The organism is Lutispora thermophila DSM 19022 (assembly GCF_900142105.1).
GTDB lineage: Bacteria > Bacillota > Clostridia > Lutisporales > Lutisporaceae > Lutispora > Lutispora thermophila.
In genome coordinates this window covers 57,672-173,014 of record NZ_FQZS01000004.1, presented here as the reverse complement: position 1 = coordinate 173,014, position 115,343 = coordinate 57,672, and the positions used below count along the sequence as shown (strand labels likewise).

Annotated in this window: 89 protein-coding genes, 2 pseudogenes and 1 other annotated feature (1 of these 92 only partly in view); of the genes and pseudogenes, 19 read left to right on the top strand and 72 right to left on the bottom strand. The window is 38.0% G+C overall.

Going from position 1 to position 115,343, the window contains the following annotated elements; genetic code table 11:
- The 18 genes from BUB48_RS02825 to BUB48_RS02745 form a co-directional block, all read right to left on the bottom strand.
- On the bottom strand, positions 1-895 hold the 5' portion of the coding sequence (locus BUB48_RS02825) for a DegT/DnrJ/EryC1/StrS family aminotransferase (protein WP_073024323.1). Its footprint begins 224 nt before the window's first position; the window shows 895 of its 1,119 coding nt (coding positions 1-895); its start codon is at positions 893-895; its stop codon lies beyond the left edge, outside the window.
- A gap of 12 nt (positions 896-907) precedes the next feature.
- Positions 908-1,393: a VanZ family protein gene (locus tag BUB48_RS02820; protein ID WP_073024321.1), complete on the bottom strand. Its 486-nt coding sequence runs from the start codon at positions 1,391-1,393 to the stop codon at positions 908-910.
- A complete protein-coding gene (locus BUB48_RS02815) occupies positions 1,380-2,027 on the bottom strand; it encodes an acetyltransferase (protein ID WP_073024512.1) in 648 nt (215 codons plus the stop codon). Before BUB48_RS02815 ends, BUB48_RS02820 begins: the two co-directional genes overlap by 14 nt.
- Before the next feature lie 11 nt (positions 2,028-2,038).
- Positions 2,039-2,647 (bottom strand): sugar transferase, encoded by a 609-nt coding sequence (locus BUB48_RS02810; protein ID WP_073024319.1) that lies wholly within the window; start codon positions 2,645-2,647, stop codon positions 2,039-2,041.
- On the bottom strand, positions 2,644-3,795 hold the full coding sequence (locus tag BUB48_RS02805; protein ID WP_073024317.1) for a glycosyltransferase family 4 protein: 1,152 nt from the start codon (positions 3,793-3,795) through the stop codon (positions 2,644-2,646). Before BUB48_RS02805 ends, BUB48_RS02810 begins: the two co-directional genes overlap by 4 nt.
- A gap of 11 nt (positions 3,796-3,806) precedes the next feature.
- Positions 3,807-5,102 carry a GumC family protein gene (locus BUB48_RS02800; RefSeq protein ID WP_073024315.1) on the bottom strand — a complete coding sequence of 432 codons (1,296 nt, stop codon included), beginning with the start codon at positions 5,100-5,102 and terminating at the stop codon, positions 3,807-3,809.
- Positions 5,103-5,127: 25 nt separating this feature from the next.
- On the bottom strand, positions 5,128-7,614 hold the full coding sequence (locus BUB48_RS02795; RefSeq protein ID WP_073024313.1) for an O-antigen ligase family protein: 2,487 nt from the start codon (positions 7,612-7,614) through the stop codon (positions 5,128-5,130).
- A gap of 211 nt (positions 7,615-7,825) precedes the next feature.
- A complete protein-coding gene (locus BUB48_RS02790; protein WP_073024311.1) occupies positions 7,826-12,205 on the bottom strand; it encodes an Ig-like domain-containing protein in 4,380 nt (1,459 codons plus the stop codon).
- A gap of 384 nt (positions 12,206-12,589) precedes the next feature.
- Complete coding sequence (locus BUB48_RS02785) at positions 12,590-12,844, bottom strand: four helix bundle protein (RefSeq protein WP_073024309.1); 255 nt, start codon at positions 12,842-12,844, stop codon at positions 12,590-12,592.
- 261 nt (positions 12,845-13,105) lie between these two features.
- Entirely contained in the window at positions 13,106-14,350 is a 1,245-nt protein-coding gene (locus BUB48_RS02780; RefSeq protein ID WP_073024307.1) for a hypothetical protein, read from the bottom strand.
- 210 nt (positions 14,351-14,560) lie between these two features.
- Positions 14,561-16,168, bottom strand: a complete 1,608-nt coding sequence (locus tag BUB48_RS02775; RefSeq protein ID WP_073024305.1) for a CTP synthase — start codon at positions 16,166-16,168, stop codon at positions 14,561-14,563.
- A 143-nt stretch (positions 16,169-16,311) separates the two neighbouring features.
- On the bottom strand, positions 16,312-16,563 hold the full coding sequence (locus BUB48_RS19020; protein WP_084524321.1) for a four helix bundle protein: 252 nt from the start codon (positions 16,561-16,563) through the stop codon (positions 16,312-16,314).
- Positions 16,564-16,578: 15 nt separating this feature from the next.
- Positions 16,579-16,698, bottom strand: a complete 120-nt coding sequence (locus BUB48_RS17720; RefSeq protein WP_139249890.1) for a four helix bundle protein — start codon at positions 16,696-16,698, stop codon at positions 16,579-16,581.
- A 103-nt stretch (positions 16,699-16,801) separates the two neighbouring features.
- Entirely contained in the window at positions 16,802-18,202 is a 1,401-nt protein-coding gene (locus BUB48_RS02765; protein WP_073024303.1) for a S41 family peptidase, read from the bottom strand.
- Between the two features lie 84 nt (positions 18,203-18,286).
- A complete protein-coding gene (locus BUB48_RS02760; protein WP_073024301.1) occupies positions 18,287-19,741 on the bottom strand; it encodes an S-layer homology domain-containing protein in 1,455 nt (484 codons plus the stop codon).
- Between the two features lie 249 nt (positions 19,742-19,990).
- Positions 19,991-22,966 (bottom strand): S-layer homology domain-containing protein, encoded by a 2,976-nt coding sequence (locus BUB48_RS02755; protein WP_073024299.1) that lies wholly within the window; start codon positions 22,964-22,966, stop codon positions 19,991-19,993.
- Between the two features lie 144 nt (positions 22,967-23,110).
- Positions 23,111-23,419 carry a GxxExxY protein gene (locus BUB48_RS02750; protein ID WP_207648310.1) on the bottom strand — a complete coding sequence of 103 codons (309 nt, stop codon included), beginning with the start codon at positions 23,417-23,419 and terminating at the stop codon, positions 23,111-23,113.
- A gap of 73 nt (positions 23,420-23,492) precedes the next feature.
- Positions 23,493-29,741, bottom strand: coding sequence for an IPT/TIG domain-containing protein (locus BUB48_RS02745; protein WP_073024297.1), 6,249 nt, complete (start codon positions 29,739-29,741; stop codon positions 23,493-23,495).
- Between the two features lie 303 nt (positions 29,742-30,044).
- Here BUB48_RS02745 and BUB48_RS02740 point away from each other — a divergent pair, with 303 nt between their 5' ends.
- The 5 genes from BUB48_RS02740 (at position 30,045) to BUB48_RS02720 (ending at position 36,272) form a co-directional block, all read left to right on the top strand.
- Positions 30,045-31,103 carry an SGNH/GDSL hydrolase family protein gene (locus BUB48_RS02740; protein WP_073024295.1) on the top strand — a complete coding sequence of 353 codons (1,059 nt, stop codon included), beginning with the start codon at positions 30,045-30,047 and terminating at the stop codon, positions 31,101-31,103.
- Between the two features lie 13 nt (positions 31,104-31,116).
- Entirely contained in the window at positions 31,117-32,358 is a 1,242-nt protein-coding gene (locus tag BUB48_RS02735) for an MBOAT family O-acyltransferase (RefSeq protein WP_073024293.1), read from the top strand.
- Positions 32,359-32,644: 286 nt separating this feature from the next.
- Positions 32,645-32,884 (top strand): phosphopantetheine-binding protein, encoded by a 240-nt coding sequence (locus BUB48_RS02730; RefSeq protein ID WP_073024291.1) that lies wholly within the window; start codon positions 32,645-32,647, stop codon positions 32,882-32,884.
- 9 nt (positions 32,885-32,893) lie between these two features.
- A complete protein-coding gene (locus BUB48_RS02725) occupies positions 32,894-34,402 on the top strand; it encodes an acyl-CoA synthetase (RefSeq protein WP_073024289.1) in 1,509 nt (502 codons plus the stop codon).
- Between the two features lie 661 nt (positions 34,403-35,063).
- Entirely contained in the window at positions 35,064-36,272 is a 1,209-nt protein-coding gene (locus tag BUB48_RS02720; RefSeq protein ID WP_073024287.1) for a PKD domain-containing protein, read from the top strand.
- Positions 36,273-36,378: 106 nt separating this feature from the next.
- Here the strand turns inward: BUB48_RS02720 and BUB48_RS02715 are convergent, their stop codons facing one another.
- Both BUB48_RS02715 and BUB48_RS02710 read right to left on the bottom strand, forming a co-directional pair.
- On the bottom strand, positions 36,379-38,424 hold the full coding sequence (locus BUB48_RS02715) for a methyl-accepting chemotaxis protein (RefSeq protein ID WP_073024285.1): 2,046 nt from the start codon (positions 38,422-38,424) through the stop codon (positions 36,379-36,381).
- Between the two features lie 144 nt (positions 38,425-38,568).
- Positions 38,569-38,805: pseudogene (locus BUB48_RS02710) on the bottom strand (alpha-hydroxy-acid oxidizing protein); the annotation flags it as partial.
- 282 nt (positions 38,806-39,087) lie between these two features.
- Between BUB48_RS02710 and BUB48_RS02705 the strand changes: the two are divergent.
- Positions 39,088-39,978: a foldase protein PrsA gene (locus BUB48_RS02705; protein ID WP_207648309.1), complete on the top strand. Its 891-nt coding sequence runs from the start codon at positions 39,088-39,090 to the stop codon at positions 39,976-39,978.
- A 129-nt stretch (positions 39,979-40,107) separates the two neighbouring features.
- Here the strand turns inward: BUB48_RS02705 and BUB48_RS17480 are convergent, their stop codons facing one another.
- From BUB48_RS17480 to BUB48_RS02525, 37 genes and pseudogenes are all read right to left on the bottom strand, one after another.
- Complete coding sequence (locus BUB48_RS17480; protein WP_084524320.1) at positions 40,108-40,251, bottom strand: S-layer homology domain-containing protein; 144 nt, start codon at positions 40,249-40,251, stop codon at positions 40,108-40,110.
- A 296-nt stretch (positions 40,252-40,547) separates the two neighbouring features.
- Positions 40,548-42,119, bottom strand: coding sequence for a ClC family H(+)/Cl(-) exchange transporter (locus tag BUB48_RS02695; protein WP_073024280.1), 1,572 nt, complete (start codon positions 42,117-42,119; stop codon positions 40,548-40,550).
- Between the two features lie 23 nt (positions 42,120-42,142).
- A complete protein-coding gene (locus tag BUB48_RS18780; RefSeq protein ID WP_264175391.1) occupies positions 42,143-42,436 on the bottom strand; it encodes a CC/Se motif family (seleno)protein in 294 nt (97 codons plus the stop codon).
- 207 nt (positions 42,437-42,643) lie between these two features.
- Positions 42,644-43,429: a lysine 5,6-aminomutase subunit beta gene (gene kamE / locus BUB48_RS02690; protein WP_073024278.1), complete on the bottom strand. Its 786-nt coding sequence runs from the start codon at positions 43,427-43,429 to the stop codon at positions 42,644-42,646.
- A gap of 18 nt (positions 43,430-43,447) precedes the next feature.
- Positions 43,448-44,998 (bottom strand): lysine 5,6-aminomutase subunit alpha, encoded by a 1,551-nt coding sequence (kamD, locus tag BUB48_RS02685; RefSeq protein ID WP_073024276.1) that lies wholly within the window; start codon positions 44,996-44,998, stop codon positions 43,448-43,450.
- A 79-nt stretch (positions 44,999-45,077) separates the two neighbouring features.
- The gene (gene kamC / locus BUB48_RS02680; protein ID WP_175548334.1) at positions 45,078-46,676 is read right to left on the bottom strand and encodes a lysine 5,6-aminomutase reactivase ATPase KamC; all 1,599 of its coding nucleotides are present in this window, start codon (positions 46,674-46,676) and stop codon (positions 45,078-45,080) included.
- Positions 46,666-47,706 (bottom strand): lysine 5,6-aminomutase reactivase subunit KamB, encoded by a 1,041-nt coding sequence (kamB, locus tag BUB48_RS02675; RefSeq protein WP_073024272.1) that lies wholly within the window; start codon positions 47,704-47,706, stop codon positions 46,666-46,668. Before kamB ends, kamC begins: the two co-directional genes overlap by 11 nt.
- A gap of 200 nt (positions 47,707-47,906) precedes the next feature.
- A complete protein-coding gene (kamA, locus tag BUB48_RS02670; protein WP_073024270.1) occupies positions 47,907-49,166 on the bottom strand; it encodes a lysine 2,3-aminomutase in 1,260 nt (419 codons plus the stop codon).
- A 161-nt stretch (positions 49,167-49,327) separates the two neighbouring features.
- Entirely contained in the window at positions 49,328-50,368 is a 1,041-nt protein-coding gene (kdd, locus tag BUB48_RS02665; RefSeq protein WP_073024269.1) for an L-erythro-3,5-diaminohexanoate dehydrogenase, read from the bottom strand.
- A 153-nt stretch (positions 50,369-50,521) separates the two neighbouring features.
- A complete protein-coding gene (locus BUB48_RS02660; protein WP_175548333.1) occupies positions 50,522-51,925 on the bottom strand; it encodes a sigma-54 interaction domain-containing protein in 1,404 nt (467 codons plus the stop codon).
- Positions 51,926-52,136: 211 nt separating this feature from the next.
- The gene (gene murI / locus BUB48_RS02655) at positions 52,137-52,943 is read right to left on the bottom strand and encodes a glutamate racemase (RefSeq protein ID WP_073024265.1); all 807 of its coding nucleotides are present in this window, start codon (positions 52,941-52,943) and stop codon (positions 52,137-52,139) included.
- Positions 52,944-52,956: 13 nt separating this feature from the next.
- Entirely contained in the window at positions 52,957-53,952 is a 996-nt protein-coding gene (locus BUB48_RS02650) for a DUF814 domain-containing protein (RefSeq protein ID WP_073024263.1), read from the bottom strand.
- A gap of 22 nt (positions 53,953-53,974) precedes the next feature.
- Entirely contained in the window at positions 53,975-54,868 is an 894-nt protein-coding gene (locus BUB48_RS02645) for an MBL fold metallo-hydrolase (RefSeq protein ID WP_073024261.1), read from the bottom strand.
- A 447-nt stretch (positions 54,869-55,315) separates the two neighbouring features.
- Positions 55,316-55,486, bottom strand: coding sequence for a small, acid-soluble spore protein, alpha/beta type (locus BUB48_RS02640; RefSeq protein ID WP_073024259.1), 171 nt, complete (start codon positions 55,484-55,486; stop codon positions 55,316-55,318).
- 140 nt (positions 55,487-55,626) lie between these two features.
- A complete protein-coding gene (gene ypeB / locus BUB48_RS02635; protein ID WP_175548332.1) occupies positions 55,627-57,060 on the bottom strand; it encodes a germination protein YpeB in 1,434 nt (477 codons plus the stop codon).
- A 12-nt stretch (positions 57,061-57,072) separates the two neighbouring features.
- The gene (gene sleB / locus BUB48_RS02630; RefSeq protein ID WP_073024257.1) at positions 57,073-57,804 is read right to left on the bottom strand and encodes a spore cortex-lytic enzyme; all 732 of its coding nucleotides are present in this window, start codon (positions 57,802-57,804) and stop codon (positions 57,073-57,075) included.
- A gap of 106 nt (positions 57,805-57,910) precedes the next feature.
- Entirely contained in the window at positions 57,911-58,570 is a 660-nt protein-coding gene (spoIIR, locus tag BUB48_RS02625) for a stage II sporulation protein R (RefSeq protein ID WP_073024255.1), read from the bottom strand.
- A gap of 92 nt (positions 58,571-58,662) precedes the next feature.
- Positions 58,663-59,805 (bottom strand): Ger(x)C family spore germination protein, encoded by a 1,143-nt coding sequence (locus tag BUB48_RS02620; protein WP_073024253.1) that lies wholly within the window; start codon positions 59,803-59,805, stop codon positions 58,663-58,665.
- A complete protein-coding gene (locus BUB48_RS02615) occupies positions 59,802-60,902 on the bottom strand; it encodes a GerAB/ArcD/ProY family transporter (RefSeq protein WP_073024251.1) in 1,101 nt (366 codons plus the stop codon). Before BUB48_RS02615 ends, BUB48_RS02620 begins: the two co-directional genes overlap by 4 nt.
- On the bottom strand, positions 60,886-62,475 hold the full coding sequence (locus BUB48_RS02610) for a spore germination protein (RefSeq protein ID WP_073024250.1): 1,590 nt from the start codon (positions 62,473-62,475) through the stop codon (positions 60,886-60,888). The genes BUB48_RS02615 and BUB48_RS02610 overlap by 17 nt, the downstream gene beginning before the upstream one ends.
- Position 62,476: 1 nt before the next feature.
- A complete protein-coding gene (locus BUB48_RS02605; protein ID WP_073024248.1) occupies positions 62,477-62,692 on the bottom strand; it encodes a CLC_0170 family protein in 216 nt (71 codons plus the stop codon).
- 146 nt (positions 62,693-62,838) lie between these two features.
- Positions 62,839-63,582, bottom strand: a complete 744-nt coding sequence (locus BUB48_RS02600) for a nucleotidyltransferase family protein (protein WP_073024246.1) — start codon at positions 63,580-63,582, stop codon at positions 62,839-62,841.
- Positions 63,583-63,600: 18 nt separating this feature from the next.
- The gene (gene ispE, locus BUB48_RS02595) at positions 63,601-64,470 is read right to left on the bottom strand and encodes a 4-(cytidine 5'-diphospho)-2-C-methyl-D-erythritol kinase (RefSeq protein ID WP_073024232.1); all 870 of its coding nucleotides are present in this window, start codon (positions 64,468-64,470) and stop codon (positions 63,601-63,603) included.
- A 411-nt stretch (positions 64,471-64,881) separates the two neighbouring features.
- Positions 64,882-66,459 carry a DUF3794 and LysM peptidoglycan-binding domain-containing protein gene (locus tag BUB48_RS02590; protein ID WP_073024230.1) on the bottom strand — a complete coding sequence of 526 codons (1,578 nt, stop codon included), beginning with the start codon at positions 66,457-66,459 and terminating at the stop codon, positions 64,882-64,884.
- Between the two features lie 286 nt (positions 66,460-66,745).
- On the bottom strand, positions 66,746-67,642 hold the full coding sequence (gene ftcD, locus BUB48_RS02585; RefSeq protein WP_073024228.1) for a glutamate formimidoyltransferase: 897 nt from the start codon (positions 67,640-67,642) through the stop codon (positions 66,746-66,748).
- Positions 67,643-67,719: 77 nt separating this feature from the next.
- Positions 67,720-68,922 carry a sodium/glutamate symporter gene (gene gltS, locus BUB48_RS02580; protein WP_073024506.1) on the bottom strand — a complete coding sequence of 401 codons (1,203 nt, stop codon included), beginning with the start codon at positions 68,920-68,922 and terminating at the stop codon, positions 67,720-67,722.
- 196 nt (positions 68,923-69,118) lie between these two features.
- The gene (locus tag BUB48_RS02575) at positions 69,119-70,471 is read right to left on the bottom strand and encodes a sigma-54-dependent transcriptional regulator (protein ID WP_073024226.1); all 1,353 of its coding nucleotides are present in this window, start codon (positions 70,469-70,471) and stop codon (positions 69,119-69,121) included.
- Positions 70,446-72,407: a transporter substrate-binding domain-containing protein gene (locus BUB48_RS02570; protein ID WP_073024224.1), complete on the bottom strand. Its 1,962-nt coding sequence runs from the start codon at positions 72,405-72,407 to the stop codon at positions 70,446-70,448. The genes BUB48_RS02575 and BUB48_RS02570 overlap by 26 nt, the downstream gene beginning before the upstream one ends.
- Before the next feature lie 41 nt (positions 72,408-72,448).
- Positions 72,449-73,069, bottom strand: coding sequence for a HutD/Ves family protein (locus tag BUB48_RS02565; RefSeq protein WP_073024222.1), 621 nt, complete (start codon positions 73,067-73,069; stop codon positions 72,449-72,451).
- 275 nt (positions 73,070-73,344) lie between these two features.
- Positions 73,345-74,289, bottom strand: a pseudogene (gene arcC, locus BUB48_RS02560) (carbamate kinase).
- A gap of 150 nt (positions 74,290-74,439) precedes the next feature.
- Entirely contained in the window at positions 74,440-75,429 is a 990-nt protein-coding gene (argF, locus tag BUB48_RS02555) for an ornithine carbamoyltransferase (protein WP_073024220.1), read from the bottom strand.
- Positions 75,430-75,553: 124 nt separating this feature from the next.
- Positions 75,554-76,792 (bottom strand): arginine deiminase, encoded by a 1,239-nt coding sequence (gene arcA / locus BUB48_RS02550; RefSeq protein ID WP_073024219.1) that lies wholly within the window; start codon positions 76,790-76,792, stop codon positions 75,554-75,556.
- A 380-nt stretch (positions 76,793-77,172) separates the two neighbouring features.
- A complete protein-coding gene (locus BUB48_RS02545; RefSeq protein WP_242944149.1) occupies positions 77,173-78,834 on the bottom strand; it encodes a M20/M25/M40 family metallo-hydrolase in 1,662 nt (553 codons plus the stop codon).
- A 107-nt stretch (positions 78,835-78,941) separates the two neighbouring features.
- The gene (locus BUB48_RS02540; RefSeq protein ID WP_073024218.1) at positions 78,942-79,214 is read right to left on the bottom strand and encodes a Veg family protein; all 273 of its coding nucleotides are present in this window, start codon (positions 79,212-79,214) and stop codon (positions 78,942-78,944) included.
- Positions 79,215-79,585: 371 nt separating this feature from the next.
- Positions 79,586-80,971 (bottom strand): N-acetylmuramoyl-L-alanine amidase, encoded by a 1,386-nt coding sequence (locus BUB48_RS02535; RefSeq protein ID WP_073024216.1) that lies wholly within the window; start codon positions 80,969-80,971, stop codon positions 79,586-79,588.
- Positions 80,961-81,836, bottom strand: a complete 876-nt coding sequence (gene yabG / locus BUB48_RS02530) for a sporulation peptidase YabG (RefSeq protein ID WP_073024214.1) — start codon at positions 81,834-81,836, stop codon at positions 80,961-80,963. The genes BUB48_RS02535 and yabG overlap by 11 nt, the downstream gene beginning before the upstream one ends.
- A gap of 82 nt (positions 81,837-81,918) precedes the next feature.
- The gene (locus BUB48_RS02525; RefSeq protein ID WP_073024212.1) at positions 81,919-82,911 is read right to left on the bottom strand and encodes a CotS family spore coat protein; all 993 of its coding nucleotides are present in this window, start codon (positions 82,909-82,911) and stop codon (positions 81,919-81,921) included.
- 293 nt (positions 82,912-83,204) lie between these two features.
- Between BUB48_RS02525 and BUB48_RS02520 the strand changes: the two genes are divergently transcribed.
- Positions 83,205-84,329, top strand: coding sequence for a glycosyltransferase family 4 protein (locus tag BUB48_RS02520; RefSeq protein ID WP_073024210.1), 1,125 nt, complete (start codon positions 83,205-83,207; stop codon positions 84,327-84,329).
- Between the two features lie 279 nt (positions 84,330-84,608).
- Here the strand turns inward: BUB48_RS02520 and BUB48_RS02515 are convergent, their stop codons facing one another.
- The 4 genes from BUB48_RS02515 to BUB48_RS02500 are packed head-to-tail and all read right to left on the bottom strand — an operon-like array spanning position 84,609 to position 87,912.
- Positions 84,609-85,661: a CotS family spore coat protein gene (locus BUB48_RS02515; RefSeq protein WP_073024208.1), complete on the bottom strand. Its 1,053-nt coding sequence runs from the start codon at positions 85,659-85,661 to the stop codon at positions 84,609-84,611.
- Positions 85,658-86,677 (bottom strand): CotS family spore coat protein, encoded by a 1,020-nt coding sequence (locus tag BUB48_RS02510; protein WP_073024206.1) that lies wholly within the window; start codon positions 86,675-86,677, stop codon positions 85,658-85,660. Before BUB48_RS02510 ends, BUB48_RS02515 begins: the two co-directional genes overlap by 4 nt.
- A 4-nt stretch (positions 86,678-86,681) precedes the next feature.
- Positions 86,682-86,945 carry a hypothetical protein gene (locus tag BUB48_RS02505; protein ID WP_073024204.1) on the bottom strand — a complete coding sequence of 88 codons (264 nt, stop codon included), beginning with the start codon at positions 86,943-86,945 and terminating at the stop codon, positions 86,682-86,684.
- 10 nt (positions 86,946-86,955) lie between these two features.
- Positions 86,956-87,912, bottom strand: a complete 957-nt coding sequence (locus BUB48_RS02500; protein WP_073024202.1) for a CotS family spore coat protein — start codon at positions 87,910-87,912, stop codon at positions 86,956-86,958.
- Between the two features lie 246 nt (positions 87,913-88,158).
- On the opposite strand from BUB48_RS02500, the gene BUB48_RS02495 reads away from it, so the two are divergent.
- The gene (locus BUB48_RS02495) at positions 88,159-88,425 is read left to right on the top strand and encodes an ATP cone domain-containing protein (RefSeq protein WP_073024200.1); all 267 of its coding nucleotides are present in this window, start codon (positions 88,159-88,161) and stop codon (positions 88,423-88,425) included.
- 120 nt (positions 88,426-88,545) lie between these two features.
- Positions 88,546-89,667, top strand: a complete 1,122-nt coding sequence (locus BUB48_RS02490) for a glycosyltransferase family 4 protein (protein ID WP_073024198.1) — start codon at positions 88,546-88,548, stop codon at positions 89,665-89,667.
- Positions 89,668-89,690: 23 nt separating this feature from the next.
- Here the strand turns inward: BUB48_RS02490 and BUB48_RS02485 are convergent, their stop codons facing one another.
- The gene (locus tag BUB48_RS02485) at positions 89,691-90,389 is read right to left on the bottom strand and encodes a GNAT family N-acetyltransferase (protein ID WP_073024196.1); all 699 of its coding nucleotides are present in this window, start codon (positions 90,387-90,389) and stop codon (positions 89,691-89,693) included.
- Positions 90,390-90,532: 143 nt separating this feature from the next.
- On the opposite strand from BUB48_RS02485, the gene BUB48_RS02480 reads away from it, so the two are divergent.
- Positions 90,533-92,758, top strand: a complete 2,226-nt coding sequence (locus BUB48_RS02480; RefSeq protein WP_073024194.1) for a hypothetical protein — start codon at positions 90,533-90,535, stop codon at positions 92,756-92,758.
- A 285-nt stretch (positions 92,759-93,043) separates the two neighbouring features.
- On the opposite strand, the gene BUB48_RS02475 is transcribed toward BUB48_RS02480, so the two are convergent.
- The 3 genes from BUB48_RS02475 to BUB48_RS02465 all read right to left on the bottom strand — a co-directional run bounded on the left by BUB48_RS02475 (position 93,044) and on the right by BUB48_RS02465 (position 99,108).
- On the bottom strand, positions 93,044-94,120 hold the full coding sequence (locus tag BUB48_RS02475; RefSeq protein ID WP_073024192.1) for a mannose-1-phosphate guanylyltransferase: 1,077 nt from the start codon (positions 94,118-94,120) through the stop codon (positions 93,044-93,046).
- Between the two features lie 174 nt (positions 94,121-94,294).
- Entirely contained in the window at positions 94,295-97,987 is a 3,693-nt protein-coding gene (locus tag BUB48_RS02470) for an S-layer homology domain-containing protein (RefSeq protein WP_073024190.1), read from the bottom strand.
- Positions 97,988-98,214: 227 nt separating this feature from the next.
- Complete coding sequence (locus BUB48_RS02465) at positions 98,215-99,108, bottom strand: copper amine oxidase N-terminal domain-containing protein (protein ID WP_073024188.1); 894 nt, start codon at positions 99,106-99,108, stop codon at positions 98,215-98,217.
- 220 nt (positions 99,109-99,328) lie between these two features.
- On the opposite strand from BUB48_RS02465, the gene BUB48_RS02460 reads away from it, so the two are divergent.
- The 4 genes from BUB48_RS02460 (at position 99,329) to BUB48_RS02445 (ending at position 102,166) form a co-directional block, all read left to right on the top strand.
- Positions 99,329-100,219 carry a hypothetical protein gene (locus tag BUB48_RS02460; protein ID WP_073024186.1) on the top strand — a complete coding sequence of 297 codons (891 nt, stop codon included), beginning with the start codon at positions 99,329-99,331 and terminating at the stop codon, positions 100,217-100,219.
- 19 nt (positions 100,220-100,238) lie between these two features.
- Entirely contained in the window at positions 100,239-100,565 is a 327-nt protein-coding gene (locus BUB48_RS02455; RefSeq protein ID WP_175548330.1) for a DUF3784 domain-containing protein, read from the top strand.
- 223 nt (positions 100,566-100,788) lie between these two features.
- Positions 100,789-101,658 carry a pyridoxamine kinase gene (locus BUB48_RS02450; protein ID WP_073024182.1) on the top strand — a complete coding sequence of 290 codons (870 nt, stop codon included), beginning with the start codon at positions 100,789-100,791 and terminating at the stop codon, positions 101,656-101,658.
- Positions 101,651-102,166 carry an ECF transporter S component gene (locus BUB48_RS02445; RefSeq protein ID WP_073024180.1) on the top strand — a complete coding sequence of 172 codons (516 nt, stop codon included), beginning with the start codon at positions 101,651-101,653 and terminating at the stop codon, positions 102,164-102,166. The genes BUB48_RS02450 and BUB48_RS02445 overlap by 8 nt, the downstream gene beginning before the upstream one ends.
- Positions 102,167-102,266: 100 nt before the next feature.
- Here the strand turns inward: BUB48_RS02445 and BUB48_RS02440 are convergent, their stop codons facing one another.
- Positions 102,267-104,369, bottom strand: coding sequence for a heavy metal translocating P-type ATPase (locus BUB48_RS02440; protein ID WP_073024502.1), 2,103 nt, complete (start codon positions 104,367-104,369; stop codon positions 102,267-102,269).
- 195 nt (positions 104,370-104,564) lie between these two features.
- Positions 104,565-104,927: an ArsR/SmtB family transcription factor gene (locus BUB48_RS02435; RefSeq protein ID WP_073024178.1), complete on the bottom strand. Its 363-nt coding sequence runs from the start codon at positions 104,925-104,927 to the stop codon at positions 104,565-104,567.
- A gap of 172 nt (positions 104,928-105,099) precedes the next feature.
- Here BUB48_RS02435 and BUB48_RS02430 point away from each other — a divergent pair, with 172 nt between their 5' ends.
- On the top strand, positions 105,100-106,158 hold the full coding sequence (locus tag BUB48_RS02430; RefSeq protein WP_073024175.1) for a YkvI family membrane protein: 1,059 nt from the start codon (positions 105,100-105,102) through the stop codon (positions 106,156-106,158).
- Between the two features lie 96 nt (positions 106,159-106,254).
- On the opposite strand, the gene BUB48_RS18775 is transcribed toward BUB48_RS02430, so the two are convergent.
- Positions 106,255-106,383 (bottom strand): hypothetical protein, encoded by a 129-nt coding sequence (locus BUB48_RS18775; protein ID WP_278308938.1) that lies wholly within the window; start codon positions 106,381-106,383, stop codon positions 106,255-106,257.
- A 396-nt stretch (positions 106,384-106,779) separates the two neighbouring features.
- On the opposite strand from BUB48_RS18775, the gene BUB48_RS02425 reads away from it, so the two are divergent.
- Positions 106,780-107,565, top strand: coding sequence for an FMN-binding protein (locus BUB48_RS02425; protein ID WP_073024173.1), 786 nt, complete (start codon positions 106,780-106,782; stop codon positions 107,563-107,565).
- 105 nt (positions 107,566-107,670) lie between these two features.
- On the opposite strand, the gene tyrS is transcribed toward BUB48_RS02425, so the two are convergent.
- Both tyrS and BUB48_RS02410 read right to left on the bottom strand, forming a co-directional pair.
- Positions 107,671-108,903, bottom strand: a complete 1,233-nt coding sequence (gene tyrS, locus BUB48_RS02420) for a tyrosine--tRNA ligase (protein WP_073024171.1) — start codon at positions 108,901-108,903, stop codon at positions 107,671-107,673.
- Positions 108,904-108,958: 55 nt separating this feature from the next.
- Positions 108,959-109,189 (bottom strand) — a binding site (T-box leader).
- A 93-nt stretch (positions 109,190-109,282) separates the two neighbouring features.
- The gene (locus BUB48_RS02410) at positions 109,283-109,804 is read right to left on the bottom strand and encodes a DUF2179 domain-containing protein (protein ID WP_073024167.1); all 522 of its coding nucleotides are present in this window, start codon (positions 109,802-109,804) and stop codon (positions 109,283-109,285) included.
- Between the two features lie 234 nt (positions 109,805-110,038).
- Between BUB48_RS02410 and BUB48_RS02405 the strand changes: the two genes are divergently transcribed.
- A complete protein-coding gene (locus tag BUB48_RS02405) occupies positions 110,039-111,088 on the top strand; it encodes a CAP domain-containing protein (protein WP_073024165.1) in 1,050 nt (349 codons plus the stop codon).
- 39 nt (positions 111,089-111,127) lie between these two features.
- Here BUB48_RS02405 and BUB48_RS02400 read toward each other — a convergent pair whose 3' ends face one another.
- Positions 111,128-112,360, bottom strand: coding sequence for a dicarboxylate/amino acid:cation symporter (locus tag BUB48_RS02400; protein ID WP_073024151.1), 1,233 nt, complete (start codon positions 112,358-112,360; stop codon positions 111,128-111,130).
- Between the two features lie 266 nt (positions 112,361-112,626).
- Here BUB48_RS02400 and trmB point away from each other — a divergent pair, with 266 nt between their 5' ends.
- Entirely contained in the window at positions 112,627-113,271 is a 645-nt protein-coding gene (gene trmB / locus BUB48_RS02395; RefSeq protein WP_073024149.1) for a tRNA (guanosine(46)-N7)-methyltransferase TrmB, read from the top strand.
- Positions 113,272-113,426: 155 nt separating this feature from the next.
- Here trmB and BUB48_RS02390 read toward each other — a convergent pair whose 3' ends face one another.
- Complete coding sequence (locus BUB48_RS02390) at positions 113,427-113,969, bottom strand: helix-turn-helix domain-containing protein (protein WP_242944148.1); 543 nt, start codon at positions 113,967-113,969, stop codon at positions 113,427-113,429.
- Between the two features lie 165 nt (positions 113,970-114,134).
- On the opposite strand from BUB48_RS02390, the gene BUB48_RS02385 reads away from it, so the two are divergent.
- Positions 114,135-115,343 carry a DUF819 family protein gene (locus BUB48_RS02385; RefSeq protein WP_073024147.1) on the top strand — a complete coding sequence of 403 codons (1,209 nt, stop codon included), beginning with the start codon at positions 114,135-114,137 and terminating at the stop codon, positions 115,341-115,343.

Sequence of the window (115,343 nt, the reverse complement as noted above, 5' to 3'; positions counted from 1 at the left end):
TCACTTTATTTCTATCTATGCCCTTATCTAGCCTTATCACATACACAAACCAACTCATCATGGTTACATGAGGGCTTATATACGGTATAGACACACCTGGAACATCTCTCAACAAATCATTATATAACTCTGCCACTTTGCTTCTTTTCTTTAATATTTCATCTATACGCTCCATTTGAGCAATACCTAAGGCTGCATGAAGTTCGCTAAGCCTATAATTATATCCAAGTCTCTCATGATAAAGCCATGTACCTGTTATAGCCCTGCCTTGACTCCTCATGCTCCTGCATAAGTCTGCCAGGGTATCATCATCTGTTACAATTATTCCACCTTCAGCAGTTGTTATCTGCTTGTTTGGATAAAAAGCAAACACTCCGGCATCACAATTTTTACCACATTTTATTCCTTTAAACTCACTACCTAATGCCTCACAAGAGTCTTCTATAACTTTAAGATTATGCTTTTCTGCTATAGCATTTATTCTTTCCATATCAACAGGATGACCAAATACATCTACAGCCAGTATTGCCTTTGTCTTATCTGTTATCTTCTCTTCTATTTTATCTATATCAATGTTTAAAGTATTCTTGTCTATATCTACAAATACAGGTCTAGCGCCTTCCATCAAGATACAATTGGATGATGCCACAAAGGAAAATGGGGTGGTTATGACCTCATCTCCTTCTCCTATTCCCATTGCTCTTACAATGAGATGTAGTCCGCTTGTCCCACTATTCACTGCAATTGCATGCTTTACCCCGACATATTGGGCAATCATTTCTTCAAACTTGGCCACTTTTGGACCGATACTGAGTATTCCTGATTTCAGAACATCTGCCACATATTCAATTTCTCTATTTGTTATATCCGGTTTTGCTAAAGGTATCTGTTTCATTTTTTTCACCATCTATATAAATTTTTTTAAATCAAATTTTGTTTTCTTCAACAGTTCAATAATCACTGCAATAAAAACTACTCCTGTCAATGCACTGACAGAGTCAAGAAACACATCGCTTAAAAGAGGTCCTCTGCCAGGTACGAACATTTGATGAAGCTCGTCTGTAGCACCGTATACTGTAGCAGCTATAAAAGATATTAAATAAGTTACTATGTTTGTAAATCTTGTGTTAATGATGGACAATACAAAAAGTATTCCTAATGTAAAATATATTATCTTGTGCGCCCACTTTCTAATAACTCGCTGTAAACTCAGGACCTCATAATTGTCCACTGTATTTATGTCGTTTTCTTGAATTAGGTCCATCTTATGGAGAATCTTACCAGATTCCATTCTCGATACCTCTCCCGGCTGGTGAGAGAAGTAAAAGATCATACACATCCATAATACAGTTATAACCCAAATAAGTTTCTTAAATATGCTATATTTTCTCATGATACTTAATCACCCTCGCAGGAACTCCAACAGCTGTACAGTATGATGGGATATCCCTTATAACTGCCGCTCCAGCTCCTATAGTTGTCCATTTTCCTATGTTTATATCGTTTATTATTGATGCTCCAGTTCCTATGAAACATCCTTCTCCTAAATACACATGGCCTGCTATGTTAGACCCTGGGAGTATGGTAGCAAAATCATCAATTACAGTGTCATGCCCAGTGTTGCAATTTACATGAAGACCTACATGTTCCCCAATTTTTATATTAACAGTCAAAACATTGCCTGCACATATAATTGTACCTTCACCAATTTCTACAGTTTGGGAAATTCTTACACAAGGATCTATCAGTGTAGCAAATTTGGCACCTTTTTCCTTTGCCTTATGTACCATAGCTTTTTTAGAAGTAGTACTACCTAGGGCACAAACACAATAAATTTCATCTTTCCCTTCCAACCAATTCAGGTCTCCAAGGACTTTGTATCCGTTTAGGATACTGCCATGCTTGCTTAAATCTTCATCAATAAACCCCAGCAGATTCCATTGAGATTCTATTTTATTAATTTCCTCTATCAGCCAGGCTACTTCTCTTCCAAAGCCTCCTGCTCCAAGTATAACTATATCCTTCATATTTACTTCCATCAATCCTTAATTACAAAGTTCTCTTTTTCTCCGTATATACCATCATGGGACAATACAACCTTGACGGTCTTCAATAATATCTTCAAATCAAAAAATAGTGAGTAATTATTTACATAATAGACATCATATTTTATTCTCTCAGACCAAGGTATGCTATTACGGCCATTTACCTGCGCCCAGCCTGTTACACCCGGTCTCATCTTAAGCCTTTGCATTTGAAATTCATTATATTGGTCTACCTGATATTTCAATGTTGGCCTAGGTCCTATAAAGCTCATTTCACCTTTAATAATATTTATTAGTTGTGGTAATTCATCAAGGCTGGTTTTCCTGAGAAACCTGCCTATTCTAGTAATCCTGGGATCATTCTCTTCCGTATAATATTCATCTATTTTCATTTGCTTATTGTTTTGATACATCGTCCTGAACTTATATACTTTAAATAACTTGCCATCTTTTCCTACTCGCTCTTGTATAAAAAAGGCACTGCCCTTTGAATCTAATTTAATTACTATAGCAATGATAACAAATATAGGCAGCAATATAATTAGAAACAGCAGTGAAAAAATAAAATCCAATATGTTTTTGACAATAATCTGAAACCTCATTTTGTAACCTCATCCATAACCATCTTATATACTTCTAACTGCTTCCTGATAGATTCTTCTTCATTAAACATTTGGACGACTCTACATCTACCTTTCTTTCCCATTTTTTGTCTAAGCATTTTATCTTCTATAAGGCATGATAATGCATATTTCAAGCCCTCAATATCTCCCTTATCATACAATATACCGCATTCATCATTTACTTCTTCTTTACACCCTCTAATATTTGTAGCAACAACAGGTATTTCCATTGCCATGGCCTCAAGAAGGGAGACAGGCATACCTTCCCTGTATGAAGGAAGCACAAAAATATCGATTATTGACAAAAGCTCAGGTATATCCTCTCTATAGCCTGTAAAAATAACTTTATCCTCTAATTTATTTTCAATGATGATACTTCTTAACTCATCATTTGCAAATTTATCTCTTTCATCAAGATCTGAAGGCCCTGTTATTATGAGCTTTAAGTTACGGTACTCATCGGCGATATCCCTGAATGCTTTTGCCAAATCAAGAATACCTTTTTCTCTTACTAATCTCCCTATAAAGCCTATTGTGATATCTGATTCATCAACATTTAATGAGTTTCGCATCTGAATCCTATCTTCGGTATTAAAATTAACTGGATTAAATCTCTTTATATCTATACCTACGCTATTGATGTTTGTTATTTCATCCTTCCTTGCAAAACCGTTATTTAAGGCAAAATCATAGTCTTCTTGGTTTACTGTAAATACATGGTATGTAAAGTATCTTGTCAATATCTTCTCAACATTATAAAAAATAGGATTATCCACATAAAAACCATGTACTGTATAAAATACAACCTTCACTCCTGCCAATTTTGCAGCTACTCTACCCAACGCTGCGGCAATTGGAGTATGAACATGAAGAATATCAACCTTTTCTTTTTTTAATACTCTATATATCTCTATGACACTTCTAATGTTGCTTATAATATCAATTTTTCTATCAATATTTATTTTATATCCATCAAACCCTTGTTTCTTTATCTCATCATGAAAACCCATGTCCTTACAAGCAAATAATACTTCATAATTTTGTGATTTCAATGATTTCATCATAGGAAGTATAAATTTATATATAGTTATATCTAAAGAAGATAGCTGCATAACTTTAAGAGACATGTTTGATTACCTCATGCCTTTATGGAATTGTTATCAGTAGAGCTTGTGCTAGTCCAATATTCTTTGAAAAATACTACAAATACTCCAACCATAAAACCTAATACTGCTGCTATAGCAATGTTCGACATTTTTCTGGGCCCAACAGGAGTAAGTGGTCTTGCTGCTGGTGAAACTATAATTATACTTGCTTCTCCTATGTCCGAGGATTTTAATATTCTGGTTTCTTCATATTTATTGAGAAATGCTTCATAGGTAGATTGGGCAAACTCAACTTTCTGCTTCATTATATTATCTTGATGCTGTTTCTCTGCCAGCTCTACCTGCAATGTTTCCAATTCGTTTGCAGTTTCTTCAATAGCTTTAGATAAGGCTTCTTTCTGCGCTCTTATCTGAGAAAGCTGTATTTCATAGTTATTCACTTGATTTTTCAAATTTATATATAAATTATTCAACTCTTCAGATTCTAAATCTATATTAAGAACATCTTTTATAGTGTTATCATTTTTATTTTCAGCATATTGTGTAAGCAATGGGTCATCTGCTATCGATTTTTTTAGTGTTATTCTTTCCGGAGTATTTGCCAATTCCTTTTTCGCAGCTTCCAAAGATGCTGTTATCTTTTTCTCTTCTATCTCTGCATTCAGCAAATCATTTTTATATTGAGTTATGAGATCTGTCTTTGAATTTACTTCTTTTTGCAGTTCTAATAGCCCTTTAGGTTGTGCCAGATAATTCTTGTATTCCAGCAATGCTGCATCAAGATTTTCCTTCTCTATATCCATCTGGGTTTTTATATAATTAGATGATTTATCTGCCTGAGCCTTGGCTATATCTGATATATGGGCAGTAAATTTTTTCGCCACAGTATTGGCAATATCTGCAGCCAATACGGGATCACTATGTTTAACTGCTATTGTAATCAAATTAGTATCTTTTATAGTACTTAGACTCAGCATGTCTCTCAACTGTACTCTGTTAATACCCTTCTCTTCCAAGTTAAGTTCTTGGATTACTTGATTTAATATATGAGGATTACTTATCTGCTCTTTATATGTTTCTATGGACATCTGAGGATATCTGGACATAGTATCCAATAATTCTTCGATTCCCTGCGATTGAGATTGAGTTTGTACTTTTGCATTTACTCCTGAAGCAATAAGTATGGTTTTTGCTTCATATACAGGATCTAAGATCAGAAAGCTTAATATTCCTGATGCTACAATTGCTACAACCGTTATTATCGCTATGAGTTTTTTACCTTTTAGCAGTATTTCTATTAATTCCCGTAAAGTTATTTCTTCCTGCATTTATATACACCTCTCCTATATAATTTTACTCTCTGTTCTCAATCCTGTCAGCTTGTTCCATCCAACTTATAGCTGTTTCTATTTTGGTCTCATATTCTTGAGACAGTTTTATCGGTTTCGCTAATTTGCTGTTTGTTTCCTCCAGTTGCTGTTTTGTTTCAAGAACATTCTTAAGGTAAGTTATTGAATTATCAACCTGATCATTTTCTATAAGATATTTGGCTATCTGATAATTTACTTCTATCTTTTGATTATACCATTCCGATAACATAGGTTCTTTACTAACTTTAATATTTGCCATGCTTACTGCTTCATCAATGTGCCCACAAGATAACATTAGATTAATTATTTTCGGAGTGTAAACAGCATTATAAGGCTCATATTCAGTTACTTTACCAATTTGGTTCATTACCTCATTATAATATTTTTTATCTTTTTCTTCATCTAATTTTTTGCTCATTATTTGTGCATAGTCAATCCTATAGGCCCCATTATACTTATCATATTTAATCGCTTTTTCATATAACTCAATCGATCTGTTTATATCTTTATTTATAATCTTTGAAGCTTCTTTTCCAATGTTTATAGCATAAACTCTAGTGGAAGAGAAAGTAAATATAAGCAATGATAAAACTGCTAGAGCAATATGGTTCCACTTTTCACACTTAGGGATGATTTGCTTTAAACTACTATCTGTGTTTAATATTCCTATAAGAAGCCATAATATATATGCTACAGCTACTAATGACAAGTTAAAGTCTATTGATGAATGCATAAACATTAACAGTACTGCCAAATATATGGATAAATAATTTGATCTATTATTAATAGCCTTTATACATCCTATTAGAAGCTGAACTAAAATAACAACCAAAGGAATTAGTCCTAACAAGCCCACTTCTATGGCATACTGGACATAAAAATTGTGAACTTCTGTTGTGTTGTATGGTCTTGACTGATACTGCCTATATAGATTTTTCCAGCCGCCTCCTCCGGCACCTATGATTATATTATCTTTAAATACTTTTATACCATCTTTTATAAACTGTATTCTGCTTGAAGCATTATTATCATCCAATTTTATATTTGTAAATCTGTTGGCTATTGTATCAGGCAAATATTTAAAGCGATCCTGCTTTTTAATGATATTTCCCATATCATCTTTAAGAACAATGTTAGTATAAATAGTATAACTATCGGTTTCATAATTGTAAAATAAAAGAGCCAAACGATACGTATCATTTAAAGTTGTAAACTCTATTTTCTTATGTTCAAAATCATTCCCAACAGAATTAAACTCTTTATATATCTCTTCAAATTCTTCTTTTTCATTATAGCTTCTTATTATTACTCCATAGCTATTAGGATTCTCCAAAGAAGACTTTACATCAAATTCAAGAGAATAGTCTTTTGATTTATTTATATTTTCCATATATATGGTCGTATTCTTCCATGACTTTTCTTCTCCGGTTAAATGTTCAATTTTATACTCTATTGACTCTTTTGCTGATAATATAAACACCATAAAGCCAGCAAAAATTAACACTACAAATGTAAAGGCTATATTTACAGCCTTGTTTGATATGTTCTTTAAAAATTTTTTGTACAATAAATGTAAAATACTGGTCAATACTAGAGCTATAACAATGCTTAATATATATTCTGTCATTATATTGTTGTACTCTGCTTGACCTTCCGTATAGTATTTAAATATAAACATTAGGTTTGATAAAAATGATATCATTAAATTCAGAACCAACTTCAATTTCCCTTGTCCATCAACCACTAGAAAATAAAGGAGCAATACAACAGCTATGGCCAAAAAAGCTCCTCTAGATAATGTAAATATAAACGTTGACAATAGCGTGGTGAGGACTATCTGATATATAAGTTTAACTTTTATGTCTTCAGCTCTCATCAATGTATTTATTGCAAGTACAATTCCAATTCCCAATACTGAAGCAGTAGTGTTAGCGTATTGATATAAACCATATAATCTGTCATAAACAACTACTCCATTTAAGTATATGACTTTCGCCAACACGAGTATGGAAGTAAAGGCTGTGACAAAAGTACTTAGTATTATAACATTTATTAATGTGCTTCTTATCTTCTCATTTTTACTTGATAACCCAGAAGCAATTCTGTATATCATAAAATAACTAGAATATATAAGTACAGCATCAAAAGCATCCTTCGCATTAACTCCAAATAAGAAAGATATAAAATAACAAACTGGAATGGCTAATACAGCTATATCGAGATATGTATTAACCACTTTATTTTCTTTACTTAAAAGCTTGTACACCAAATAGGCTAAGTAAAGAAGGCTTACAAAGCTTATAGCAGGCATATAATTTTCTCTAAAAAATAATCCTCTGTAAAAGGGGATTATTATCATAAATATTGATAATATTGCTAAGAAAGTATATTCAATATATTTGCTATTCTTTATGTACCAATTTTCTTTTTTACTTGATTTTCTATTTGATGCTGATATTGCTTTAACCATATACTGCACTCCTTGATCATATTTGATTTACATATCTATAATATACCAAAGATAGGAGTTTTTCAAATATTATTAGGAATATATGAATGAAAAGTACCATATTATCTTATGTAATTTTTGGTAAAAAGGAAGAGCGGGCATTCACACTTAATACCCACTCTAACCATTGAAATTAACCATAAAAAGAACCGGTTTCCCGGTTCTTTTTATTTTAGTTTTTCTTATCTGCCTTTATTACAGTGATAATAAACTCTCTAACCATTTCTACAAGACCTTTTTGTACTTTTGCAGTTAGTGTAACAACTGCATCTTCATCTTCAGGTCTAGTAACTTTAACATTACCATTTTCGTCAATAGTAACTACATCTTCGTCATCGCTTTCCCAAGAAATGCTTACACCCTTATTTTCGTCTTTAACTTGTACGCTAAAGCCCTTAGTAACAGCCTCTACTGTATCACCTTCAGCAACTTTAATGTCTAAAGCGTCATATACTTCTTTTACAACTGATTCATCCTTTGTTTTTATAGTTCCTCCTTTGTTGAGCTCGTAAGTTGTTCCATTAATAACTACTTTTGCTTTTCCATCTTCTAATACGTTTTCAACAGTTATATCTCTAGCACTTTCTAATGTTACTGTTGATGTTGTATTAATTGCTACTTTATCTATATTATTTTTGTTAACCAATCTAATAGCTTTAGCTGCTTCTACAACTACTGTTCCAAGAACTCCTTCGTTATAGAATGAGTTACTCTTTACGTCTTTAATAGTTACATTTCCAGTAACTGTCATGCCAGTTCCAACTACAAAGTCAGCCTTTGGTACGTTAACAACTAAGTCACCGTTTATTTTGCCTTTGCTAATAGTCATTTGGCCTACTTCTGTAGTATCAAATGTAATGTCGCCTTTTACTTCAGCACCATTGAAGTCTATATCTACTAATCTTCCGATCTTTAGTTTGCCTTCAAGATCATTATTTGCTTTTAGGTCAATAACAGCACCAGGATTAGAGAGCTTAATCTTTCTTAAGTTCTTGTTAGTCAATGCTTCTAACAAATCAGCTAGTGCTTCATCAGTATCTACAGTTGGGTTGTCAACTCCATCTTCTACGAAGAAGTATAGAGCAACTCCATCTCTTAGAACTAAAATTGTTTTTACTTCTACTTTTGAAACTCTAAAGTCTACAAATTTTCCATTTCCATCTTTGTTTACAGTAGCCTTTGCTCCATTTACATATACTTCGTCAGTTTCTTTCATATCACTATATGTGATTACTGTATAGTTACCGTCATCATAGAAAGTAACATTGTCAGAAACTGTTCCTTCAAATTTATATTCCATTCCGTCAACAACTACTATATAGTCTACATCTAATCTTAGAGCTGTCTTCAACAATGAAATTGTTACTTCTTTTCCGGATACATTTACTATTATATCCTTGATTTCATTAGGAGTTTCCTTCTTACCTTCATACAAGGTAACTGTAGCACCATCTACCTTATCAAAAGTCTTAACCTTTATGTTTCTACCGTTAGTTATTTCTACACCAAGGATGTAGTTATCAGGTGCAACTAAGTCTGTTCCTGGGAAGTCATATTCTTCATCTTTTTCAGACTTATTGTTTGCTAAGTCCTGAACAGGTGTAACAACCTTTAATGTGTAAGTGAATCTTGACTTTAATGACAAATTGGTCAGATTCAATATAACGCCATTGTCATTATCTGGGTCTTTTGAACCATTTACAGTAACTTTCTTTAACTTTCCATTTGCATCATAGTAAGATATTTCATACTTACCATAAGTCTGAATATCTTCATTAAAGTATACTCTTACTTTGTTTCTGTATTCTGCTTCTACGTTTTCAATATATGGAGCATCTGTATCTTCCATACTTGCAACGATTGTTGTACGTCCTTCTTTTTCGTCATCAGTGTTGTTTATCTTTATACCATGTTTAGTCTGGAACTTATCATTAATATTCTGATCGAAAGCTTTCTTATCTACAGCTACTTTCTTCTTCAGATACCATACAGTATCCATGCCTAAAGCATCAGCATCATCAGCTACGAAGTTAGCATCTGTTCCTATAAGTTTTACTTTCTCTGAGAATGTAAGTCTGTATTTTGCAACGTTTACTTGTTCCCAAGAGAAGTCAACATTTTCTTCAACGCTGACATCACCCCAGAAAGTAAGTTCTTCATCTATTGCAACTTTGTTACCTGCTTTATCAGCTACATATTTGAATCCTACCAATTGATATTCTACATCTTCAAATTTGTCAGCATTTGTGAACTCAAGAACTTTATCGCCTTCATAAACTGCTCCAAGAGGCAATTCTATCTCTGTATTTTTTCTTACTTCTTTAATAACCGCTTTGATGATCTTATCATTGCCTTTAACTGCTATAGGTTCTGAGAATGTTACTCTCAAAACTATTCTGTTAACTGATGTGATATCTTCTACTTGAGGAGCTTCGATATCGTTCTCAGTAGTCAAAGCAACGAAGCTAGCAGTTGTCTTTAATGTATTTCCAGCTAAGTCCTGAACACCATTGATAGTTACTTTATAAGTCTTACCTTCTGTAAGTTCATTTACAGTAAGAGTAACCTTATTAAGTTCATCATTTATCTTAGCTGATACAGGAGTACCGATATCGTTGTTTATAGTATAGTTAGCTACATCTTTAGCTGTAACAGGATCAAGATATTTGCTGAAGTTAATTTCAATCTTTGTAGCAGACTTAGCAACTACACTCTTAATCTTTGATGCATCTAATTGACTATTGTTATAGTTGAATGACTTTTCAACTTTCTTTATTTCATTGCCGTATTCATCAGCAACACCTGTAATAGTAAGCTTATAAGTAGTCTTATCTGCCATGTCTGATACAGTCAGTATAACTTTCTTAGTATCAGCAGTATAGCCAGGTGTTAACTCTGCATTCTCAACAGCAATGTCTTTGTTGAATGAATAGTTGTTAACATCTTGAACTGTTGCAAAGTCAAGTCTTGAAGCATCGCTGAACTCAACCAATACTTTGTTTCTGTTCAATACTTCTACTTTCTTTACAGTAGGACCAGTCTTATCCTGAACCTTGCCTGTGAATTTAGCAGAAGCCTCTTTAACCATTTCATTGCCTAATACTGAAGTATCCTTTACACCTTTAACCTTTACAGTGTAGGAAGTTCCAGCTTTTTGTGGTGAAGTAGTAAGTTCTACCCATCTTTCTACTTCGTCTGCAGAATCATCTGCAACCAATACAGCTTTTTCAACTGTGAGCTTGTCGATTGTGTAGTTTTCAACATTTTCAGCTGTTTCTTTGTCTAATTCTTCATTGAATTTAACCAATACTCTTGTATAAGTTAATGCTTCAGCCTTTTCTACCTTTGGAGCTACTTTGTCGCTCTTTGAATAGAAAGTCTTTGAAGCTGACTTAAGGGCTACACCGTCAACTGATTTAACATTTGTAACTTTTATTGTATGAGTCTTGTTTGCGCCAAGGCCTTCAGTAACAAGAGTAACTTTTGTTCTGTCAGAGTTTAATGTAGCTTTTACAACTTTAACATTAGCTATGCTGTAGTTTTCTACATTTGTAGCTGTTTCAAAGTCAAGAACTTTGTCAAATTCTAATTCTACTCTTTCAGTGTCTGTGCCTGTAACTTTCTTAAGTTCAGGAGCTCCGGCTATTTTTGCCTTACCACCGAAATTGAATTTAGATTCGCCAATTACTAATGTGTAAGTCTTACCACTTGTTTGAGCTGATGTTTCAAGAAGAACTTTCTTAGTTCCATCAAGTAAAGCTGATTTAACTTCAAGTCCTTCGATTGAGTAGTTAGCAAGATTTTCAGCTGCTGCTTTTTCTACTTCAGCTTCAAATTCAACTTCAACTACTGTGTTACCGATAGCTTTAACTGATTTAACAGCAACTTCAACAGCTTTAGCTTCTTCCAATATGCCAGCTGCGATTGCCAAATCCTTGTCTATCTTGCCAGCTTCAACTAAAACCTGTGCCCAAACTTTACCGTCTTTAGTCTTAGCTTTCAAAGCTGAAACTGTAGCTTTTGCAAGTCCATCAATTGTGAACTTGTCAGCTTTAGCAGGTGTTAAACCTATGCTTTCAGCAAATGTAAGAACTTCTTCCCAAGCGAAATCTCCAGCTACATCAGCTGTAGTCTGCTTGTATCCTAAGTTCTCAAGCAATACCTTGTAGTACATTTGCTCGCTTAGAGTATCATATGGACCAAATTCACCTTTTTCATTGCCGCCGAATCCGATTGGATTGTCTTTTACATAAGCAAGAATGTTTTTGCCTTCTGCCCATGCTACTTTGTCAGCGTCAACGAAATTGTTTGTTCCTTCATATTTCACAGCGTCTTCATAAAGTCCTTTAAGCTTAAGGATCATTATAGCAGCTGTGAGTTTGTTAAGGTCTTTGGCTGTGTATTCCACAGTCACACCATTGCCGTCGCCTTGAAGCATGCCGATTGTGGCAAGTGCTTTAGCTTCAGCGCTAACTTCTGTATCAGCAAATGCTACTGGAATTGATGTGAAAACCAAAGCAAATGCTAATACGAGTGCTAGAACTTTCTTCATTTTTTCTCCTCCTTATGATTATAATTTCTTGGGAGTATATTGTAGCGTCAACCCCCGTATGTATATGCATCCCCAAGATGGGGAGGGCTACCTTAATTTAGTCGCTAGTCTCTGGTCACTAGCTTCTAGTCTTCAGTTATCCCTCTCGAGTCTTTTCTTTTAGACCCTTGAGAAATCTTCCATGGTAAACAAGGTATTATAGAGCAACTTTGTACTCTGTTACACATTATAGCAAGTTAAAGATGTTGAGTCAATTAGTGGTAAGTAAGTGTAACATTAATGTAATATTTACAGCCGCTAGTCTCTAGTATTTAGTAGCTGATCACTTGCCACTATCCAAAGGTTTCTTATAAATAGCTGCTAGCTTTTGTGACATATTTAAGATCAAAATGTTCTTTTTATTGATCTCACTAAAGCACCCGGCTTCTTTGCTATATTCAGGAATCTTACAAACTCCTTATCACTATCCCTTTCACAGCCTTCGGCTATATTGCTGGCAACGCTTACAACTGATCTCTGAATCTGGTCTCTAAGACTATAGTTCTTATTAAATGTATCATCATTTGTTACATTATATATTTCGACTGCTAATTGCTTTGCATCTTGCCAGACTTTAAGATCTTTAAAGCTTTTGCTCATTAATATCCTCCATGCTATGTATATGGCCAGTTAGCCATAAAATGGACGAAATGATATATTCGACATAATTGGGGAAATTCCTTGTGGATAGGTTGTGGATAGAAAAAACTTTCACAGAATTTTTATGTGAAAGTTTTTTCTTCCATATTAATATTAATTTTTTTATGTATAACATCAATACAGTATGAATTTTGGGCTAGGATTGGACCATAAATTTGATACTTTCTCTTCTTATTTAAAATACGTCTTATATTCTTTCCCCTATTTTTTAGGTTGCATGCCTGTATTATCTATAACGTATCTCATGTATTCATCATAGGCGTAAAAAAATTCTATGTCCGTTGATGATTGGGGCACGGTTACTACAGTACGGCCTTTGGGAGGTATATATATGCGTGTATAGGCAATTTCCTTGTTAGATACGACTTTTCCATCTTCATAGTATATATCAGCATCATATAGTTTATCGGGACCAAAATCATTCTCCAAATATATATCTAATTCTGATTTATTTATAAACTCATAGGTCTTTCCTGATTTTAGTACGCTTACATATAGTGCCGGATCTTTTACCTCTTTTATTTCTATATTTTGAATAAATTCATTATATCCATAGTAGTATTCTATATCCAATGAGGTAGATGGTACAGTGACTACAGTGCGACCTTTCGGCATCAAAAGTATGCTGGATTTGTCCTTCTTTCTGGAAACTGAAAGATTTCCATCGTTATAATAAAGAGTTTGATCAAAATATCTTTGTTTACTATACTTGGCTTTCATTTCTATATTTTTGCCGGATTTATTTGTGAACTCATAGCTTTTCCCCGGCTCCAGCACTCCAACATATAATGAAGGGCCTTCTACTTCCCTTACTTCTATCCTTTTGTCAAATTCATCATAACAATAGTAGTATTCTATATCCGGAGAGGAGGATGGTACGGTGACTAAAGTGCTTCCGCCTCCAAGAATTGATATGGGTGTATAGGCAGATTTTCTTTGATAAGTTTTTATATCAGATTTAATATAACCTGCTTCATCAAAAAATTTATCTGCACCGGGACTGGTTCCTATATCTATTTTTGAATAGGTAAGATTTTTGAATTCATAGGTTTTTCCCGATTTTAAAATTCCATAATGAAGTGCAGGATATTCTATTTCTCTAATTTCGTAATTTATATCATTTTTTATAACTATAGGTTTTGAATTCTCCCACACAGTGACCACAGTACGGCCTTCCGGATATAATTGTATATGTGTATAGCCTTTGTTTCTGTAATATTCAACTTTCCAAAAAGAATCATAAGAATTTTCCTTATAATATGCAGCTTCGTCAAAATGATCGATTTCCTTGGACTCTTTATATATTCTTATTTCTTTGCGTGATTTATTTATTATTTCATAGTTTTTTCCAGGCATAAGGGTATAGTAATAAGTTTGAGCATTTACCAATCCAGTGAAGCTTAACGTTATGGCTATAATCATTACAAACGATATAAGTTTTTTCATCCTTAAACCTCCCGCCTTTTAATCATTTTCCATAAATTCTGCCTGATAAATACTTAGTTTAAGCATTTAATGGCAAGATTGACAGCAAAATTTGTGGATGGGTTTACATATTCGACATAATTGAGGAAATACCTTTTGCTTAAATTTTGGTCATAAAAAAACTTTCATGACGCTTTCCATGAAAGTTTTTAAAGCGGTAAGAGGGACTTATTAGCGTCCCTCTTTGTATTTTATTGTAGCTTTTATGAAATCCTTGAATAGTGGGTGAGGTCTGTTGGGTCTGGATTTGAATTCGGGATGGAACTGGCATCCTACAAACCATGGGTGGTCGGGGATTTCCACTATTTCAACCAGTCTTTCATCCGGTGAAAGACCGCTGAGTACAAGGCCCTTTTCCATCATCTTTTCCCTATATTCATTGTTGAACTCATATCTATGTCTGTGTCTTTCGAATATCAATTCATCCTTGTATGCTTCGTAAGCCTTGGTGTTTTCCATGAGCTTGCAGGGGTATAATCCTAGCCTCATGGTACCTCCTAATTCGTCTATATCAGCTTGTTCAGGCATAAGGCTTATTACGCCATAAGGGGTTGCCGGATCCAGTTCGGTGCTGTGGGCTTCTTTCAGACCCAGAACATTTCTTGCATATTCTATTACTGCAATCTGCATGCCAAGGCAGATACCGAAGTAGGGTACCTTGTTTTCCCTTGCAAACTTAGCAGCCAATATTTTTCCTTCTACTCCTCTTTTTCCAAAGCCGCCTGGAACAAGTATGCCGTCTACATCCTTAAGCATTTCTTCATAGTTTTCATTATTAAGATCACATGAATTAATCCATTTTATTTCCACTTCCGTATCATTGGCTATTCCACCATGGCTTAAGGCTTCTGCCACAGACATGTATGCATCATGGAGTTCCACGTATTTGCCTACCAAGGCTATTGTCACTTTATTCCTTGGGTTAAGTATTTTATTGACCATGGACTTCCATTCTTCCAAATCTGGTTCACTGCATTGAAGTCCAAGCTTCTTTACCACCAATGAATCCAAACCTTCCTTATTTAATAGGAGGGGTACTTCATATAGGGTGTCTGCATCTGTGTTTTGAACTACGGATTCCCCATCCAGATTGCAGAATAGTCCGATTTTGTCCTTCAGTTCTTTGGATAGAGGTTTTTCTGTTCTGCAGACGATGATATCAGGCTGGATACCTATGCTTCTGAGTTCTTTGACGCTGTGCTGGGTTGGCTTAGTCTTAAGTTCTCCAGCTTTGCTGAGATATGGTACTAATGTGACATGGATAAAGAGTACATTTTCACTGCCTACTTCATATTTTATCTGTCTTATGGCTTCCAAGAAGGGGAGACTTTCAATATCGCCGACGGTGCCGCCGATTTCGGTGATGACTACATCAGGGCTGCTTTCTTTGCCTACCCTGTATATCCTAGACTTGATTTCATTGGTTATGTGAGGGATGACTTGTACAGTTCCACCTAAGTAGTCGCCTTTTCTTTCCTTATTAATAACAGACCAGTATATTTTGCCTGTTGTTACACTGCTGTTTTTGGAAAGGTTGTTGTCGGTGAATCTTTCGTAGTGACCTAGATCCAGGTCTGTTTCCGCTCCATCATCGGTGACGAAGACTTCTCCATGTTGATAGGGTGACATGGTTCCTGGGTCAATGTTCAAGTATGGATCTATTTTTTGCATGGTTACTTTTAGTCCGCGGTTCTTAAGCAGTCTTCCCAAGGATGCTGCTGTGATGCCTTTGCCGAGGGATGAGACTACGCCGCCGGTAACGAAGATGTATTTAGTCATTTTTTTACCTCCTGTATTCCTTTAGGGTTTTGATTCGTGATCCGAGATTCGTGATACGTAATATTTCTCCTTGGTATTGCTCTAAGGTCTTGTTGTGATTCGGTTTATTTTGGGTTTTGACTCATAAATCTGCGCTGCTTAATTTAGTTTTTACTTTGACTCTTTTTAATTTCTTGTGCTTTGAGAGTCTTGATAAACGCTCCCAGCATATTTCCAACCTTAACGCAAGATGATTTTAAAGCTTCATAGTCATCACTAGAATATCCTATTTCTTTACCTATTTCTATTTGCGTCATAAGTTCAGCTAAAGATCCTTTTGCAACATACAAAAACCTTATAAATTCTTTAGTTGTTTCTCTATCATTTCCTTCTGCGATATTAGATGCTACACTTATTGCTGCATGCCTGACTTATTCCTTAAAGCCAAAATCTTTTGAAACAGGTTCTTTATTTGTAGATTTGTAAACATCAACAGCTAAAGTTTTAGCTTCGTTCCAAACATTAAGTCTTGTAAAATCAACTCCGCTCACTTTAACCATCCTTTGTCTCATTCATATTATAACTTTTATATTTTACATTTATAAAAAAGAAAAATCAATATGAAATGGTGAGTTTCATATTGATTTTTGGTTGTTAGTTTTTTAATAGTTTTTGGAGCTCGGTGACGGCAGCTTCAAGTTGAGTATCCTTGATGTATTTGGTGATGTCTTTGCTATAGATTTCAAGGATTTTCTTCTGGGCATCCTTGGTTAGGACTTTGACTTCCGGAAGTTTGTTGTCTTTCAGGAATTTATTTATAGCGTTCAAAGTAGCTTGGTTCATGACGCCGTCTGTGCTCATCTGATAGCCCATGTTTTTAAGCCTTTGCTGGATGCCGTATACATCCAGTCCTACAGTACCCAATGTGATGTCCCTGTCCATCTTCACAGGAGCCAAATCTTCCGAATCAGGCAGTTCTACCTTCACATCCGGTTCTATACCTTTACCGTCTATATTTATTCTGTTTCTGGTGAGATATTCGGCTATGGTCATCTTGATACCGCCGCCGTTGGTGAGGTACATTACGTTTTGAACAGTACCTTTGCCATAGGTTTTGGTGCCTACCACCACGCCTACTTTTGAGTCTTTTACTGCTCCTGTAAGTATTTCTGCTGCAGAGGCAGAGCCTCCGTTAACTATCACTGCTATTTTAAAGGGCGGGTTTTTCAGGGTTGAGCTATAGGTTTCATCATTTTCTTCCCCTTTGGCATCTATGTGAACTATAGGTCCTTCAGGTATGATTTCCTCACATATTTCAACAACGCTACTCAACAGGCCTCCAGGATTGTTTCTCAGGTCTATTATCAATCCTTTCTTCCCTTGAGCTTTGAATTCTTCTATGGCATCTTTGAAGTCGTCGTAGGTGTTTTCACTGAATTCTGTAAGCCTTATGTATCCTATGCGCGAATCTTTTATTTCATCTTCGCTTTTTCTGTCAAAGGGAGTTTCTCTTTTTACAGATTCAACTTTTATAAGAGCTCTTGTGAGTTCTATATATACAACATCTGATGTACCGGCCTTTATTATCCCCAGTTTTACCCTAGTGCCGGGATCTCCTTTTATCAGGCTCGCGGCCTTTCCCAGAGTATAGTCTTTGATGTTGGTACCATCTACGGATACAATTATATCTCCTGTATCCAGACCGGCTTCCTCTGCAGGGGTATCAGCTATGGGTGCAACTACTGTAATATTGCCGTCTCTTTTTTCTATTAAAACACCTATGCTGCCGTATTCGCCGCTGGCAAAGTTCATTAGTTCCTTGAATTCTTCGGCATCCATGTAAGTACTGTGCGGGTCCAAGGTTTTGAACATGCCGTCTATGGCTCCGCGAATGAGTGTCGTTTCATCTACATCTTTATAGTAGTCGGATTTGATGATTTCCATGAGGGATTCCACAGTACTTATAGTTTCTTTATAGTCATAGGTATCTGCTGACACTGCTCCTGATATTGCCAAAACTATTATCAATATTATTGCCAGAAATCTTTTTTTCATTTTACCAACTCCTGTTCTTTTGAGTATGGCCTCTTGGGTCTGGTTTCCAGTAGTTATCGGATTCCTTTTGCCGCTAGATTCCCGTTAATTAAAGTTTACAACTCTTTCACGGTAATCTGTTTTGATTTCTTTTTGAAGATATGTTATAAAGCGGTTTAACATGTTTGCAGCTTCGCCGCGGGTGAGACCGTTATTGGGCTGAATCATGTTGTATTCATTGGGGTCTATTATATCCAATTCTTCTGCCACATAGATGGCCTTTCTTGCCCAGTCAGGTATCTGGTCTTCATCGGCAAAGGTTTTTCCCAGATTGAAGGTGCTCATATTCTCCAGCCCCAGGGCTCGTATCAGTATGGTTACCGCCTGGGCTTTCGTGAGGTTTTCATCAGGTCCAAAGGTGTTGTACCCTGTACCGTTCATCAGTTTCAGTTCAGTAACTTTCTTTATGTAAGGGTAGTATGGGTGATTGGCATCTACATCTGAGAATATTATGTCCTCCTGAACTTCTTTTCTGGATCTGGGTTTTTGCTTTTCCGTATCTATTTCCAACCCGCAGGCTTTTATTATGGCTTTTGCAAATTCTGCCCTGTTGATTGGAATTCTGGGATTAAAGTATTTACCATTGCCATCAATTACTCCAAGACTGAAAAGCCTGTTTATATCCTCTTCTGCCCAGTATCCTCGGATGTCCTGATATTGGGGTATGGGCAGGGAAGTAAGTTTAGGCATGGTGGTGAGCTTGAAGCTTCCTTCTCCTGTTTTTCTGCTGGTTGTTTTCCCATTGGTTATAACAGGCATATCGTATTTATATACTACTGTATTTTCTTCCTTTTCGCTAATCATGTAGCTTTCTTTAAAGCTTATCTGATTAGGCAGGCTTTGTTGAGATAGTATTTCCTTCTCCCTTATGTTTGTCACACCGTATTCCACTGTTCCGGTGCTTTCTTGCACAGTGCTTGATGTTCCCACTTTATTCTGGTATGTGATGATATGCCTTATCATGGCTGTCTCAACTGTACTCCATGTATTATCATATTTATAATTCTCGCCGTATATGTCAACTATTACTTTGTTTTGTCCTTGGGAATAGGTCTTCCTGCCGTTCCAGGTTCCGCTAGTGTATTTAATGATGCTTTTGTCCTGGGTTATGGAAGCCTTGTTGAGTATTTGCTCTTCCAGCACATAGGTTTTATCGCCTATGGTGATTTTTTCGGATACTTTTGCTTTGGGGTCCAGAGTGAGACCTGTACTGATTTGCTTCAGTTCAGAGTCTGTATTTTCATTGACTACATATATCACTTTTCTTGTAAGGGTAGCTCCGTTGGGACCCGTAAGGTTATAGTCGTAGGTGTATTTAATCTGGTCTCCTTTGCCCGATTGCTTGATTTGCAGCTTACCGGTAAATTCCACAGGAGCACCTGACAGGAATACTATTTCTTTGTATTGTGATTCATTGCTGACCCCCGGTTCTATTATGTCTGCATAGGAGGCCGTAGAGATGAGCAACAGGACTATTAAGGTTGTGATTAATTTTTTCATAGAAAGTCTCCTTTCAGGTATTCCTTTAGGGTCTATTTTATAACCACTAAAAGACACTAAAGGTTTCACTAAAATACACTAAAGGTTAATATTGTGACTAAGCAACTAATTTCATTCATTGTTTAACATACCTTTATCTTTTTTTATATACCTCGGAATCTTGCTATAAATTATAGGTAAGTATATTGGGGATTCTTTTAGGGTAGGGAACGGTTGAGAACCGTTCCCTACTTGTTGTGCTTATGGGGATTACTCCACAAATATTATTATACCGTTGTTTTGGTCTGTGATGGCATAGATTTTGTCTCCAACATCCAATTGGCTAAGGGTTACTACTTGTTCATTCTTGATTATTACAGCTTTCTTGGTATTGATGACAGTATTGGATTTTGTCGGTTGCCATTGGTTATAGAATTTGCTGTATTCCTTTACATCGGTGAGGGTCAGCTGTGTATATGTTTCGTTGTATTTTACCACTTCTCCGGTTATTAGGTTTTCCGTAAAGGTTACATTTTCTTTTCCCAGGTTTCCATCTCTCTTGTAAATATTGATGGCTGTTGCTTCTCCGTCTTCATTTATCACAGCATAGGCCAGCATGTGTTGACTCTTACATTTTTCATAGTGAGGCCCTCCCTCGTCCACATACAGCAGTGGATCGTGGATGGTGTATTTATTCTTGTCAGTTGATTTTAGAGGTTTTCCATTGCTGTCTCTCTTCCAGAACCTGCTTTCCAAGAAAGTATCTCTGGTTATATAGTTGTTTTTGACTACATTGTCCAGGATTTTGCTATCCTTGCTGACGTAGAAGTATTTTTCTCCGCCATAATGGTAATCCCATTCATTGTTGATGAGATCGGCATAGCTTTCAAGTGAGAAGTTGTCTTCTCCCATGTCGTGGATATATCCTCTCACCACATTCCTATAGTCAAAGCCGTTGCCGTTTTCCATGGATACCAAAGCTGCATAGTTTGTTCCTCCCGGTAATCTGTTTTTCACTATGAAGGCTTCGTCATTGTAGGTGAGGTCTGTTGTATCAAGAAGTCTTCTATCCTTGATTATTATGGTTCCCTCATCAAATTTCAGTTTCTGTCCGTCTGCAAGCTTTATGGCATTGTCTGTCCATTGGGTATCGAAGCTGCCGCTGAAGACTGAGTCTTCGCTTACGCTTTTCAGTGTCATTTTAGCTATGGTTTCTTCACCGAAGTCCTTGACGGTAACAATATAAGCTTCTACATTTCTTTGTTTGTCCAAATCTTCAAGGGTCAGTTTCCTGCCATCCTTGTATATTTCCGCATCCCTCTTTACGGGGAAGGTTCTTTCGTCATCCAATTTTGACCAATCCGGATATTTATAGCTTTGCACGTCTGACAATGCGACTCTGTTTTGAGTAGGCAGGGTATTGAGTATCCTTGCCTTGTATATTTTCTCCACTCTTTGTCTTTTGGTCATGAGCTGGATTTCGTCAGCCCTGTCGGGGCTTGTTCCGTCGATTTTTATCTTCACCATGTCTCCCGTCTTTATGTTATATAGCTTTATGGGATAGCCAAGGTAAGTTATAGATGTAAAGCTGTCGGTTTTGAAGGTCATGGGATTTTGCCTGTCGTTTATCTGACTTACTTTTATGGTGTTGTCGCCCACATCTCTTACCCGCAGTATAGCCTGGTACTCCTTGCTGGCTTCTTCTCCCGGCGCGGTGAAGGCTTTTATTGCTTTAATGGTTCTTCCTGATATTTCAAATGTGGCATCCTGCTCATTATGAAGGCTGTCCAGGTCCTCATAATATTCGTTTACGGTGACTATTACCCTGTCATCCAAGCCATAGGTGCGGAGGTTTCCGTCATAGTCCTCCAGCTTCAGGATTCTTCCTGCCTTATCGATATACTTGATTATTCCATCTATATATTCTGTATCTGCATAGTAGTCTACGCTTTCTTGTATATCCAGTCGGGTTATAAGGCTGCCTTTGTAAAGGGCTTTTACACTTTGGCCCGGGATTAGGCTTGTGTCCTTAGCAGGCTTTCCAAGGGCAGTTATGACTGTGTTGTTGCCAACTTTTAATTCTGTAATTTTCTTCTGGCTATCTTCTATCCTTAGATTGCCTTCCTTATCCACATAGCTGAGTGTTCCTTGAAGGAACTGGTATTCATCCAGGGACCCAAAGATTACTTGGTCGTCTTTCTTTGTATATTCCAAGGCGTCTCCCTGTCTGAGAATTTGATGATCATATATTCTGTTGTTCTTTATGACAGGCAGTGCCTGGTTTCCTTGTATCTTTATTTCAAAGCCCGTGCCGTCGAAGTTTTCCATGATGAGAGTCAATTCAGTATTAGTGGCTCCAGGTCCATCCACATAGTTTCTTTTGGTTTCCATAAGTCTGGCTACACCAGTTTCTATGCCTATCTTGTCAGGGTATTTGTCAATTATGTTGGTCATTACTTTTGCAGCTTGCCCCCTGGCAACTCCTAATGTAGGCGAGTATTTATCCTTCGAAGCTGAGGGTAGTATTTCCTTTTGGAGAAGAGTTTCTACCGCCATCAATCTGTCGGCTTTGATACTGTTATAGTCTTTATATTTGTATACATAGCTTACGTTATTTGATGGGATTTCCTCAAGCTTCAGGGCTCTCGCAATCCATTGGGCAAGGTCCTGACGGCTTATGGCTTTTTTCATATTCCTGTTTTGTTTCAGTATGGCTTGTGTCTTTTCTTCTCTTAGCTTATTTCTTTTATCTAATGGCATCCATTGTTTCTTGTACGCTTCTGTAACTTCTTTTTCTATGGCATCCTGTTGTGCCTTGGTGAGGGTTTCCATTTCCCTAATGTCTGCCGTTGTAAGGATTCCTAATTCTATAGCTTGTTCTATATAGCCCAGAGCCCAACTATCTGCATCATATACCGGCTTTGTCCCCTTTTCCGCCAGATCAGCCGCTTTTTGCAGTGCTTCTTCTTCAAACCCCAGGAGTCTTATCAGATAGGCAGCTGCTTCCTGATAGGTGATGTTGTCATTGGGCCTGTATTTTGTTCCTGCACCGCCTTGAATTATGTTAAGGAGACGCAGTCTTAGGATGTCCGCAGCATAGGGACTGCTGCTTATGTCGCTAAAGACTCCTTGTTCCACAGTTGTCCTGCCGTAGGCAGGTACTGTATATGTAGGGCCTTGGGCAAATATGGTTGTAAATAGCAGTGATAGTATAAGTATTATGGATATATGTAGTTTTTGTTTCATAGTGATCAGTCCTTTCAGGTTTTAGAGAACACTGATTTACACTGTGGAATCCACGGATTTTCATATAGCAATCCGCGGATTCACAGGATTAATTTATTATCATTTTTATCTGGGCATTGGTAGCCCCAAAATTAATCACAAGCCCTAATTTTTTTCTCGTCGCTTTAGATAATTTAACATTTGAGAAAAATGTCTTTTTTCTAAGTCAGGCATTGCTTTTATTTCTAGTATAACTTTATCTTCAACTATAATATCTGCTATATATTGACCTGCAACATAATCTTTATAGTACACTTCCAGAGAAACCTGCTGCTCACATCTTAAACCTCTGCTTTCCATCTCTCTCATAAGGGCATTTTCATATACCTTTTCCAGAAACCCTGGACCAAGTATCTTATGGACTTCATATACTGATTTTATTATAACATTTGTAATGTCTTCATAAATCAACATATGAAATCTTCCTTCTCATGCGTGCTCTGCCCAAGGCTCTAGAGGCTTAAGGCTAGAAGCCAGGGACCAATAACTAATAACTTACTATCACATATTGTCCTGGTCGGGTGAGGATCGTTTCTATGAGCTTTTCGCCGGTTTCTTTGGTGAAGTCTACCATCTCCAGTTTATTAGACGGTACGTCATAGTAGTAAAGTTCCAAGTTTTGTGCATTAGCGTATTTTGAGTCAAGGACTATTGTAGCTTCGATAGGTTCTTTAAATTGTCTTATATCGGTGGTCTTGTCCTTAACTTGGAGCTTGAAGTCTATGCCTATGAGTTTCACCGGTTTGGTTCTTCTATTCAGGAGCATAAGTATTTCATCGTATCTTTTTCCCGTAGGCGAAGATAGTTCTATTATGGCTGCTGCATTGTCATAGTCTGTATTTATGCTCATTATTTCTGTTGTGGCCAGCGCATTTGTGTGGAACTTAATGGATACATCTTTATCCCATATTGTATAGTTCTTGCTGTAGTTCTGAATAAGTTTAACCGGTATTTTTACCTGTCTTGAAACTCCTGACTCTATGTTTTTGTTTCTCAATTCTATCTGATAGTATTGGGACGCCTCTTGCAGGCTTTTTTCACCTACATTGTATACAAACTTGTCCTTGGTGCTTTCTGTCCAGTCCATTCTGGAATTTGGATTAATATATTCATTATTGTATTTTGCTTCAGAATGTACTTTATCCAAGGTTTTTACTCTTTGAGTCTGAGCATATTGCTGAGATACTCCGAAGTCATTTACCGAATATATTCTAAATGCGTACCAGGTATCTGGTATGAGGCCCCTCAAATAGTATATATGTTTTCCTTTTTCTGTGAACTCCGGTTCCACAGTCATGATATAGTTAAAGTTGTTAAGTTCCTTGGCCTCTCTCTTTTCTCCAAAGGAAGCATATATCTGATATATTTCTGCACTGCCTGTCCATTCCAGTTTTACCGTATCTCCATCCACAGGTGTTGCTTTTGCATTGGAAGGCCTATCAGGCAGAGGGCGTATTACTGTTATTTTATATTCTTCGGATACTCCACCGTCAGGGTTTATGACTATTATTGTGCTTGATCCTTCCGACATGCTTGGAGTCGTCACATATATCATTATGCCATCTTCTACCTTTGTTGCAGTGGTTTGTGTGCCACCAACCACATAGGCTTCTTCATCATTTATCTTAAATACTTGAATGCCTGTTTCCCCGGAATCCAGCTTATCCTTTATGGTTCCACCAAATATGACTCTTGCGCCTTGCTGGAATTCAATACCTTTTATTATTATGTTTTCTCCTCCTGTCATTCTGAAGGTATCACTGCTGTACAAGCTTCCATCTTCAGCCAATAATTCTTGTATTTCAGGAGAGCTTATGATGGTTAGCGCATCTTTCTTTTCGTCGGAGCCATAGTCCGAATTTTGAACCATGACGGATACTTTGCCTGCTGTCAGTCCTAGTGGCACTTTGACCTTGATTTTCTCAGTGCCTTCTATTTCTAATACCTCTGCTTGTATGCCGCCTATAAATACCTTCAGTCCAGGTCTGAAGTCGCTTCCTATTATTGTAACTGTGTTTTGTCCTCTGCTGGAAGTTTTGTCGGGTATTACACTTTCAATAACAGGACCGCTGAGTCCCTTTTGATATACTACAAAGTATGGCTTGCCCATCTTATAGTATTCATTTGGTTCTCTGGTGCTGGTTACGCCTCCGTCCTTATTGTCCACGGTGATTGGCTTTTTCAGCCCGATTTCGCTTTCGTCAGCAGGAGGTATTACAACTAAGAGACTGTCTCCGTTGGTGCTTCTGTCCAATATCTGAAGCTCCTTATCATCCAAGTAAACTTTAGCAGTCCTCTTAAAATTGCTTCCTTTTATGGTAAGGAGAATTCCCCCGTTTACTCCTACATAGGTATAGTACTCCTGGTCATCGTTTTTAGGAGTTCCTTCATAGTCTTCTACAAGGCCGCTGGAGCTCTTGAGAACCTTATTTATAGGTTCTATTGAACTTATGACAGGATAGTCATAGGGGTTCATGTACTCAAAGGTAGCAGTGGCCTTTCCCTTATCAGGGTTTATAAGTTCTATAGGTATATTGGTACCTATGGTATGATAGGTAGGTGTAGTGACGAAAATCTGGTTTGAGTCCACATATCGTACATTTTCAGAATATCCGGTGTCAATCAACAACCTTCCGTCTTCTAATTCTACCCTCACAAGGCCTATTCCCTCGAAGGAATTTCCTTGGGCATCTTTCATAAGTTTTAGTGGAATATATTTTACTGTGTTGTCATATCCATTTATGACTGCCTTGTATATTTTGTCATCTACCACTTTTGTCATGGTAAGCTTTGTGTTGGTGCCTGATGCATCATATTCAAAGGTCATATTGTTTTCTGAAAATCTCACCGTAGTTCTTTTGTTGTCTATTCTTCCAGAGTTCTCCAATTGCCTATCTATATTTCTGTTTGTAAGGCTTCCGAATCTCACAGCCACCATTTGCTTAGAATCAAATTGGTTTATTCCATTATCCACCTTGCCATTATATACATCCATGGCAGATGTAGCGAAGCCGCTTCCTCTAAGTTCTACGGTGTCTCCCCCCTGCATTTTGCCTGTCTTCGGGAACACCCTTGTTATCTTGGGGTTAGAACCTTCATAGGTATAGGAGAGTTTGTTGGATGTTCCTGCATCATTGTTTACCAAATATACATCCACTTTTCCGGCAGTTCCTTCAGGAGTTATAACCTTCAGATATCCTCTGGAGAATTCCACTATCTTTGCCAATTTATCTCCAAAGAATACCTTGGGCAGTATAGGCGACTCTAAGTATTTGTCAAATACAGGGTGATTTAAGTCTTGTTCCTTCAACCACTCATTTAAGTTCGCTTCACTATCCCATACTTTGTTGCCGTTTATGTCTCGGAATGGTTCATCATCATTTCTTACTCCATCCCTGTTTTTATCTTCATAGGGTTCGAAGAATCTGAAGTCAGTACCGGTGATCTCCACCACCTCACCGCCGGCAGCGGTTCCTTTTGCAGGTACTATCTTTATCAATTGAGGATGGCTGGTAGGTACTATATAGGTAAATCCTTTTTCCATGCTGTCGCTTCCACCGTCAGGATTTACTACTACCACCGGCACGGCATATCGGCTTGTTCCCTTTTCTTTAAACAAATCTCCGGGATAAGCAGGTACTTTTCTTACAGTTATTTTTTTGCCGTTTGGGCTCACTTCTATATCATTAGATGGAACTTCAATGCCGTTTATATATACCTTGGCCTTATCTATGCCTATGTCCATGAAGTCATTTCCTTCAATGTCTATAGAATATCCTCCGTCAGTAGTGCCTTCATTTGGCACTATTTTTTCTATTTTGGGTTTGCTTTGGGGATGAGAGAAGTAGTAGAATCCATTGGTGCCTGTTTTGCTGTCTCTCTTGGTGTCCGGGTTCACTACTGTCACATCATAATATCCGTCAGCAGGAAGAGCCGGCACTTTAATGTATATGGTATTTTTGTCCACTACCTTTACCCTGTTGCCTATTATTTTCTTATTTGCATCAACCTTGTACGGAGTCTCCATGGTCAGCTTGAGTATTTTGGTTCCTTTATCCGTTATGGTGATGCCTGTTGCATTGGATTCAAAATCATATATGAACCCATCTTGTTTGTCTGCCTTTATATCTCCACCATCAATAATCAATTTATAGGTATTGTAAACTCCATCGCTCAGGATTACATCACCTGAGCCGTCGATGGTTAATGTATAGTAGTTTCTGTTTTCATCAACAAATATGACGGAATAATAGTAATCCCTTACTTCAATGCTGGTCAGGTCTCCATCCTTTTTCAGACTAACAATCTTTTTGCCTTCTGGATCTTCATAGGGTTCTAATACAATCTTCTTTTGGTTGTCAAGATTATAATCGTTTATATCAGTATTTCCCAGAAGTACTCTTGTACCTATAAGCCTATACCTTAAATCCGTCCTGTCTGTCGGATCCGGTGGTATAAAGTTTTCACCTTTAATTACAACCAATGTTCCCGTATTACCGGATTTTGGTTCAAAATCTGTTATCTTAGGATTGGTATAGGTTGTCACATAATTAAAATGCCATGTGGCAGAGCCTCCAGTTGGGTTCATAACAAGTATCTGGGTTGTTCCCTCTCTGCCTGCCGGAGCAATAAAGCTAATGCCTTTTCCGTCTTCATCTCTTTTTATATTGGTTATTTCCTTTCCGTCCAAGAAAAGCCTTACACCTTCCATGAAGTTGTTACCGGTGATTTTTACTTCCACTCCACCGTCAACAGATACAGTGTCAGGATTTACACCTGCAATGATAGGTTCTTTATTTTCTTCCACTGTAACAAATTCCACCGCATCAACTTTCATGTTGTACAAGCCTCTTTCGTTGGAATTCCTGATAGGATTTATAACAGTTACATAAGTCTTTCCAATATTTCTTACTATACTATTGGCAGGAAGATAAAACAGTATCTTGGTACCTATTTCGTTGCCTGAGGAACCATCCAGTTCAACACCTGTTGAGCTTAATACTTTCATTTCCAAATCTTTAGTATAATCAGCATCTCCTGCATTTGGATTCAGTGTCAAATCAGGTCCCAGTTCAACTATAGGATATCTAACCACATCCTTGCCGGAAGCATCTGTGTATTTATGAACCATGAAGTTTTTGCCGTATATGGCTATCATTATTCTTTTATCGGCTGTACTGTATCTATTTACATCTAACTCTTTGACTTGTATTTTTTCCGGTACTATGCTTTCAACTAGAGGTTCTGTCTTGCTGGGTATATAGGTATAGCCATTGGGCAGAACAGCCCTATCTGTAATAGTCTGGATTACTTGGTCCAATGAATCCATGATGACTGTTTCCATTTCTATTACCACATCTTTTGTGGGATTCACATCTGCATCAGTAACCTGAGCTGTCCTGATGTTTATGATATCCAGATTGTTTTTGAACTCGACATCAGGATTATCATTAGAGTCTTTAAGAAAAGTAGCCTTGTCTCCAATAATTATTCTAATGGTCCTTCTGGCCTTGTATCCAGAAGAATTGTTGTAAGACCCAGTTGCATAATCAATTACCAATTCTCTATTGCCGTCTCTAAATGTGTATTTTTTATCATCAGAATCCGGTGTAAATTCAGGTATATTCAATGTGCCGACAAACTGAGCTGATATGGTAGCTTTTGAACCGGTATCAGGTCCGGTTTTGGGATTGATGCTTATTACCTTTGATTTGATAAAAGCGCTTATTACAGTAAACTTTTCCGTCAATATTTTTTCCTTAGTAACAGCATTCATAGGGTCTTCACCGGCTGATACAGCATTGGTGAATACAACATAATATTCGCCTACATCTATGTCAGGAACTTCTACCGTCAATATATCCTTTCCATTGACATTCTGCTGGAAGGTTTTATTCTTTCCTTTGTTTGCTTCTTTATATGGATCAGTACCATCGGTTTGTCTCAGGAAATATACATCATAGGAATCCAATTTACCTGCAGGCGCTTCAAAGTACACCTTGTCCCCTTTCTGACCTCTATTGGGATACATTTTCAGGTCTTGGACCTCTATATCTTGATATAACCTGAATTGGTCTTTGTATGTATATATGATTTTAACAGTTACTTCAACATCCTTGTTATTTGGATTAAAAGTTTTTGTTATTTTTTCTGTTTTTTCAAATATTATGTTTTGAAGTCCTAAAGGACCAGTAGGATTTGTAATCGTAAGCCTATTAGGATCAGTTGTAGTTGCCGATATAGGTGTATAAGCTCCATCGTGTTCATATCCTGCTGTTATGTTAGTAGATCCACCTATATTGTTAAGATTTGTACCTTGTATTATTAATTCCTCTTTTCCTTCTTTGACTCTGCGGTTTACACCAGTCAATGTAGGCATTTGATTTTCATTCAACTGTATGTGAACTCCTTCAACTACCACTTCGTTTCCCAATTGATCGTTTTCCAGATCAAATTGGAGTATGCCTTCAGTGTTTACAGTTCTCTTGGTAAGAGGACTATATGCATTGGCATAGGTTAATATTCCTACTGCTGCATCTTTAAGATAAGAACCGGTTATAAGGAGCTTTCGCTGCTCTATATTTCTATTGGAATCATATATCTTATATATTGTTACAGTTTCTATCCTAAAATTGCTAGGGTCATAGGCATGTACTTGCAAAACACTTATAGGCAGCATATTGAATATCATTATAAAGGCCAATAATATAGCAGCTTTTCTTTTCATTTTTGACATTATGTTCACTCCTTTTTTGCTTTTAGTCTACAGTATCTAGCATTGGGGCATTCCTTTTCCGTCCTGCTGCTTGTTATAAGTTGTAAGAGCTTAGGTATCCCTCGTTCATAACACATAGATCAGAGCTGACTTTTATATATATTTCGGCATATTTATCCATAATTCTTAGTGGTAATAATTTCATTATATCACAGTCTTGGAGTATTTAAATAGGCTAAAGGTACAACTTTACTTGAGTTGACTTTTATGCTGTGATAGGATATAAGAAGCAAGTTATGGTTGATGTTGAAATGGAGGTAAAGGATGAAGCGTTTTAGTCTGGTGTATAAGATAATATTTATATATATTGCTGCCAATTTGTTGATTTTTGCGCCTGTAAATAAGTACATATACAATAATGTAGGCAAGTTCTATACCATCTTTCGAGATAATCAGAGATTGTTCAAGTATGACAGGATGCCTGACTTGTCCATGAAGGGCCATTGGATAAATAAATATTACAAGGATAACCATAGAAACATAATCATGGTAGGGGACTCCACAGTGGAGGACTTTTATGTAAAGTATGAAGATTCCATAGGATTCCTTCTGGACAAAAAGCTTTTTGGAGAAGATGACAGGCCCAATGTATTCAACTTCGGCAGCAGTGGTACCAAAACAGTCTATGTGATGGAAAGGATAAAAAAAGCGGCAGAATATAATCCGGATCTTATAATATGGCAAATGGGTGCCGGCAGTTTCACCGAACTGCATTGGATTTTACCTCCCACCCCTGAAAGCTATGACCTAAGCTTGGGCGGAGGATTGGCCGGTGCTTATAGGAATATACTGAAAATGAACAACGAGAATGCTTATTTCATATCAAGGGAGCTGAGGAGCAATCTTGTTCCTCTCCATAGATACAAGGAGTTTTATGAAGAACTGGCAAAGGGCATCAAGGCTAAAGCCACAGGAACTCCTCTCCCATATCCCAATGACAGGCATATGAAGGTGCAGATTGGGGATGTGAAGATTACTGAGCAGTTTTATGGCATACCCTTTGATGCTTCCACAAGATATTTTGAGGCAGTTGGTGAGATTTGCAAGTATGTATCCCAAAAGGGTATTCCTATGATGATATATCTGGCTCCAATAAACCAGAGCATTTTGGCTAAAAAGTATGAGGGAGGCTATTACGAGAAAATGGTTGCCGCTATCAAGGCACAGGCAGATCCCTATGGGGTGCCTCTTTTAAACTTAAATGATGCGGTGCCAGATGAACTTTTCATAGATGGGGGACATCTGAAGGAAGAAGGAGACCGCATAGTGGCAGATAGATTATATGAATTTATAGTTAAAGAATTCCCGGAACTCAGGGAATAGTCAGGAGGACACCGTGAAGGAAAGCATTAAACTCATAATCCGATTTTTACCTATACATTCAATAGTTCTATTTACATTGACAGGCCTGTTGTTTTATCATATAGCCTGCAAAAGAGACAAGGGTGACGGTTCTTTTTGTCCCACCAAAGCTATAATACTGATTATATGGGGCCTGGCCTTTGCCTCTTTGTACGGTCATCCCATCTTTGCTCTTGCTACAATAGCCTTAACTGTGATCATTTATGGTATATGCAAAACACTTATAAAAGTACAGGATAATAGGCTTAAAAAGCTGCTTTTGTATTTAGGAGTGGCCCTATCGCTTGGAACTTTGGCTTTATTTAAATACCCTGTTTTGAAAAACCAATTGCCTTCGATGTTGCAGGTGAAGGCCTTGGGTATTTCTTATTTCACCTTTAAGTTTCTCCATGTGGTTATAGATACATATAGGGGAAGGTTAAAGGACCTGGATCCATTGACCTTCGGTGCCTTTATATTTTTCTTCCCAACCTTTTCTGCCGGACCCATTGACAGATATGGCAGGTTTAGCAGGGAATTGAAAAGCAATCAGAGCCTTGGCAAGGAATATGTGGATGAGGGAGTTACACGGGTCATAACCGGTCTTTTTAAGAAGTTTATCATCGCAGATAAGACAGGAAGCCTCATCAGTGCATTGGCTCCGGATATACTTGCTGCTTCAAAACCTGTGCTTTGGCTGGTAATGTTTCTTTATTCCATCAAGGTTTATTATGATTTTTCCGGCTACTCTGATATTGCCATAGGTTTGGGAAGGCTTTTTGGATTTAAGGTGCCAGAGAATTTCAATAAGCCATATCTTAAACCTAACCTGGTGCTTTTTTGGCAGAATTGGCATATGACATTGACTTCCTGGCTGAGAGAATATTTATTTATGCCCCTAGGGAAGCTATTGATGAAAACTGTAGGCACCAATCACCCTTGGCTCATAAACAGCATCTGTCAATTGGTGACCATGGCTGCCGTAGGCATATGGCATGGCTCCACCATGAGTTTTCTCATTTGGGGATTGTATCAGGGGGCAGGTTTATCCCTGTACAGGATATATTCGGATTTACTGAAGAAGTATGGTTCCGAAAGATTGCTAGAGTGGATGAATGGCTCCAAATTGGTATACTGGTCAGGAGCTTTTGTGACTTTCGTGTTTATGAGTGTTGGATGGACGTTCTTTATATATAGATGGGAAACGGCAATAAAGATTATTGTTAAATTATTCTAAGAATTCCTGATTAAATTTGTCGCTGGTGGCTACTCTTTGGCATTAGGGTATTCCTCTAGGATCTTGCCATGGCACATAAGACCCGTAGCACGAAGCACAAGAAGCATGGAGGTAATATTGTGATGAAAAATGAGTGGATAAGGGCTATAATATTGTTTATAATGCTATATGCGGTGCTGGCCTTTGGAAATTTTGGCACCGGATTTCAATATGTTGGTTTTTAGAGCAATGATCCATGAGTAAGTGTTGGGCTTTTAAGCTTATCTGAAAAATTGGAGGTAGTAAAATGGATAAAAGAGAAGCTATTAAGGATTTTTTATTGAAGAATATTATTAAAGGCAAAAAGGATTTAAGTTATGATGAGTCACTGATAAACAGTGGTTTGATCGATTCTTTCGGCATCTTGGAGTTGACTTTTTTCATAAACAGGACTTTCGGCATTAAAGTTGAAGATTATGAAATATTGGATGCTGAGGCTGATACAATAAATAAGATGGTGGCATTGCTAGAAGAAAAGTCCAATTGATAGCAGGGAGTGATTTTTATCAATATTGCTGATTTCATATTTGATAAAAACAAGGACAACATGGATGAGAGGGCTTTGCTGTATGTAGACAGACTAGGCAGAGAGGAAAGCTGGAGCTACAAAGATCTGGATTACATGTCCAACAGGGTGGCTAATTTGCTTAAGTCACACGGTATAAAGAAAGGGGACAGGGTGTTCGTCTATCTGGATAGGTCTCCTGAAACCTATTTTTTCATACTGGGCATCTTCAAGATCGGTGCAATTTATTGTCCTCTCTTTCCTTCCTTCGGTCCTGATGCTGTGAGGGAAAGATTTTCCGACTGCCAAGGCTCTTTAATAGTTGCTGAAGCTAAGCTTTCAGAGAATGTAGAGGGCTTGCCGAGCATATTGGTTGACAGGGAAGGAGAGTTCAGGAGAAGGCTTCTATCCATGAGTGAAGATTTTGAATCAGTAAAAATGTCCAAGGAGGATTATGCGATAATTCATTATACTTCCGGTACCACAGGCAAGCCTAAAGGAGCTGTCCATTGCCACGGTGCTATAATGAGCCACTGGAAGACCTCCAAGGACATAGTAGGATTGAGACCTGGCTTGAAGTGCTGGTTTACTGCTGATCCGGCCTGGGTAACAGGAACCTCCTATGGCATATTGGGGTCATTAAGTACAGGAGCCGATATATTGGTGGCAGAGCCTGGCTACAGGATGAATCAGGTATTGGGACTTCTGGATAAATACAAAATAGAAATATGGTACACTGCTCCTACTTTGCTGAGGATGCTCATGCGAGAAGATCCGGCCAAGGCGAAGGAATATGATCTTAGCCATCTGAAGAAGATATTCAGTGCCGGAGAGGCATTAAATCCTGAGGTATGCCGCTGGGCAGAGGATAATCTCGGCCTGACGGTGTACAATCATTGGTTTCAAACAGAAACCGGTTCAATAATAATTGGATATGATGGCACTTTTCCCAAGAAGGGTTATGATACCATGGGAAAGGTGTTGGTAGACGTGGAAGCAGAGATATTGGACGATAATTTTAATCCTATGCCTCCCGGAGGCAAGGGTCATTTAGCTTTAAAGCCGTCTTGGCCTTCCATGTTTCTGAATTATTGGGGGAACCCAGAAAAGTATGCTGAGAAATTTAAGAACGGCTGGTACATAACCGGCGATTTGGCTTACAAGGATGAAGAAGGCTACTTCTATTATTTGAGCCGTGAGGATGATGTAATAAATACGGCAGGGCATTTGGTAACGCCATTCGAGGTTGAGAGCGTCCTCATGAGCCATCCTTCAGTAGCTGAGGTGGCGGTGAAAGGCATGCCGGATAAATTGATGGGAGAGGCTGTAAAAGCTTTTGTGGTGTTGAAAAGCGGTTATGAACCTGGTCCCCAATTGGAGATCGAGTATAGATCATTGGTACGAAACAGGGTATCTCCTTTTGCATCTCCTCAGGAAATTGAATTTATGGATGAACTGCCAAAGACGGAGACAGGAAAGATTATAAGGAGGATATTATAGCAAGCATAGGGCATTCCTATGGGGTGAATCGCTGACCTCTGGCTGCTGGTCACTAGCACTAAAGATTACCTGAAGCATATGGTAATAAAAATAAGTATTGTTTATTTATACTTACTATATTTTATGTCATTATTGTTTAAAGTAATCATATAGCTGATTGATATATGATTACTTTGCATTATTATGCATCACTTAGTATATTTATCCATTCATGGCGTATATTGTCGTTATTTGTCATTTTATGATTAGGTTAGCGATTGCAGCACTTTTATGCTTATAACATTTGATATATGTCTAACCTATCATCTATAATTCTACAAATTTTTTATGTTTTTTTCTAACCCTATTGCATATTAATTCCTGATGTAATATAATTAAATTGTATTTAACCCCTGAAGTCTCATATTATAGAGACACAATCGTTAACCCCACTCAGTATTGCACCCTGTAAAGGGTGCCTTTTTTATAATAATATTTCTAAACGGAAACCTTTCTTAAGATATGGGATTTGAATTAAATAGAACAGAAATGAAAGGTTTGCCATATTATTTGAATATTTGCACAAATAATCCTTTATTATGGCTTTTTTTACGCAAACCTTGGTATATATTGGAGGAAAAATTTACTTTGTGTAGAATAGTATAGATTGGGGGTGGATTACTTGGAGCAAAGGATTATTAATGATAGATACGTTATACTAGATACTCTTTTTTCTGACAAGTATCAATCTCTCTATGCATGTCAACTGGCATATAGCGACATAAAAGATAAATTTATTTTAAATGAATTCATCGACAAAGATATCATTGATATTGTAAAGAACAACTTTTACTATAGTAATGACGGTTTATCAAAAATTCTCATGGATTCCTTTGAAATTGATGGAGTATTTTATGCCTTATTTCCTTTTCCTAACGGAACCCCCATGGAGGAGTATCTCTCCAAGCACAACCTCACCATTGCAGATAAGATGTTTATTACAGAGCAGCTTTTGAAAAGATTTATGGAAATTGATAAGTCTATTCCTTTAATCCAATACATCTTATGTGACTTGAATAACTTATCAGTGATCAACGGAAAGTATTTGAACTTTTCCAATCTGTTTTGCTTTGATAAGGATAATCTTAATATAGATTTCAGTCAGGTAAGCAAAAGGATGGGACAGATCATTTGCTGCATATTCGCCAACACTCCTCAAGGAGACATGGAAAAAGACAAGGATGCCATCCCTCCTGCCATATTCCCCATAATTTCCAAAGCCATGGCAGGCTCTTACAATTCTACAAAGGAGATTTATGATGACTTTAAGAATACTCTTCTTTATACAACCTTTATCGAAGATGCTTCCTTGGATGATCAGATAAGAAAAAACCTGATAAAAGCAAAGAAGAGATACGTAGTGTCCTGGCCCAGATTCATAGCTTCTATGATGATCTTGGCAGCACTTATAGGAGGAGCATTCTGGTTATTTGGAAAAGCTATTCCGTCATTTATATCCAGAGGAAAAGATACAGAAATTGTACATAAAAAGGTCAGCAACAATCCTCCGGTAGCAGAGTTTTCCATAAGCATAAATAAGGTCTATTCGGGAGATGATGTGGTTTTTGTTGATAAATCTTCAGATTCAGATCCGGAAGATTCGATTGCAGCAAGGCTTTGGACCATAGAAAAAGACGGTACCGTAATTTACAACTCTGATAGAGAAACTCTGAATTATACCTTTGACGTACCGGGAAATTATAAAATATCCCTTGTGGTGCAGGATTCAAAAGGGGCTCACAGCCAACCTTTCATACATAATCTTAAGGTTCTTGAAAAGCCGGATATACCTGATGATAAACCCGGTGATGATTCACCGAACATTAAGTAGGATAAAGGCTTATATTATTGCAAAGACAAAAGGATCAGAAGCAGATATATCTGCTTCTGATCCTTTTTATCATGCTGTTTTTCATGAATATCTGTACTGACACATATTATTTGAGCTTAAATTTACTGATTACATTCATCAAATCATCAATTTTTTCTTGTGCATCCTTCATTTCATTAATCACATCGTTGGTTTTCTCAATAATATTCGTTGATCTTTCTGCTATGTTTGATATAGCTTCAGTTTCTTGATTTGTTGACATGCTTACTTCTTCTATGGCTTTTATCATGTTCATGACCATGTCTTTCAGCGTGGAGAATGAGCTTGAAAAATCACTGACCAAATGTTCGAAATACGTAGCGTCATTACTGTATTGCCCGGATGTGTCAACCAGTATTTCATAATCCTTAATTACCTTTTTATCTACAAGATCCAGGACCTCATTTGAACTCATTACCAGCTTGTTTACGGATTGCAGAACATTCTCCGTTATCTTCTGTATTTTTGCCACTGCATTTTTTGATTCTTCCGCAAGTTTCCTGATCTCATCTGCCACAACTGCAAATCCTTTTCCTGCTTCTCCTGCTCTGGCTGCTTCTATGGCAGCATTGAGGGCCAGAAGGTTGGTTTGTTCCGTTATAGCCAATATTGATTCTGACAGCACGTTTATTTGTTCTATGGTCTTAGATTCTTCTATGGCTTCCTTAAGCTTATTTTGGGATACATCATATATGTCATTGACATTCTTCTTTGATTCTATAGCTTCTTTTTTTACTTCCAAAGCCCTATTATATATGTCTTTTGCCGATATTACTCCTTCTTCTGCTTTTTGGGCTATATCATCAAGAATTTCTGTAATTTCGTTAGATGTTGCATTCATTTCTTCCATTGATGCTGAGGTCTCTTCCATACCGGCTGCAATTTCTTCCGTAGTGGCTGAAACGTCTTCAATGTTTTTATTCAAATCATCCATATTGTTCTTTATGTTATCAAAAACATTAACAATGTTTTCTATCGAATCAACCACATTGTTTATTATGTTCTTTTGTGATTCAACCATCTTGTTAAATCCATCGGATAATAATCCAATTTCATCTCGGACTTTTGTGTTTGCCCTGACGGTCAAGTCTCCTTCTTCAGCCATTCTAAAGGCATCCAAGAGAACCGGTATATGCTTTAATATGCCCTTAACCAGTATAAAAATAACCAGAGATTGGAATGCCAATGCAATTATTATGATTGTAATGAAAATTGTTCTGAAGGAGTAAAGTTCACTATGGGCTTCTGTCACTGGCACCAGCAAGGCTACTGCCCAGTCACTCAACGGTATTGGACTATAACTTATATAATATTCTGATCCATCAACTGTGATTGCTTCTGTTCCTGACTCCTTTGAGAGCATTTTTCTGCCTACAGCTGATAAGTCTCCCTGGATTTCTTCTATCGAATCTCTCATAATCAACTCTTCGTTGGGATGATATAAAAATCTACCAGTATTGTCTATTAATATTGCATAACCTGAATCTTTATATTTATAGCTACCCATTATTTTTGATATATCGTCAATTGAAATATCAACAGCAGCGACACCTATAAGATTGCCATCGCTGTCATTGATAGGCGTTGCCACGGTAATAACGAGTAGGTCCGTTCCTGAATCTATGTAGGGTTCTGTTATTGCTATTCCATTATTTTGCCTTGCTCCCACATACCATGAACGGCTTTTGGTATCATATCCTTCCGGAGGTTGAAATTCACTGTCTGAGATTATGTGGTTTACATTATCCAAACCAATAAATACATTTAAAAAGTTACTATCTTTATCCTTTATATGATTGAGAGTCTTTAACAGGCTTTGATATCCTTCCGTTGTCTTTGCTTCCTCTTTCGAAGGAACTCTCTTTATGTATTCCTTGATATAGTCATTATGATTTATTTCTTCCACAGCCTCAACTGCAATATTTAGAATTTGTTCAATGTCATTAATTGTAGATTCTTTGGCTGTTACCATATCATTCTCTATAGCATCAACAATAATGTTTTTCGTTCTAAAATATATTTGAACTGACATAATTGACATAATTAGAAGAACTGATAAAGAAGTAAATATGAACATCTTTAGCATAATACCATAACGAACCTTTTTCCCCATAACAATTACTCCTTTCTCTTAAAATTTGGAGTCCACGTCATATTTAATCGTGGTTTTATAATAAGTATAGTCTCAAAAACTAAAAAATGCAAATATTTGTCGTAATATGTTAATTTTCTGTCAATTTTTGAATTATAATGTTATTCATTTATTTTTATGATTTATAGCTAAAAATCTCCACAAAAATGATATGCTATTGCATCCCGTCATAACCATGGTCTGTTTCAACTCTTCTCCTATCTTTTCTGTATAAAAAGCAACTCCTTCTTCCCCTCCGCCGTAGGCAGCCACAGTATATGGCCTGCCGATAAGAACTCCGTCGGCACCCAATGCCAGCATTTTGAATACATCTATGCCGCTCATGATGCCCCCATCTAAGTATGCTTAATCTTGGAAAATTCTTAAAATTAGATAGATTTAAGCTTTGATTGGAGAAAATGTATCTAATGAAGCATTAAAAACACAGAAGTATTTCGTCTTACTTTTACCCAATCAAAACTGCAAAAGAGAGACATGGAGAACCGTCTCCCATGTCTCAAAATAATTCACAGAAATTTAAATGTTTAGTTGATAATAATATAGTAAAATAATAATAGTTTGCTTCAACTATAAGGCTACACACAGTATGAGGCAAAAGAGATATTTAGAAAGGTGTGGAGGATTGTGTCAAACCCAATAAAAGGAAAGAACATTTATGCTATTATAATAGGTCTATTGATCCTATTGGTATTAGCAGAGACTATTTACTACAATTCCAAAACGGGAGATAATGAGATTGTCGCTAAGGTAGGTAATGAGAAAATCACAAAAAATGAATTATACAATTTCCTGGTTTCTCAAAACGGACAACAGGCTCTTGATTACATGATTTCCGAAAAAATCGTGGAGATGGAAGCCAAGGCTCAGAATATTGTAGTTCAGGATGCAGAAGTAGAAGCAGAAATAGAAAAAGCTGCTGAACAGTATGGTAGTGTTGAAGCTTTTGAGCAGGTTGTAACAGCCTATGGCTATTCAATGGATTCCATAAGAAACGATGTGAAGAAGAGCTTATTGATAGAAAAGCTTTTAAGACCCTCCATTGAAATTACCGAAGAGGAAATGAAAGCATATTTTGAAGAGAACAAAGCTTACTTAGGTGAGGAAGAGAAAGTTAGGGCAAGACATATTTTAGTAGACACTGAAGAAAAGGCTTTGGAGGTTAAGTCCAAGTTGGAATCCGGCGGAGATTTTGCAGAATTGGCTAAAGAGTATTCAAAGGATGATAGCAATAAGAATAATGGCGGAGATCTTGGATTCTTCCCAAGAGGCCGCATGCTTCAGGAATTTGAGGATGCAGCTTTTTCTTTGGAAATAGGCAAGATAAGCGATCCTGTAAAGACAGATTATGGATATCATATCATTAAAGTTGAAGAAAAGAAAGCCGGAAAAGAAGCTACCTATGAAGAAAGCAAAGCGGAAATAATTGATGCTTTAGTAGAGGAGAAGTTGCCAGAGGCTTACGACACTTGGCTTGAAAAGAAATATGAATCCTATAATATACAAAGTTTTCTCTAAAATAAAAAAGGGTTCCTTGGGACTTTAAGCGACTAGCTTACTTTTATGCTGGGCGCACTAAAATAGCGAAGCAGTCTTAACTGCTTCGCTATTCAGATATATTCAATATTCCAGTCATATATAAAAAGGCTAATCAACGACTATTTCCACAAAGCGCCTTAGAATTGTAGCTGCTTCTGCTTTTGTGACGTTGCCCTTTGGATCGAATTTTCCATCTTCCTTGCCAATCATAATGCCCCCTGTGCAATGCCTTTGACGGCATCTTTTGCCCATGGGCCGATGTTGCTCCCATTTGAATTCAGTTCAATCACATTGTTCAAAACACTCTTCAACACCAGCCATCTTATGTCTACTTACAATAGATGGCTTATTTTGTTATACCATTTTTACCTTAAAAAACTAATAAAATTTTTGAAAAATATACTTGACTTTAATTAGCTGTTCTAAGCCTTTATAACAATCAAGAGAACTATGGGGGATAGTCCTCCATGACTTTTTTAGTAAGACATCGGGGACGGTTCTCTCTGTCTCAAAAAGTTAGACAGAAAGAATCGTCCCCGGTGTCTCATCTATATGAAAGGCTTCCCTGCCATATCTAAAAGTCTTTCTTTCATTACTGCTTCTTCTTTCTCATTTACAAGGAGAAGCAGATCATCTCCCGATCTTATCAGTGTATTTCCCCTTGGGATAATTTCCCTATTGCCTCTTTTTATGCCTACAATCAGGCAATTCTCTGGCAGTTGAATATCTCTTATCATTTTATTATCCATTTGAGAATCCATTGATACAGGCACTTCTATTATTATTTTCTCATTGCTGTCGCTTTTCATTTCAGCTTTTTTGTTGTTTCTAAGAATCCTTTCCAGCAAGGATTCATAGATAGGCTCAGATCTGAGAAAATCTGCGGTTACATAAGCCACCATGCTCACTAAGCTCAAAGACAGCAAATTGGATAAAGAGCCTGTCATTTCCGTAATAAGTATGCTTCCGGTTATAGGTGCTCTCACTATGGCTGTGAAATATCCTGTCATAGCTAATATTATGAAGTTCTCCATGTATCCTTTTTGAAAACCAAATATGCTTTCCAAGGCAGAGCTGTAAATTGCCCCTGTCAAGGCTCCCAATACCAACAAGGGAAAGAAGATACCTCCCGGTGCTCCGGAACCGAAGCTTATCATGGAATAGGCGAATTTCATGATAAGTATGAGCATCATCATTTTCATCCCATAGCTGTCCTGAATCAGGGAATCAATGATACCATGGCCTCCTCCCAAAACCTGGCGCAAAGTCATCAGCAGTATGCCCGCCAAAATAAATGGGATTATGGGGCGATAGTGAGCCGGAAGCCATTTGATTTTAGCATACATATCTTGAGTTTTCAGCAGTGTTTTGTTATATATTACACCGCAAATACCTGTTATTATTCCAAGCATTATTATATATCCATAGTATCTTAGGGGCATGGGTGATATTTTATGAAAATTAAAGACCGGCCTCAATCCAAAAAATTGTTTTGATATGAAGTCAGCAGTTAATGAAGCCGACATGGCAGATAATAATATTAGTGGAGAAAAGTGTCTATGTACCTCCTCCAAAGAAAACATAACTCCTGCCAATGGTGCATTGAAGGCTGCGGCCAAGCCTGCACTGGCTCCGCTGGTTATCAAGTATTTTTCTTCTATCTTAGGACATTTTAATATCCTGCTGACACCTTGTCCAGCCGCGGCTCCAAGTTGTATGGAAGGCCCTTCTCTTCCCAGGGAAAGACCTGCTCCTATGGATATTATTCCTCCCAGCACTTTATTGATGATTATTCTCAGCCAATTCATGCTAAGTTTTCCTTGCAGTACACCTTCTACCTGAGGTATTCCGCTTCCGCTAATCAAAGGTTCCTTTTTCAATAAGTAACCCACCAAGAAGGCTGCCATTATCAAAAACAAAAACCAAAGCCATATGAGATTTGGTTTTTGTTTTATCATTTCCATAATCATGGCTCTAAATTCTTCGGCTCTTTCCAATGCGATTCTGAAAAAAACTACTACCAGCCCTGCAAAAATACCTACAAGAATACCCTCGCCCACCAGCTTCATCTTGAAGTTTCTTTCGTGTACTATAAAATTATGCAAGTATCTTTTTATCATTTATGTATCCTCCTGTTGTCCAGCTATAATCCAATATAGACCCCGTCCACTGCCAGATCCTTGATCCAGAGTATTTTCTTAAGATATACCCTAATGCCGCTGCTGTGAGGCTTGATAGTTTGCGCCACATACACATTTATGCCATCAATGTCATGTAGTATAAAGCTTTCTTCCAATTGGGGCTTACCCATCTTAACAGCGGGTTGTTTTACTGCTCTTCAGCCACAACCGACCCTTGCCATATGAAGTATGATCGAGTTATCCATGGTATTTTGTCTTATATATTCTGCAGCTTGCGGAGTGATGGTGATGTTCATGCCAATTCCACCTTTTATATGTGATGGTTTTATTATACCATATATAAAAATACATAGAAGATTGCCATAAGAAATACCTCATATGGGACCATTTGAGAATTCATTAAACCTTTCCTGCAATTCATCACAGAAAACCAGCAGCAAAGCACTTATAGATTCCTGCAGAAAAGTTGAGCCACCGGGAGAATTGCTCCCGGTGGCATTATATTATTTCTTTCTTCTAACTATTTCTTGTGCTATGAAAGATGCTACATCATCTGCATAGGTACCGGCTCCAAAGCCTGCATCATAACCCAATTCTATTGCAAGTTCATGAGATATTCTAGGTCCACCGCAGCACACGATGAATCTGTCTCTTAATCCTTCCGCTTCCAGAAGTTCGATAAGGTTAGTAAGGTTTTGTATGTGTACATTTTTCTGCGTTACTGTCTGAGATACCAACAATGCATCTGCATTCAGTTCAACAGCTTTCTGGATGAATTCTTCATTGGCTACTTGGCTTCCAAGGTTATATGCATCTATCATTTCATATCTTTCGAGACCATAGTGTCCAGCATAGCCTTTCATGTTCATTATGGCATCTATACCTACTGTGTGGGCATCAGTACCTGTTGATGCTCCTATTACAACCAGTTTTCTTCCGATGTTGTCTTTGATGTATTGATCTGTTTCCTCCATAGACATGGTTGTGGATTCAACCTTTGTAACTTTTATGCTGGTTACATCTATAGTATGAATGCAGCTACCATATACTACGAAAAATGTATAGCCTACTCCCATGTCCTGGGCCAAAACCACATTGGGTTCTTCAAGTCCCATCTTCATGGCATATAGTCTTGCAGCTTCTTTTCCTACTTCATCAGCCTTGATGGGCAGTGTAAAGCTGAGCTGCACCTTGCCATCATTCATGGTGTCACCATAAGGTTTAACCCTTGTGGGGTCAAAGGTGGTATCAAAATCTTTTTTGCTTGTGGAATATAAACCTGAACTCATTTCACTACCTCCTCTCGGCTACCGGCTTAGCATCATTGGAATAAAGGGGTTCATGTATTTGTCGTCTTTTACAACAACACCGTCCAGACCCTTTCCTCCGGTTCTGCTTCTCTTTACTCCGCCAAATTTACCTTGTTCTATAGTTGCGAAAAGCCCTTCTTCTTCTATTTCTAACAGCATATCGGCAGCTTTCTGAAGAACTTCTGCTGCTCTTGTCTGGATTATTCCGCCTTCTTTGAATTCTACTTCATCTCCAATATTTTTCATGTTATTGAAGATATATTTTGCATTTTCTATGGACAGGGCTCTGTCAGACATGAAAGGTGTGTGTATTGCTTCTGTCATCATGCCTAAAAGCTGGATTCCCTGGTGAGTCCAAATGGATATCATGTTGAAGAGTGCGTCCTGTAAATGGCCCCTGAAAATATTGCCTGTCATAAACTTTGTAGGAGGCATGTATTTCAAAGGAGCATTGGGGAATATTTCCCTAGCCATCTGAGCTTGAGCCAACTCCATTAGGAAGCCGTTTTCTAATGATGGATCCATTTCAAAAGCATGGCCTAAGCCCATTTGTTCTTCAGGTATTCCGGCTTTCAGTGCCAACTGCTCATTCAAGAACTGGGAAGCCAATACAGTATGAGCTTCTTCTACAGCATCAGCAGTAGTGAGGTAATTGTCCTCCCCTGTGTTTATGATAACTCCTGCAAAACCGTTTATGGTTCTTGAGAAGAATTGGTCAACAAATGTTCTTTGCATGTTTATATCTCTGAATAGTATGCCGTATAGGGCATCGTTTAGCATTACATCAAGTCTTTCCAATGCACCCATGGCTGCTATTTCAGGCATGCAGAGTCCGGAGCAGTAGTTGCAGAGTCTGATGTATCTGCCTACTTCTTCTCCTACTTCATCCAATGCTTTTCTCATGATTCTGAAGTTTTCCTGAGTTGCATAGGTTCCACCGAAGCCTTCTGTTGTGGCTCCATAAGGTACATAGTCCAAAAGACTTTGTCCTGTGGTTCTTATAACAGCTATAACATCTGCGCCCTGTCTTGCTGCTGCCTGTGCCTGTACCACATCTTCGTAAATATTACCTGTAGCAACGATTACATAAAGATATGGTTTTGGTCCTTCTCCCAATTTAGATAGATATTCGTCTCTTTTTTCTCTGTTCTTTCTTATTTTTTCTATTGCTGCCAAAGCCATTTCTTCTGCTTTTGCTTTTATTTCCGCTTCAGGCTTAACAGGAAGTTTTGTAATGTCTAACTCACCTGCTGCTATTTTTTCAGCTATTTCCTGAGGAGTCAGTCCTGTGTTGAGAACTGCATTTGCCATATAATATGCAATACCGGTAGATAATCCGCCGGCTTTTTTCAGATTGTCCACTACTATATTGGGAAGTGGAGTACCTATTTCGTCTACACCGTCAACTCCATAGAGTCTGAGTATGGTTCTCTCCACTGCAACAGTTGTATGTTGATCCACAAATTTTTGGACATCATCTGCTATTTTCCTTGCAGAGTTTCTGGCCCTATTGATCAGATTCTGGTCAAGGTTCAACTTACTTCTCATGTTTTACCTCCTTATATTATGCTATTGGGTATTCCTATTGGGTCTTGGCACGTGAGCAAAAATAGCCGTCCCTGATGTCTTAGTTTTCTAAGATGCTTTCCGCTTCTTTTAGTATTTCCTCTGGTACGCCAATAAGTCGGGAAATATTTATGGCATCTTTGGGCACTCCTGTGTTGCCCACTATTTCAATGAGTGTATAGTCCATATATTGAGATATGACATCCGGATCGCCAAGTTTTTCATAGTCCACATTTCTCAAGCCTTTAACCTGAAGGTGCTTCACGCCTTCCCTCACCAGTCCGTCAAAGTGGGTGGTGATTATGGTTATGCAGGGTTTTTCCATAAGATAACTTATGATTCCATAGGATATAGCATAGCCTTCCCTTGGGTTTGTGCCTCGTGCCAGTTCATCTATGAGAATTAAACCCCGTTGGTTGCACATGTCCAGCATTTCTTTTATTCCCTGCATCTCGGCTCCGAAGGTGGATAGTCCGGAGTCAAGGGATTGCTCATCACCGGCTGATATGAATATGAAATCCCAAAGGCTTGCTTCCATATATCCGGCAGGGACGAAGAGACCGTATTGCACCATGGCTGCCAAAAGCCCTATGAGCTTTAATGAAACGGTTTTCCCCCCCATGTTTGCTCCCGTGATTACTGCAACACCTCTTTGAAGATTCACGCTGATAGGCGTAAAATCTTTGCCTTTTTTCTTGAGGCCCGCTTCCACCACAGGATGTCTGCCGTTTTTTATGGTACAGCATATTCCCTTAGATATTATAGGCTTTACTGCATTCATGGCAATAGCCAAATAAGCCTTGGCAACGAGCAAGTCAAAATGTGCTATGGCGTCAATGTTTCTCAGTATGGCCTGTCCCTGTGAAGCAACTTTTTGGGACAATTCTTCCAATACCTTCATTTCTTCCAGAGCTTCCTTTTCCTTCAGATTCTCTATTTCCTGCATCAGTTGAGCCATCGATTCATCAGGTCTCACTTTGAAAGTAACATTGATGTAGGTTTCTGAGAAAACCTGAAGTTTTGGACAATCTATAAGCTTTTTAATCAAATCCGCCTGATTTCTGCTTATTGTTATGTCTCCAGTGGATCTCAGCTTCAAACCTGTCTCTGATTCCACATCTCTGGCTTTTTTCTGCCTCATTTCTTCCAAAAGGTGTTCTGCCTTAGTCCTTTCGGCTCTCAAGTTTCTCAAGGCTTCCGAGTAGCAATCATAGATATAAAAAGTTTTTAATCCGCAACTTTCCGGATCAAGAAGCTTTTCTACTTCCTCCAGCACATGTACTTTATATTTTTCAGGAATCTTCCAGTGAAGAGCCGATTGGCTTTGAGATATGGAGCGCATGATGGATATGAGGTTTTTTAATTCGAAAAACTCTACAGAATTCAAAACCCCGCCTTCCATGCATCTCTCTACGGATTTTCTTATATCTTTTATACCCCTCATGTGGGTTCTGATTTCTACAAAAACCGCTCTTTGAGTATCTACAAGCTCTCTTATTTTCTCCACTCTGTCCAATTCTTCCTTAAGTTCCACTTCTTCTGCCCTGGTATAAGGCTTCATAAGGCTTTTGAGCTTGATACCAAAGGGGGTTATAGGGTGCAGATCGCTCAGCACCCTATCTATATCAAGAATTTTGTATGTCCTATTGTTAATATTCATAACCATTTCCCCCTTGCATTACATCATACACCGGAATATCAGGTATTGCTCTTCTCATGTTTTCCAAGAAGGCCGCTGAGTCAAAATAATAGCCTTCGGGGGAATAGGGATTAATTGTAACTGCAATAATATTTATGGCATCTACCACATTGAGCTTGAGACCCATTTTCTGCAGCAGATGAAGCTCTCTTTGAGGGATGAAAATACGTGTTCCATCCTTCACCAGTATAGTGATTTCACTTTTGGCATTTTGCATTATATCCTTCAGGGTATCAGCAGTGGCAGATCCGGAAAGAACCACATATCGAGTATCTTCTGTGAGGGCTTGGGCAATTAAGCTGCCGCTTCTCAAGGATGTAAGGGTATCCACATAAGTTATTGATAGATCCTCATTTATAAGTCCAGTCTTGCCCTCTTCGATTATGCCTTCTGCCAGATCACGGATCTCGCCTCTTTCTGCCTGAGGTATGGAGTATGTGTTTATTATATGCAATGTCTTATCTATGACCAATTCCTGAGATCTGGCTAAAGCCGCTCCCGTAGCCAATATGGTGCCGTCAGATACAAAAGGTGCAGCTGAGGCTCGTCTGTCCAAGGAACCATCAATGAGGACTAATTCTGCTCCAAAGCTCATCATTTCTTCACACATGGCCTTTATAGTTCGGGATGAATAGGGTCCGGATATTTCCACATATCCATCTTCAACAACCCGACCTATGACAACTCGTCCCATGGGCGTATTGTAGTCTGTTACAGAGTATATCTCTATGCCGGCATGCTCAGGTTTTATAGCGTTTTCTACAGTGGTTATTATGGTTCCCTTTCTTACGAAAACCGGCGGCTTCTCAGTCTCTGTAAGCACATCACGCCTTTCGCCGTCTCTTCCGGTAGATATAAGGCCAATGGGTATGCCTTTTTCTCCTGCCTGAAGAATTATTTCGTTTAAGGTTACGGTTTTGCCTGCGTTTTTGCATGTGCCCACTATGGAAACTATTCTATTTTTTGGATAGATAAGATCTATAAGTTTCATGATGATCTCCTTATATTAATTAGTCGCTGGTCACTAGCATCAGGGTATGCCGTTGGGGTCTATATTTAACCACCGTTCACTGGCTGCTAGCTACTAGCATAAGTATAGGCCGTTGTTGTCTAACTTAATACGAGAAACTATTTCTATTCTTTATTAGTGAGCCACGGAGAACCGTCCCCAGTGGCTCACTTGATTTGTTCCTATTTCTTTCTATTTTTTGCTCTTTCTTTTCTTAACATTTCTGTTGGTTCAAGGTTCATTGCATTGCCTTGAAGCAATCCTGCTACACCGCTGAGTCTATCTTCTCTTTCCTTCTGGCATACAGGACAGTTGCATGGTTCTTCTATATACTCAGGTTCTGTGTAAGTAGTGATTACACCTTCGAAGTTTCTGAGTATTACTTTCTTCTTGCTTTGAGATATTACATACTGAGGCATTACAGGTGTCTTTCCGCCGCCACCAGGAGCGTCAACAACGAATGTTGGTACGCAGAAACCAGATGTATGTCCTCTCAAGCCTTCAATGATTTCTATGCCTTTTGATACAGTAGTTCTGAAATGTTCTATTCCCAAGGACAAGTCGCACTGGTAGATGTAGTATGGTCTTACTCTCATCTTTACTAGTTTGTGAACAAGTTCTCTCTGGATATGAACACAATCATTTACGCCTCTTAGAAGAACTGACTGGTTTCCTAGAGGTATACCTGCATCAGCCAACATGTTGCATGCTTTTATAGTTTCTGGAGTAACTTCCTTTGGATGATTGAAATGAATATTCAACCAAATAGGATGATATTTTTTCAACATGTTTACCAATTCAGGAGTGATTCTCTGAGGCATAACTACTGGTGTTCTTGAACCAATTCTTACTATTTCAACATGAGGAATTTCTCTAAGCTTTTTGATGATGTATTCCAATGTCTCATCTTTTACTAATAGAGCGTCACCGCCGGAGAGCAATACGTCTCTTACTTCTGGTGTGTTTCTGATGTATTCTATAGCTTTGTCTATTCTCTCCATTGGAAGTGCATCATCATGTTGTCCCGCAAATCTTCTTCTTGTGCAGTGTCTGCAGTACATGGAGCACTGATCTGTGATGAGGAGAAGCACTCTGTCTGGATATCTATGAGTAAGTCCTGGTGTTGGTGAGTCTTCATCTTCGTGGAGAGGATCCAATTGGTCTGCATCTGCCTTATTAAGTTCCAAACTGGTTGGAACAGCTTGTTTTCTGATTGGGCAGTTAGGATCGTCCGGATCCATGAGGGAAGCATAATATGGTGTAATAGCCATTCTCAATGTTTTGAGGCATTCTTTGATTCCCTCTTCTTCTTCAGGAGTGATGTTTATAACCTTCTTAAGTTGTTCAACGGTTGTGATTCTGTTTGAAACTTGCCATTTCCAATCATTCCATTGCTCAGGAGTAACATCTTTCCATAATTCTATTTCAGTATAATGTCTCATTAATCAAACCTCCTAATTTTTAATCATCAACATTGCCTGGAGTATTTCTATTTGCCCTTACTCGTAATTCGGGTTGCGGAGCGGTTATGAACCGCTCCCTACATCATATTAGTCACCCTGAATCATATCTTTTAGTTCATAATTCTTAGCTCTTAGTTCAATTATGCATAAAGTTCAGTGAATATGTCTCTTAATTCTTTGGATTCTCTCAAGATTTGGAGGGTTATGTCTGCATGGCCTCTTGTATAGCCGTTTCCTATTATCATTGTTACGTCGCTGCCAACACCTTCTGCTCCTAAAGCTGCTTTTGTAAAGCTTGTAGCCATGCTGAAGAAGTACACCAAACCTGTGTTCTTAGTGCAGAGTATGCTTGTCATTTCTGTATCAGGTACATTTACGTTGTTGATTGTTATGTCAGCCATTTCTCCGTTAGTTAATTCTGAAACTTTCTGCATTACTTCTGTAGGCATTTGAGCATTAGCTGTGAATACTACATCGCAGAAACCAAGTTTTCTAAGTCTTTCTGCACTCTTTTCGCTGTGGCAGAGTCCAAGAACCTTACCTGTAACTCCTGCTCTCTTTTTAGCTTCGTAGCAGCAAAGCATACCGGATTTACCGCCAGCACCTATTATAAGTACAGTGTCACCTGGTTTAACTAGTTTTGCAACCTGAGCTGGTGCACCTGCAACATCCAGAGCTGATAATACCAGCTTTTCAGGCATATCTGATGGAATCTTAGCATATATTCCGCTTTCGAACAATATTGCCTTTCCTTCTATGTCTACCTGGTCTATATCTTTTCTGATTTCTTTGATCTTGTCTATACGAAGAGGTGTCAATGAAAGAGAAACTAATGTAGCGATTTTGTCTCCAACCTTGAGGTCAGTTTTGCCTACCAAAGCTTCGCCTATCTTTTCTACTGTACCGATAAGCATTCCGCCGGAACCTGTAACAGGGTTCTGGTGTTTTCCTCTTTCTGCTACAATGCCCATCATGATTTCAGCGATTTTTGCCTCATCGCCGCCAGCCTGCTCTTCTATCTGAGTGAAACTAGCTGAGTCTATGTTTAGAGTCTGAACATTTATAAGAATTTCATTGTCGTAAAGCACATCCATGTTGTTGTCTATTTTTTTTGCAGGCTGTGGTAATACTCCTTTTGGTTCAATTACTCTGTGTGTACCATATTTGCATCCTTTTAGCATAATATTCCTCCTAACATCGTTAATTTTTTAACTTTTATAATCATTTTTAAAATGACAAAAAAATAATATTGCAAGAAGCATGCCATATTAAAAAAAGAAGCAAATAGCTTGATTTAGCTTATATGCTCCTTTTGTATCGCCGAATTTTAGGCTCTAAATTTTTATTCCATATTTGCTTATCTTATATTGAAGAGTTTGTCTAGGTATTTCCAGAATCTCCGCAGCTCTGGTTATATTGCCCCCTGTCTTCTGCATGGCTCTTTGAATCATAATACTCTCAACTTTGTTCAGGGTTTCTGTGAGAGGCTTTATGTCAGACCTTCTCATTTTTGATTTATTTTTAACATATATGTCCTGGAGATAATGTGGCAAAGCCTTTGGAGTTATCTCATTTCCCTCCGCCATATTCATGGCTCCTTCTATAGCATGTTCCAATTCCCTTACATTTCCGTGCCATGGGTATGACATAAAGAAATCCATGGCGCTTTGGGTTATTCCTTTAATATTTTTCCCCAGTATCTTATTGTATTTTTCTATAAAGAACTGGACCAGAACGGGTATATCTTCATAGCGCTCCCTTAGAGGAGGCATCCTGAGAGATATTACACTGAGCCGATAAAACAAGTCAGCTCTCATGCTTTTGCTTTCCAAAGCTTCTCTAGGATCTGTACCTATAGCTGTCATGATTCTTACATCCACATGGGTAACCTTTGTATCTCCTACCCTTCTTACATTGCTGTCCTGCAGCACCCTCAGAAGCTTAGCCTGAAGGTTTGGTGACATGGAGTTCACCTCATCGAGAAAGAGAGTTCCTCCATTTGCCAGTTCAAATAAGCCCGGTCTGTTTTCGGCCCCTGTAAAGCTTCCTTTTACGGTGCCGAAAAGTATGCTTTCCAACAGCGTATCAGGTATGGCTGCGCAGTTTTGAGCTATGAAGGGTTTGTTTCTTCTTGGACTCGCATTGTGTATGGCATGAACCAATAATTCCTTGCCTGTGCCTGTTTCTCCATATACCATTACTGGAGATGGGGAGTTGGAAACAGATAGCGCATCTTTTTTCAGCTTAAGCATGACTTCTGAAGTCCCTATTATATCAGCAAAGTTATAAACAGCTCCTCCGCTTTCCTTTTTCTTCCTTGTATGAACCTCTTTAAGAAGTTCTGCTTGCAGGTCCACAACCTTTTCCGACAATTTTTTGACTTCAGTTATGTCTTTGGATATCTCTACGGCGCCTATTATCTTTCTTCCTGATTTTATTGGAATAGTTGAGTTTAAAGTAGTTATAACCTGCCCTCTATAATTTCTGAATGATTGTTGATGATTCAATATTGGAGTGCCGGTTTTTATGACTTGCAATATTGTGCTTGTTTCGGCAGTAAGGGATGGGTATATTTCAAGTATGTGTCGGCCAATGGCCTCTTCCGGATTTATAGCATCCAACTCTGCAGCAAACTTATTGTAGTATATGATTCTTCCTGAGCTGTCTACAATGTGTATGCCATCATCAATGTGGTCTAGTATTTCCTCGATGTTCTCCTTGAAGAGAGAGTCTATCATCGTCACCCACCTCCAACTTCATTGAAAACTATTTTGCCAATTATTCGGCACATGTTGCTTTTAATTAGCAGGTATCACTACCTGCCAATTTATTATAACATTAATATGAAATTGAAACCACTATTAACTCTAAAATTCAGAAAAAACTAAAAAGATGCTGGATATGGGGATGCGTGATCCCTGGCACGCAGCAAGACCCTAAAGGAATACCCTAATATTTTTCTATATCCACCTTCTCTACCCAGCCTATGGGTTTGCTTAGGAAATTTTCTCCCACTTTTTTGAATTTTACCGGATTGTCGCTGGCGTAATATTTGTATTCAGCCTTGTGAGGTCTCTCATTTTTCAGCCCGTTGGAGTTTATCATCTTCTCCAGCACCTTCGCTGTTTCATAAGCCGGGTTCACCAGCCGTATATCTTTTCCCACCACTTCTTCAATTGTTTTTTCCAGTAGAGGATAGTGGGTACAGGCCATCACTAGTGCATCTATATCGCTGTTTTTGAAATCTCCCAGGTATTTTTCAGCTGTGAGCCTGGCTATATCCGTATCCTGCCAACCTTCTTCCACAATAGGTACAAATAGGGGACAGGCCTTGAGTATCATTTTTACATTGTTGTCTATATTGTATATGGCCCTTTCATAGGCTCCACTGGAGACGGTGGCCTCTGTGCCTATTATGCCTATTTTCTTGCTTTTGGTCATCTTGCAGGCGGTAACAGCTCCCGGCTCCACAACCCCCACTATTGGCAGATCGAAGCTCTGTTGAACCACGTCCAGGCTTGCCGCACTGGCAGTATTGCAGGCTATGACTATAGCTTTTACTCCCTTTTCCAAAAGAAACCTGATACATTGAAACGTATACTTTATGACTGTTTCCTTTGATTTGCTTCCGTATGGTACTCTTGCAGTATCTCCAAAATATATTATATCTTCATCAGGCAAAACTTCCATAATTTCCTTCACTACCGTCAATCCGCCTATTCCTGAGTCAAATACACCAATAGGTCGCTTATCCATAATTACCTCCACATTACAGCATCAATTTTTTCAATTCTCCTTCATCTGCTGGTTTTACTCTTACAAGTTCATATTCGCTATCTTTTGGCTTCTTGTATTTCACCAGTACTGATTTTTCATCCTTTGCTTTGCTGTAACGGGCTGCTATGGAAGCAGCAAATTCTATCTCATCCTTGGTTGGTTCATAACCCTTGGAAGCCTTTAATACCACTGTAGAACCGCTGTATTCTGCAGTGTTGAATACAAGCATGTCATCTGTGATGAGTTCCCTTAAGGCTTTGTACTCTTCTTCGTTTCTCGTGCTTATAGCTTTTGCTTTATCAGACAGGCGGAAATGTCTCCCTACCTTTAGAAGTTTTACATCATGGGCATCTGTATTTTCTTTGTCATGTTCATACAGATCTTTCAATCTGGCGGCAAAATTAGGATCTGTCAGGCTGCATCCTCCTGCAGGGCTTGGATATTCTACCAACCCCAGCTTCTCTGCCAAGGCCATTTGAGGCTTTCTTGTCTTGCCGCTGAATCCCATAAGCTTGCTTCTGTCTACCATTCCGCTGAGTTCCATTTGTGTTGGAGGGAGGTTCAAGGCGCTTAGAGGCCTAAGGATTTTATCCTCATAGCCTGATTCAGTTTTTACAATTTCCAGTGATTTGTAGTTCTGGGACATGGGTCTTTGATTCAAAACTTCTCCTGTTATAAGAAAATCATAGCCTTCTTCTTCCATTATCTTTCCTGCATAATTCAGCATCATTGCATGACAGTCTATGCAAGGGTTCATATTTTTGCCATAGCCATGCTTTGGATTTTTTGTCATAGCCAAATGTTCGTCAGTAAAATCCACTATTTTAAGAGGTATGCCTATTTGAGCCGCCATTTTCTCTGCGTTTTTGGTTCCAAAGAAGGCAGACTTGAAGGTAAGCCCCGTAACTTCGATGCCTTGATCCAAAATAAGCTTTGCTGCCAATCCGCTGTCCAGTCCTCCGGACATCAATGCTAATGCTCTTGCCATTTATATCAAATCCTTTCGTTTTTTAACCTCTTATCCATTTTACATTATTGTGTAAAATATCTGCCTTAATCATCTGTTCATCCGTCATATATGATAAGTAAGCAGACACTGTAGACAAGGTTAAATAATATTGGCTTATATTTAGTTTAACTTTATAGCGCTCTACTAAATATGCGGTGATTTCTTCCCTGGATCTGGGTTCACTGCAATAGTTCAAAATATTATCTGTTATTTCATATATCTTCTTCATGTTAGCTTCTATGGTAGGCATGGGGTCCTCCAGCACATCTCCATGACTGGGGACAAAATAATCATACTGTAAGCTCTTTAAATATTCAAGGGTATTGAGGGTATTTTTTATATCAGTATAATATGGTAAACCATGTTTGTCTAATATGTATTCCGAAAAGAAAGCATCCCCAGCAAATAGTACACCATCTTCTGAAGCTATGCCTATCATCCCCGGTGAATGACCGGATAAGGACACTATATTAAGCTTCACTCCTTGGATTTCATTTTCTCCTTCTTCTATAGTATGATTTACAGTGCTTTCCTTTGCCATTAGAAACTTATTTTTCATATCTTTTAGAGGGTTTGCTGAGAATAGATAAAAAGGTTCAATGATTGGACATTCAATTAACTGTCTCTCAAATTTAGAGGCAAATACGGGTATACCTGTCCTTTTTGCTATAAAGTTATTGCCTCCGCAATGATCTGCATGAGAGTGGGTATTAATTATAGCAGATGGCATAAGATTTTGCTCCCCCATAAGCTTAAGTATCTTTCTTCCCATATCATCGTCTAAACCAGTATCAACTATTATGGTTTTACCTTCACTATCGCTAATCAAGCCTATGTTTACGGCGCTATTTATATAATATGTACTTCCTTTTAGCTTTATAATGCTTTGGGGCATTTGCATCATCCTTTCTTTAAACCCATTAATTCAAGTTAATATCTAGGCAGAATTGTACTTCTCCATGGATTTTAAAAAGGCAGTCTAGCCATGCCAAACTGCTCAAATTCTACACCGGTGGTTTCTATAAATTATTATTTTCTGTATCAACGCTTGATATGATTTGAACTCCCTTCTCCCTTAATTTGTAGATATTATATCATAGGATTGTTTGATAATGAATATTTTTGTTCTGGAATCAATAAGAACGCCATTGCGGAAGTTTATATCAAGGTGGAATTATATTTTCTAAACATTATGAGAAAAGCTTCCGTTGGAAGCTTTTTAGCAATCAAGGAAGCCTTTCTTGAAACCCATTACGGAAAGTTAATATTAAGGTAGAATTATACTTTCTATAGGTTATAAAATAGACGGTGAAAAGCTCACCGCCTATCTTACTTTTAGATGTTATTGTCCGCCAACTTTTCTATTGGCAATTTCTATAGCCTTTGCTACGATGTTACCACAGTCTCTGGAAGAGACTCCACCCCAGCCCTGCGTGCTCACGATATGGTCTACGCCAAGTTCCTTAGCAATTTCGTATTTTAGTTCCTCGGACATAAGGCCTCTTCTGCTCATGGCCGCACCTCCTGTTTATTTAGGCTGTAATAATATTGTGCGTAATTTTTTCGCTTTTACACATATAAATTTTGCCAAACATATAGCCTTTGGACACTAGCCTCCATCAAAGTAAGACACAGAGAACCGTCCCCCATGTCTCACTGAGTGAGGATACCGTTTTCTTCTTTGATAACTCGCAGTATGTTTTCTTCATTGCCGTTTTCTGCATTTATATAGACAAAGTAGTCATTTCCGTTGTAGGTTCCCTTGAATTCATAGCAGAGCTGTTCTTTATCGCCGGGCAGGGGTATGATGGCCAGCTTCACTCTGTTTATCTCTATTTTCTTATTCACTTTTTCTCTGGCTTCAGCTTCTGTTATGGATGGCTTCAGCATATTTCTATCATGATGAGCCATCAGATACGGGTAAGCATCAAAACCTACTATATCTCCATTGTCCAAGGCTATCTTTACTTTCATCTGGTCCGGGTATACCAGCACACCATCGCCTTCTATTCCTACAAAGGTTACGGTAATGGTGTTATCATTCTTATAATGATAGGTGCTGGTGAGATTGCCAAAGCCTTGTTCCTTGAGGAAGTTTTTTGCCTTTTCTATGGCCTCATCGTCTGTCAGCTTCTTTTGCCCTACAGCCCTCTGGTCAAGCATCCAAAGGACATGACCACCTTTTTTGGTTACATCTATAAATATGGATTTGCTCCTGTCTCCATCCTTGGGAATAACCTCAAGTCCAAAGGTGTTTATCCTTCCCTTGCCGGAGCTTGCTTCTACAATTCTTCCCACCCTCTGACTACCAACAAACTTTTTGGCTCTTTCCTTGGCAGTTTCCATGTTAACATCTTCTTCCTTCTCCAACCCTTTAGGTTTGCCTTCTATCACATTATCAGAGAAGGGACCGTCATATATCATTGACGGATATTCGGAAAATCCCTTTTCAAGCTTTCCGAATTCTGAATCCAATGCATTTCCGGCAGCTTTTTTCAAGAAAAAGTTGCCCTTCTGGGTTATCTCCCCAAATTTTATCTTCCCTTCATTTATACTGGTCTGCATGGCTCTCAATTCATTTACCAGTCCATCAGCCAGCTTGTTTAGTTGCGAAAGGAGATTTAGCTGCTCTTCAGTCATCATCTTATCAGATGCATTTTGCCGTGATATGGACAAACTAAAGTCCGATACTTGGTTGAGAAATTTATGGGTTTTTTCCAGCACCCCTTGGGATATGGGTATCTCACTTAGGCTTTCTGCCGCAGAATAGCCGTTTTTCCATATTTGATTCATCAATGAATTGCTTTGAATATGGCTGCCTGTAACTTCTGCCTTGTCCAGCAGTATCTTCAGATTTTCCACGTCGGATACCATATCTCTGAAGGCTCTTTGGTATTGGTTCTGAAGGTAGGTCTTGTAATAATTTTTTTCATTGTTAACCATGTATCCGAAGGTACCTGTTCCAATTAAAGCTATGGCCAAAACAGCTGTTATGCTCTTCCATATTTTAAGGCTTCGATTATAGTCTCTGGTAATTTCGTCCAGTGTATTGTCTTCATGTCTTTTTTTCACATTATTATCTTCCACCAACTCCACCTCCTACTTAGCAAAATAGTGCTTGCCAATGACTTTTATGACGGGTCTGCTCCAAATCCAGCTGCTGGTGGTCTTGGCAGGATTGTAATAGTATAGGGCTCCGCCGGATGGATCCCAACCATTTAGAGCATCCTGAGCAGCCTTTAAAGCAGTTTCTCCTGGCGGTTGAAACATCTGACCGTCTGATACAGCCGTAAATGCTCCGGGTTGGAATATTACACCGGCTATGGTATTTGGAAACAGAGGGCTTCTGACTCTGTTCATTATTACTGCTCCTACTGCCACCTGGCCTATGTAGGGCTCCCCTCTTGCTTCACCATGGATGCATTGGGCCAACGTATATAGTTCATTTCCCCTGGCTCCACCGCTTCCTTTTGAAGCTTGTTTGCTTCCTCCGCCTCCTCCTGGTATGTTAATGCCTAATGCTTTTGCCGTCTGATCTCCCACTATGCCATCAGCCTTCAACCCATTTTTCCTTTGAAACTCCATCACCGCTAAACGGGTTTCATTGCCGTATATGCCGTCTATATTTCCTTTATAATATCCCCATCTTTTCAGTTTGTCCTGAACCACATATACATAATCCCCCCTTGAACCCCATTTGAGAAGAATGGTTTCTGCTCCATATCTAAGGGGATTTACAATATATCCTGAATTGATAAGCACTGTTAAAATAGCTGCACATGTCATGCCAGCTATGAGGAACTTATATTTCTTTAGGAATTTTAACAACATAAAAACACCTCCTGTTGTTTGATTTTATTTTTTGCAACAGAAGGTTATTTATTCTGTTTATATTTATATATGTTTCTTCCAAAGGGTACTAGATCCATTTGCCCAACTACTCTTTTCCTATTATCTTGGCAAGGTTTTTGTTAAAATCCTTGGCCATTTCCACCAGCTTAAACTTAATTTTAACCGTTTCTTTTTCATCATCTTTTTTGCTTTTTAATAGTTCCAGTTCATTTTCATCCAATATTTCCTTAAATTCTTCCAGAGTCTTTTCAGATACTACGCCTTGGGCTATGTCCACAAAGCAAAGGGGAGGAAACATTACACACCACCAGTTCTTGCCCTGGGCTTCACCTATCTTTACATTAAGAGCCTGGTAAGTTCCAGCGGGGAAGCTTAAATCACCGTAGACCTTTGTTGGAAACTCAAAGGTTCCAAACTCTATTTGAATAGGAAAATTCTTTCCTAATGTCGCCATTTCTTCTTTTGCCGCTGCCATAAGATTATCCATATTAGCTAATATGATACTCTTCACTTCTTCTTGAGTTTTAAGATCCTGGAGTTTTGGTTCCAATTCCTTTATTATGGCATCCCTTATATGAAGCTTAATGGACTGGTCCTCTGGCGAATCACTATTGGCTACCACATGAAGTCTTATTATTTTGTCCTTTATGTTTCCAAGAGTAGAATCATTATTAATATGTAAGTTCATAAGCAATCCAAATATGAAGAATGTAATAAGTATAAAGGATATTATTTTATATTTCATGTGAATCCTCCTTATAGAAGCAGGTATATGTTTGTATTCCCTACACTTAGATTGTTACCATATATTTGACCTATTATACAGATAATGTCTCATTATTTAATCTTGCCTATTCTTCTAATGGAAACATCCACTTTCACATCAATGATTATATTTTTTTCAAAGTTTTCATCAAAATTGTCCTTTATTTCTTCATATACCCTGGGATGATATTTAAATAGATATTCTCGAACACCCAAAAGATCCACTTTGTATTCCTCCTGCATTTTCTTCACCAATTCCAACGAGTCTTTCCTTATCTTTTGTTCTATTTTTGATTCAAGTGAAGCCAGCTTCTCCTTTTCCATCAGGTCCTTTTCCAAAGTATACTCTTCTATAGAGCCTTCTGTCTTCATGTTATATATGAGATAAATTTTCCCATCTTCAATCTTATCCAAGTATATTTTCCTTGAGAAATGAGAGAAATTGAAAGGTATAGAAATACTTCCATCCTCAATTTCTATTACCCCTCCCCTGGCTTTACCGTTGAGCCATTTCCATGCTATTGCCTCTGTTGTATTAAGATGCCCTATATGTTTGTAATCCTTTATAATCCCCAAATTTTTTGATATTAATCCGTCTTCATGAAGCTCAATATCAGGAATAACCCCATCCCCTTCATTGTCCAGAAGCTGTCTGGCAAAATCCAAAAAACTAACATTTCCAACACGAGTAGCATATTTCTCATTTTCTGCAATCCCTGTTATATAGTAGGCCAACAAACTTTTCATCTTCGGTTTTGCCTTCAATATATCCGCAGCCTCACCAAGAGTCATGAACACATACATACTGGTATTAAATTGGGTTCCTCTTCTGAAGGCGTCCAGTATGGCTTTGAACAATACCTCGTCCTCCAACAATTCTTTGCCGAATATCAATGCCTTTGTATGTTCATAGGTATGGTATTGGGCAAATCTCTGGAGGAGCCTGGTTATAGCAATGTGATATGAAGGAGCTTGAACTTCAAAGGTTACATAATCATTTACCTTGCCTTCCTCAGCCTTTGCGGTATCTGGATTAACAAAGCTGAAGCTATATTTGTCCAGAATTCCTGTTTCATTATCCTCGCTTTTTCCATCTGCCTTATCCACTCCTATTGCAAGTACAAAGGCTCTATCTTCCAATTCTACTTTGTCCCAGCATCCTGTCAACAACAGCATGCAAGCCATGAGCATAGAAAGGATTCTAATCTTTTTCATGATACCTCACCCCTTACCTTTCTTATCCATGCAATAACAAGCAGCACAATTGGAATGAGAAAGATCAATATTATACCCAAATACTGGAATAAAAAGTTTTCCATTTCCTTTAGGTAAACTATGTTTTGAGGCAACAGAGCCATATAATATATAATAGGTACCAAAGGAAGAACAAATTGTTTTTGCTCTTTGGTTCCCAATATCTTTGAAATTGAATAGGTTACTACAAAGTACAAGGACACTATGGTGGTATATACGGTAAAAAGCCATATGGCCAGCATAACCGCATCCAGCCTTTCTAAGAACAAGTCGGGAAGATCTATGTCCCTTACATATCCCAGAAGAGGCCATATAGAATCTTTAAGCATGGTTACTCCAAACATGGTGAGACATAGGATGATGATAACCATATAAAGAACAGTGACAAAAATTATCCCTATGTTGGCGCTCTTGTATGCTTTCTTAGGGTTTTCCATAAAACCAACATAAAACATCAAAACTTCATAACCTGCAAAACTAAGAGCCATGTTAGGCAAAGATACTAAAATCTTTGATGATAGATTGTAAAAAACAGGCATAATATTAGTTAAATCCAAGTCTGCAATGCCTGGGATCATGATGAGAAACAAAGGTATAAACAGCAAAGGAAAAAACATTTCCATAACCCTGGCTACACACTCAACTCCTCCTCTTACCGCATATGTTGCTGTCAGGATCATGGTCAGCATTATAACCTCGGAAGGAGTTCTCAAAAGCAAAGAAGACTTTATAACCTCATTGATGATTCTTACTTCATAGGCTACAAATATGATGAAGTAAATGGCATAGATCGCAGTAATGATTTTACCTGGCACCTTTCCCACTATATCTTGAGCATACTCAGGCAGAGTTTTATTTGGAAACCTGTTGTTTATCATCAGTATGATGTTCAAAGGCATAAGGTTCAATAAACCTCCAATGAGTATTACAAACCAGCTATCGGATCCTGCTGTATCAGCCAGTTGGGCCGGCAGAGAAAAGATGCCTACACCTACTATTGTCATGATGACTATCATGGTTATTTGGTAAGGGCTTATGGTATCATTGTTTTTTATCATTCTTGGGACCTCCTTTTGCCTTCTGGTTTATTATACCCCTGTTGTTTCTCAACCTAATTTTGTTTCTAGAGGTTAAAGAAGGCCGTCTTACCATCTTGTATATAGGAGCCCTATACACTGTATCCTTTAAATCTGTAGTTCTCATGGCTACAAAAGGCGCAAGGTATGGTACATTAAAGCTCTTCAGTCTTGTCAAGTGGGTTATTATCAATATAAACCCCAAAGTCAAGCCATATAATCCCAGCAGCCCTGCAATAATCATCAGTCCAAACCGCATTATGCGAAACCCAATTGATAAGTTATAGCTTGGGTTGGCAAAGGAGGCTATTGCAGTCAAGGCCACTACAATGACCATTATGGGGCTTACTATGCCTGCCTGAACCGCTGCCTGACCGATTACAAGACCTCCGACAATGCCTATGGTGTTGCCTATAGGAGCTGGCAGTCTTATTCCTGCTTCTCTCAAAAGCTCTAAAGTCATTTCCATTACGAAAGCTTCCACCACTGCCGGAAAGGGCACACCTTGTCTTGAGGCTGCTATGGATAGCACCAGCCTAGTTGGTATTATTCCTGGATTATAGGATGTAAAGGCTATATACAACCCTGGCAAAAGCATGGCTATGAAACTGGCTATGATTCTTATGAATCTAAGGACTGAGGCAATAAACCATCGATCGTAATAATCTTCAGGAGATTGGAACATACTGTTTAAAGTGGCAGGAACAATCAGGGCAAAGGGGGTATTATCCACCAATATGACTACTCTGCCCTCATACAGCTCTGCAGCTACATGATCCGGTCGTTCTGTTATAGATATCTGGGGAAAAGGAGAATAGGGATCATCTTCTATAAACTGCTCTATATAACCGCTGTCCAATATTGCATCGATTTCTATGGACTCAAGTCTTCTCAAAACTTCATCCACTAATTCCTTTGTGACTATGTCCTCTATGTAAAATATGCCCACATCTGTTTTGCTTCTTACTCCTATCTTCATCTGCTTCAACTTCAACCTAGGGTCTCTTATCCTTCTCCTCACCAAAGCCGTATTCTTTCTGAAGGTTTCTACAAAACCATCTCTGGGACCTCTGATAACAGATTCTGTATTAGGCTCATTGACTCCTCTTGTAGGCCAACCTTTTGCTCCTATGGTTATCAATGTGGCAGTGCCGTCTATAAATAATACTGCATCTCCGATCAATATATCCAATATGGCTTCATCCAAATCTTCAGTCCCTTTCAGTTCTGAAGCAGGCAAATTGCCATAACGCACCAATTCATAGAGCTTATCAGCAAATTTAGAAGCATCGGGCGCTACTTCTCTGGCGCTGATCATCAATGACTCCAATACCGTCATGTTAAGTAAAGTTGTATCACTCATTCCGTCTATATACACAAGGGTGAATCGGAGTTTTTGCTCTTCCCCTACAACAAATTCTTTGTAGACTATATCGTCACAGTCTTTGAGCGTTTCCTTTACTTTTCCAATGTTTATATCTAAAGAGTCAGTGGTCCTGTTTTTTATTTCTTTATCGTTGTCAGAGCTTTTTTTGTTTCCATTAAAAAGTGACACATTACCACCTCGCAGTATTATTTATGATAGCCATTGCCACAGCTAATATTATCCAAATTATGCTTACAAAGGATGTTATTTTTGCATCCCTCATAAGACCTTCACTTTTGAGAGCAGGCCTGTCAACAAATAACTCAAATATTGATATAAGGACAATAAGTACGAATACCGGAGCATCCATAAAATCTTTTATGCTTAATAAGAATTTTTGTAACAAAAAACCACAGCCTTTCTGCAAACATTCTTTAGTTATATTTTGCAGGCTGTGGATTTATTATACATAGGGATCATTCCTTGCTTAGGTATGTCCCCGGCGTTATTATTACAATAGGAGATGATTGATACAAACTCATTAATCGGTAATTATAAAGCTGATAAATATTTTTCTACCAGTTCTATGTCCGATGTTTTATCAACATCGTTACCTATTTCGGGATAGGGGGATATGACTACTCCCGCATTTATATTCAGAAGGCTATCGCATTTTTTCTTTATCGCATCTATAGTCAGCATTCCCAACGACAGCTTCAGTAAAAACATTATGCCTAAAGTTCTTGCCATCTTGGCTGGATTTTTTCTGTGTTTGAGCATTTCATCAACAAATTCTCTGCATCTGTCCCTTATCTCCGGTTTGAAATAGAACACGTTTCCTCCGGTAAATTGGCCTTCCTTTAGTTTTGCATAGGTTCTTTTGGCTTCCGGATACTTTTCATCATTTGTACTTTTTTCTACTATAGAATAACACAGGTCCACATTTTTTTGCTTTGCATTTTCTATAAAGTGTTCTATGGCCTCAGGAGTTATCATTGGAATATCACAGGTTAGCAGCAGTATTTCCTCATCTTGGGAGAATTCCTCCAATGCCAAAATTATATTATCCACTATGGATTCTGTGCCCTGGATAATATAGTCTGCCTTGCCCTGAAGGGCCTTTGACAATTGCTCCTTGTCTCCTACCACTGCTATTTTATCTATGTAGGATACCTTTCTTACACTATCCAAAACATAATCTATCATATATCTGTCGTTAATCTTCAGCAGAGCCTTGTTTTCCAATGCTTTGAAGTTTTCATTCTTCTTCTCTCCTGCCAGTATGATAGCATTCATGTTCCTCACCTCTTGATATCACATGTTACAATCACTGGGCAAGGGCTTGACAACAAATATTTCATTTACCATTTGTTTTATATGTTCATAAGCCATATAGGCTTGGGATTGATCCTTAAATAGGCCAAATACCGTAGGTCCGCTTCCGCTCATGACACTGCCCAAAGCTCCATATTCCATAAGCTTTTCTTTAATGTCTTTAATCAGAGGGCATTTTTTAATGGTTACATATTCAAGGACATTCCATAAGTTATCACCTATTTTGTTAAGATTGCCTTCGTTTATTGCTTCTATAATGGCATCTATGTCCGGTCTTCTGGTGATTTCCTCCAGATCTATTCCCTCGTATACTTCTTTGGTGGATATGTCCATATCAGGCTTGGCCAGAAGTATGTAACATTCCGGCATAGATTTGAGATTGGTAAGTTTTTCACCTAGCCCTTCAGCAAGCGCAGTGCCTCCCGTTATACAGAAGGGCACATCAGAACCCAGCTTCTTTGCAGCTTCCAGCATCTCTGTCTTGGTAAGCTTCAGATTCCAAGCTTTGTCCAGAAGCTTCAGCACTGCTGCCGCATCTGTACTTCCTCCTGCCAGACCTGCAGATATGGGAATGTTTTTCTCTATATGAATCTCTACGCCTGATTTTACATTGTATTTGTGCCGGATATATTCAGCGGTTTTATATACAATATTCTTGCCATCTGTAGGTATGTTCTTTGAGTTGGAGGTGACGGTAATCCTGCCTCCGTGAACAGGCTTTAGCGATATTACGTCATATAAGGCTACAGATTGCATTATCATCTTAACATCATGAAAACCGTCGGGCCTTTTGCTCAGCACATCTATAGCAAGGTTTATCTTTGCAGGTGCTTTTTGTATGTATTTCATGTTATCACGCTCCGATTGTATTCTACAATAACATTATAATACACGGATTTGCTTTTGGGTATTCCTTATTCTGTCCCTAGTCTCTAGTTGCAAGGGTTTTTCTCCAGGGTCTTTTAGGGAACACGGATGTAAACGGAGGGTATCACGGATTGACACGGTGGTGGATTTTTTAGAACACTAAAAGACACTAAAATTTCACCAAAATACACTAGAGTGGATATTTTTATAACATGATAATCTTAAAGAAGTATGTATACTGCATCGATTAGGGTAAATAAGGTATTCCTTTCCCGTCCTGATACTTGGCTCGCGGCACGTAGCACGTAGCTCTAAGCTCAGAGCATAAAAATAAAAGCTAGAGAGTGCTGTTCCCTAGCCAATTTATGAATTAACTGCCTGTTGACTATCTGCCTATTTTTTTGATAGTCTCATATTTTTCATTATGAGTATCTTATCCCCCTCATTGATTTTATCCGGATTTTCTATGTTATTGACTTTAGCTATGGCGTCTACTGTGGTGTTATATTTCTTCGCAACTTTCCAGAGGGTATCGTTCTTCCCTACCACATATACGGTTACTGCCGGTAGAGTATTATAATCCAACACTATTCCTTCCTTTTCCTCTACCTTGTCTATAAGTTTTTTGGTTCTCTTGTTATAAGCATCTACTATGGTGATTATTATTATTCTGAAATCTACTATAGTATTGCTTATGGCAGAGAAGGTTATGCTGTCAATATTGCATGCCACTCTGGCATTCATTTCTGTATTGACTCCATACAAATCCAGCACTGTTCTGAAGGGATACTGATCCTTGAGAGCATTCATGGGTTCACCGCTGAAGGATGATGCATAAATACAGTCTACATCCAAGGTACCCTCCACCGCTACCTTGTCATCCATGACTTTGACTTCATTTACAATTACCCTGGCATCCATTGAGCATACTTTTTCAATTTCCGGGCTTTTTGGGTTAATACTCAGGCTTTCCTTTATGACTGTGCTGTTTATGGCTCTGCCCATGAATTCGTCAAATACATAATCTTCCTTTTCCATCTCCAGCTCTGAAGTAGGGCTATAGAGATCATTGAGAATATCAGGAGCCAAATCCTTGTATGTCTTGCCTATTAAGTCCATATTGGCATTGACGGATATTTTTTTGTTCTGTCCTTCGTCGTTTTCATATACATCCAAATAGCAATCCTTTAGTTGAAGATCTGCTATGCTTTCCATATTGCTTTCTGCTTCAGGCATTTCTATGTACTCGGTAAAAGGAATTTCTCCCTCGAAGTTCTCAATGGATCCATCATTGGAAGACTTGTATAGCAATGTAAAGCATAGGCTACCGCTTATCTGGAGCTTGCCATCCATTGTGACCAGGTCTTTTATCGCTGCCTTAAAATCAGTTTTTAGCACTTCGTCTACAGCCGGTTTTTCCGGACTTAGTTCCATTTCCTCCTTTATGGTGTATTTATCTTTCATGAGTCCTGCTAATTCCTTTACTCCGAAGCTTTCCCTCAATACCTGTATGTCTGCCGCTCCTCTGGCATCTACAGGCAGCTCCATATCAAATATATCTTCAACCATGCAGTTTATGTCCATTATTACTCTGATTCTTATTTTCCTTGAGTTGATTATTTCAGATTCTACATGTTGTATTACTACATCCACCCATTCCTTCATGCGAGGTTTTGCACCGGGCACTTCAATGGAGTGGCTGAAATCCGCAGATATATTGATGCAATTAAGGGGTCTTCCTTCCATATCTGCAGCATATAAAACGTTCATAAGCACTTGGCCGTCTATCATTACTTTATCTCCTGCAGTTTCAGAGTTTTTGATTATTACTCGGGCAGAGGGATATAGTATCTTATATACATCCGGACTGACATCTGGTACATTTATGTCCTCTTCCACCACAGTGCTGGATATTTCTTGCCCAATTATCCTGCATAGCTTTAACGGATTCTTTATTAATTCAACAGGCATCCTTTTCCTCCTCCTATCAATAATTTGGCTTTTCCCACCTTTTGGGACAGCTAAGTTCTATATATATGTATATGAGGAGGGAAAGGTTTTATGACAAAAAAATAAATAACTGGTCAGCCTGCATTAGCCTCCAGTCTCCATAACAGGGTATTCCTTGGCATAAGAAATATGACTGTATAAGCCTTTATGCTTATACAGTCATATAAATTTAAGTTTCGAGCTATGGATTACAAATTCCCAGTGGCCAAAAATCTCCGCAGCAGCATGCTGTTGCGGAGATTTTAACCTATTCCATAATTCTCTTTTCCAATATCTGATCCATGCTGAAGTTTTCAATCTGGAGATAGTATTCTGCACAATCTATCAGCGCTTTCATAGGCAGCAGACCTATAACTTCGCTTCCAACCACCGGCACACCGTATCTCTGTGCCTCCATTTTTACCATTTCAAAGGCTCTGTATACAGCTGTCTTTTCATAGTTGGTGAGGTTCATGGATACTTGAACAATGTTTCTTTCTTCCAGTTTCACGCCCATGGCTTTGACGAATCTCAATCCCCCGCCTATGTGCCTTACGGTTTTGGCAATTTTATCAGCTATTTCTATATTACTGGTACCAAGGTTTACATTGAATGCTACCAATGGAGCTCTTGCCCCTACCGCCGTTGCACCGGATTTTACATTCATTTCGCATGGGCCGAAGTCAGGTTTCCAATTTTCATCTTTTATCTTTTCAAAGAAACCTTCATATTGTCCTTTTCTTACATCTGCAAGGTTGGTTCTTTCTGGCCTTGTTGCAGCATTTTCATATAGATATACAGGAATGTTCAACTCCTCGCCTATTCTCTTGCCCACTTCTCTAGCTATTTCAACACATTCGTCCATAGTAACATCGGATATGGGTATAAAAGGAACCACATCGGTGGCACCCATTCTAGGATGACCTCCTTTATGGACTGCCATATCAATTAACTCTGAAGCCTTCTTTGTTAGATTGAATGCAGCAACCTTTACTGCTTCAGGGTTTCCTATAAATGTTACAACGGTTCTGTTATGATCTGTGTCCGATGAGTAGTCAAGGAGCTTCACCCCTTCTACCTTTCTTACCTCATCAACTATTTTCTCAATGACTTCTTTGTTAATACCTTCACTGAAATTAGGTACACACTCTACAAGTTTTGCCATTTTTATCCCTCCAAATGTTATGGTAACATTACTGATGCTCAAATTCAACCATCAGCAAAGTGTGCCAATTTTTATATTTATTTGAAAAAGTTTATAAACCAAATGATGTTTGGAATGTGTATAAGGTCTACCAGGAATGCACCGACGAGAGGTACTATGAGCATAGCCCTCGGCGCAGGACCAAACTTTTCTGTTACTGCACCCATATTAGCCATTGCATTGGGGGTAGCTCCTAGACCATGGCCTGCCATCCCTGCACACATGGCTGCAGCATCGAAATCCCTTCCAAGAAGTCTGAAGCAAATAAATATCGTATATATGATAATAAATATCACCTGGCAGATTAATATAATGAGCAGCGGTATGGCTAGACCCGCCAATTCCCATATCTTCAATGTCATCAAGGCCATTGAAAGGAATATTCCTAAAGATACATCTCCTATCAAATCCACAACATGATAGTCAAAGTTATATAATTTAACGTTATCATTTATATTTCTAAATATAACTGCTATGAACATAGCGCTTACATATCCAGGAAGAGCAAAATCTGTGACGTTTGTAAACCATGTTCCAACTATTGTTCCTAATGTCATACATACAGTTATAACCGCAAGGTGACTCAAAAAAGATTTAGCTGTTATTTCCGAAACAACATCTCTTTCTGCTGCTTCTTCAAAGGACTGTACCTGGAATTTCTCCGTAACAGGCTTCAAATTATTCTTTTCAATTAAGTATTTAGCTATAGGACCTCCTATAAGTCCTCCAGAAATAAGTCCAAATGTAGCAGCAACAACAGCTACAGCAGATGCACCTGTAACACCCAACTGCTCAGCAGTGGCTCCGAAAGATGCTGCTGCGCCATGACCTCCTACCAGAGAGGTTGCACCGGCCATAACACCCAAGATGGGATGTATGCCTGTAAGTTTTGCCAATAGTACTCCTATAATATTCTGAGATATGGATAATAATGCACTAAGAGCCCAATATATTACAAGTAGTATTCCGCCTTTTTTCAACAATTTAAAGCTTCCTCCCAACCCTACAGTTGTAAAGAAAGCAATCATAAAAGGTGATTGGAAGGTTGTGTCCATATTAAATGCAATTATATTGGTCTGCCTAAAAATAAAAGCCAAAATAGAAAATAATAGACCACCGATAACAGGAGCTGGAATACAGAATTTTTCAAAGAAAAATACTTTCTTTCTAATCTGATATCCAAGCAGCAACAATAGTAAAGCCAATGCCAAAGTTGCAATCATATCCAGTTTTAGGTTCATAACTCCATCCACTACTTCAAATGCCATAAAATTACCTCCCTTTATAAATATTAAATATTTTATGGCATCATTGAAGTGCAAATTTCATGCCAATGGAAACCCTTGTCCAATCTTTGAATTAAGCAGCTTCCAATAGATACATATTCATAGGACCCCTGCAAAAATTGCAGAGCGGCAATATTTGCAGGCCATGCTATTACAGGTTATACTCCTTAATCTTGTATCTTAATGCTCTTTCGCTTATTCCTAATACTTCAGAGGTTTTCTTTCTGTTGTCGCCATATTTCTTCAATGTATGCATGATAAGCTTCTTCTCTACTGATTTCATATTCTCTCCGATATTTATTCTTATCACATCATCTTCTTGTTGAATATTGATGTTTTTATCAAAAAAATCCTTTGGCAAGTCTTTTATAGTTATAAAATCTTCTCTTGTTAGAGCAATAGCCCTTTCTATTGTATTTTCAAGCTCTCTTACATTTCCTTCGAACTCATATCTTTCGATGGCTTCCAAAGCTTCAGAAGTAATACCTTTTATGTTCTTATTGAGCATCATATTGTATTTTTTTATGAAATAGTCTACCAACTTGGGTATATCTTCTCTCCTTTGTCTAAGAGGAGGCATGTCAATATTTATGACATTAAGCCTGTAGTATAAATCTTTCCTGAAAAGATTAGCTTTCACCATTTCCTTTAAATCCCTGTTGGTTGCGCATATAAATCTCACATCGGCTTTTATGTCGTTAATGGAACCCACCGGTCTTATCTCCTTATTCTGCAGGACTCTAAGGAGCTTTGTCTGTAAGCTTATATCCAAGTCCCCTATTTCATCAAGAAAAAGTGTACCTCCTTCGGATAATTCGATTATACCTTTACGATCTTCATAAGCACCGGTAAAGGCTCCTTTTTTATAACCAAATAGTTCACTTTCCAACAAATTGGCAGGAATAGCGGAGCAATTAATTACATTAAAGGGTTTATCCTTCCTTTTGCCCTGAAAATGTATGGCTCTTGCCACAAGTTCTTTACCAGTACCACTTTCTCCTGTTATCAGCACATTGCTATCTATATCTTTGACTCTGTCTATGAGGTCATAAACTTCTTTCATCTTTTTTGAGCTTCCTATTAAATTATAATATGCGCTTCTCTCATATATCTGACTGCTCAGATCTTGTATCTTGTCGTTCAGCGCAATGTTTTCCAGCGCCTTTTCAAGTAATAACAGCAACTCATCGATGTTTATGGGTTTCGTTATATAGTAGAAAGCCCCTGACTTGATGGCTTCAACAGAGGATTCTATACTTCCATAGGCTGTCATTATGATAACCGCAGTCCTCGGACTTAGGGACTTAATTCTCTTTAAAAGGCTTATACCGTCAGCGCTGCCAAGTCTAAGGTCCAACAGAACTATTGAAATATCCATACTGGATACCGTTTTCATTGCAGATTCTTCATCTTCTGCAGTATATATCTCATATTCATCTTCAAGAGCAAAACTCAGCGAATTGCATATTGATATCTCATCATCTACAATAAGCAGCTTCTGCATATATATCATCTCCGGCCTTGTTAAATGTGATGGTAAATGTTGTCCCTTCTCCTTCTTCAGTATCTACGGTTATATTTCCATTGTTTTGTAATAAAAGCTGATAGCTTACATATAAGCCAAGTCCTGTACCGCTTGCCTTTGTAGTGAAAAACGGATTGAATATTCGATTTAAAATACTTTTATCAATACCGCAACCATTATCTTTTATACAAAGATTAACATAATTTCGTCTTTCTTCAGCCTGAATGGCTATTCTTTTTTCATTCTTATTCATGCTTTCAACAGCATTCAGCAATATATTGATAAGTATCTGCTGAATATGATTTCTGTCGAATACTACTGTAATATTCCTTTCAATATCTATTTCCATTTTAATTGCCTTTTCTTCTATATGCTTTTTTAGCAATAGCAAAGCATTATCAACAGCTTCATAGAGATTTATCTCTTCCATAAAAGGTTTTCTTGGCTTAGAATACTCCAATAAATCTCTTACAAGCTTGTCCAGTCTCTCTATCTCCTGAGGTATGTCCTTAGATATCATATCCCTGAACTTTGCATCATCTATTTTTTTCGGTATGAGCTCGGCATAGGCTTTAATAGCAGTCAATGGATTTCTTATTTCATGCGCTATGCCTGTTATCAAATTTCCAAGGGATTGCATCTTGTCCTTTGTTATAATGTTTTCTTGTATAAGCTTTTCTTCTGTTATATCTCTGAAAATTAATATTATCTCCTCGTTGCCATCTATATTATGGATCAATTGTGCCTTATAATTTATGAACACCTTTCTGTCATTTATTTGAATTTCTTTATCTACGCTTTTTCCGGAAAGTTCATCCCTTGAAAATAGGTCTTTTATATAGGTTTGCCTATAATCTGAACCAATGAGTTTATCATGTTCCATATCCAGTATTTTTACCGCAGGTTCGTTGGCAAAGGTGATTATATTATCCTCATTAATAGTTACGACTCCGCTGAAAATTCTGTTTAAAAGCTTTTCCCTGAAATCTTTTTCAAGCTTTATCTGTTCAGTTCTCTTATCTACTTCTTTTTTCAACATACTATTCCAGCGGAGAAATAATATCATAACTACAGCAAACACCAATGTAACTGCAATTGTAAGCATAACATATTTTCGAATTTGCCATGTAGGATAACTAACGGTCCTTCCAAACCATTTTCTATATATAATGTCGTAGGTTCCATTTCTTTTTATCTCTTTAATACCTTTATTAACTATATCAAGAAGTTTCGTATTCCCTTCCTTCACTGCCATGGAATATATTGTAGGATTAAGAGTCTTTCCTACTATTTTAATCTCATCCCTGATTCCCATTTTATCTATCAGGAAGACGCCTGTAAGTGTATTTCCTATGAAGGCATCAGCTTTTCCTTGCATTAAACTGTGTATTGCTTCTTCTTGATTTTCAGCATATACGGATGTATAATGCCTTAATCCGTATAGTGTGGATATAGCCGCATCTCCCCTTTGGAGAGCGATTCTTTTGCCGTTTAGGTCTTTGAAATTCCTGATATCATCATTTGCAGCCAACACAAAAATTGACTGGGAGTTTTCCAAGTATTCATCGGAGAAATCATAATACATATCTCGTTCTCTGCTATATTTCATGCCCTGAATAATGTCTACTTCTCCATTTTTTAATTTTTCACATGCTTCGTCCCATGACATGGGATAGAATTCTATCTCTATTCCGGTGGCAAGAGCTACGGCCCTCATAATATCCACATTAAATCCTGTATAATTATTATTATGATCTAACCATTCATAGGGAGGAAAATTGTTATCACCAGCAACCTTAACTACAGTATTGCTATATTCTTTAGTTGATAATCTATATTCGGAAATACACAATACTACCATAAAGACAGCTACAATGGTTGCCAAAATATATATGATTATTCTTCTTTTTCCCATATTCCCCACCGCACTTTATAATTTTCGGAGAAAGGCATTTATTATTTGTGATATATGTTTGCTATAACAACTTCAGCATTATTTTCTGCCATGTTTCTTATTTCGTAGTTTATGCCATGCCAATCATGGTCATTTCTAATTAACAGCATATCTCCCTGTGCCAGCTGGATAGATTGCTGTCCTGGGAACCTCAAAATTATGGAACCTTTCACAGAGTATATTGCTTGTACATGATTCTCAAATGTCTCTTTTCCTTCAAAGGTTATGGTTCGCCATTCATGTTTTTCAAGTACCAAAGCTTCCAGTTGACCTTGGCAACCATCTCTCATCATCAGATTAAAATCTGTAGCTTGTCCTATGCTTCTTGTAGTCCAGCTTCCACTGAATGAATCCTGCTGGAATTTTCCCAGAACTTTCTTATAATGCCCCTCGTGTTCCAGTATAATTTCCCCTTCAAGAATCATAATTATCCTTTCTATGCCCGGCAGTGAAGTAAAGACAGACTCATCTGCCTCAACGGTGGCAGAGCTTAAACGCCATATGAAATTTCTCATTCCGTAGTCTGCATTCTCAGGATAGATGGCCAATTGGGTTGTAGTACCCCCTGACCATGTGCTGGTTTTCTGTTGTTCCTTGGTTATAAGTTTTATCTCATAATTCATTTTTACTTCATCCCATTTCTACCATAATAGAGATTTCTTATTTATAGTGTAAATTATAATAATATGGCATGCAAACATAATTTACATATTTTATTATGCATTTTCATATATTCTGCTAAAATTCCAAAACTATGGATACAGCTTCAGTCTCTTTCCCTCATCATGGTCTGAATGCTTACCTGCCAATGTTGATTCCGGAATTTGAAAGAATCCATGATTTAAAAATAGGCCTTACCTCTGAATATGCGAGGTAGGACCTATTTCATTCTTAGAATTTACATTGTTACTACTGTACCAGCTCTTCCCTCTAATGCATCCACAGCTTTATAGAGAGAAGTGATTATTGCCTTTTTGCCAGGTTTGGATTTTGCAAAGTTAACAGCTGCCAAAACCTTAGGTAGCATGCTGCCTGGCGCAAAATGTCCCTCTTCGATATATTTTTCAGCCTCAGCAACTGTCATGGTAGCTAAATCCTGCTGATTGGGTTTCTTGAAGTTTAGTGAAACCTTCTCTACTTCTGTGAGGATCATAAGGATATCTGCATCCACGTCTTCAGCCAGTCTTTCTGCAGCCAAGTCCTTATCTATTACTGCTGCAACGCCTTCCAAGGTTCCGTCTTCTTTTTCTATAACAGGTATGCCACCACCGCCAACGGTGATTACTATAGTTGAATCCCAAAGTCTCTTCACAGAGTCAAGTTCCACAATCTTCACAGGAGCAGGTGAAGCAACTACTCTTCTCCAACCTCTGCCTGCATCTTCTTTCATTACATAGCCCTTTTCAGCAGCGATCTTTTTAGCTTCTTCTTCTGTATAGAAGGGTCCGATAGGCTTTGTCGGATTCTTGAATCCTGGATCGTTTTTGTCTACCACTACTTGAGTAACCAAGGTAACTACAGGAATATTCTTTCCCCTCTTAGCAAGTTCCTGTCTCAATGCCTATTGTATATGATATCCTATATATCCCTGGCTCATGGCTCCGCATACATCAAAAGGCATTGCAGGTGTTACATTGGATGCGGTCTCGGAAGCAAGCACTATTCTTCCTACCTGAGGACCATTTCCGTGTGCTATTGCTATTTCATAACCTTTTTCGCTTATCTCTGCTATATATTTCGCTGTCTTTTTTACAACCTCCAATTGGGCTTCCGCAGTCGCAGGTGTGCCAGCCTCTTGGAGGGCATTTCCGCCTAATGCTATAACAACTTTTGTTGCGCTCATGTTTTTCTCTCCTTGTAATTTTTATAGTAAATATATCCTTAGAGTATAGAAGATTTATGTTCTATGAAAGAAGCTTTTTCCTTTTGCATTGCATTTGCAAAATCTCCTTATGTTACAGGTATATATCACGATTTTGCCATGATACGGATATTATAGTGTAGCTACAAGTACTGCCTTTATTGTGTGCATTCTGTTTTCTGCTTCATCAAATACCACAGAGTGTCTGCTGCGGAATACTTCATCGGTAACTTCTCTGATATCGTAGCCTTTATCCATCATTTCTTTTGCCATCTTTGTTTCGAAATCATGGAAGGAAGGCAAGCAATGCATGAAGATTACATCAGGGTTATTGGTCTTTTTCAGCATATCCATTGTAACCTGGTATGGTGAGAGCAATTTAACTCTTTCAGGTATCTTGTCTTCTTCGCCCATAGAAGCCCAAACATCTGTGTATATTACGTCAGCATCCTTAACAGCTACATCTACATCATCGGATACTTCGATTATAGCACCGGTTTCTTCAGCAATAGCCTTTACTTGGTTTATAATCTCTTCGCTTGGCCACAATTCCTTTGGTCCCAAAGCTACATAATGCATTCCCATTTTTGCACATCCATACATCCAAGCATAGGACATATTGTTTCTTGTGTCTCCAACAAATACAACTTTCACCTTGTTAAGTGGCTTTGCCACATGCTCTTCTATGGTGAGTAAATCAGCAAGTATCTGAGTTGGATGATCTACATCTGTAAGTCCGTTCCAAACTGGAACTCCTGAGTATTTAGCCAAATCTTCTACTACAGATTGCTTGAATCCTCTGTATTCTATACCATCATAGAATCTTCCCAATACCTTTGCAGTATCTTCCAAAGATTCTTTCTTGCCCATCTGTGAGCTGTTCTGGTCAAGATATGTTACATGGGCTCCTTCTTCCAAAGCAGCCACTTCAAATGCGCATCTGGTTCTTGTTGATGTCTTCTCAAATAGAAGAACTATGTTCTTGCCTTTAAGAAGATAATTGTATATTCCTGCTCTCTTCTTTGCTTTCAGGTCATGGGACAAATCCAACAAGTATCTAATTTCCGTTGGTGTGAAATCCATCAATGTTAAAAAGCTTCTTCCTTTCAAATTAACTGCCATTTGTATATTCCTCCTTACTTTTTCTTTGTGGTATTCCCTTATGGTATTGGCGCGCGGTTTAAGTATTTCTTTTAAGTCAATCCACTAAGCTCTGAGTTCTGGCTCTTAGCTCTTAGTTGAAAAATCATAGTTCTTCTCTGCATAGCGGCATGCTCATGCATCTTGGGCCGCCTCTTCCTCTTACCAATTCAGAACCGTCAATTTCCACAACTTCTATGCCGTTTTTCCTTAAAACCTCATTGGAAGCCTCGTTTCTGCTGTATGTCACAACTACACCAGGAGCTATTGCCAACGTATTGGTGCTGTCATTCCATTGTTCTCTTGCAGCAGTAATGGCATCACCTCCACCGCTTTCTATGAGTTTAACTGAAGGAATTCTAAGTGATTTTTTCAGAGTATCTACTAAATCTGTTTCAGGTGTAACAGTTATTCCATTGTTTTTGCCTCTTGTAAGCCTATAAACTTCTACTTTGTCCTGAATTCCCGGATATATGGTGAATTTATCGTAGTCCACCATTGTAAATACTGTATCCAGATGCATAAAGGCTCTGATAGGCGGTATTCTAACCGCAATTATCTCTCTTAATTCCTTCATGCCTGAGAAGAGATTTCGTGCCAGTATTTCTATAGCCTGAGGCGATGTCCTTTCGCTACATCCAATGGCTACAACTTCTTTGCTGAGCACAAGCATATCCCCACCTTCCAAACTGTGGGGTATGGTATAGTCATACCAGAGAGGTGATTGATCTTTGTTAAACAAAGGATGATTTTCGTATATATACTTTATAAGCATTGGTTCTCTGCGCCTTGCATCTGTGTGCATAGAGTTTATGCTTATGCCATTGCCCATAACAGCGGCAGGATCTCTCATAAAGTATAAATTTGGAATAGGATTTATATATAAAGGATAATCTGCATCAATATAATCTGTCAAGCTATATTCTCTGTCTTCTAAATTAACGTCCTTTTTCTGCAAGCCTGCTATTGAAATCTCCACCAATTCTTCTGGAGTTCTGTTATACATGTAATCATACAAGGCCTGATGAAGTTCCAAGCTGTCTATTTTGGACTGCTTAAGCAAGTCATAAATAAAGTTTTTTCTTACTTCTTTATCTTGCAGCACTTCCGCCAGCAGGTCTTCTACATAAAGAACCTGAGCTCCTCTTTCTCTGAGCACATTAGCAAATTCATCATGCTCAATCCTCATCTGTTTCAGCCATGGTATATCGTCAAACAACAACTGGCGTAAATAATCAGGAGTAAGCCTTTCTAATTCCTTTCCGGGCTTATGAAGAAAAACAGCTTTTAGTTTGCCTATCTCCGAAGTGATGTTCAATAAACCTCTCTGCGTCTCATCACCCATTTATATTGCTCCTTTCTATTTTCTGTTGATAATTTACTTAATTTACCTTAAGTATATACTTTATTTTAGATTATAACAAGCAGGGCTAATTTACATAATTTTCATTAATAGTTATTATGTGTATTCTAATGCATATTTATTTATCTAATAATTTTTGCAAGCATTTAATTTAAAAATTTTCAATCAATGTATACCTTGTCTTTTATACATTCTCATTATAGTAATTTCAAGTTGTATGCAATATATGTATAAAAATTTAAAACCAAGAATAAAAAATTTTTATTTTTTTCATTAAAATTTTTTAATAATTACATAAAAATGCTTCCTACAGGTTACAAAAAGGCTTCTGTGGGAGATTCCCAACAGAAGCCTTTCAGCAATCATAGGATCAAAGAAGATATGACATGATTGAGTATTTTTGGAGTTCTATAAAACAAATCCTCCTTCAGGACTCTTTCTGTCAACTTATGTAAGTCTTTTCCCCAAGGCCCAATGTTGATACAGGGCATTGAGCTTTTTTCAATTTTATCAAAAGGTATTGAGTAAATGGAACCATACAAAGGCATATTCCCCTTCAAATTCTCAGCAATTTCCTGTCCATTTTTTATATAAGTATAGCTTAGATCGGAAATGCCTGTAAAAAAGCATTCCCTTTCATAGGGCTGCTGGAATTCTTCCATGGCATATTTTGCTATATCACAAGATATATTTTTAATCCTGATATCAAGATTCTCAATGTTAAAATTGGACACATTGGGATAATATGGTGGGGCTAGTCCTATAACTACCCGTGGAGACAGATCATCTATGAAATCAAAAATTCTTTCAACCAGGTCAAAATTTACATCTGCCATAGATTTCTGACCTGTCACGACTTTTCTTCCTGCTTCTGCCAATGCCTCATCATATTTCCGGATGAAAACATCCGGGTAATTTTCATTAGCTTCATCATAAAGTTCCTTATAGGTTAGAACCTTGGGCTTCCAAGGCAGAGGTTCATATGTTCTGTTGATATTATGGCAGAATTTTTCGTACTTCATATTCATGTGGTCTATCAGTTCTGAAAAAGCCTCCATGCATATTTTCCTTATAGCATTGATAACTACTACAGGATCCTTATCCAAAGTCAACAGGCTCATATAACCATAGGCACTCAGAGGCATGGAAACGTCATAATGAGTCTTGCCGTCTTTAATATGCAGCCATGTGGGTGGAGGAGAAGCTTCGCCTTCAATAAAATCTGACAATTCCAGGTTCAATTCTGTTTTGCTTACAATCCTGGTGAGCAGACTCACAGGATTAAGTCCTTCAAAAACCTTGCCTGCATGGGACAGATATCCACGGACATAAATAAAGGGCATAATCTTTCCTACGGAACCTTCTGATATGATGCCTGTATCCTTTTTTACTCTTTGATGGGGTTCCGAATTTATCATAAGCATATATTCCAAATCAAATTTTTGCCTGAGTTCATCTATAAGCCCAACGGCACTTCTCATTCCTGCAGACAGATTTTCTTCATCAGGTACGGATAAGTACAGCATATTTCCCTTCAGATTTTTCATTTTTGCATATCTTTTTAGCAAAGCAAGTTGGATCGCTGCCCCTCCTTTCATATCCGCAGTACCTCTTCCGAATATGTAATCACCGCTATCTAAATCTTCTCTGGCATCCTGCGGCAAATCCTTTTTAATCAAAAGAAGCTCCCTCTCCAGTTCCTTAGGTGAAAAAGCACAGGATTTCAATGTTTTAAAATCTTCGACATCCACAACATCATAGTGGTTTATAAGTATGATGGTATCTTTTCCGGTTCCTTTAACTAAAGCCCAGAATACATTTCTTCCTAAAGGATCTTTATCTACGGGATAAAAGCCATAGTCATCAGGTCTTTGCTTAAAATATTCAATGCTGTCAAATAATTGTCTATAAAAACCTTCCATATTCTTTTCGTATACAGTATTAGTATCACTTTTTACCTTAACCATGGAATAGAAAATATCCTCTATTTCCTTTTCTATATCCTTTAGTATTTCTTCTTGCATTCTAACCCTTCTTTCAATTAAGAAATAAGAAATATATCAATTAATTATATTATATAGTGTCTTGCATAAATTTCAAAAAAATAAAGACTCCTTTTGGAGTCATTTATTTACATGGATCCTATTCTCATATTGTCTTTATGAAGATAAACTTCTATTGAATTCGTTAATATGTCACAATAACTATAGGAAACTGCTCTGCCCGCGTCTTCAGCAACATCACTGTCTATTCGTACAACGAATATGTTAGGGTAAGTTTTTTCAATTATTCCTTCCCTTACTGATATTCTCTTTCGACCTTTATTGGCTTTAAGCACTACTCTTTCCCCGACATGTATGTCAACATTCCTTTTGATGAGGGATAGGCTGTTTTTTGAGGCCATAAAAAATCACCTTCCTTCCCAACATCTAATATTTTATCATATATTATGGAATATGTCAAATTTGGGTCAAATATTATATCAGATGCTGTATGATTAAGTCAAATATATTTTTTAAGGAAAATTAAGAGGCATAAACAAAAATCGGCATGTTACGACAGGTCTACAATATATCCCTCAAATATTCTTATAAAAACTTTTATTTATTATTCTTCATTTCCAATCCAACAGCCATGTTCATAGATTTAGACTATCTTCATCTCTTCATTGCTTCAATTTTTTCTTAAGCAAAAACTAATACTCATGGAATTGAAGCTGTTTGTCTTCAACCCCATGAGGCTGCAAATTTCTCCTTATCAATTTGCTTTAGTTTCTCAATTGGAATCAAAATAGTCGATGATGCTCTGTGCTATGGCCTTAGCTGCTTTCTTTCTCATATCCGGGTCTGTCAGCTTGCTTTCATCCTCGGGATTTGTTATATATAACAGATTTATTTGAAGAGTGCTGCATTTTACTTCCTTAAGCATGTAGAAATCTGCAATTCTGAGTCCCCTGTTTCTGCTTTCCAGCTCTTTGGAAACATTCTGAAGTATAATATTTCCCAGATTTGTAGCTTCTTTATCATCTCTGTAGCAGTATGCTTCAGTACCTGAAGCGCTTTGGTTAGGAAATGTTCTTTGGCAAATGGATATAAAAAAATCAGGCTTTACTCTATTTGATATTTCTGCTCTGTCGCACAGGTGTACATGTTCTTTGTCTCTTCTTGTGAGATAGATCTTGGCTCCCGTTTCTTTCAGAAGTTTTTCTATCTCCTGAGCTATAGCCAGGTTTACTTCCCCTTCTCTCGTACCCTTCGGGCCTTTAGCTTCATAAATGTCTCCTTCTCCCGATGCAGGGTCAAGAACTATTATTTTGCCCTTGAGGGGCTTATTTCCCTCCGGAAGTTCCATTTCTTCAATTTTGATACCTGTATAATAATAATGGAGTATTTTCCCATAATCCATCCCTCTTCTAGCCATTTCTTCTGCTCCGGTTATGCAAAGTCCTAAGCCATGGCCTGTGCCTATGCAGCTGATGAGGAATCTCACAGGCATATAATTAAACCTGGTAGAGTTCAACCCCAGCTTCTCCACTATCTCTGTCCCTTTAAAAAATTTTCCTCCTATTTCAAGGGATTTTATCCTTCCTTGATCATCTATATCAAGATTTTCAAAAATACCTTTTATATTATAGTAAATATCCTTGGGTTTCTCTATTCTTACATTCAATAGTCTTTCCAAATCTTCCAGAGTAAAGAACTTATCCTTTTCTTCATCATCGAATCCTTCACAGTATTCGCAAAAAATCTTCCTTAAATAGGTGATGCGGCTTCCTATAACATTCTCAGAGTTTTCAGTGGAACCGCCGCATCTGTAATGATAATATGGTTTTATAGGTTTCCCATCAAAAGTTATTATCAAATTTTTTGTGTCCTTTACAGCCTGTGCTATCCGCTCACTTACATTTATTTTCGGCAGGCCAAACTCAAGACAGTGACCGGGTTCGGTGCAGAGAGTATATCCGTTGTGCTTCTCACAGCCATGTCCGCCATATATATTAAGCTTCCTTGCCAATTCCGTCCTGGCAATTATGGCAAAACATTTGACAGTTTCTATATGAAAAGTATCCTTAATGTTAATGGCAGCCATTCTGCCTATCAACTCATCTAAGTCGAGGGAGAAGCCTTTGGAGTTTTCCCAATCGAATATATTACACTGCATTTGCGTCTCCTCCCTGCTTGTAATTATAGCGGGGTTTAGGAGCGCCGTCTCTAAGCTTACCTCTGGTCTGAAGTCCTCCTATTCCATCAATTCCTGATACGGTCAGCTTTGATATTTCCTCAGGGGATACGATTTTATCTATAGGTGTTAGTGCCACTTTGCCACAAGCTTTTACAGGGTCCAGAGCATGTATCAATATCCTGTCGGGGGAACTGGCAAAGTTCGCTCCAGCCTTCAATATTGCCTCATAATGAGACTGACATGCTCCTGCGATGATTACAAGTTCATCCAACGAGGGTTGCACTTCTCTTGCCTCTTTCACAGACTGGATAAAGCTGCCGGAGTTTCTGTAGCTTTTGATATCAGCCAAATCCTTGCTATCCTTTAATAAGCCGTCATGCCCTGTGATCACCAGAATATCAGGTTTAATTTTCTGAAGCAGCGTCTTTATATATTTCGGCTGCTCCTGTTCCCTTAAATCATATCCAAAGGCTTCAATGCCCATATTTTCATATTCCTTCAAACATAGCTTGAGATACTCACCGTCACCATCCAAATGAAGAACCCTGCCAGGTCGCACAAATTTGTTACTACCTTGTCTACTTAGCCCTCCCCTTTTTTTGGTTTTTCTGCTTTTGCTTGATGTTTCCAGTTTCCTTGCAAATACTTCTCTATCCTGGGCTACTTCTTTCTCTGACAAGACTATCAGGTCTGTTTCCGGGGAGTCTGCCAGAAGCCTTACATTTACACCCCTAAGCAGGAATCTCCTTCCTTCATCTCTGTTTTCTTCTATATCGCATACCTTGAAGATTACATCGCAACCATAGGATTTTCTCCCCACATAATCGCCAAGTTTAATTGCCACTTAGTCTCACCCCTATCCTTTTGGATGTTATACTACATAGTATGAAATCTCCATAATCGGGGTGACATGAGTTTTTTTCGACTTAGGTTATTATATTCCTCAACTTATTTGCAAAATCCAACATGAATATTTTATCATCTACTGCTTCATGGTATTTCTTTATAAATTTTTTCTTGGACCATTGGGTTTTTCCGTTGTAATATCTATCTGTGATCCTCCAGAATCTCTGGGGAAACTCGGACAGTGAAAGTATGAGAATAAGTTCATCGTCAGTAATGGGCTTTATCCTGTCATAATCCATCAACATATCAATAGCTATGTCAATATTGAAAGAAAATCTCCTCATGACCCTCTGAATTACGGCGGCTATATCATAACATGGCAACTCATGGCAGCTGTAGTCAAAATCTATTACGTTTATCAAGCCTCTCTCGCTGATAATTATATTGTGATATGTATAGTCATGATGGCATATGGGCTTTAAACTTTCGGCAGCTTTGCACAACAACTTGTATCGTGAGTTTCTCAGGGTGTCATAGGCTCTCCAGGCCATTTCCATAAAAAAGTCCACATCTTCCAAAAACATTTTGTCAAAATCATCCTTATGTTTCTTTTTCTTTGTGTTTTCTTTCATCTCAGCTAAATCGTTTATCTTTCTAAGGTAATTCTTTTCCCATTTGCCTATATCATTTCTTTCTGCTGCTCCCGTGGGAGGTATGTACCCTTGTCCATAAATATGAAGTTGAGCCAAAGTCCTCATGGCCGCCGACCTGTCATAAGGATTCAAAAAGCTGCATTCTCTTCCGGCTATGAAATCTTCCATAACAAATATTTTGCCTTTTTCTATTACAAAAGGCAGTCCTTGGTTTGAAATTAAAAACCTATCCAGATTCGGAAATCCTCTCTTGTATATATATTCTTTTAAACCATGAATATATAGAAGTTTCTCGGGTTCTTTTTTGGATTGCTTTATTATCTTAGGCCCCTTATCTGTATATGCCAGATAGACGCCTCTCAAAGGTTTGATTTCCATAACCCTGGTTTCAAACCTTGATGCAATAGCTTCTATATTCATAATGAATCCTCCTACGATAATTCATATCTTTTAATAATATGAAATGAAGGTTTTCATTATTAACAAATTATCTATAATTTCTTAACAAGTTATCCACAACATATACACATTCTGTGAATAAGCCAATAATCTAGTGGATAACAAAGCCAAATATGTATCGGTTGAATCTCAACAGCTTGTATATATCCACAATTTGTGGATAACTTTCTTAAATATTTATTAGTCACTGTCAATTAAAATTGAAAGAAACATATTATAAAGTAGTGAGCATAGAATATTGCGGAGGTGGCTTGATGATCATCGGTATAGACGCCAGGGCTGCATATTGGTACCGAGGAACAGGCATCGGCACATATGTGTACCAACTTATTCACAAGCAATGCCAGTTGGATCGTAAAAATAACTATTATGTTTTGGTTCCTAAGGATTCAGATTACAGTTTTATCTGGGGACAAAATTTTCACGAAACTCCTGTGGGCAATGTGAGAAAGGATAGGTTTTGGGAAGAGCTTGAGATAAAAGAAGTACTTCTCGATAGAAAAGTGGACTTGTATCATATACCACAAAACGGCATTGGAATGCCTAGAGAGAAGGTTTGTCCCTTTGTAGTGACCCTTCATGATGTAATACCCATTACCATGCCGGAAACGGTAGGACCATATTATCGTCAAAAGTTTTTAGACAGCATACCTGAAATATTGGATAAAAGCGATGCCTTCCTTACGGTTTCTGAATTTTCCAAGTCCGATATCTGCCGAGAGCTGGGCATACCTGAAGATAAAGTATTTGTAAGCAAATTGGCGGCAGAAGATATTTATTCTCCTGTGGATAAACAGTTGGCAAAGGCTTACATAAGAGAGAAATATGGCATAGAAAATGATTTTTTTCTTTATGTAGGCGGTTTTAATCCAAGAAAGAACATTAAATCACTGCTTTTAGCCTATGCCTATATGAAAGATAAGTTGAAAAAGGATTACAAAGTAGTGATTTTAGGAAAGCAAGGCCGATCTTATGATGACCTTGTAACTCTCAGTCATCTTCTTAAAATCAGCAATGATTGCATATTCACCGGTTTCATACCTGTAGATGATATGCCATTATTCTATAACGCTGCGTCTGTCTTTGTATATCCTTCTCTATATGAAGGCTTCGGCTTGCCTGTAGTTGAGTCCATGGCCTGCGGGACTCCCGTCATAACCTCCAATGTAACTTCCTTGCCGGAGGTTGTGGGAGACGGAGCCATAACCGTATCCCCTGATGATTATGAGGCTATAGGTGATAACATGCTTCGTCTTGTAGAAGACGAGAAACTTTATGCAGACATGAGAAAAAAAGCATTGGAAAGGGCTGCGCTGTATTCCTGGGATAAGACGGTTAAGGATACCATAGAAGTATATGAATCAGTCTCTAGTCGCTAATAGCTGGTCTATCTGCATAAGGATTCCTTTAGGGCCGGGCACGGGTGCGAAGCTTTAAGTATTCCCTCCCCGTCCTTGCACGAGACATGAGGTTTTGCTTCCTGTGTTTCTCTGAGGTCGGGTTGCAAGTTGCGGGCTGCGCGCTTCGTGCCATGTTTTGCATAATCTAGTATGTTAATTACGGATCTGAATCAAAAGAAGACAATAAAAAAGGAACGATTCATTTGTACTAATAGCTATATCCTAGCCTTGGGACAAAAAGAACCGTCCCTGGTGCCCCTAAATCCGCTTCTGGAATTCTTCAATGAATTCCCTCCTTGATATTGTGTATTGGGATTTGGTATTCATCTTGTCCAAGTAATCTCTGTCTCCCCAGTCCTTCTTCTCTATATAGTATTGTCTTGATATCTGCCAGAAGTCCTGAGGAAAGAGGAAAAAGGGTATCAGCACCTTCAGTTCATCATTGCTTATGGGACTTTCTCTATCGTAACATTCTATTATATATAGGGCCTTATCTATGTCCCATCCCGTCTTTTTCATGTTTCTAATTATAAGGCTTCCCACATCATGAATCCTTATATCCACAGCGCAATAATCGAAATCCAAAACATAAAGTTTGCCATCAAAGGATTGAATGAGGTTATGATGTGCATAGTCATGGTGGATAAATCCATTGTCTTCTTTAGCTTTGCTTACTAATTCTTCATAGGGTGAGTTAATAAGAATCTCCAAGGCTTCATGGGCGTCCCCCAGGCACATATCCACATATTCAAGATATATTCTGTCAAAATCGGCTCTGCCCTTTTTTAACAAGGCTCTGAACTTCATTTCATTCATCTCTAATATTCTGTCCTTAAAGTTTTGGGGCCATTTCCCCAGCAGGTTTCTGGAGTCTGGCACCATAGACATGTCAAAGCCTTGAGAAGCCTTATGAAATTTGCTGAGCAAATGGGTTGCAGATTTCAGATCTATGGGATTTTGGTAATCCAATTCCCTTCCATCTACCCATCTTGTAAGATAATATTTCTCTCCATCATATTCATAAAATAGGCTTCCGTCATCTTTGGCCATGTAATCCATCACATTTTCAAAACCGTTTCTTTTCAGATGTTCTATTACAGACATTATGAAGTTCATTTCTTCCTCATCGTATATTACCCTTTTAAGTGAAAACATGCCTTTTTGGGTAGTTATTCGGAAAATATTCCTGACAGGGACAATGTCTATTATCTCTAATCCCATCATGTTGAAGAGTTCCAAATCCAAATTGTATTCCGAAAGTATTTCCCTATCTTTCTGTTTGTTCTCTGTCACAAATGTATCAATTGTCATTGCATCACTTCCTCAAGCTTCTTTGCAATCTCTTTTCTTCTTTCTTCCTTTCTTATGCCTCTCTCCATCTTTTTTAACAGTTCATATTCATTATAATTTTTCTTCTTGCCATAATATCTGTTCACTATTTTATAGAATCTTCCGGGTTGTATGAGCAGTGCCCTTATTATGTTTATCGAGTTGGCATCAAGAGGTTTTAGTGAGGAATATCCCTGAAGGACGCTTTCCAAATAAGCCAGGGATTTGGTTCCCACGCAGCTTTCCAAAAGGGATACCAAATCTGTTTCAATTATGTCATAGCTGCAGTTTTCCAAACTTGATATGAATATGTCTCCATCATCAAGGAGAGTTAAGGAATGTTTTTTAAAGGTTTTGTGGCATAGTTGATTTGTCTGCATGGCCATATAAACCCTTTCCATGTAACCGCTGTTTTTCAGTAATATATATGCCTCTTCCGCCTGCTTAATGTATTCATCTACATATTTGAGAAATATTCTATCGAATTTTGTGCTATAAGTTCCGGATTCTGCTATTTCCTTAAACTTCTTCAGTCGAACCGATTGCACTTTTACCTTGTCAATCCATCTTCCCCAGTCTACCTTTGCTCTGCTTCCTGTCGCCGGTATGAAGTTATTGGCTGCCGTATGGAATTTAGCCAACACCTCTCCTATTTTTCTTCCGTCTTCCTCGGAGGTTATGGAAAAACTCTTACCTTTCATACTATCCTCCAAGACATACAAGCTGCCGTCGTATTTTGTGTAGTATTTCCCTTCCAGAGTCTTACATAATGCAGATATGTTTTTAAATCCTTTGCTTTTTATATGATTATATGCTGAAGCAACAAAAAGCAACTGTGCTTCATCCTTTTTCATTTTTTTAAAAATTTTATCTCCCTGGTTGGTATATGTTAAAATCCCCTTGTCTCCTTCGTGCATGTTGTAAACCTTAAGTCCATATTCATTCTGTATCAAATCTCTGATCTCGCGCCGTTTGAACTTTCCATGCTTCCCGGACACCCTATCACCTCTTTCTGCTCTTAAGCCGTCTATTTACTATTTTTTCTTTCTCCTTCAGAAGCTCTTCATACTTCTCTCTTTTCTTTACAAGCTTCTTCAATATCTTTATTTCATCTTCCAATTCATCTATCCTCTTCTTGTAAAATTCCACGTCTTCTGCAGGTGAAGAAGAATAAATCATCTCTTCATCCAACATTCTGATATCTCTACGATTATGGCCTTTTCCCATAAATATCACCTCTATCTTATTAAAGCCTGATAAACTCATTAAGAAAACTCTACCTCAGCTTGAAATCATCTCTCACATCATTCAATCTTGACATGAAGTTTTCCATAGTCCATGGCTGCTTCTCCACATAATATTGAAGTCCTACCTGCCAGAAATCCTGTGGGAAAAGGGCAAAACATTTTATCACTTCCAATTCCCGCTGATTTATGGGATAGTACTTGCAATATTCATTTAGTATGAAATCCGCCTTGGCAATATCCCATATCCCGTGTCTCATGTTCCTTATCACAAGGCTTGCAACATCGTGAAGCCTTGTGTCCATTATGCAGTAGTCAAAATCAATGATCCTCATTTCTCCATAAGGAGTGATCAGAAAGTTATGCTCTGCCATGTCGTGATGGCAAAATTCCCCTCTCTCCATGGCTTTTTGCGAAATATCATAATAGCTGCTTTTTTCCAATAGCTCTATTGCCTCATAGCCTTGTTCCATGAAAAAATCTATAAGGGGATAATAGGCTTCATCAAATTCATCCCTTACATCCTTGCTTTCAATGGTTTCTTTGAATAGTTTCATTTCATCCAGTCTTTTTCTGAAATTCTGAGGCCATTTACCGTAATATATCCTTGGCTTTGAATCTTCAGGAGGCTTGAAATCCTTCGCAGCTTTATGAAGATCCGCCGAAAGCTTAATGGCCTTCAGCAAATCATCTCTCTTCTTGAACTTGCACTGCCTGCTCTCAATCCAAGGCAGGGCATAATATATATATTCTCCATCTTCTATACATATGTCATTATCCAAGGTCATATCATAGGAGATTGGTGCAGTAAAACCTTTTAGGGTTAGATGATTTACCGCTGAGAATACAAAAAGAAAATAACTTTTTCGGGCATGAGCCCTTTTAAAGCATTTCATACCCTTGTCTGTATGCAACTTATATATTTTCCTTACCATTTCTTTACCCAGGATTTTGAAACCATATCTCTCCTCAACATATTGCCAATCCATCGCAATATCTCCTATTATGGTTTTTATGATAATATTTATATCATTATATGTATAAAGCCTAAAGGCGGTTACAAACATGGAACTCAGAGATTAGAGCTCAGGATTGTAAATTGCCCTTGGATCGGATTGCCATTGTCGGAAAATTCCTTTTGGGTTAGTCTCCGGCCACCAGCGTTTTAAGTATATATTGTGAATTTGTGAAAAATTTGGTAGTATAGTTTTATAAATACAAAGGGGGTTCTTTGAATGTTGGTTATGAAAAAGAACGGTACCTTTCAGGAGTTTGACATTGAAAAGGTCAAGAAAAGCATCGACAATTGCAGGTGCAAAGTTGACTGCTACATGAACCAAGGTGATATCCAAGCCCTTGCCAGTCAGTTTCACAAGGTGTTTTTACAGGTTACAAAGGATAACAACCATACGTCTTCATATGAAATAAGAGGCATTGTATATCATGTATTGATGGAAAACGGTTTTAGAAATGTAGCGAAATCTTATATGGACTTATGCTAGGTGTTCTTGTGCCATTGCCATGACTCACTTCTCTGTCACAAAATTTAAATATAATGATTATAATATATTATGTTGCGCGTATATTTAAATTAGCTTAAGTTTTAAAAACGAGGTGAGCTCATGCATATATGCATAGATGTAAGAGGTGCAAAGCTATATGCCGGAACCGGCATAGGAACATATACCATGAGGTTGATGCAGAACATTCAATCCATCGACAAAGAAAATTTCTATACCTTTTTTTGGCCCAATGGAGGCTATGAGCATTTTGCCAACAGAGAAAACACCAAAGTAATATTATTCGGTGAAAGAAACAAAAAATTCTGGGACGAGTGCTATCTGCCTAAAAGATTGAAGAGGCTGAGGCCGGATGTTTTTCATCTTCCCCAAAACGGTCTTGGCCTTCCCTTTCATAAATATTCCAAATATGTGGTTACTGTACATGACTTGATACCCTATACCATGCCTGAAACCTGCGGCAAAAGCTATCTGGATAAATTCACTACAGAAATGCCCTTCATATTGGATAAGTCCGACTTAATTATTACCGTATCCCAATATTCCAAGGATGATATAATAAAGTATTTTGATGTGCCTGAAGAAAAGATAAAAGTCATATATTTGGCGGCAGACAGCATGTTCAAGCATATGGACAAGGATGTTGCCTGGGATTTGCTCAAGCACAAATACAGCTACTCTACAGACTATATTCTATATATAGGAGGCTTCAGCCCAAGAAAAAATGTCGACGGACTCCTGAAAGCATATAAGGCCATATATAAAGAGCTGCCCGGTCGCTATGACCTTATGATACTTGGATCGTCAAAGGATAATCACTATGAAATGAAAAAAAAAGTAAAGGCATTGGGCATAGAAGAGAGAGTCGTCTTCACCGGTTACATCCCCTACGAGCATCTGCCTTTGTTTTATAATTGTGCAAGCCTTTTCGTCTATCCATCTTTTTACGAAGGTTTTGGACTCCCTCCCCTTGAGGCTATGACCTGCGGCACACCTGTTATAACTTCCAACGTGACCTCCATTCCGGAAATAGTGGATGGCGGAGCCATTCTTGTGGATCCTAACAACTTGGATCAACTGGCACAGTCAATGTATGATGTACTTATAGATACTAAATTGAGTCAGGAGTTATCATTAAAGGGAATGAAAAGAGCCTATCAATTCTCATGGAAGAAGACAGCTCTTGAAACCATTGAAGTTTATAAGGAGGTTATGAGCATGTAAATATGAATGCCAATGAACCCCTTTTATTTAGCATAAGAAGGGTTCATTGGTGCCACATAAGACGCGACAAATTCCTTCTGCACTATTTCAAAGTGCAGCTTTTTTGCTAATTCGATGGAAGCAACATTATCCTCCCTGGCTATGTACATTGGTACAATATCATCTTCATAGCATCGGTTTATCAATAGCTTTACCAGCCTCTCAGCTATACCCATACGTCTAAAGGCTTCTTCTATCCATACAACAATATTTCCATAACCATAGATAACATCTGAAACTTTACTGTATCCAACCAGTGAATCATCCATGATAGCTAAAAACTTCTTGCTATTCTCCACATATAAAACTTTTATAACTTGTCCTCCTGGCAAACAGATAACATCATTAACATCAAAGGTGCTTGGCACATGTTGGATCATTCTGTACATAAAAGATTGATCATAATTTCTTACTTTGATACCGCTTTGCATCAGGCTTTCATCTATTCCACCCGATGCCAAGTATCGGCATATACCTATTATCTCCTCTTCACTGAAATCTTGAGAACATGACATTGCAATTTCACCATCGTAACCAGACGCAATCAACTTGTAGAAAAAACGCTTGTTCAACGGTACATCTCTTTGCGGGCACAAGCTTACGGCTATTCCGTTTGTATATTTTTTATCCTTCAGTCCCAGATAATTCTCATAAAATAGTTTAAACTCCTTTATAACTTCCACCCTATCACACTCCTGGATGCACTTTTAATACTGAACTTTTCTACACATTTTCCCTTATCATCAAAATTAATTTTTTATATCTGGCTATAATATTAATATATTTTAATGTTAAAGAACATAGACAAATATTTATAGGTGAGCATATGAAGAAAAAGCTGATACTTATACTCATTCTGGCATCCTTTTTTCTATCCGGATGCGAAAATAAATCTGTTACCTTCTCCCAATATAGACTGGCAGAGGAACCAGAAATCAAAAAAACCCTCGGCATGCTTTCCGACGCCATATTGTCCGGTGATGCAAAAGGCTTTATAAACTGCTTTTCATCAGATTGTCCCTTTTTTCACAAAATAAACCAATATATGTCTTCACTGAAGTTAAATGATATCAACTTCAATGATTTTTCAATGGACATTGAGAATCTCACACCCCTTGGTGATGGGATAGAGGCTTCTGTAAAAATTAAATGGGATGCCACTGTAAAGGACAGCAAAAAGTGCGGATCTTTAGTGAGAAAAATATATTTATCCAGGGACAATGATATATGGAAAATCAAAGATTACAATTTCCATATCTATAGCAATCCCACAGTTGTGGTAGGCAGAAGCAGCCTTTTGTTGTCCAATGGAGAGCAAATGGCCAACGCCTTGGAATCTCAACTTTTGCTTGACACTCAACATCTCCAAAATACCGGAGATATAATACTCTTGGGAACTGCCTATGATAATGCCTCAATACTTGAAATGGAGATAAATAATTTAACCTACATAAGAGTCACGGAAGATTATCCCGGAAGAGGTTTAGGCATAGTTCAGGTCATACCCAACGTGGAGCAATATAGGCATGTCATCATAATACAAGGAAGTACACTTCAGGATGCCAAGGATTCAATAGGTTTTATGACAGATTATCTTATAGCTGAAAAATACATGGAGCCGGGAGTCTATATTATCAAGGACAAAAAGATAAGAAAGGCAGAGCTTCTGGAACTCACAAGCCTTACGTCTTTCGATTATAATAAGGCAACCGAAACACTGGAGAGAGCTAAAGGCATTATAGAATACAATATAAAACTCATATGTGATGAGATAGCTTTGGAAAAAGATAATATAATTTCTCTGATGAAAAACACATCTGATGAACACAGGAAGGATTACAAAGAAACTTTTTCATATAACTCTTGCCAAAGCAGTCAAAAACCACATCCTATCTCCATGGGATTGATATGTTCCTATCTTATCAATAAAGATTTATGTACAAAAGCATTTCAACTGCCGCCCAAAGGAAATGCGGATATATTGAATTCTGCTGCCATGAATGGGGAAGGCTTGAATGTATCATCCATGACAGCCCTATTGAGATTGGCAGGACTTGGGGAAAATCAGGTGTTCAGCCTAAGAAAAGGAGATGGTTCTATTGTATTTGCCAACATTGGTGAAGGATATGCATTGGATTTTGATTCCATTGTGTTCCCTGGGGTTTTTCAACACTGTCATTTAGAAGAGGCAGAACATATGGAAAACGAAGGATACTACATAGACTTTAAAAAGAATTTAACCAACATGGATAGTGAAGATATTATGGACAGCATAAATAAACTGCATAATGCCTTCAATCCGGAAAAAGATATCCTAAAAAGCAAAATGACAAGAGGGAAATTTTCTTCTGATGAAAACCTTCATCATATTTCTTTGCCTTACAATATTCATGACATTTATGTAATGCTGCAAGCAAATGCTCCATATTACCAAACAGGAAATGCTTTCAATTCTCTTAAGGAAGCCAGGGAATCACTGAAAGAAGCCATGGGTCAATTGCTATGGATAAAATTGAGAAAACATGTAATTAGCCTTGCCTCTAAATACCCCGGCAGCCAATATGATTACAGCCTGTATTCGGCAGGTTTGATAAATGTAAAACATCCGGAGGCATATGCAGAAGCAGCCAGAGAATCTGCACCCGTGAAGAAAAAATCCTCTGAAATAGGCTCTGCTTCTAAGGAAGCTGATGATAAAATTCGGGGCATATTGAGCCTATTGTCAACCATAAAGGAAAGAAATAAGGAAGAGGATTCTTTACTCCATCCTGATATATGCCTTGAAACAAAATGCGGTAAAGTCATAGATAAGGCATTGCTGGCTTATGGACTTTATGCAAATTTGTTTAATAAAGCTGAGGAAGCATGGATTGCCATAGGAGATGGTTCTTCCTATTTAGTGATAAAAGATGATTATGGATACAAATATGTTGATTGCAAATACAACTCTTTGAGCAGATTACCTGATTCCACAATATACCTTTGCTTTAATGAAAAATATGCATACAATGGCAGGCTGGGCATAGGCAGCAAACCGGAGTTTTTGAATTAGAACACGTATTTTCACGGAGAGTCCGCGGGTTAACACGGCGGGTTTTATCATTAACTTAATTGGAAATCAAAGGTATTCCTCCATTGTCTTTATATAAATCCTATAAATTCAGTTTTGCTTCAAGTCAAATCTTAATATATGGATCGTACACCGCATCCCTCGTGCCGCGTGCCACGAACCAAAATTAAAGAGGAATACCTAAGACCATATACAAGGATTTTTCAAAAAAACCCTAACTTTTGAACCCTAAACTCTTGGTTCATAGCTCTATAGCTCATAGTTCAATTATATAAATTCCTTAAATTCCACATGTTCGCTCAGTCTATTAAGAAGTTCTTTTATATCCTGGTCTCTTTCCCTCCTGCATAAAAGCAGAACATCCTCAGTATCCACCACTATCAAATCATTAACTCCTATTGCTGCTATAAGCCTATTCTCTCCACATATTATACAATCTCTGGAATCCATGTGGATGAACTTGCCTTTTACCTGGTTTCCCCATTCATCTTTTTCCATATACCTCTCCATTGCAGTCCAGTTACCTATATCGTCCCATTTGAAGTTGCATTTAATAACATAAACATCTTTAGATTTTTCCAAAACGCCATAATCTATAGATATGCCTTCTATTTTCCTATATTCTCCTTCTATTATGGATTCTTCCTCATCGGTGCCTAATCCATCTCTGATTCTTTTCATTGATTCATACATATCAGGTAAGTGCTTTTTATACTGCTTCAGGAGATAAGAAGCCTTCCAAATGAATATGCCGCTGTTCCATAGATATCTTCCGTCTTTAATGAATTCTATGGCTTTTTCCTTGTTAGGTTTTTCTGTAAACCTCTTCACCTTGTGGGTATCTATAGGCCAATGCCCATCTATCTTTTTGCCTACTTGAATATATCCATAGGCTGTCTCGGGTCTTGTGGGTTTTACACCTATGGTTATGAGAGCCTTATTGTTTTCAGCAATAAGAAGTGCCTGCTGAAGAGTGCTTATGAATTCTTTTTCATCTTCTATATGATGATCTGAAGGCAGAACTATCATAACTGCTTCTGGATCTTTTTTCAGAAGCTTCACGGCAGAATATCCTATGCACGTGGCAGTTTCCTTCTGCATAGGCTCCAATATAATATTATCTTCTATCAAATCCGGAAGCTGTTGTCTTATTATGTCCACATAATTATTATTGGTCACTACATATATATTCTCAACGGGTATAAGATTGCTGATTCTCGAAAATGTTGATTGTATCATGGTGTGGGGTCCCAAGGGCTTCAAAAATTGCTTGGGATAAGCTTTTCTGCTCTTTGGCCAAAAGCGGCTTCCCGAACCACCGCACATTATCAATGCATAGTTCATAAAAGCACCTGCCTTTCTTCATATTAACCATAATATGAAAAAAGGTGGTGCTTTGTTACCTCCTAAATGGATTAGTTTCCATTCTGGAGGAATCTCATGCATAGAATATTATTGTCTCAAAATGCTGTACTGGGCGTTAATCCAGATAGTCTTTTAAAAGCCTATTTTGCCGTCCTAGTTTGCTCTTGTCAGCAGGTTATATAATACCTGGACCATTTCTCCTCTGGTAGTAGTCTTGGTGGGATTCAGCTTATCTCCACTTCCTCCGATGATTCCAGTTACCACCAGATACTTCATGGCTTCCTTAGCCCATGGTTCAATACTGTCTGCATCAACAAAGGAGGCCAAGGATTTGTCTGTCATCCCTACTGGCAGCCTTGCTATAGCCTTCAGCCCATTGTATAACAGTGTGAACATTTCTTGACGGGTAATTTCTTTTTCCGGTTCAAACATGTTATATCCAACACCATTTGAAATACTCAACCCTTTTGCTGCTGCCAGATATCCGCTGTAATATGTGTCTACTGCATCTGCAAAATTATCCTTAGACTCTGTGTCAGGGGCTATTCCATATGCCTTCATGAACATTACTATAAATTGTCCTCGGGTCAGCTTTGCTTCAGGATTGAAATTTCCATCTCCCGTTCCTGTAGTGATTTCCCTTGCGGCTATAAAGCTTACAGCCTTGCTGTACCATGCATTTTCATCCACATCCTTGAAGTCTATTTTGTGATAGCCTACAGCATATTTGGAGAAATGCCTTGTGGTAAAGGTGACCATTCCTGTTACAGGGTCATATTTGCCGTTAGTTACCACTTCAAGTTGTCCTGAAGCATTTATATAATAAATGACTATAGCATTTGTATCCTCACCTTCTTTAGGAGTATAGGACACTGATACTGTCACATTTCCTCCAAACTGGGATATGCTTTTGTCACCGCCGGTGACAATGATATCGTATACCGGTCTGTCTCCTACAATCTGCTGTGCTTCAGGTAATAGTGAAGATGCATCTACTCTGTTTATCTTTATTTTCAAATCCCCTGCTGCTTTCTCCGAAAGATCGGATATGGTATTTGAATCAAAGGTTATGGAACCAACAGGAGTTGATATGGTCAATGAGTTAATTCCTGCCTTTGAAGCCTTAGTTACAGCCTCTTTAGGAGTAATGTTCTCTATTGTTGTAGCATTTGCAGTTGCTTCCACCTTTAGTACAACATTTACTATGGCGCCTTCTCCAATCTTTTCAGCTTCTTTCATAGCTTTATCAACGGCATCGCTTATCTGTTCCAGGCTGAATGGAGCAACCCAATTGCCATCTCTGTCATTTGTTTCTTTGACTGTTATGATAGCAGTTACGTTATTTTCAAAAACTTTTATTTCTATCTGCGATATTCCCTCAGAAGAGCTTCTTCTTTCGTAATATGAACTATCTCTTCCACCGGATGAACCGCCTCTGCTGCTTTGTCCTGATATACTCACTTGCATCTCACCATAAACATCCGTACCATCTGTAGCAGTTGCGCGCACTATCACAGTACCATTACCTGTAGCTTGTAGTAATCCTGAAGTATTTATAGACGCTCCTGTTCCTGAGACTATAGACCATATAACATCCTGGCTTGCTCCTTCTGGAAGTACCTTTGCCAGCATTTGTAAAGCGCCATCTTTGGTTGTGATGCTGCTTTTACCATTCATACCGCTAACTATAATAGAAGTGGCAAATATCGGTAATGTAACAGTGTCTGATACTGCCGGGCTTTCATTATGGCTCTGTGTAGCCTTCATGCGCATATAAGCAGTTACAGTGGTTCCCGGTGCTGCTATCTTGGTCCTTGTCTGGTCATACACAATACCGTCAAAACTGTATTCCGCACCTGGTATCTCAGGAATCCATACTCTAAACACGCCGATTTTCTTGTTATAGGTGTAGTTCAGCTTAAAGACCGGCGGAGCTTCCTGATTTGCCTTTTCCAGATTAACAGTGATACTGTTGGGCATAGACGCATTGTGAGTGCCTGTTTCTTTGTATCGAATATGAATCGTCACTGTTTCTCCACCAATATATCCACCTTTACTGAACACACCGCTCCAAGGTTCATCGCCAAACTTGTATTCGGCATTGTCAACGGGCATAATGTTTATACTCCGACCATCGCCCTCTTGACTTACTGTATAATCCAGTATCGGTACTTGCGGATTGTCTAGTTTTATAAAAGTAACAGGTCCTATACTCGCATAAGGCCCTGCCTTATGGGTTTGTGTCTCTTTGATGCGAGCATAAAAAGTTGTGGGAGAAGAATCAATGGTAAAGCCGTCAAACTCATTACTTTCCTGCCATTGTATTCCATCCATGGAATATTCTGCATTGTCAATGGAGTTTACCCTATATGTAAAAGTAACACCATTACCGGTATAACCGCCTGTAATAGCTGCAATAACCGAGCCATCGGCTTTCTCTACATTGACAGGAGATGTAGCTACAAAACCATCACAATCAGTGGCTTTGACGGTTACAGTAATGGTTTTCCCAATATCCTCCTTTGATATAATATATGTGCTTTCAGAACCTATTATGGTTTCGCTGCCGCTTCGCCTCCACTCATAAATCAAATCCCCTGTCACTGTAATTGCAGGTATGATAGTCAGCTTGCTTGTGTCTACTGACAGGGTTTCACCAAACTTTGGAGTTCCCTCAATTGTTACTTCTCCTGAAAGTACAGCATCATTGATTACAGTGAGGGTAAAAGTAAATGTTTTCTTCAAGCCAGAAGGATGGCTGGCTTCCAGTAATACTGGATAGGTTCCCTTTGGTAATCCGGAGGTAATTTTTAATCGTTTTGATGTTTCATCCCAGGTAATCTTTTCATGTCCTGATTTTTTTACCACAGTTATAGGTAAGGTTCCACTTATGCTATAAGCATTTGTATAGGTATCATGATACCCTTCTGCCAATGTCATCTCCGTCGGTCCATTGATGGATGGTGCTTCGGGATTATATAAAACCTTCACTGCAATTGAATTGGAATAAGCCCATATGCTGCCCCCCTTAATGCTGATTTTACAGAAGTAGTAATGGTATCCCGCCGCAAGGTCATCAGGAAGGGTGAAATTTTTCTCAGTATATCCGTGTAACTCTATAGCATTGCTCCCATAAGTATCCATAGTATTATAATACCACTGATAGCTGATGGGCTCCTCTGGGTCAGAAAATGCCGACACAGACAGAGTATAACTGGTATATCCCTTTAATAATGTAACAGACTGGGACTGGGTAATTTGAATGCCATTTCGCACCACCGGTTGATAGGCAGCTTTATTTCCCGCCCCATCTTCTGCGATAACATTATAGTAATAGGTATTGGTATAATCCTGCCACGCCCACGAAAAGGTTCCAATATCCATAGAGCCCCCAGCGTTTTGCAGTTCCCCATTAGCTTCGCATTCCTCAACGGTACGAATATTGTCCTCAGCTGACCGATAAACATAGTACTTTAGTTGATTTTGGTCGCTTACATCATCTGTAGCCTTTGTCCAGGTCAGGATAATCTTTTGATTAGTTGCGTAGTATGACTGGATGGAAATGATTCCTGAGCCTCCTGGAACCGGCGGTGTCTCATCTACTGATGATTCCACATCAGAAGCATATACAGCATCTGTTACCGAGATTCCTTCATCCTGCACTGCGATTTCTGGTGTCAATTCTCCAAAGGCAATAATCTCTGGATTTCCAACAGCTTCAGCTTGATAGCTTTCTAAATTCTCTTCCGCTGCATATGCAGGTATAAAGCCTGTGGTTATGATACTGAAAATAAGTACAAAAACTAAAAATAAGGACAGAAATTTGCAACCATTTTTCTTTTTCATTTTTATCACTCTTTTCATATAGAGATTTATTTCGCACCTATAGCAATAGCTGGCATGCTTTATTCTTTTTGTAAATTAGATATTTTATTTCATATTATTACATTTACTTACTAAAAAGTAAAGTGAGTCAAAAGTTCTGTTTTTCAAATGGACCTATTGAGATTTATAAAAAAATTGGACCATAGCATCTCTATTGACTGCTATGATCCAATTTTTTTATTGATCCTTTATTCAATTACCCTGATTACATTTGCTTCAGCCTGAGGTGGATATATCATTATCATGGGACCGTCTACAAAGTCCACCTGAACCTTCATACCCTTTTTAAGATCGCTGGGTTTCAGCTCTTCATCGGAGTAACCTTTATATATTTTGGTGTTTTCTCCTATTAAGACATTGGCTTTATCATAGGTGCCTATTGGAGCTTCGTCGCTTTCTACAAATATTTTTTCCAGCTTATTATCCTTGCTAAAGGTCAATTCTGTTATTTTACCCACCACATCTGCATTTTCTATATTAGAAATCAGCCATCTGCCATCAAAATTCCTCAGGGTTATATATTGCTTTTCTGTAAATTTGGCTCCTGTTGAATCTGTATAGATAAAATCGACTTCATATGTGTATGCTTTTTCGGATTTGTACTTCTCTGTTATCTCATAGTTTTCAACCCAAGGGCTTGATGTGCCTGTTACCCAGCCCATTGAGACAAAATAATCATACATTTGTTTTTGAAGTTCTGGTGACATAAGAGTATACTGTAGAACTCCGTTTCTTATCTTAACCCCTTCTGCCCAGGTTTTGACAACGCCCAATTGGTCTTGAGGAGCAAGTATTTTTATGGCCTCTTCCAGCCTTGATATCTGCATTTTCCTGGCTTCCAATTCAGTTGAGTCGATTATGACAGAGTTGGTCTCAGCATCCCAATCAATCTTGGCTCCTAAAGCTTCGGATATAACTCTTATGGGCACCATAACCCTGTTATCCGCAGGTATAGGCGCTACATCAGTTTTCAATTCTTTTCCGTTTAATACCAGCTTTATAACCGGGTCTGCAAAAGTCATAGACGCAAAGCTCAATGCAGCCACCGATGCTGTAATTATGATAAATTTTCTTAATTTCATATGAATTCCTCCTAATCTTAATTTCCATTTTCATATAATTAGACATAAGACCATATAAAAAAGTTCCTCAATTATTATGCCCTTTTGCCATAATTATTTTTTAGATTTCATAATACATAAACTGATGTAATTTTTAATGGTATAATCATATTAATAAAAAATGCAACTCATTTTTCAACTAGGAATTGCGATGTTAATATAATTTAAAGGAGGTCTCTCTATGAAACTACCCAAATGGGTAGCAATAGTGCTAATTGCATCTTTGCTCCTTAATATCAAAGCCACCTTAGATATTAGCTCCATGAAAAGTGAAATCAGAAATCTTCAAATTAATATAAGCTCCATAAACAGTTCTTTAGATAACACTATATCAAGCGGTATAGACAGAATTGAAAGAACTATAGAAAAAGAAGGAAGTATTGTAAGTGAGTTTAAGTATGAGAATCTTGGAATTAAAGATAAGAAAGTGGATTTTATCCTAAGTGTAAAGCCAAAGGTTTATAATGAGGGTGAGAAGCTCTATTTCCTCATAAAGGCAGGCAATAACAGTCCACAGCTTATACCTGCAGAGACGGAGGATAATGTCAGCTTTACAGCCAATGCTACTATTTCTATATTTGATGAAGCAAATGTTGATTTGGTAATCGAAGGTGAAAGCAATAAGAAGACAGAAAAGCTGGATACCATCTATCCCATTGCCGACAAGTACGCAGCTAGAATAAACGCCAGGTCTCTTGGTGGCTCTATAAAGCGAAATGCTGGCAGCTCAAAGCTTATTATAAACCATGAGTATGAGCTGATTAACCCCAAGCCTGATGGTGATGGCACTAGAATAAAAGAGGCAAATCTAGATATAGAGCTAAATGGAAAGGTCATTGATACTTTTCCTATGAAATTAGAAAATACATCAAAACGCGAAAGATTTTACTTATTGCTAAAGGATTATGAGCTTCAGTGCAATACAGGTGATGAAATAATCATATATATCACAGCCAAAGATGATATGGGTTTAAACTATAAATGCCATATGGAAGGATGGATTGTAGAAGAAAACGGCGGGTTAGATCATTCTCCAGGAAGATACAACTTTAGAAATGTTGAGGTGTATTAAAGTCATGGAAGGCAAAATAATGTTTCTGATAAATCTTATCACTGGTTTGTTCTTTATAGCTATAGGTGCAATAGTCAGATTCGGTAAAGCCAGCTGGCTTATCGCCGGCTATAATACTTCCTCCAAAGAAGAAAAAGCAAAGTATGATGAAGCAGCCCTATGTAATTTTGTAGGCAATCTTATGTTTGTCCTTGGAGGAATAGTTCTTGTCATGGGCATCCTGTCACTTCTTATTACTTCCCATCTTGGAATAATATTGGGAGTGGGATGGACTCTCTATGTGGTGGTGATTATTGTAGGAGTCATCTATGCCAATACAGGCAATAGATTTAAGAAAACCAGGTAACTGGTGAGTTCCATTCAGGTGAAGGATTTAAGGCACTTGCAATGGTATGATAAACAGAGCATACCATTGGAGGGCTAATGGGTGTATCGATACACTTTTAATAATTATTCTAAAACCATTTTTATAATCTCTTTGATATATTCATTATTGCTATATAATCTTTTAAAATAAAATCAGATAGTATGTACTGATTTTATTTTTTTATGCAAAAGAGGAGGACCCGATGAAGAACATAATACCAAAGACAGCTGCCATCCATGGCATCACCGGTTACGGCAGAAGCTCCATATCTGTGGTAATACCTGTGCTTTCATCCATGGGCATTCAGGTTTGTCCTTTGCCTTCAGCAGTATTGAGCAGCCATCCCGGTGGCTTTGCCAATTATACCTTTTATGAGCTTACCAATGAGATGGAGCAGGCTATTGAATGCTGGAAAAAGGAAAATATTAAATTCGACTGCATATACAGCGGCTTTCTGGGTTCTGCCAAGCAAATTGAATTGGTAAAGAGACTCATAGAATACAATGACAGCAATCTTATAGTAATTGATCCTGTTATGGGAGACCATGGAAAACTCTATAAAATAACCGACGAAGATATGATAAATGGGATGTTTTCCCTGATAGAAAAATCCTACGTTATAACTCCAAATATGACAGAAGCATGTTTGCTTGCAGGTGAGGATTATGATGACAAAGCTTTAGATTTTCAGGAAGTGAAGCATTTGCTTCAGAAGCTTTCTGCTTTAGGTCCTGCCAATGTGGTCATAACTGGAGTAGAAACTTCAAATGGAAGTTGTGGAAATTTTGGATATAGCAGAAAAGATGATTCTTACTGGAAAGTAGATTACAAACATATACCGGCTCAGTATCCTGGAACAGGTGACATATTCGCCAGCGCACTTACAGGCTATATTGTGAAAGGATTAGATTTGCCCAGCGCAGTGGCTAAAGCCAGCAGATTTGTATCATTGGCTGTTGAGAAAACCTACATTGCCGGAACACCTGTAAGAGAAGGAATTCTATTGGAAGATATGCTGTTTGAACTCAATAATGAAAATAATATTGGGAGAGGTGAAATGATAAATGAGTAGAAATTTCAGTATAAGAGATATTGTTATCATAGGCATGTTGGCTGCTTTTTGCACTATAGGCACTACCATAAAGATACCCTATGGAAATGGAGCAATGGTGCATCTTGGCTCTGCGGCCATATACACCACAGCGCTGCTCTTCGGTGGAGTGTATGCCGGTTTTGGAGGAGCAATAGGTTCAGCCTTCTTTGATCTTTTAATGGGCTTCTCTCCTTACACAATATGGTCATTTTTCATAAAAGGTATAGCCGGATATATAGTAGGCAGCATTGCCCATTCCGGTGGTGCCCAAGGCAAAAGCTTCATTAGAAATGTAATGGCTGTTATAGCGGGTGCTGCTTGGACCCTTGTGGGATATTTGGCAGCATGGACAGTTGTCATAGGGAAGTTTGAGGCAGCTTTGCTCAATATTCCAAGCTCGCTAATCACTTCCACCGTTGGCGCAGTTGTTGCATTACCTCTGGCAGCCGCATTGTACAAGCCTATATCCAAATTGAATATGAATTAACAAAAAGTGAGGCACAGAGAACCGTCCCCAATGTATCAAAAGGTCATTGCATTTCCTGTAATGACCTTTTTTATAAGAGAATTTACATCTTCATTCTGGGTTATTGATTCTTAATTATTCTTGTCGCATTGAGCACAGCCAAAAGAGCAACTCCAACATCTGCAAATACAGCTTCCCACATGTTAGCAAATCCTAATGCTCCCATAATCAATACGGCCAACTTGACTCCCAATGCCAATATAATATTCTGCCATACTATCTTTCTTGTAAATGCTGCGATCTTTATACCCTCAATAAGCTTAGAAGGTTCATCTGTCATGATCACTATATCAGAAGCTTCTATGGCTGCATCAGATCCCAGGCCACCCATGGCGACTCCTATGTCTGCCATGGTGAGAACAGGGGCATCGTTTATTCCATCACCGACAAATACTATATTTCCTTTTTCCTTCTTTTCTCTCTTTATCTTTTCCAGCATTTCTACCTTTTCGTGAGGCAGCAGTTCATAGTGAACTTCGTCCAGATTCAGCTCTTCTTTTACCTTTATTGCTGTCGTCTTATTGTCGCCTGTTAACATGACAACGTTCTTTATACCTGCTTCCTTCAGCGCTTTCACTGTATCCGCCGAGTCTTTCTTTATCTTGTCGGATATAAGGATATATCCCGCATATTTGCCTTCAACAGCTATATGGACTATTGTATCATTTGCTTCAACTTTCCTATAGGATACGCCTTCTGCTTCCATTAGTTTTTCATTTCCAACCAGTATTTCACCTGATTCGGTTTTTACCCTGATTCCTTTTCCTGTTATATCTTCATGATATTTAATAACCGAAGAGTCTATATCTTTTCCATAGGCTTCTCTTATGGAGAGAGCTATAGGGTGATCGGAAAAGCTCTCTGCTGTTGCAGCATATTTCAACACTGCTTCCGCATCAAATTCGCCTTCATTGATTATTTCATTTACCTTAAACACTCCTTCAGTAAGGGTTCCGGTCTTGTCAAATACCACTGTATGAATGTTGTTCAAAGCCTCAAGATAATTACTGCCTTTTACCAGAATGCCTTTTTTGGAAGCCCCTCCTATACCTCCGAAAAAACTTAAAGGTATGGATACAACCAAGGCACATGGACAGGATACAACCAGGAATATTAGGGCCCTATAAATCCACTGGGAAAACGTATTAAACCCATAAACCATAGTAGGCACTAAAGCAATACCCAAGGCAGTGAAAACTACTATAGGTGTATATACTTTGGCAAATTTGGTTATGAAGTTTTCTGTGGGAGCCTTCTTCAAGGCCGCATTTTCCACAAGATCAAGTATTTTTGCAACGGTAGACTGGGAATATTCTTTATCAACCCTTACGGTTATCATCTTATCTTTGGCTATGAAGCCGCTCAAGACATGATCTCCCGGCTTCACCATCCTGGGAACAGATTCTCCTGTCAAAGCAACAGTATCCATTGAAGCTTCTCCCTTCACCACGGTACCATCCAAAGGTACTCTTTCCCCCGGTTTTACAAGAATAATATCTCCTATCCTTACTTCTTCGGGAGAAACTTGCTCCACCGTTTTTCCAACAACTAAATTTGCGTGGTCAGGTCTTATATTCATAAGAGACTTAATGGATCTTCTGGAGCGGTCAACAGCAATATCCTGAAATATCTCTCCTATATTGAAAAATATCATAACTGCTACAGCTTCAGGATATTCTCCCATAGCAAAGGCTCCTATGGTGGCAATGGTCATGAGAAAGTTCTCATCAAACAACTGTCCTTTGGATATATTTTTCAATGCTCCCAAAATGACTTCCCATCCGGACAATATATATGCTGCAACAAACATGCATAATCTTATGAGGCCATTTGATTTGAAGATTATGGCTGCCACATAGATGGCTAAAGCACCTAAAAGCTTCAGTATCTCTATATTTATTTCATTGTCTTCTTCCTCTTCTACTATTGGCGCTATTTTTCTTTCAACAATTTCAACGCCTTCTTCTATCTTATCTATTGTGTCTTTTACTTCACCAATGATTCGTTCTCCATCTGAAACATTTTGATATTCCAATACCAACCTTTTGCCGACAAAATCTATAGAAGCATTGTGAATACCATCAATTTCTTTAATGCGGCCTTCCATCTTAGCTGCACAATTGGCGCAATGGAGGCCTTTGATGATGAATTCTCTTTTTATTATTCCTTCCATAATATTTCTCTCCTTACAATAACATAGCCTAGGGTATCACTCATGGTCTTGTTGCACGCTGCATGGCCTAGAGTATTCCTTTTCCGTCCTGTCTCGTGACTCGTGTATTTTTACAATATTCCTCTGAAGGCTAATATGCAGCACGCGCTTCGCAATGTCAAAATATTCACTAGGTTTCGGTCTCGCCTATCCATGCATCAAGTGAGCCATAGCTTGGTCGAATAATTGTTTTACATGTTCGTCATCCAGTGAGTAGTATATGGTCTTGCCATCTCTCCTGTACTTTACCAGCCTTGCATCCTTAAGGACTCTAAGCTGATGGGATATGGCAGATTGGTTCATATTGAGAATGGTTGCTATGTCACATACGCACATTTCAGATTCAAAAAGGACATAAATTATCTTCACTCTGGTGCTATCGCCAAATACCCTAAATAGATCCGCCATATCATATAGCAAATCATCATCAGGCATGTTTTCACTTATTCTTTTTACTAGATCTTCATTGATTACGCCACAACAATCCACCTTTGCTTTATCGTCTGCCATGAACATCCAACCTCCTTCTATGTATGAATGTGTGAATATATGAATATCTGTTCATATATTCAATTCTATTTTATTCCTTTTTTTCATGTATGTCAATGCATATTATTCAGATTTTAAAAATATAATGGATTGAACCAGGTTTTTATTGAGGCTTCTTTGGAAGGATGGTTTTATGAGAAAAGAAATTTTATTGTCTTTTAGAATAGGTGCTGCATTTATCGGAACAGTCATAGGAGCAGGCTATGCATCAGGTCAAGAAATAATGCAGTTTTTCACAGTATTTGGCCCTTATGGCTTTATAACGGTCATACTTTCAGGATTGATGTTTTTTATAGCAGCCAATTCCATATTAAACATATCGGATCAACTGAAGGCTTACGATTACAAGGACTTTGTAAGCAAGCTCTGCGGCAAAAAAATCGGTTTTCTTTATGATTCTATGATTACTCTTTTCTTATTCTTGGGTACCTCTATCATGTTTTCGGGCAGCTGTGAAGTTTTTAAAGCTTTTTTCAAAATACCCAAAATTGCAGGAATACTCATCATATGCCTTCTTACCCTTCTGGCAGTTTTTAAGTCCCTTGAAGGCTTATTAAATGTAAACTCCATAATTGTTCCTGTAATATCCTCTGTGGTAATATTTACTTCTTTCATGATTTTCAAAGATGGCAACATATCGCTGGCATTGGATAATATGGATGCAAACAGCAATATTTCTGCCTTTAAGCCCTTTTTCTTCATGTTATTTTATTGTTCCTATAATTTGATCCTATCTTTGGGAGTCCTTTCTGCCTTCCCAAAGGATATAAAAAATAAAAATGTGTTGCGGCTTGGAGCTTTTATAGGAGGCTTCGGTCTGATGGTCCTCGCTTTTTTATTGAATTCCCTTATCTTCATGCATATGCCTCAAATATTAGATGAATCCATGCCCATGTTATATATTACAAAATATTTCCATCCTTATTTTAAATATGCATTGGCCCTATGCATCTGGGGAGAGATATTTTCCACCGCCGTATCAGATGTGTTCAGCCTTGGAAATCGCATCGCCGGCAAAAAAAAGTACAGCTATAAAGCTATATGTACATTAATCGTATTTCTTTCCATACCTTTATCTCTATTTGATTTCAAATCCCTTGTGGCATTCTTCTATCCTTTGTTTGGAGCATTGTCAATGTTCCTCATGGTTTATATAGTTTTCAAAGGTTCAGGCAAACACAATATTGCATAAACCTTATCCATATAAAGATATATGATTAGAGTCAGCATGGCCGAGTATGCACATGTAAAAGAATCATTGTCTCCTACATCAACCATTAGTACCGCGTCATACGCTTCCCCTGGTTGAAGTCTTTTGCGAATAGGACTTTATAACTTCCGACTGTGATTGAAAGCTTATATCTGCACATGCAGTTATTTCTTCTGCTTCACTTGTCTTAGGAATTCTTATCAACATGTTCAAATCGCCACAAAATCACTTAGTTACGTCACCATATCCTGATGTCATATTTTTCACAATACTTCTTTATATTATGTGCATTATGTTTCTTTTTCAAAATTTATTTCTAGTACTGGAACATACACGCATAGTACCTCCCTTTCATTTGCAAAACATGATGTTTAAGACCTTAAAGCGGCTTTATTCCATAAGTCTGCAACAAAATTATATCATTATAGTTTTGGGATAAAATGAAATATTCTTATATTTATTTGGCATAAAATTGTTTACATACCAATATTATTTATTACACATCTATAAATTTTGTAATAAAAGTATTTATTTTTTTCTTCAGTATGTTATAATGTTAATGTAAATTTATTAACAAAGTCTCGAAAGGGGAAGGTTTTATAAATGAAAAAAATATTATCATTGGCACTAGTAGTAGTATTAGTAGTAGCTATGGCTGCTGGATGCGCTCAAAAAAGTGAACCCGCTACGGCTCCACCGGCAAATGAGCCTGCAACAGGAGAATCTGGTTATAAAGACGGTACTTACACAGCAAAAGGTGAAGCTGACGAAAGAGGTTGGACACCTGAAGTTACAGTAGTAGTAAAAGATGGCAAGATTTCTGAAGTAAAATATGACGAAGCAAGAGCCATGAACAAATCAGAGGATGCCGAATACATTAAGACCTTTAAGGATGCTAAAAATGTGGACATCGTTTCTGTTTACAAACAGCTTGGTGAATCTTTGGTAGCTGCTCAGGATGCAGAAAAGGTTGCTGCAGTATCAGGTGCTACAACTTCCTCCACAAACTTCAAAACATTAGCAGCTGAAGCCATGGCTCAGGCAAAAGACGGTGACAACCTGAAAGACGGCACATACAAAGCTACAGGCAAGACAGATGAAAGAGGTTGGACTCCTTATGTTACAATTACTGTTGCAGAAGGCAAAATAACTGCTGCAACTTATGATGAAGCTTCATCCAGCGCAGTTGTTTACAAATCTCAAGATGAAGCTTACAAATCAAGCTTTAAGCAGATTAAGAACGTAGATGTGGCTGCAACATATGAAAAGTTCGCTAACGACTTGATTGCTTCACAGGACATAACTAAAGTGGATGTAACAGGTGGAGCTACACATTCTGGAGAAAACTTTAAAACTCTTGTAGAAAAAGCATTGAGTCAAGCAAAATAATTATACAAAAATATGCATAAAAATAAGGTGCTATACAAGCGCCTTATTTTTATTTTGTATCTATTCTTATTTAATAACTTATATATTTGGCATTCAATGGTTTTATTATTTAATCACTACCCTATGGTATGTCTTCTTCCCTTTTTTCATCATCAATGCTCCATCCTTGAAATCATCCAAAGTGATGATGCGGTCTATAGAATCCACCTTTGCATCGTTTATAGTAAGTCCTCCCTGAGTGATGAGCCTTCTCCCTTCACCTTTAGAGGGCACTAATCCTGTTAAGACTGCCAAATCTATGACATTCATTCCATCTCCCAACTGCTGCTTGTCAATTTCGGTTGAAGGCACCATGTCCAGATTACCGCCTCCACCAAATAATGCTTCTGCCGCTTCCCTTGCTTTTACGGCTTCTTCCTCGCCATGCACCAGCTTTGTTACCTCAAAGGCAAGAACCTTCTTGGCTTCGTTTATTTCATTGCCGGGCAGAGAACCTAATCTTCTTACTTCCTCCATAGGCAGGAATGTCAAAAGTGCCAAACATTTTTCTACATCCGCATCATCAACGTTTCTCCAATATTGATAGAAATCGTACGGGCTGGTTTTATTGGGGTCAAGCCATACTGCACCTGCCTGGCTCTTTCCCATTTTCTTTCCATCACTGGTGGTAAGAAGTGTGAAAGTCATGCCGTAAGCAGGTTCACTTTCCACTCTTCTGATTAAATCTGCACCGGCGATTATATTGGACCATTGGTCATCTCCTCCCAATTGGAGCCTACAGCCATATCTTCTGTATAGTTCAAGGAAGTCATAGGCCTGCATCAGCATGTAATTGAACTCGATGAATGTAAGACCCTTTTCCATCCTATTCTTGTAGCATTCGGCGGTGAGCATTCTGTTTACGGAAAAATGAACACCTATTTCTCTTAGAAAATCCACATAATTAAGCTTTAACAGCCAGTTGGCATTGTTATCCATGATAGCTTTGCCATCGTTAAAATCTATGAACTTTTCAAACTGTACCTTAAATTTCTCAGCGTTGCTTTGAATTTCTTCCAAAGTAAGCATCTTTCTCATATCTGTCCTTCCGCTGGGATCTCCCACCATGGTTGTGCCTCCGCCAAGAAGAGCTATTGGCTTATGTCCGGCTCTCTGCATGTGAGCCATTACCATCATTTGCAGGAAATGTCCTACGTGAAGGCTATCTGCAGTTGGGTCAAAACCTATATAAAAAGTAACCGGCTCCCTGCCCAACAGCTCCCTCACTTCTTCTTCATGAGTTACTTGCTGAATAAAGCCTCTTTCTTTCAAAATGTCATAAACATTTTTCTTTTCCATCTAAAATTCCTCCTATCTATAGATATTGTGTAAAAAAATAAAGCCATTCATCCCACATAGGGACGAATGGCTCGCGGTACCACCCTAATTGGCAAAAATGCCCACTCTTAAAGGATACAGATAATATCCCCTTCCTTAGATAACGGTGGAAGCTTCCGTCTCGGCCTACTGATATTTCAGCCTGCAGCTTAAGGGTGTATTTCGCAGATTTTGCCTTCCGGCTCGCACCAACCGCCGGATCTCTTTGAGGCATCTTTCTGTTACTTCTCCCTGTCATCGCCTTTATATGAATTTTATTATATATTTGATATAATTTCCTGTCAATAGGGAAAAGTTGCTTCGTAAATTTTTATGAGAGAAACCCATAATTTTTTAAGTATTAAAATCTTTTCTTTGGTACAAAATGTCCTCCTATTGAAGATCTAACATCAGTAAATGTTATAAATGCATTGGGATTTATTTTGCTTACCACTTTATTTAATTTTGCTATTTGCTTTCTCTCCAACGCTATGTTCAATAAGTAGCTTTTACCTTCCAGACCCATTCCTTCAAATATTGTGACACCAAACCCTTCATCTCTGAGAACTTTTACAACATCCTGATAATTGTCTTTTACTATTATTTCCGCTGAAACCCTTCCCAAGGACAGCCTTTCTTCTATCTTTCCGCCGATGATGTTTCCTGATGCATAACCTAAGCAATAGGCAATTATAAGTATAGGTTTGTTAAGATTGCCGACCACATTTCCAAGAACAATGAGATAAATCATAACTTCAAAAAAACCTAAAAATGCTGCTATCCTCCTGTTTCCTTTTACTAGCAAAATTGTTCTCAATGTACCTATTGACACATCGGTTATCCTGGCAAAAAAAATAAACAGAGCTTGTACAAATACCGGCATTTACTTCTCCCACTTTCGCAAAAAAATTGACATAAAAATTTTCTATCATTGATATTATTTTCCCTTTCTATTTTATACAAAATTTTCATTAAAGGAAACAAGAATTTTAATCCATGCAAGCCTTAATTTGAGGCTTGTTTACTTTTTATATTTTTCTTTTATATATGCAAAATAAATATGAAAACTGCATTTAATTCTGCATGTTTTCGACAGCAAATCCAAAGGAGGTTGTTTATGAGTAGGAGTAGATATAAAAGATTATTTGCCTTTATGTTGTGCATATTGGTCATTTCCTTGTCTCTTCTAGGATGTGCCAATAATCAATATACAAGGAGAATTTCGACACCAAATCAAGAAAATAACAACCTGATCAACAATAGACAAAACAGCAACAGAAATATGACCAACAACAACTTGAATGAAGACGGGTTGGGGCTAAATAATATTACAGGACCAAATAACAGAAGAAGCAATATATGGGGCAATGTAGATTATAACAACAGAATATCAGCAAGCTCAGAAAAAGCTGATGTATCTTATGGAAAAGTCAAGGTGCCAAATATCGTTATAAGATCTGGTCCTGGCAGCAATTTTTCTAAAGTTGGTACAGTAACATCAAATCAGAAACTAAATGTTTATGGAAAGGCTGGCAACTGGTATATTGTTCAGGTTCCCGGAACTAAGAATATAGGATGTGTAGAAAGCAAATATGTTGAACCTTATCCTTCAGGAACCGAGAAAAAGCAAATACCAAATGTAACACCACCTGTAGTAAATAACAACACCGGCAATACTGGAACCGAAGCTGGTGGCGGTACAACTACCGGCACAGGCACAACAACCGGAGGTGGAAAAAACACCGGTGCTGGCACAACTGCTGAGGATGCATCAGGAACAGGCGTTATGACAGCCGAGGAGAAAAAGATACTTGAATTGTGCAATGCAGAGAGAGCAAAAGTTGGAGCTCCTGCCCTTAAAGCCAACAACGACTTGACAAAACTGGCTCGTATGAAATCAAAGGATATGGTGGATAAAGGATATTTCTCTCATCAATCGCCGACTTACGGATCACCCTTTGACATGATGAAAAATTATGGAATATCTTATATGTATGCCGGTGAAAATCTGGCTCAAAACACCACTGCGGAAAAAGCATTTCAAGCATGGATGAATTCTGAAGGTCATAGAAAAAACATCCTGAATCCCAATTTCACTGAATTGGGTGTAGGTATAGCTTCCGCAGACGGCAGCAAGATGTACACTCAGATGTTTATAGGCAAGTAGCTTTAAAAAAGTAACCGCAGGATTGAACCTGCGGTAGCTTTACATAGATGCATTTTTCTGAGATGCAGTACTTCTCTGAAGTTCATTTTCCGATGCTGCTATTACTACTGCACAGGCAGTATCACCTGTAACATTTAAAGCTGTTCTTGCCATATCCAAAACTCTGTCTATACCAGCTATGAGTGCCAAACCTTCAAGCGGCAATCCAACTGCCTGAAGCACCATTGTGAGCATTATCAATCCTGCTCCCGGAACACCTGCAGTTCCTATGGAAGCTAAAGTAGCTGTAAGAACTATTGTAATCTGCTGAGAAACTGTTAAATCAAGACCGTAAACTTGTGCTATGAAGAATGCGCAAACACCTTGATATAATGCGGTACCGTCCATGTTTATAGTTGCTCCCAAAGGAAGAACAAAGCTGCTGATATGATTTGGTACTCCCATGGATTCTGCACATTTCATGTTTATCGGTAAAGTAGCACTGCTGCTGGCTGTTGTAAAAGCAAACATTGAAGCAGGAGATACCTTCTTGAAAAATTCTACGGGACTGAATTTTCCAAATGCCTTTATTGTGCTTGAATATACTAACACAGCATGAAGTACACAACCTAAATATACGACCCCTATAACCTTTAGAAGAGGTAAAAGGACACTGGGACCATTCGTCGCAACTACAGGAACTATAAGAGCAAATACACCATAAGGTGCGTAATTCATTATAGCTGCTGTCATCTTATACATGGCCTCAGCTAGAGAATCAATGCCTTTCTTTAAAGGTTCTCCTTTTTCACCTATGGCCATTATGCTTGCACCCAACATTATTGCAAAAACAATAATCTGAAGCATGTTACCATCTACGAGGGCTTTAAAAGGATTCGTTGGTATGATATTCAACAATGTATCCACAAATTTGGGTATTTCTTGCGCTTGAGCCGTTGCATCAACAGGTATGGAATAATTGGCTCCTACATTTAATACATTAGCTAATATAAGTCCTATGATTACTGCAAAAGCAGTAGTTAAAAGATAATAAGCCAAGGTTTTTCCACCTATTTTACCGATTTTTTTAACATCTCCCAAACCTGTTGTTCCTACAACCAATGAAGCAAACACCAATGGTACAACAATAAGCTTAATGAGGTTCAAGAATAGTGTACCGAAAGGCTTAATATAATTATTAGCGGCATCCTGTGCGCCTTGCATTAGTAAGCCTACTACAATACCTACAATCAATGCTATTAGTATCTTTGTAGATAAGTTAAGCTTTTTCATCAAAACACCTCCATTAACATTTTTATAATAGTATATAAATCTTTAGTTAATATTATGATATACAGAACTAGGTTTGTCCATATGAAATCATTTATATAATTGTTAACATTCTGACAATCTTTACTCTGTATTCTCATCTCCCATACTAAGAACATCCATAAATATATTATTGTATTATGTAATACTATATAAAATGAACTCATCTATGTTAAAATACTTAATGATACTATATTCATAATCATTGCTAATCAATTGGAGGAGATATAATGCGATTAAGGAAGAAGCCTAAAGCTCTAAGTACATTAAAAGAAAACCCGCATTTGATAATATTTAAACCGGAAGAAAATAAAGGAAAGTGGAAGAGTTATTTTAATAACGGTAATCCTTTATATGTAGAACTAGGCACAGGAAAAGGTAAATTCATTGTAGAAAATTCCTATAGAAATCCCGACATTAACTATATCGGTATTGATTCAAAGTATGAGGTAGTTTATATGGCTTTGAAAAAGGCCCTTGAAAAAGAAGTGAAAAATCTGGCATTGCTTCCTTTTAACATCGAAAATATCAACGATATATTCGATAAGGATGAAGTGGATCGGCTTTTTATAAATTTTTGCGACCCTTGGCCTAAGGCTAAGCACGCAAAAAGGCGCCTTACCAATAGAAGATTTTTAGAAAAATATAAGCTATTTTTAAAAGACGGAGCCCAGATAATTTTCAAAACCGACAACAGACCTCTCTTTGATTTCAGCATAGAGGAGTTTAAAGAAGCGAATTTCGATATAATTGATATTACTTACGATCTGGCTGCAGAAAATGATCCGGAAAACATACCCACTGAATATGAAACAAAGTTCATGGAACAGGGGGTTAAGATAAATAGACTAAAGGCGATATATAAAGTTGAGTGATGAGCTATGAACTATGCATAATGAACAATAAGTTAAGGAATTTCTTTTGGATCGTCCCTGGGATTATGATATTCCTTTTACGCCTTGCCGGGTGATACGAACTGCAAGAGCTTATGGGGATTAAGAGAGGCATCGCCTCTCTTTTTTCTATCGTATTACCAGCTAGGCGGTGTCATAGCCCATATTGAAATACACTCGTTATCATCGTTGCTCTCATAGACATGGGGTATTGAGCTGTCAAAATATATACTGTCTCCTTCATTTAGCACATATCTCTTCCCTCCAATTATTACAGCCATGCTTCCTTTAATAACATATCCACATTCTTCACCTACGTGTGAAAATGCTTCTTCAGATTTATGAGTACAGTTATTCAGCCTTATCAATATGAATTCCATTTTTTTGTTATGGGTCGGAGTTAAAAATTCGTATATTCTGGAATCATCATTAGTGGCAAAAACTCGTCTTTCATCTTTCCTAATTATTGTTGGCATATCTTTTTCCTCATCAAAAAAATACCCCATAGTTACTTCAAGCGCATTGACTATTTTCAGCATAGCAACAATTGTGGGCACTACTTTATTTCTTTCAATCTGACTTATTAGACCGGTACTCAATCCTGTCATGGCAGAAAGATCAGCTATGCTCAAGTTTTTTGACTTTCTCAGTTTTCGAATTTTCGATCCTACATCTATCATAATTTCCTCCAAAGACCAATATATGATATTATATTATACCATTCTCAACTTGATTAATATATAAGGCCAAATTTTTAATATATTAAATTTATTTTTAATATATTGACGATTCACTAATTTTGTATTATTTTGATAATATAAATAAAACAAGTAAGGAGGTTAATTATGAACAGCTTTATTAAACCGGACCAAACATGGGTCTTATGGGCAATTTTAACAGGATTAGCTGCTGTCAGTATTTATTTGGAAGGAAAGTATAAATGGGCAGAAAAAGTAACAAGTTCTATCATTGCTCTAGGAGGAGCATTAATTCTATCCAACCTCCATATTATTCCTACAGAATCTCCAGTATATGATACTGTATGGAGTTATATCATTCCTTTAGCCATTCCCATGCTTCTATTCAACTGCAATATGAAAAAGATTTGGAAGGAAAGCGGAAGATTATTGGGAATTTTCCTCATAGGAGCAATTGGCACCGTATTAGGCGCATTTATAGGTTATTTTGCTTTGCACAAATATGTGCCCGGATTAAAGTATGTAGCAGCAATAATGACTGGATCCTATATAGGCGGCGGAGTCAATTTTGTAGCATTATCAGATGCTTTCAATGTGCCAAGTGAACTGGTAGCATCTGCTACAGTAGCTGATAACCTATTAATGGCATTATACTTCTTCGTACTATTAGCTATGCCATCAATCCCATTTTTCAGAAAGCATTTTTCACATCCCCTGGTTGATGAAATCGAAACTTCAGGATTTGTTGCTCTAACATCCCAATCCGAAAGCTCAAAAACATCAAAAATAGCAAGTATTACATTGAAGGATATTGCCTTCGTTGTGGCCACTTCATTTATAATTGTAGCCGTCTCCACAGAACTGGCAGGTCTATTTTCAAAAATTATCCCAACAAGCAATCCATTTTTGCAAATACTAAACTCACTATTGGGGAACATGTATCTGGTATTGACTACATTAACGATGCTACTGGCAACCTTTAAATCTGATTTTTTCTCCTCTTTAAAAGGTGCTCAAGAAATAGGAATGTTTTTCATGGCTATTTTTATGGCAGTAATAGGTGTGCCTGCATCTATATCCCAAATAATATTTAATGCCCCCTTACTTCTGGTGTTCTGCGGTATTATGGTAGCGGTAAACATGTTTATAACACTTCTCGGGGCCAAGATTTTTAAATTTAATTTGGAAGAAGCCATTATCGCATCCAATGCCAATATAGGCGGTCCTGCCACTGCTTCAGCAATGGCAAGTGCCAAAGGCTGGACTCCTCTGGTTGGACCATCAGTTTTGGTCGCAGTATTCGGATATATTATAGGCAACTATTTAGGTATTATAGTGGGAAATATACTTATTTAA

What these genes read in the sequence shown, in the direction of transcription:
- BUB48_RS02820 (WP_073024321.1), bottom strand. Translation starts at nt 1,393, where the DNA reads ATGAGAAAATATAGCATATTTAAGAAACTTATTTGGGTTATAACTGTA.
- BUB48_RS02815 (WP_073024512.1), bottom strand. Translation starts at nt 2,027, where the DNA reads ATGAAGGATATAGTTATACTTGGAGCAGGAGGCTTTGGAAGAGAAGTA.
- BUB48_RS02810 (WP_073024319.1), bottom strand. Translation starts at nt 2,647, where the DNA reads ATGAGGTTTCAGATTATTGTCAAAAACATATTGGATTTTATTTTTTCA.
- BUB48_RS02805 (WP_073024317.1), bottom strand. Translation starts at nt 3,795, where the DNA reads ATGTCTCTTAAAGTTATGCAGCTATCTTCTTTAGATATAACTATATAT.
- BUB48_RS02800 (WP_073024315.1), bottom strand. Translation starts at nt 5,102, where the DNA reads ATGCAGGAAGAAATAACTTTACGGGAATTAATAGAAATACTGCTAAAA.
- BUB48_RS02795 (WP_073024313.1), bottom strand. Translation starts at nt 7,614, where the DNA reads ATGGTTAAAGCAATATCAGCATCAAATAGAAAATCAAGTAAAAAAGAA.
- BUB48_RS02790 (WP_073024311.1), bottom strand. Translation starts at nt 12,205, where the DNA reads ATGAAGAAAGTTCTAGCACTCGTATTAGCATTTGCTTTGGTTTTCACA.
- BUB48_RS02785 (WP_073024309.1), bottom strand. Translation starts at nt 12,844, where the DNA reads ATGAGCAAAAGCTTTAAAGATCTTAAAGTCTGGCAAGATGCAAAGCAA.
- BUB48_RS02780 (WP_073024307.1), bottom strand. Translation starts at nt 14,350, where the DNA reads ATGAAAAAACTTATATCGTTTGTAATGATTATAGCCATAACGTTAAGC.
- BUB48_RS02775 (WP_073024305.1), bottom strand. Translation starts at nt 16,168, where the DNA reads ATGACTAAATACATCTTCGTTACCGGCGGCGTAGTCTCATCCCTCGGC.
- BUB48_RS02765 (WP_073024303.1), bottom strand. Translation starts at nt 18,202, where the DNA reads ATGAAAAAAAGATTTCTGGCAATAATATTGATAATAGTTTTGGCAATA.
- BUB48_RS02760 (WP_073024301.1), bottom strand. Translation starts at nt 19,741, where the DNA reads ATGAAAAAATTAATCACAACCTTAATAGTCCTGTTGCTCATCTCTACG.
- BUB48_RS02755 (WP_073024299.1), bottom strand. Translation starts at nt 22,966, where the DNA reads ATGAAACAAAAACTACATATATCCATAATACTTATACTATCACTGCTA.
- BUB48_RS02750 (WP_207648310.1), bottom strand. Translation starts at nt 23,419, where the DNA reads ATGTTGATTTATGAAGACATTACAAATGTTATAATAAAATCAGTATAT.
- BUB48_RS02745 (WP_073024297.1), bottom strand. Translation starts at nt 29,741, where the DNA reads ATGTCAAAAATGAAAAGAAAAGCTGCTATATTATTGGCCTTTATAATG.
- BUB48_RS02740 (WP_073024295.1), top strand. Translation starts at nt 30,045, where the DNA reads ATGAAGCGTTTTAGTCTGGTGTATAAGATAATATTTATATATATTGCT.
- BUB48_RS02730 (WP_073024291.1), top strand. Translation starts at nt 32,645, where the DNA reads ATGGATAAAAGAGAAGCTATTAAGGATTTTTTATTGAAGAATATTATT.
- BUB48_RS02715 (WP_073024285.1), bottom strand. Translation starts at nt 38,424, where the DNA reads ATGGGGAAAAAGGTTCGTTATGGTATTATGCTAAAGATGTTCATATTT.
- BUB48_RS17480 (WP_084524320.1), bottom strand. Translation starts at nt 40,251, where the DNA reads ATGGGCAAAAGATGCCGTCAAAGGCATTGCACAGGGGGCATTATGATT.
- BUB48_RS02695 (WP_073024280.1), bottom strand. Translation starts at nt 42,119, where the DNA reads ATGATAAAAAGATACTTGCATAATTTTATAGTACACGAAAGAAACTTC.
- kamE (WP_073024278.1), bottom strand. Translation starts at nt 43,429, where the DNA reads ATGAGTTCAGGTTTATATTCCACAAGCAAAAAAGATTTTGATACCACC.
- kamD (WP_073024276.1), bottom strand. Translation starts at nt 44,998, where the DNA reads ATGAGAAGTAAGTTGAACCTTGACCAGAATCTGATCAATAGGGCCAGA.
- kamC (WP_175548334.1), bottom strand. Translation starts at nt 46,676, where the DNA reads ATGAATATTAACAATAGGACATACAAAATTCTTGATATAGATAGGGTG.
- kamB (WP_073024272.1), bottom strand. Translation starts at nt 47,706, where the DNA reads ATGAAACTTATAGATCTTATCTATCCAAAAAATAGAATAGTTTCCATA.
- kamA (WP_073024270.1), bottom strand. Translation starts at nt 49,166, where the DNA reads ATGAGACATTATACTGAAATAGAATTATGGAAAGATGTTACTCCTGAG.
- kdd (WP_073024269.1), bottom strand. Translation starts at nt 50,368, where the DNA reads ATGCTAAAAGGATGCAAATATGGTACACACAGAGTAATTGAACCAAAA.
- BUB48_RS02660 (WP_175548333.1), bottom strand. Translation starts at nt 51,925, where the DNA reads ATGATAGACTCTCTCTTCAAGGAGAACATCGAGGAAATACTAGACCAC.
- murI (WP_073024265.1), bottom strand. Translation starts at nt 52,943, where the DNA reads ATGGATAAGCGACCTATTGGTGTATTTGACTCAGGAATAGGCGGATTG.
- BUB48_RS02650 (WP_073024263.1), bottom strand. Translation starts at nt 53,952, where the DNA reads ATGGCAAGAGCATTAGCATTGATGTCCGGAGGACTGGACAGCGGATTG.
- BUB48_RS02645 (WP_073024261.1), bottom strand. Translation starts at nt 54,868, where the DNA reads ATGCCCCAAAGCATTATAAAGCTAAAAGGAAGTACATATTATATAAAT.
- BUB48_RS02640 (WP_073024259.1), bottom strand. Translation starts at nt 55,486, where the DNA reads ATGAGCAGAAGAGGCCTTATGTCCGAGGAACTAAAATACGAAATTGCT.
- sleB (WP_073024257.1), bottom strand. Translation starts at nt 57,804, where the DNA reads ATGTTGTTAAAATTCCTAAAGAAATATAAGTTCCTCATAGCTGGCATG.
- spoIIR (WP_073024255.1), bottom strand. Translation starts at nt 58,570, where the DNA reads ATGAAATATAAAATAATATCCTTTATACTTATTACATTCTTCATATTT.
- BUB48_RS02620 (WP_073024253.1), bottom strand. Translation starts at nt 59,805, where the DNA reads ATGAAAAAGATTAGAATCCTTTCTATGCTCATGGCTTGCATGCTGTTG.
- BUB48_RS02615 (WP_073024251.1), bottom strand. Translation starts at nt 60,902, where the DNA reads ATGATAAAAAACAATGATACCATAAGCCCTTACCAAATAACCATGATA.
- BUB48_RS02600 (WP_073024246.1), bottom strand. Translation starts at nt 63,582, where the DNA reads ATGAATGCTATCATACTGGCAGGAGAGAAGAAGAATGAAAACTTCAAA.
- ispE (WP_073024232.1), bottom strand. Translation starts at nt 64,470, where the DNA reads ATGAAATACATACAAAAAGCACCTGCAAAGATAAACCTTGCTATAGAT.
- BUB48_RS02590 (WP_073024230.1), bottom strand. Translation starts at nt 66,459, where the DNA reads ATGCCTGTTGAATTAATAAAGAATCCGTTAAAGCTATGCAGGATAATT.
- ftcD (WP_073024228.1), bottom strand. Translation starts at nt 67,642, where the DNA reads ATGGCAAAACTTGTAGAGTGTGTACCTAATTTCAGTGAAGGTATTAAC.
- gltS (WP_073024506.1), bottom strand. Translation starts at nt 68,922, where the DNA reads ATGAACCTAAAACTGGATATGATTGCAACTTTGGCATTGGCTTTACTA.
- BUB48_RS02575 (WP_073024226.1), bottom strand. Translation starts at nt 70,471, where the DNA reads ATGCAGAAGCTGCTTATTGTAGATGATGAGATATCAATATGCAATTCG.
- BUB48_RS02570 (WP_073024224.1), bottom strand. Translation starts at nt 72,407, where the DNA reads ATGGGAAAAAGAAGAATAATCATATATATTTTGGCAACCATTGTAGCT.
- BUB48_RS02565 (WP_073024222.1), bottom strand. Translation starts at nt 73,069, where the DNA reads ATGAATTATGAGATAAAACTTATAACCAAGGAACAACAGAAAACCAGC.
- argF (WP_073024220.1), bottom strand. Translation starts at nt 75,429, where the DNA reads ATGGCAGTTAATTTGAAAGGAAGAAGCTTTTTAACATTGATGGATTTC.
- arcA (WP_073024219.1), bottom strand. Translation starts at nt 76,792, where the DNA reads ATGGGTGATGAGACGCAGAGAGGTTTATTGAACATCACTTCGGAGATA.
- BUB48_RS02545 (WP_242944149.1), bottom strand. Translation starts at nt 78,834, where the DNA reads ATGCAAGAAGAAATACTAAAGGATATAGAAAAGGAAATAGAGGATATT.
- BUB48_RS02540 (WP_073024218.1), bottom strand. Translation starts at nt 79,214, where the DNA reads ATGGCCTCAAAAAACAGCCTATCCCTCATCAAAAGGAATGTTGACATA.
- BUB48_RS02535 (WP_073024216.1), bottom strand. Translation starts at nt 80,971, where the DNA reads ATGCAGTGTAATATATTCGATTGGGAAAACTCCAAAGGCTTCTCCCTC.
- BUB48_RS02525 (WP_073024212.1), bottom strand. Translation starts at nt 82,911, where the DNA reads ATGAATATAGAAGCTATTGCATCAAGGTTTGAAACCAGGGTTATGGAA.
- BUB48_RS02520 (WP_073024210.1), top strand. Translation starts at nt 83,205, where the DNA reads ATGATCATCGGTATAGACGCCAGGGCTGCATATTGGTACCGAGGAACA.
- BUB48_RS02515 (WP_073024208.1), bottom strand. Translation starts at nt 85,661, where the DNA reads ATGACAATTGATACATTTGTGACAGAGAACAAACAGAAAGATAGGGAA.
- BUB48_RS02505 (WP_073024204.1), bottom strand. Translation starts at nt 86,945, where the DNA reads ATGAGTTTATCAGGCTTTAATAAGATAGAGGTGATATTTATGGGAAAA.
- BUB48_RS02500 (WP_073024202.1), bottom strand. Translation starts at nt 87,912, where the DNA reads ATGGATTGGCAATATGTTGAGGAGAGATATGGTTTCAAAATCCTGGGT.
- BUB48_RS02495 (WP_073024200.1), top strand. Translation starts at nt 88,159, where the DNA reads ATGTTGGTTATGAAAAAGAACGGTACCTTTCAGGAGTTTGACATTGAA.
- BUB48_RS02490 (WP_073024198.1), top strand. Translation starts at nt 88,546, where the DNA reads ATGCATATATGCATAGATGTAAGAGGTGCAAAGCTATATGCCGGAACC.
- BUB48_RS02480 (WP_073024194.1), top strand. Translation starts at nt 90,533, where the DNA reads ATGAAGAAAAAGCTGATACTTATACTCATTCTGGCATCCTTTTTTCTA.
- BUB48_RS02475 (WP_073024192.1), bottom strand. Translation starts at nt 94,120, where the DNA reads ATGAACTATGCATTGATAATGTGCGGTGGTTCGGGAAGCCGCTTTTGG.
- BUB48_RS02470 (WP_073024190.1), bottom strand. Translation starts at nt 97,987, where the DNA reads ATGAAAAAGAAAAATGGTTGCAAATTTCTGTCCTTATTTTTAGTTTTT.
- BUB48_RS02465 (WP_073024188.1), bottom strand. Translation starts at nt 99,108, where the DNA reads ATGAAATTAAGAAAATTTATCATAATTACAGCATCGGTGGCTGCATTG.
- BUB48_RS02460 (WP_073024186.1), top strand. Translation starts at nt 99,329, where the DNA reads ATGAAACTACCCAAATGGGTAGCAATAGTGCTAATTGCATCTTTGCTC.
- BUB48_RS02455 (WP_175548330.1), top strand. Translation starts at nt 100,239, where the DNA reads ATGTTTCTGATAAATCTTATCACTGGTTTGTTCTTTATAGCTATAGGT.
- BUB48_RS02450 (WP_073024182.1), top strand. Translation starts at nt 100,789, where the DNA reads ATGAAGAACATAATACCAAAGACAGCTGCCATCCATGGCATCACCGGT.
- BUB48_RS02445 (WP_073024180.1), top strand. Translation starts at nt 101,651, where the DNA reads ATGAGTAGAAATTTCAGTATAAGAGATATTGTTATCATAGGCATGTTG.
- BUB48_RS02435 (WP_073024178.1), bottom strand. Translation starts at nt 104,927, where the DNA reads ATGGCAGACGATAAAGCAAAGGTGGATTGTTGTGGCGTAATCAATGAA.
- BUB48_RS02430 (WP_073024175.1), top strand. Translation starts at nt 105,100, where the DNA reads ATGAGAAAAGAAATTTTATTGTCTTTTAGAATAGGTGCTGCATTTATC.
- BUB48_RS18775 (WP_278308938.1), bottom strand. Translation starts at nt 106,383, where the DNA reads ATGTTGATAAGAATTCCTAAGACAAGTGAAGCAGAAGAAATAACTGCA.
- BUB48_RS02425 (WP_073024173.1), top strand. Translation starts at nt 106,780, where the DNA reads ATGAAAAAAATATTATCATTGGCACTAGTAGTAGTATTAGTAGTAGCT.
- tyrS (WP_073024171.1), bottom strand. Translation starts at nt 108,903, where the DNA reads ATGGAAAAGAAAAATGTTTATGACATTTTGAAAGAAAGAGGCTTTATT.
- BUB48_RS02410 (WP_073024167.1), bottom strand. Translation starts at nt 109,804, where the DNA reads ATGCCGGTATTTGTACAAGCTCTGTTTATTTTTTTTGCCAGGATAACC.
- BUB48_RS02405 (WP_073024165.1), top strand. Translation starts at nt 110,039, where the DNA reads ATGAGTAGGAGTAGATATAAAAGATTATTTGCCTTTATGTTGTGCATA.
- BUB48_RS02400 (WP_073024151.1), bottom strand. Translation starts at nt 112,360, where the DNA reads ATGAAAAAGCTTAACTTATCTACAAAGATACTAATAGCATTGATTGTA.
- trmB (WP_073024149.1), top strand. Translation starts at nt 112,627, where the DNA reads ATGCGATTAAGGAAGAAGCCTAAAGCTCTAAGTACATTAAAAGAAAAC.
- BUB48_RS02390 (WP_242944148.1), bottom strand. Translation starts at nt 113,969, where the DNA reads ATGATAGATGTAGGATCGAAAATTCGAAAACTGAGAAAGTCAAAAAAC.
- BUB48_RS02385 (WP_073024147.1), top strand. Translation starts at nt 114,135, where the DNA reads ATGAACAGCTTTATTAAACCGGACCAAACATGGGTCTTATGGGCAATT.